At 66.2% G+C, this 99312-nt stretch carries 93 protein-coding genes (1 of these 93 cut by a window edge); 42 read left to right on the top strand and 51 right to left on the bottom strand.

Annotated features, from left to right (window positions below; all coding sequences use genetic code 11):
* Positions 1-95 precede the first annotated feature (95 nt).
* Positions 96-1280: an adenylyltransferase/sulfurtransferase MoeZ gene (moeZ, locus tag NA5_RS10030; RefSeq protein ID WP_062984293.1), complete on the bottom strand. Its 1185-nt coding sequence runs from the start codon at positions 1278-1280 to the stop codon at positions 96-98.
* 139 nt (positions 1281-1419) lie between these two features.
* On the bottom strand, positions 1420-2589 hold the full coding sequence (locus NA5_RS10025; protein WP_174555220.1) for a DUF3152 domain-containing protein: 1170 nt from the start codon (positions 2587-2589) through the stop codon (positions 1420-1422).
* Positions 2590-2753: 164 nt separating this feature from the next.
* On the opposite strand from NA5_RS10025, the gene fasR reads away from it, so the two are divergent.
* Positions 2754-3419: an HTH-type transcriptional activator FasR gene (gene fasR / locus NA5_RS10020; protein WP_062984291.1), complete on the top strand. Its 666-nt coding sequence runs from the start codon at positions 2754-2756 to the stop codon at positions 3417-3419.
* A 70-nt stretch (positions 3420-3489) separates the two neighbouring features.
* Here the strand turns inward: fasR and NA5_RS10015 are convergent, their stop codons facing one another.
* Positions 3490-3717 carry a DUF3107 domain-containing protein gene (locus NA5_RS10015; protein WP_062984284.1) on the bottom strand — a complete coding sequence of 76 codons (228 nt, stop codon included), beginning with the start codon at positions 3715-3717 and terminating at the stop codon, positions 3490-3492.
* A 267-nt stretch (positions 3718-3984) separates the two neighbouring features.
* Positions 3985-4530 (bottom strand): YceI family protein, encoded by a 546-nt coding sequence (locus NA5_RS10010; protein ID WP_062984342.1) that lies wholly within the window; start codon positions 4528-4530, stop codon positions 3985-3987.
* A gap of 102 nt (positions 4531-4632) precedes the next feature.
* Here NA5_RS10010 and NA5_RS10005 point away from each other — a divergent pair, with 102 nt between their 5' ends.
* Positions 4633-5463, top strand: a complete 831-nt coding sequence (locus NA5_RS10005; RefSeq protein ID WP_062984282.1) for a helix-turn-helix transcriptional regulator — start codon at positions 4633-4635, stop codon at positions 5461-5463.
* On the opposite strand, the gene NA5_RS10000 is transcribed toward NA5_RS10005, so the two are convergent.
* The 3 genes from NA5_RS10000 to NA5_RS09990 form a co-directional block, all read right to left on the bottom strand.
* Positions 5464-6156 carry a ferritin-like fold-containing protein gene (locus NA5_RS10000; RefSeq protein ID WP_062984280.1) on the bottom strand — a complete coding sequence of 231 codons (693 nt, stop codon included), beginning with the start codon at positions 6154-6156 and terminating at the stop codon, positions 5464-5466. It lies immediately after the preceding gene.
* Positions 6157-6181: 25 nt separating this feature from the next.
* Positions 6182-7303, bottom strand: a complete 1122-nt coding sequence (locus NA5_RS09995) for an alpha/beta fold hydrolase (protein ID WP_062984278.1) — start codon at positions 7301-7303, stop codon at positions 6182-6184.
* Between the two features lie 70 nt (positions 7304-7373).
* On the bottom strand, positions 7374-8231 hold the full coding sequence (locus NA5_RS09990; RefSeq protein WP_062984276.1) for an SCO6745 family protein: 858 nt from the start codon (positions 8229-8231) through the stop codon (positions 7374-7376).
* Between the two features lie 403 nt (positions 8232-8634).
* Between NA5_RS09990 and NA5_RS09985 the strand changes: the two genes are divergently transcribed.
* From NA5_RS09985 to NA5_RS09965, 5 genes are all read left to right on the top strand, one after another.
* Positions 8635-10371, top strand: coding sequence for a DEAD/DEAH box helicase (locus NA5_RS09985; RefSeq protein ID WP_062984340.1), 1737 nt, complete (start codon positions 8635-8637; stop codon positions 10369-10371).
* Between the two features lie 211 nt (positions 10372-10582).
* A complete protein-coding gene (locus tag NA5_RS09980; protein ID WP_062984338.1) occupies positions 10583-11818 on the top strand; it encodes an Rv3212 family protein in 1236 nt (411 codons plus the stop codon).
* 49 nt (positions 11819-11867) lie between these two features.
* Positions 11868-12485 carry an acid phosphatase gene (locus NA5_RS09975; RefSeq protein ID WP_245672175.1) on the top strand — a complete coding sequence of 206 codons (618 nt, stop codon included), beginning with the start codon at positions 11868-11870 and terminating at the stop codon, positions 12483-12485.
* The gene (locus NA5_RS09970; RefSeq protein ID WP_062984273.1) at positions 12482-12973 is read left to right on the top strand and encodes a GNAT family N-acetyltransferase; all 492 of its coding nucleotides are present in this window, start codon (positions 12482-12484) and stop codon (positions 12971-12973) included. Before NA5_RS09975 ends, NA5_RS09970 begins: the two co-directional genes overlap by 4 nt.
* A gap of 4 nt (positions 12974-12977) precedes the next feature.
* On the top strand, positions 12978-13658 hold the full coding sequence (locus NA5_RS09965; RefSeq protein ID WP_245672174.1) for an endonuclease V: 681 nt from the start codon (positions 12978-12980) through the stop codon (positions 13656-13658).
* Positions 13659-13664: 6 nt separating this feature from the next.
* On the opposite strand, the gene NA5_RS09960 is transcribed toward NA5_RS09965, so the two are convergent.
* Positions 13665-14096 carry a hypothetical protein gene (locus tag NA5_RS09960; protein ID WP_062984271.1) on the bottom strand — a complete coding sequence of 144 codons (432 nt, stop codon included), beginning with the start codon at positions 14094-14096 and terminating at the stop codon, positions 13665-13667.
* A 66-nt stretch (positions 14097-14162) separates the two neighbouring features.
* Here NA5_RS09960 and NA5_RS09955 point away from each other — a divergent pair, with 66 nt between their 5' ends.
* Together NA5_RS09955 and NA5_RS09950 are read left to right on the top strand one after the other, a co-directional pair.
* Positions 14163-15107, top strand: coding sequence for a diacylglycerol/lipid kinase family protein (locus NA5_RS09955; protein WP_062984269.1), 945 nt, complete (start codon positions 14163-14165; stop codon positions 15105-15107).
* A gap of 250 nt (positions 15108-15357) precedes the next feature.
* Positions 15358-15612, top strand: coding sequence for a WhiB family transcriptional regulator (locus NA5_RS09950; protein WP_011211115.1), 255 nt, complete (start codon positions 15358-15360; stop codon positions 15610-15612).
* A gap of 290 nt (positions 15613-15902) precedes the next feature.
* Here NA5_RS09950 and NA5_RS09945 read toward each other — a convergent pair whose 3' ends face one another.
* Together NA5_RS09945 and NA5_RS09940 are read right to left on the bottom strand one after the other, a co-directional pair.
* The gene (locus NA5_RS09945) at positions 15903-17417 is read right to left on the bottom strand and encodes a sensor histidine kinase (protein ID WP_062984267.1); all 1515 of its coding nucleotides are present in this window, start codon (positions 17415-17417) and stop codon (positions 15903-15905) included.
* A gap of 23 nt (positions 17418-17440) precedes the next feature.
* Positions 17441-17656, bottom strand: a complete 216-nt coding sequence (locus NA5_RS09940) for a biotin/lipoyl-binding carrier protein (protein ID WP_062984265.1) — start codon at positions 17654-17656, stop codon at positions 17441-17443.
* Between the two features lie 90 nt (positions 17657-17746).
* Here NA5_RS09940 and NA5_RS43155 point away from each other — a divergent pair, with 90 nt between their 5' ends.
* Positions 17747-17821, top strand: a complete 75-nt coding sequence (locus NA5_RS43155) for a 50S ribosomal protein bL37 (protein WP_095887907.1) — start codon at positions 17747-17749, stop codon at positions 17819-17821.
* A 72-nt stretch (positions 17822-17893) separates the two neighbouring features.
* On the opposite strand, the gene rsrA is transcribed toward NA5_RS43155, so the two are convergent.
* Both rsrA and NA5_RS09930 read right to left on the bottom strand, forming a co-directional pair.
* Positions 17894-18154: a mycothiol system anti-sigma-R factor gene (rsrA, locus tag NA5_RS09935; RefSeq protein WP_062984263.1), complete on the bottom strand. Its 261-nt coding sequence runs from the start codon at positions 18152-18154 to the stop codon at positions 17894-17896.
* Positions 18155-18174: 20 nt separating this feature from the next.
* Positions 18175-18816: a sigma-70 family RNA polymerase sigma factor gene (locus tag NA5_RS09930; RefSeq protein ID WP_062984334.1), complete on the bottom strand. Its 642-nt coding sequence runs from the start codon at positions 18814-18816 to the stop codon at positions 18175-18177.
* A gap of 244 nt (positions 18817-19060) precedes the next feature.
* Here NA5_RS09930 and ybaK point away from each other — a divergent pair, with 244 nt between their 5' ends.
* Both ybaK and NA5_RS09920 read left to right on the top strand, forming a co-directional pair.
* Positions 19061-19555 carry a Cys-tRNA(Pro) deacylase gene (ybaK, locus tag NA5_RS09925; RefSeq protein WP_062984332.1) on the top strand — a complete coding sequence of 165 codons (495 nt, stop codon included), beginning with the start codon at positions 19061-19063 and terminating at the stop codon, positions 19553-19555.
* Between the two features lie 104 nt (positions 19556-19659).
* Complete coding sequence (locus tag NA5_RS09920) at positions 19660-19989, top strand: hypothetical protein (protein ID WP_218020070.1); 330 nt, start codon at positions 19660-19662, stop codon at positions 19987-19989.
* A gap of 24 nt (positions 19990-20013) precedes the next feature.
* Here NA5_RS09920 and NA5_RS09915 read toward each other — a convergent pair whose 3' ends face one another.
* Positions 20014-20805 carry an SOS response-associated peptidase gene (locus tag NA5_RS09915; protein ID WP_062984259.1) on the bottom strand — a complete coding sequence of 264 codons (792 nt, stop codon included), beginning with the start codon at positions 20803-20805 and terminating at the stop codon, positions 20014-20016.
* A 143-nt stretch (positions 20806-20948) separates the two neighbouring features.
* On the opposite strand from NA5_RS09915, the gene NA5_RS09910 reads away from it, so the two are divergent.
* The 3 genes from NA5_RS09910 to rsgA all read left to right on the top strand — a co-directional run bounded on the left by NA5_RS09910 (position 20949) and on the right by rsgA (position 24961).
* Complete coding sequence (locus NA5_RS09910; protein WP_157110313.1) at positions 20949-22448, top strand: aldehyde dehydrogenase family protein; 1500 nt, start codon at positions 20949-20951, stop codon at positions 22446-22448.
* Positions 22449-22667: 219 nt separating this feature from the next.
* Positions 22668-23978 (top strand): 3-phosphoshikimate 1-carboxyvinyltransferase, encoded by a 1311-nt coding sequence (gene aroA / locus NA5_RS09905; protein ID WP_062984330.1) that lies wholly within the window; start codon positions 22668-22670, stop codon positions 23976-23978.
* Positions 23975-24961, top strand: coding sequence for a ribosome small subunit-dependent GTPase A (rsgA, locus tag NA5_RS09900; RefSeq protein WP_062984328.1), 987 nt, complete (start codon positions 23975-23977; stop codon positions 24959-24961). Before aroA ends, rsgA begins: the two co-directional genes overlap by 4 nt.
* On the opposite strand, the gene NA5_RS42110 is transcribed toward rsgA, so the two are convergent.
* Together NA5_RS42110 and secA are read right to left on the bottom strand one after the other, a co-directional pair.
* Positions 24962-25339 (bottom strand): hypothetical protein, encoded by a 378-nt coding sequence (locus tag NA5_RS42110; protein ID WP_084483996.1) that lies wholly within the window; start codon positions 25337-25339, stop codon positions 24962-24964.
* Positions 25340-25438: 99 nt separating this feature from the next.
* Positions 25439-28264, bottom strand: a complete 2826-nt coding sequence (secA, locus tag NA5_RS09890) for a preprotein translocase subunit SecA (protein ID WP_062984254.1) — start codon at positions 28262-28264, stop codon at positions 25439-25441.
* A gap of 588 nt (positions 28265-28852) precedes the next feature.
* On the opposite strand from secA, the gene NA5_RS09885 reads away from it, so the two are divergent.
* From NA5_RS09885 to bluB, 6 genes are all read left to right on the top strand, one after another.
* Positions 28853-30265, top strand: coding sequence for a WS/DGAT/MGAT family O-acyltransferase (locus NA5_RS09885; RefSeq protein ID WP_157110310.1), 1413 nt, complete (start codon positions 28853-28855; stop codon positions 30263-30265).
* A gap of 7 nt (positions 30266-30272) precedes the next feature.
* Positions 30273-30830, top strand: coding sequence for a DUF6912 family protein (locus NA5_RS09880; protein WP_062984252.1), 558 nt, complete (start codon positions 30273-30275; stop codon positions 30828-30830).
* Positions 30831-30998: 168 nt separating this feature from the next.
* Entirely contained in the window at positions 30999-32156 is a 1158-nt protein-coding gene (locus NA5_RS09875) for a ferredoxin reductase (RefSeq protein WP_062984250.1), read from the top strand.
* A gap of 80 nt (positions 32157-32236) precedes the next feature.
* Positions 32237-33652, top strand: coding sequence for a fatty acid desaturase family protein (locus NA5_RS09870; RefSeq protein ID WP_062984248.1), 1416 nt, complete (start codon positions 32237-32239; stop codon positions 33650-33652).
* Positions 33653-33750: 98 nt separating this feature from the next.
* Positions 33751-34998, top strand: coding sequence for a fatty acid desaturase family protein (locus NA5_RS09865; protein ID WP_062984246.1), 1248 nt, complete (start codon positions 33751-33753; stop codon positions 34996-34998).
* A 200-nt stretch (positions 34999-35198) separates the two neighbouring features.
* Complete coding sequence (gene bluB, locus NA5_RS09860) at positions 35199-35834, top strand: 5,6-dimethylbenzimidazole synthase (protein WP_157110309.1); 636 nt, start codon at positions 35199-35201, stop codon at positions 35832-35834.
* Between the two features lie 124 nt (positions 35835-35958).
* Here the strand turns inward: bluB and NA5_RS09855 are convergent, their stop codons facing one another.
* Positions 35959-37251: an acetyl-CoA C-acyltransferase gene (locus NA5_RS09855; protein ID WP_062984243.1), complete on the bottom strand. Its 1293-nt coding sequence runs from the start codon at positions 37249-37251 to the stop codon at positions 35959-35961.
* 416 nt (positions 37252-37667) lie between these two features.
* On the opposite strand from NA5_RS09855, the gene NA5_RS09850 reads away from it, so the two are divergent.
* Together NA5_RS09850 and NA5_RS09845 are read left to right on the top strand one after the other, a co-directional pair.
* Positions 37668-38372 (top strand): helix-turn-helix domain-containing protein, encoded by a 705-nt coding sequence (locus NA5_RS09850; protein ID WP_062984241.1) that lies wholly within the window; start codon positions 37668-37670, stop codon positions 38370-38372.
* 12 nt (positions 38373-38384) lie between these two features.
* Positions 38385-38807, top strand: a complete 423-nt coding sequence (locus NA5_RS09845; protein ID WP_062984239.1) for a hypothetical protein — start codon at positions 38385-38387, stop codon at positions 38805-38807.
* 205 nt (positions 38808-39012) lie between these two features.
* Here the strand turns inward: NA5_RS09845 and hpf are convergent, their stop codons facing one another.
* The 15 genes from hpf to cofD form a co-directional block, all read right to left on the bottom strand.
* Positions 39013-39714 carry a ribosome hibernation-promoting factor, HPF/YfiA family gene (hpf, locus tag NA5_RS09840; RefSeq protein WP_157110312.1) on the bottom strand — a complete coding sequence of 234 codons (702 nt, stop codon included), beginning with the start codon at positions 39712-39714 and terminating at the stop codon, positions 39013-39015.
* Between the two features lie 245 nt (positions 39715-39959).
* Positions 39960-40604, bottom strand: a complete 645-nt coding sequence (locus NA5_RS09835; RefSeq protein ID WP_062984235.1) for a ComF family protein — start codon at positions 40602-40604, stop codon at positions 39960-39962.
* Between the two features lie 73 nt (positions 40605-40677).
* On the bottom strand, positions 40678-42495 hold the full coding sequence (gene lpqB / locus NA5_RS09830) for an MtrAB system accessory lipoprotein LpqB (protein WP_157110307.1): 1818 nt from the start codon (positions 42493-42495) through the stop codon (positions 40678-40680).
* Between the two features lie 2 nt (positions 42496-42497).
* Positions 42498-44372, bottom strand: a complete 1875-nt coding sequence (mtrB, locus tag NA5_RS09825) for an MtrAB system histidine kinase MtrB (RefSeq protein ID WP_245672177.1) — start codon at positions 44370-44372, stop codon at positions 42498-42500.
* A 229-nt stretch (positions 44373-44601) separates the two neighbouring features.
* A complete protein-coding gene (gene mtrA, locus NA5_RS09820; RefSeq protein WP_062984230.1) occupies positions 44602-45279 on the bottom strand; it encodes an MtrAB system response regulator MtrA in 678 nt (225 codons plus the stop codon).
* Positions 45280-45357: 78 nt separating this feature from the next.
* Positions 45358-46005 carry a dTMP kinase gene (locus NA5_RS09815; RefSeq protein WP_062984228.1) on the bottom strand — a complete coding sequence of 216 codons (648 nt, stop codon included), beginning with the start codon at positions 46003-46005 and terminating at the stop codon, positions 45358-45360.
* A gap of 101 nt (positions 46006-46106) precedes the next feature.
* Positions 46107-47591 carry an adenosylhomocysteinase gene (gene ahcY, locus NA5_RS09810; protein WP_062984226.1) on the bottom strand — a complete coding sequence of 495 codons (1485 nt, stop codon included), beginning with the start codon at positions 47589-47591 and terminating at the stop codon, positions 46107-46109.
* Between the two features lie 69 nt (positions 47592-47660).
* Positions 47661-48818 (bottom strand): alkane 1-monooxygenase, encoded by a 1158-nt coding sequence (locus tag NA5_RS09805; protein ID WP_062984224.1) that lies wholly within the window; start codon positions 48816-48818, stop codon positions 47661-47663.
* Positions 48819-49010: 192 nt separating this feature from the next.
* Entirely contained in the window at positions 49011-49631 is a 621-nt protein-coding gene (locus NA5_RS09800) for a TetR/AcrR family transcriptional regulator (RefSeq protein ID WP_062984222.1), read from the bottom strand.
* A gap of 118 nt (positions 49632-49749) precedes the next feature.
* Complete coding sequence (locus NA5_RS09795) at positions 49750-49932, bottom strand: rubredoxin (RefSeq protein ID WP_062984220.1); 183 nt, start codon at positions 49930-49932, stop codon at positions 49750-49752.
* On the bottom strand, positions 49929-50102 hold the full coding sequence (locus NA5_RS09790; protein WP_062984218.1) for a rubredoxin: 174 nt from the start codon (positions 50100-50102) through the stop codon (positions 49929-49931). The genes NA5_RS09795 and NA5_RS09790 overlap by 4 nt, the downstream gene beginning before the upstream one ends.
* 70 nt (positions 50103-50172) lie before the next feature.
* The gene (locus NA5_RS09785) at positions 50173-51411 is read right to left on the bottom strand and encodes an alkane 1-monooxygenase (RefSeq protein ID WP_062984326.1); all 1239 of its coding nucleotides are present in this window, start codon (positions 51409-51411) and stop codon (positions 50173-50175) included.
* A gap of 212 nt (positions 51412-51623) precedes the next feature.
* Complete coding sequence (locus NA5_RS09780; RefSeq protein WP_062984216.1) at positions 51624-52139, bottom strand: NUDIX hydrolase; 516 nt, start codon at positions 52137-52139, stop codon at positions 51624-51626.
* Between the two features lie 64 nt (positions 52140-52203).
* Positions 52204-53568: a coenzyme F420-0:L-glutamate ligase gene (locus NA5_RS09775; protein WP_062984214.1), complete on the bottom strand. Its 1365-nt coding sequence runs from the start codon at positions 53566-53568 to the stop codon at positions 52204-52206.
* Positions 53565-54632, bottom strand: a complete 1068-nt coding sequence (cofD, locus tag NA5_RS09770) for a 2-phospho-L-lactate transferase (RefSeq protein WP_245672173.1) — start codon at positions 54630-54632, stop codon at positions 53565-53567. The genes NA5_RS09775 and cofD overlap by 4 nt, the downstream gene beginning before the upstream one ends.
* Before the next feature lie 528 nt (positions 54633-55160).
* Between cofD and NA5_RS09765 the strand changes: the two genes are divergently transcribed.
* From NA5_RS09765 to NA5_RS09735, 7 genes are all read left to right on the top strand, one after another.
* Positions 55161-55394: a WhiB family transcriptional regulator gene (locus NA5_RS09765; protein WP_029901515.1), complete on the top strand. Its 234-nt coding sequence runs from the start codon at positions 55161-55163 to the stop codon at positions 55392-55394.
* A gap of 197 nt (positions 55395-55591) precedes the next feature.
* Complete coding sequence (locus tag NA5_RS09760; RefSeq protein WP_169338101.1) at positions 55592-56071, top strand: metallopeptidase family protein; 480 nt, start codon at positions 55592-55594, stop codon at positions 56069-56071.
* 106 nt (positions 56072-56177) lie between these two features.
* Complete coding sequence (locus tag NA5_RS09755) at positions 56178-56558, top strand: DUF3499 domain-containing protein (protein WP_084483993.1); 381 nt, start codon at positions 56178-56180, stop codon at positions 56556-56558.
* A gap of 60 nt (positions 56559-56618) precedes the next feature.
* Positions 56619-57989: a phosphomannomutase/phosphoglucomutase gene (locus NA5_RS09750; RefSeq protein ID WP_174555218.1), complete on the top strand. Its 1371-nt coding sequence runs from the start codon at positions 56619-56621 to the stop codon at positions 57987-57989.
* A 352-nt stretch (positions 57990-58341) separates the two neighbouring features.
* Positions 58342-59565 (top strand): hypothetical protein, encoded by a 1224-nt coding sequence (locus NA5_RS09745; RefSeq protein ID WP_062984210.1) that lies wholly within the window; start codon positions 58342-58344, stop codon positions 59563-59565.
* Entirely contained in the window at positions 59565-60785 is a 1221-nt protein-coding gene (gene manA / locus NA5_RS09740; RefSeq protein ID WP_062984208.1) for a mannose-6-phosphate isomerase, class I, read from the top strand. Before NA5_RS09745 ends, manA begins: the two co-directional genes overlap by 1 nt.
* Positions 60786-60950: 165 nt before the next feature.
* Positions 60951-61871: a cation diffusion facilitator family transporter gene (locus NA5_RS09735; protein ID WP_062984206.1), complete on the top strand. Its 921-nt coding sequence runs from the start codon at positions 60951-60953 to the stop codon at positions 61869-61871.
* A gap of 71 nt (positions 61872-61942) precedes the next feature.
* Here NA5_RS09735 and NA5_RS09730 read toward each other — a convergent pair whose 3' ends face one another.
* The 3 genes from NA5_RS09730 to NA5_RS09720 all read right to left on the bottom strand — a co-directional run bounded on the left by NA5_RS09730 (position 61943) and on the right by NA5_RS09720 (position 65566).
* A complete protein-coding gene (locus tag NA5_RS09730) occupies positions 61943-63406 on the bottom strand; it encodes a phytoene desaturase family protein (RefSeq protein WP_062984204.1) in 1464 nt (487 codons plus the stop codon).
* Positions 63407-63451: 45 nt separating this feature from the next.
* Positions 63452-64036 (bottom strand): TetR/AcrR family transcriptional regulator, encoded by a 585-nt coding sequence (locus NA5_RS09725; protein ID WP_062984202.1) that lies wholly within the window; start codon positions 64034-64036, stop codon positions 63452-63454.
* 141 nt (positions 64037-64177) lie between these two features.
* Complete coding sequence (locus NA5_RS09720; RefSeq protein ID WP_062984201.1) at positions 64178-65566, bottom strand: cation:dicarboxylate symporter family transporter; 1389 nt, start codon at positions 65564-65566, stop codon at positions 64178-64180.
* Positions 65567-65778: 212 nt separating this feature from the next.
* Between NA5_RS09720 and NA5_RS09715 the strand changes: the two genes are divergently transcribed.
* Positions 65779-67419, top strand: a complete 1641-nt coding sequence (locus NA5_RS09715) for a sensor histidine kinase (protein WP_245672172.1) — start codon at positions 65779-65781, stop codon at positions 67417-67419.
* Positions 67416-68117, top strand: a complete 702-nt coding sequence (locus tag NA5_RS09710) for a response regulator (protein ID WP_062984199.1) — start codon at positions 67416-67418, stop codon at positions 68115-68117. Before NA5_RS09715 ends, NA5_RS09710 begins: the two co-directional genes overlap by 4 nt.
* Before the next feature lie 5 nt (positions 68118-68122).
* Here NA5_RS09710 and NA5_RS09705 read toward each other — a convergent pair whose 3' ends face one another.
* Positions 68123-68710, bottom strand: coding sequence for a helix-turn-helix domain-containing protein (locus NA5_RS09705; RefSeq protein WP_062984197.1), 588 nt, complete (start codon positions 68708-68710; stop codon positions 68123-68125).
* A gap of 137 nt (positions 68711-68847) precedes the next feature.
* On the opposite strand from NA5_RS09705, the gene NA5_RS09700 reads away from it, so the two are divergent.
* Entirely contained in the window at positions 68848-69861 is a 1014-nt protein-coding gene (locus NA5_RS09700) for an NAD(P)/FAD-dependent oxidoreductase (RefSeq protein WP_062984318.1), read from the top strand.
* A 4-nt stretch (positions 69862-69865) separates the two neighbouring features.
* Here the strand turns inward: NA5_RS09700 and NA5_RS09695 are convergent, their stop codons facing one another.
* From NA5_RS09695 to NA5_RS09685, 3 genes are all read right to left on the bottom strand, one after another.
* Complete coding sequence (locus NA5_RS09695) at positions 69866-71179, bottom strand: cytochrome P450 (protein WP_062984196.1); 1314 nt, start codon at positions 71177-71179, stop codon at positions 69866-69868.
* Positions 71180-71282: 103 nt separating this feature from the next.
* Positions 71283-72005: a TIGR03089 family protein gene (locus tag NA5_RS09690; RefSeq protein ID WP_062984195.1), complete on the bottom strand. Its 723-nt coding sequence runs from the start codon at positions 72003-72005 to the stop codon at positions 71283-71285.
* Positions 72006-72023: 18 nt separating this feature from the next.
* Positions 72024-73499 (bottom strand): LCP family protein, encoded by a 1476-nt coding sequence (locus NA5_RS09685; protein WP_062984316.1) that lies wholly within the window; start codon positions 73497-73499, stop codon positions 72024-72026.
* Positions 73500-73729: 230 nt separating this feature from the next.
* Here NA5_RS09685 and rfbD point away from each other — a divergent pair, with 230 nt between their 5' ends.
* The 3 genes from rfbD (at position 73730) to manB (ending at position 76815) form a co-directional block, all read left to right on the top strand.
* Positions 73730-74596, top strand: coding sequence for a dTDP-4-dehydrorhamnose reductase (gene rfbD, locus NA5_RS09680; RefSeq protein ID WP_062984194.1), 867 nt, complete (start codon positions 73730-73732; stop codon positions 74594-74596).
* A gap of 91 nt (positions 74597-74687) precedes the next feature.
* Complete coding sequence (locus NA5_RS09675) at positions 74688-75584, top strand: glycosyltransferase family 2 protein (RefSeq protein WP_062984192.1); 897 nt, start codon at positions 74688-74690, stop codon at positions 75582-75584.
* 151 nt (positions 75585-75735) lie between these two features.
* Positions 75736-76815, top strand: a complete 1080-nt coding sequence (gene manB, locus NA5_RS09670; protein WP_062984190.1) for a mannose-1-phosphate guanylyltransferase — start codon at positions 75736-75738, stop codon at positions 76813-76815.
* Between the two features lie 8 nt (positions 76816-76823).
* Here the strand turns inward: manB and NA5_RS09665 are convergent, their stop codons facing one another.
* A complete protein-coding gene (locus tag NA5_RS09665; protein ID WP_062984188.1) occupies positions 76824-78401 on the bottom strand; it encodes a carboxylesterase/lipase family protein in 1578 nt (525 codons plus the stop codon).
* 152 nt (positions 78402-78553) lie between these two features.
* Between NA5_RS09665 and NA5_RS09660 the strand changes: the two genes are divergently transcribed.
* Positions 78554-78772: an FmdB family zinc ribbon protein gene (locus tag NA5_RS09660; protein ID WP_062984186.1), complete on the top strand. Its 219-nt coding sequence runs from the start codon at positions 78554-78556 to the stop codon at positions 78770-78772.
* Positions 78773-78805: 33 nt separating this feature from the next.
* Here the strand turns inward: NA5_RS09660 and NA5_RS09655 are convergent, their stop codons facing one another.
* Both NA5_RS09655 and NA5_RS09650 read right to left on the bottom strand, forming a co-directional pair.
* Positions 78806-79081, bottom strand: a complete 276-nt coding sequence (locus NA5_RS09655) for an Rdx family protein (protein ID WP_062984184.1) — start codon at positions 79079-79081, stop codon at positions 78806-78808.
* A gap of 17 nt (positions 79082-79098) precedes the next feature.
* On the bottom strand, positions 79099-79485 hold the full coding sequence (locus tag NA5_RS09650) for a YchJ family protein (protein ID WP_062984314.1): 387 nt from the start codon (positions 79483-79485) through the stop codon (positions 79099-79101).
* A 270-nt stretch (positions 79486-79755) separates the two neighbouring features.
* Between NA5_RS09650 and NA5_RS42825 the strand changes: the two genes are divergently transcribed.
* Positions 79756-79887, top strand: a complete 132-nt coding sequence (locus NA5_RS42825) for a hypothetical protein (protein ID WP_281201700.1) — start codon at positions 79756-79758, stop codon at positions 79885-79887.
* A gap of 210 nt (positions 79888-80097) precedes the next feature.
* On the opposite strand, the gene NA5_RS09645 is transcribed toward NA5_RS42825, so the two are convergent.
* Both NA5_RS09645 and NA5_RS09640 read right to left on the bottom strand, forming a co-directional pair.
* Positions 80098-80523, bottom strand: a complete 426-nt coding sequence (locus NA5_RS09645) for a hypothetical protein (protein WP_062984182.1) — start codon at positions 80521-80523, stop codon at positions 80098-80100.
* A 589-nt stretch (positions 80524-81112) separates the two neighbouring features.
* Positions 81113-83539 (bottom strand): AAA family ATPase, encoded by a 2427-nt coding sequence (locus NA5_RS09640; RefSeq protein ID WP_062984180.1) that lies wholly within the window; start codon positions 83537-83539, stop codon positions 81113-81115.
* Positions 83540-83988: 449 nt separating this feature from the next.
* On the opposite strand from NA5_RS09640, the gene NA5_RS09635 reads away from it, so the two are divergent.
* The 4 genes from NA5_RS09635 (at position 83989) to NA5_RS09620 (ending at position 91621) form a co-directional block, all read left to right on the top strand.
* Positions 83989-86868 carry an SWIM zinc finger family protein gene (locus NA5_RS09635; protein ID WP_245672171.1) on the top strand — a complete coding sequence of 960 codons (2880 nt, stop codon included), beginning with the start codon at positions 83989-83991 and terminating at the stop codon, positions 86866-86868.
* A gap of 14 nt (positions 86869-86882) precedes the next feature.
* Positions 86883-87965 carry an ATP-binding protein gene (locus tag NA5_RS09630; RefSeq protein WP_062984310.1) on the top strand — a complete coding sequence of 361 codons (1083 nt, stop codon included), beginning with the start codon at positions 86883-86885 and terminating at the stop codon, positions 87963-87965.
* 46 nt (positions 87966-88011) lie between these two features.
* Positions 88012-90369 (top strand): DUF5682 family protein, encoded by a 2358-nt coding sequence (locus NA5_RS09625; protein WP_063813273.1) that lies wholly within the window; start codon positions 88012-88014, stop codon positions 90367-90369.
* A 91-nt stretch (positions 90370-90460) separates the two neighbouring features.
* On the top strand, positions 90461-91621 hold the full coding sequence (locus NA5_RS09620) for a VWA domain-containing protein (protein WP_062984178.1): 1161 nt from the start codon (positions 90461-90463) through the stop codon (positions 91619-91621).
* Position 91622: 1 nt separating this feature from the next.
* On the opposite strand, the gene NA5_RS09615 is transcribed toward NA5_RS09620, so the two are convergent.
* From NA5_RS09615 to NA5_RS09580, 8 genes are all read right to left on the bottom strand, one after another.
* Positions 91623-92441, bottom strand: a complete 819-nt coding sequence (locus NA5_RS09615; RefSeq protein WP_245672170.1) for a phosphatase PAP2 family protein — start codon at positions 92439-92441, stop codon at positions 91623-91625.
* Between the two features lie 379 nt (positions 92442-92820).
* Positions 92821-95352, bottom strand: a complete 2532-nt coding sequence (locus NA5_RS09610; RefSeq protein ID WP_174555216.1) for an ABC transporter permease — start codon at positions 95350-95352, stop codon at positions 92821-92823.
* The gene (locus NA5_RS09605; protein WP_062984171.1) at positions 95352-96128 is read right to left on the bottom strand and encodes an ABC transporter ATP-binding protein; all 777 of its coding nucleotides are present in this window, start codon (positions 96126-96128) and stop codon (positions 95352-95354) included. The genes NA5_RS09610 and NA5_RS09605 overlap by 1 nt, the downstream gene beginning before the upstream one ends.
* 81 nt (positions 96129-96209) lie before the next feature.
* Positions 96210-96635: an acyl-CoA thioesterase gene (locus NA5_RS09600; protein WP_062984170.1), complete on the bottom strand. Its 426-nt coding sequence runs from the start codon at positions 96633-96635 to the stop codon at positions 96210-96212.
* A gap of 151 nt (positions 96636-96786) precedes the next feature.
* Positions 96787-97185, bottom strand: a complete 399-nt coding sequence (locus tag NA5_RS09595) for a hypothetical protein (RefSeq protein WP_062984168.1) — start codon at positions 97183-97185, stop codon at positions 96787-96789.
* Positions 97182-97439, bottom strand: a complete 258-nt coding sequence (locus NA5_RS09590) for a type II toxin-antitoxin system HicA family toxin (RefSeq protein ID WP_063813272.1) — start codon at positions 97437-97439, stop codon at positions 97182-97184. Before NA5_RS09590 ends, NA5_RS09595 begins: the two co-directional genes overlap by 4 nt.
* 64 nt (positions 97440-97503) lie before the next feature.
* Positions 97504-98082: a TetR/AcrR family transcriptional regulator gene (locus NA5_RS09585; RefSeq protein WP_040694975.1), complete on the bottom strand. Its 579-nt coding sequence runs from the start codon at positions 98080-98082 to the stop codon at positions 97504-97506.
* A gap of 11 nt (positions 98083-98093) precedes the next feature.
* Positions 98094-99312 carry the 3' portion of an FAD-dependent oxidoreductase gene (locus NA5_RS09580; RefSeq protein ID WP_062984164.1) on the bottom strand. It continues 248 nt past the right edge of the window, so only the last 1219 of its 1467 coding nucleotides appear in the window; the start codon falls outside the window, past its right edge — the gene reads right to left on this strand; it ends in the stop codon at positions 98094-98096.

Here is a 99312-nt window from a genome sequence, read left to right as displayed (position 1 = left end):
GGACGCGAGACGGGCCGCCGAACGGGTCGCTCGTAAGACTCGCTCCGTGGTGGTTACGTCAGGAAGGAACCTCGCGGCGTGAGTACCCGGTCTAGTTAGTAGACGGGCAGTGACTTGTCGACCTGATTCGCCCAGGCGACGATGCCGCCCTGCACGTGCGAGGCGTCGGAGAAACCGGCGTTCTTCAGCACCGCGAGCACCTCCGCCGAGCGGATACCGGTCTTGCAGTGCAAGACGATCGGCCGGTTCTGCGGCAGATCCGACAGCGCCTCACCGGAGAGGAACCGGTCCTTCGGGATGAGCTTGGCGCCCTCGATGTGCACGATGTCCCATTCGACCGGCTCGCGCACGTCGATGAGCTCGATCTCCTTGCCCGCGTCGAGCAGTTCCTTGAGCTCGCGCGCGGTGATGGTCGAGCCAGCGGCCGCGGCCTGGCCCTCTTCGGACACCACACCGCAGAACGCCTCGTAGTCGATCAGTTCGGTGATCGGCTGACGTTCCGGATCGCGGCGCAGCTTGATGGTCCGGTAGTTCATGTCCAGTGCGTCGTAGACCATGAGACGCCCGAGCAGCGGCTCACCGATGCCGGTGATCAGCTTGATCGCCTCGGTCACCATGATCGAACCGATGGAGGCGCACAGCACGCCGAGCACACCGCCCTCGGCGCAGGAGGGCACCATGCCCGGCGGCGGCGCCTCGGGGTAGAGGTCGCGGTAGTTGATGCCGCGGCCGTCCGGTGCGTCGTCCCAGAAGACCGAGACCTGGCCCTCGAAGCGGTAGATCGAGCCCCAGACGTACGGCTTGCCCGCCAGCACCGCGGCGTCGTTGACCAGATAGCGGGTGGCGAAGTTATCGGTGCCGTCGACGATCAGATCGTATTCGGCGAACAACTCGACGGCGTTCTCCGGCTCCAGGCGGATCTTGTGCAGCCGCACGTCGATGCCGGAGTTGATCTCGAGGATGGAATCGCGCGCACTATCGGCCTTCGGACGGCCGATATCGGATTCACCGTGGATGATCTGGCGCTGCAGATTGGAGGCGTCGACCTCGTCGAATTCGACAATGCCGAGCGTGCCGACACCGGCGGCCGCCAGATAGAGCAGTGCGGGCGAGCCGAGTCCGCCTGCGCCGATCACCAGCACCTTGGCGTTCTTCAGCCGTTTCTGCCCGTCCACCCCGAGGTCCGGGATGATCAGATGACGGCTGTAGCGGGCGATCTCGTCCTTGGTCAGCTCCGCGGCCGGTTCGACCAGCGGCGGCAGGGACTTCGGTGATGACACGTCCAGGGCTCCTCGAATCAATTGGCCGATCGCACTGTGGTGGCTCAGCGCCTAACTACTCAACACCGACAATCGGGCCGTTCTTCCCGACCATTGTCCCCTGCCCCGACCCGCGGCGATAGACGGGGTCGCGCGCCCATCAACCGCGTGGGTAGGGCCAGGGGTTGAAGCGACAGCGCTTACCGTCCATCGGGACCACACCGTCCGGATCGAGGGCGGCGATGTCGTTGTTCTTGGTGCCGAAGGTCTGCTGCATCATCACCGGCGCGAGCCCGCCGTCGGTCTCGCACGGCTGATGCTGGTGATAGCCGATGGCATGGCCGACCTCGTGGTTGACCTGGTATTGCCGATAGGAACCGATATCGCCCTCGAAGGCCAGCGCGCCGCGCACCCAGCGCACCTCCGAAAGCACCACCCGGCGCAGATCGGCGTTGAAGCAGGAGGAGTCGATCGGAATATCGAAACCGCAGGCCTTGCGGGAGGATTCGCGGGAGGCGAGCGAAATGCGGAAGTCCGGCTGCCCCTGATCGATGCGCCGGAAGGCGAATTTGCTGTCGTGCGCCCAACTCTTGGGATTGGCGAGGGTGCTGTCGACCAGCTTGGCCACGGATTCGTCCCCGCCGAAACCGGAAGTGTCCACGCCGTCCTCGATTTCGACGGTGTACTTGAACTGGGATTCAGATCCGGTGCCGACCTGCCCGGTGGTCCCCGGCACCACATGCCATGTGCCCCTGCCGTTTTCGGTGAACGGTCCGCCGTCGGGCAGCGCGCCGGTCGGCAGATTCGTCGGGAAGTGGCCGTCGCCGGGCGGTGCGCCGATGATGCCCGCGGATGCCGCGTGTGGACTCAATCGTCCGAATCCCGGTGCCCCGCCTGCCATATTCGCCGGATCGGTGCCCCCGCGCACCGCGTCCACGATCACCAGCACGGTCACCACGAAAAGAACCGGAAGTGCGTAAGCACGCCAACCATAGGTGCGGATGAAACGACCGACTGCGCTCTGCTTTTTGGTATCGCGCTCGGGTCTCGGTGCGCGGGAACGACTCTCGTCGGGGGCGGTGGGATCCCAGCGGGCCCGCAGCGGTTGATAGGAACGATCGACCAGTGGTTCGTACAAGCCGAGCGGGTCATAGACCTCGACACCGTTCTCATCCGGCGGTGGCGAACCGGTGGGGGCTGGCCTTTCCACAGAGCCCGAGACTACGGAACCGGACGCGGCGGAGCCAGCCCGGCGGTGCGTGCTGCGCCCGCCGCCGGGGGGTCTTTCCGGTCGGTCGGTCACGTCAACCAGAGTCTCACAGGGCGCAATAGCCTCGCCTCCGGTGCCTGTCCGCACCCGATCAGCTGCGAGATATCTCACCGAGTGGACCGCATCGGTGGCCCCGATCGGCAGACGCGGTAGAACCGGGTATCGTTCATGGGATACCCGGTGTACACCCCAATTGCCGGGGCATCGACTGGGAGAGCCGAAAAATGACTGACCTCGTGGACCGGATGACGTCCCGCAGAATGTCGTCCGATGCCATGGCGCCGACCAAGCGCGGTACCCGGCTTCCGCGCGACGAGCGTCGTCAACAGCTACTAGCGGCCGCCAGTGAGGTGTTCGTCCAGCGCGGCTACCACGCCGCGGGCATGGACGAGATCTCGCAATGCGCCGGAGTGAGCAAGCCGGTGCTCTATCAGCACTTCGCCAGCAAGCTCGAACTGTATTTGGCGGTGCTGCAGAACTACGTCGACATGCTGGTCTCGAGTGTGCGCCAGGCGCTGCGCTCGACCACCGACAACCGGCAGCGCGTACGCGCCGCGGTGCAGGCCTACTTCGATTTCGTGGACAACGAAATGCAAGGCTTCCGACTGGTTTTCGAATCCGATCTGATCAGCGAGCCGCAGGTGCAGCGCCGGGTCGAGCAGGCCACCGAGGCCTGTGTGGACGCGGTCTTCGATCTGGTCGCCCACGATTCCGGTTTGGACCCCTACCGGGCCAGGATCCTCGCGGTCGGGCTGGTCGGCACCAGCCAGTTCACCGCACGGTACTGGCTCGAGGCGGATCGGCCGATTCCGAAGGAAGAGGCGGTCGACACCACCGTCGCGCTGGCGTGGGGCGGTCTGTCGCACGTGCCGCTGCATCCGATCAACTGACCCAGCAGACAACAGAGCCCCCGCACTCGCCCGAGCGCGGGGGCTCTCGTCTGTGGTGCCGCGGTTCGGCTCAGACCGCCGCGAAGCCGACCCGGCCGCCGGTGGCGGCGCCGATCTCGACGTAGGCGACCTTCGAGGCCTGGATCAGGAACTTGCGGCCCTTCTCGTCGGTGAGCGCGACGACGCCGCCCTCGCCGCTCAGCGCACCGGACACCAGCGCCTCGACCTCGTCCGGGGTCTGCCCGCTGTTGATCACGAGCTCGCGCGGGCTATCCGAAATACCGATCTTGACCTCCACGGCCAACCTCCGAACCTAGAGTCCTGTGTGCTGTCGAAATCAAGGCTAATGCTCCCCCGCCTCCCCGGATATTCAGGCGCCCACTAAGAGCCACAAAATCCACGTCGGCGACCGGCGGACGGACAACTTCCCAGTTCTGGGCGTACCCGACGAGTTACCCATGTACCTGGGAAATCAGTGATCGCGCCCGGAATCCGACAGCGCCGTCGACCGACGACGCGGCTGACGTTCGCCTGTCGCGAACGTCGTCGGCGATCGCGGATATACCTACTTGGGCTCGATGAGCTGGATTTCCAGTTCCACCTTGACGGCATCGCTGAGCATGCCGGGCAGTGGCCCGCCCACACCGAAATCGGTGCGCTTGATGGTGCCGGTCGCGGAGAAACCGGCATGCCGGTCGCCGGTCCCTGCGAACTCCTGGATACCGCCCCACTCGACATCGAGAGTCACCGGCTTGGTGATCCCGCCGAGCGTGGCCTCGCCCTCGACCTCGAACGAGTCCGCGATCAGCACCGGCTCGACGGCGCGGAAGCTCAGGGTGGGACGGTTGGCGACGTCGAGGAAGTCGGCGGTGCGGACGTGGTTGTCCCGATCGGCATTGCCGGTATCGAAGGAGTCGAGGTAGATGGTGGCACCGAGGGTGGCGAAGCCCTTGTCGTCGACCACGAATTCGGTCTCGAACTTTGTGAAGCGGCCGCGGACCTTGGAGATGCCCAGGTGGCGGATGGTGAATTCGACCTGGGAGTGCATCGGGTCCAGGGTCCAGGCCCCCGGGGTGAGCGCGGTGGTGGTGGATTCAGCGGAAGATGTCATGCCATAGACCATGACCGGACCGTGGTCCGCTAGCCAGACCGCCGTTATCCTGGACCCGTCAGGGCGCGGATAACCATCCAAGGACGGGGCACGATGAAACGTATGGCACCCAATCCGTTCGCGGAATACCTCATCGCGCGCCGCGCCCAGTTGCGCCCGGCGGATGTGGGACTTCCCGAGGGCGGTCGCCGTCGCACCCCGGGATTGCGCCGCGAAGAGGTCGCGGTGCGCGCCGGTGTGAGCGCCGACTATCTGGCCAGGCTGGAGCAGGGCCGCGATACCAATCCGTCGGGGGCGGTCATCGATGCGCTCGCGAAGGCATTGCTGATCGAGGGTAAGGATCGCCATCACTTCGGCTGGCTCGCGCTCACCTCGACCAACGAATCCCGCTGCCCGACCACCGAATCCGTGGCCGAGCAGCCGACGCCCGCGATCGAGACAATCCTGCGCGCACTGCATCCCACTCCGGCCTTCGTGATCGGGCGGCGGCTCAATGTGCTCGGCTGGAATCCGGCCTGGGAGAACATCGCGAAACCCCTTGGGCTGCTCGACAATCCGGAGGTCGTGAATCTGGCCTGGTTCACCTTCGCGGATTCACGCGCCAAGCAGGTGCTGCGGAACTGGGACGAGATGGCCGATATTTTCTCGGCCGCGCTGCGCCGTGCGACGATCCGCTGGCCCGGCGAGGATCGCCTACTCGAGCTGATCGACGCGCTGCTGGCCTATCCGGAGTTCGAAAGCCGTTGGCAGCCGCAGCATATCGACGACCTGGTCGCGGGCACGATGCGGTTCGACCACCCGGAGTACGGCCATATCGATATCCCGTTCGAGGCGCTCAACGCCGATAAGGATCAGTGCATCGTCGTCTGGCTCACCGACCAGGCGCAGGCGCAATCGCCGGGCCTGCGACTGGTCCGCGCGGTCAACGAGTAATCAGATTCCCAGGACGGCCATGCGCTCGGCGTGGCTGGCCTGCATGCGCTCGAACAGCGCCGCGATGCCGTTGAGGTCACCGGTCGCGGCGAGCACCAGTTCGGTGAGTTCGTCGCGCTGGGCCATGACGTACTGCGCCTGGGTGATCGCCTCACCGAGCAGTCGTCGACCCCACAGCGTCAGCCGGTCGCGCTCGGAGCGGCTGGTCGCGACCGCGCGGCGCACCTCCTCCACCACGAATTCGGAGTGGCTGGTCTCGGCGAGCACATCGCGGACCACGGCGGCGACCTCGGGAGACAGGGCACCGGCGATCTCGGTGTAGAAGTCGGCGGCGATACCGTCACCGACATAGAACTTCACCATCGACTCGAGCCAGGTCGAGGGATCGGTGGAGTCGTGGTAGGCGTCCAGGGCGCGCACGAACGGCGCCATCGCGTCGAAGATATCAACACCGCGTTCGGCCAGCGCGGACTCCAGGGTCTCGAAGTGCCGCATCTCGGCGGCGGCCATCTTCGCGACGGCCACCTTGCCACGCAGTGTCGGCGACAGCTTGGCCTCCTCGGCCAGCCGGTAGAACGCGGAGATCTCACCGTAGGCGAGCACCGCGAACAGGTCGATCACGCCCGTTTCGTCGACGGAAATGGACGAGCCGGACAACGAAACCCCTACCGCTGCAGGTGACTGTGCTCCCATGTCGACACAGCCTAGTCCGGGTCTGTTACGTGACACCGTCATCCCGGTACATATCGCCGTCATCCAGGCGAACACCGGGAGCGTCGTTGTTCGCCGACAGCTCGCACAGGAACTTGTCGAGATAGGTCCATGTGGTCTCACGCGCTGTTTCGCCGGTGAGGATGCCGAGATGACTGCCGGGTGCGGTTTCGTAGCGCACGGATTGCGCGCCGGTGAGGATGCGCTGTCCGGCCGCCACCGCGGCGGCGGGGGTGATGACATCGGCGGGTCCACCCACCAGCAGCACGGGCGCGGTCACCTCGGCCAATCGGATGCGACGCTCGCCGAGCTGCACCACACCGCGACCGATGTCGTTGTTCAGGATCAGGCGGCCCCACAACTGACCGTAGAAGCGTCCGGGATAGCCCGGCATCTCGGACATGAAGCGGTCGATGGACTCCATCTTGGCCAGGGTCTCGGTGCGCGCGATATTGCTCACGACGAACCAGGGCCGGGTGAGTTCGCGGTCCCATGCGGTGACCTTGTAGGCGATGCGGGTCAGCGTGGCCGGAATACCGCCCGCCGCGCGCACCGCCGTCGAGGTGGCGATGCCGCCGGTCAGCTTGGCGACCGCGCGAACCTGCGGAATGCCGGTCATCTTGTCGTAGTCCAGCGGCGAACCGACCGCCGTGATGGAGCGGATCGGCAGTTCGGGGTGCGCGGCCGCGGCCAGCAGTGCCAGGGTGCCGCCGATGGACCAGCCGACCAGATCGATCGGACGGCCGTCGCGATCGGCGCAGGTGCGCAGGATCGCCTCGGGCAGGATGTCATCGATCCAGGTCTCGAAGCCCATCCGTCGATCGGCGAAGGTGATCTCGCCGTAGTCGACGACGTAGGGCGCCCGGCCCGTCTCCAGCAGGAATCGAGCCAGGCTCTGATCAGGACGCAGATCGAAGCAGCTCGCGGGCGCGGCCAGCGGCGGCACCAGCAGCACCGCCGAATCCGTTGCGGCCGTGGCAGATCCGCTACCCTCGAAGCGGCGCAGCTGCAGATGCGGTTCGTCCCACAGCACTGTCGACGGTGCGGGATCCGGTGCCTCGACGCCATGGCCGAAGGTCAGCGCCCAGGCATTGCGTGCCGCGATGGTGACGGTGTCGGTGAAACTCACCGCTCAAATGTCTCATATCCCGTTACCGACGGTAACAGGCAACTCCCGATTTGTGAGCAACGTGCACCGCTCAGTCCCGAGTCATGCCGATCGGATTGAGCGGCGGCACCACGCTCTCCTGAACGCGCTTCGCCAACGGGTCGAGCACATAGGTCAACTCCGCGATGGCGTCCTGCGACAGCGCCGCCAACGCGCCGTTCCAGGCCGCCGCGTCGGTATCGTCCTCCGCGCGTTCTAGCAATTCGGCGCCGGAGCCGGTCAATTCCGGACTTATCGGCTCCCCCGCGATCAAACCCCTGGCCCGCAACTCGTCGGCGATATCGGCCCATTCCCCCTCCGACCAGCCACGCGCGGGTCGCATCACCGATTCGGGCGCTTTACCGGCCGCGACCTGCAGCACCAGCGCCTGCGATCCGGACAGGCCATGGGCGACAAGGGCCGCGACATGGCCGTCGCCGCGATGTTCCCGCAACGTGGTGGCGAGCTGCCACAGCGCGGCCACCGGATCGTCGGACAGCGGCAATTCCGCATTCGCCGCGTACAACGGACGCCCGGTCGGATCGGCGGTGCGCAACACCGGTTCGAGTAATTCGACGGCACGGGCGCAATCGGCGTCACCGGCTCCCGCCCCGCGCAGCAATCCGACCGAGAAGTCGAGCCGGGCCCGCAGACATGCCTGCGGCGTCGTTCGGGCCCAGGCATCCGGCACCGCCTTGGCCACCGTGTCCGGATGGAATCCAGCGAAGGTCGCCAGTACGGTGCCCGCGCCCACCGCCCCGAGCGGCGCGGCCCGGAACGCGAAGTAGGTCTGCCAGAAACCGCGCAGTCCGAGGGCGACTCCGGCCTGCTTGACATCGGCGCCGAAATACACGACATCGTGGATGGGTTCGAGAGTGTGCCAGATTCGACGCGCCGGATGAATTGCCATGTGGCGCAGCGTACGTCGACGGCCAACACATGGAAACCGCGCATTTCGTACGGAAATACCGTGGCCGACGGTTTCGAGCGACCCGCAAGCAGTTGCTACGCCAAATTCGAGCCATGCACATTATCACGCTACAATCTCTGCGGACAACGGAAATTTACGTCCGTCGAGTCGCCGGATCGTACGGTCGCCCGAGTGTCGCCGACGAGGTTTTCGAAGTCCGGGAATATGTGCGCGCACCAGATCCGCATCACCCTTGCGCCGCGCCGATATCTGCCGAGGTCAGCCGCCGAAAACGACGAGCTCCCGCAGGCATCAGGCCAGTGGCCGAGGTGAGTATCACAGGCGGATATGTGGTTGTCGCGGGCCAGCCGGTCCGCCCCACACCTCGTGCGCGCGTGACGCGATAACGAGGAAAGGCACGAACCTGAGCAAGATCACTGTCGAACAGGAACCCGGTCTGGCGGATACGCTACTGACCGCCGAACTGGACGAAACACACACCGCTCCGACATTCGCCGAATTGGGGGTTCGCGATGAAATCGTGCGAGCGCTCGGCGAGATCGGAATCGAACGCACTTTCGCAATTCAGGAACTGACCCTGCCGCTGGCGCTCGCCGGTGAAGATCTGATCGGTCAGGCCCGCACGGGCATGGGTAAGACCTTCGGGTTCGGTGTGCCACTGCTGCACCGGATCGCCACCGCCGACACCGGGACGACCCCGCTGGACGGCACCCCGCGGGCACTGATCATCGTGCCGACGCGTGAACTCTGCATCCAGGTCACAAAGGATCTGGAGAACGCGAGCAAGTACCTGAAGAACCACCAGGGCCAGCTGCGCGTGCTCTCGATCTACGGCGGCCGCCCGTACGAATCCCAGATCGCCGCGCTGCGCTCCGGCGTCGACGTCGTCGTCGGCACCCCCGGCCGACTCATGGATCTGGCCGATCAGGGCCATCTGATTCTCGGCAAGATCGGTGTACTCGTCCTGGACGAGGCCGACGAAATGCTGGATCTTGGCTTCCTACCCGATATCGAACGCATTCTCGGCATGGTTCCGACGCAGCGTCAGACCATGCTCTTCTCGGCCACCATGCCGGGCCCGATCATCACCCTGGCCCGCACCTTCCTGACCAGGCCGACGCATATCCGCGCCGAGGAGCCGCACGATTCGGCCGTGCACGATCGCACCGCGCAGTTCGTCTACCGTGCGCACGCACTGGACAAGAGCGAACTGGTCGCCAAGGTGCTGCAGGCCGAGAGCCGCGGCGCGACCATGATCTTCACCCGAACCAAGCGCACCGCGCAGAAGGTCGCCGACGATCTGGCCGACCGCGGCTTCGCCGTCGGCGCCGTGCACGGTGACCTCGGACAGATCGCCCGGGAGAAGGCGCTCGGCAAGTTCCGCAAGGGCGCCATCGATGTGCTGGTCGCGACCGATGTGGCGGCGCGCGGCATCGATATCGACGATGTCACCCACGTCATCAACTATCAGTGCCCGGAGGACGAGAAGACCTACGTGCACCGGATCGGGCGCACCGGCCGGGCCGGACGCACCGGTGTCGCGGTGACGCTGATCGACTGGGATGAACTGAACCGCTGGGCCGCCATCGACGCCGCTCTCGGCCTCGGCATCCCGGATCCGGTCGAAACGTATTCACGCTCCCCGCATCTGTTCTCCGATCTCGGCATTCCGGAGGGTGTCACCGGCACCATCCGCAAGCCGAAGCCGGTCCGCGATGAGGACGCCGAGGTGGTCGAGCGGCCCGCCCGCGCCCCGCGCAAGCGCAATCGTCGCCGCACCCGCGCGGGTCAGCCGATCGACGGTGAAACCAACGTCATCGAGACCGACGACGCCGAAACCGATGACGCCGCAACCTCACTCGACGACGCGACCGAGGACGAGACGGCGGATAAGCCCGCCCGTCGCCGCCGCCGTCGGCGCAGGTCCGGCGGTGCCGAAAACGGCACGGAGAACGGCGCCGAGTCGAATGACAACGCGAACGTCACCGCCGAGGCGGACAGCGATGCCGATGACGCCGAAACCACCGAACAGCCCGCGCGCCGTCGGCGCCGTCGGCGCAAGCCAGCTGGCGAAGCGGCCGCGGAAACCGCTCCCGAAACTGTGACCGCTTCGGCATAGTCGATACGCAGGCGTGTCTGTCAGGGACAGGCGCGCCTGTGTCGTCTTCCGGTGCCGGTGCATGTTCCACAGCCGGGCGTCAACGGGTCGTCGAACGCGGAAGTATCAGCAGGTAAGCACCATTGACCGCATCGTCTGCCGCCATCGGTCGATGGGCGTCCACGGTGAGACCGATCGCATCGGCCCGGCGGTACGTTGTAGTCTCGCAAACGTGCTCGCACCCGAGCGGCGAACGCGCGCCGACATCATCTCCGCAGTCGCGATCGCCGTGGCCGTGGTGATCGCGGCCGTGGTGGTGTGGGCACGCAGTGATGCCAGGGGCACCGAATCGGTGACGGCGGAACATCCGGTTTCCACCCCGGCGGCGGCCGATCAGGTTCCGACCAGTCTGCACGAGCTGTGGCATGCGCCCGATCCGGCGGCGAACCGGGCGCTGGTGGCCGCGGGCACGGTCGTCACGGGCGCGGACGGCACGGTCACCGGGCACGATCCGCGCACCGGTGCGCAAGTGTGGCACTACCGGCGCGACCTACCCCTGTGCGGCGTGGAGTCGCAGTTCGGCACGGTGATCGCGGTGTACAAGGATCAGCGCGGCTGCAGCCAGGCCACGCTGCTGGCCGGTGAGGACGGTTCGCGCCGAACCGCGCGCAGCAGCTATATGGATCCGGCCGTGCAGCTATCGGTCGACGGCACCTATGTGCTGGCCCAGGGCCCGCGGCGGCTGGAGATGTGGCGCTCGGATCTGGTGCGCACCCTCGAATACGGCTACGTCGACGCACCCGTGAACGTGAAAACCCAGCCGCGCAAGGGATGCAAGCTGATCTCGTCGAGTTCCAGCTCCACCCGGCTCGCCGTCCTCGAACGCTGCCCCGAAGATCCGACCAACCGGCTGACCGTGCTCAATCCCGCGCCGAAGGACAACACGGTGCCCGAGGAGTACGGCTCGCATGTGCTCAGCGGCTCCGGCGCGGACTCCCCCGACGGGCGGGTAATCGCGGTGTCCGACAACCGAATCGTGCTGTACCTGCCCGGTACGCCCGCCACCGCGACCGGCGAAGCGGTATCGCCGCGGCTGGAGGTCTTCGACGGCACCGGGAACGCCCTTATGGTGCACCAACTTTCCGCACCGCTGAGCGATAAGACGACGACCACTCGGATCAGTTCGCTGTTCCTGGTATTCACCGGCAACAGCCTGATCGCCTTGAACGCGGGTACTTTCGACCCGATCTGGGCCGCTCCCGGCGCACTCGGCAGCCCCGTCTTCATGGCTGGCCGACTACTCGTACCGGTCGACGGCGCCATCGCGGTCCTCGATCCCACCTCGGGCACCGAAGTGTCGCGCATTCCGGTGGCCCGCCCCGGCTATGACGGCTCCCCCATCTCGCTCGCCGTCCTCGGTACAACCGTGCTGGAAAAGCGCGGCGAAGAGATCTTCGCGCTCGGCTAGCGCCTGCCCGTCCCTGGCGATGTCGGACCCGTGCTCCATGATGGAACCCATGTCCGCACGTGACGATGCCCGACTGGTCCTGCTCCGACACGGCGAAACCACCTGGTCCAGCCAGCGGCGCCATACCGGCCGCACCGATCTGCCGCTCACCGAGCGCGGTGCGGAACAGGCCCGCGCCGCGGGCGGACTGCTCGGCGAGTTGAAGTTGCGTGACGCGCTGGTGCTCACCAGTCCGCGTCAACGCGCTGTCCGCACGGCGGCACTCGCGGGGCTCAGCGCCGCCACAGCCGTCATCGATGACGATCTGGCCGAATGGGATTACGGCGATTACGAGGGCAGGACCTCCGTCGAGATCCGCGAGCACGATCCCGGCTGGACCATCTGGACCGGAGTCGTACCGGGTGGCGAGACGGCCGCACAGGTCAGCGCCCGCGCCGATCGGGTGTTGGCATCGGTGGAGCCCGCACTGCCGGACCGGGATATCGTGCTGGTCGGCCACGGTCATTTCTCCCGGGCTCTGATCGCCCGCTGGGTCGAACTCGATATCCGGGAGGGGCGGCGCTTCGCGATGTCGACCGCCGCGATCACCGTGCTCGGTTACGAACATGACGACCGAACCATCCTGGCGCACAACCTAGTTCCCGCAAACCATGGAGCCGCACTATGACTCGACCTGGCCAGATCCGCCGCGCCACTTCCGCCGATGTACCCGCCATGGTCGGCCTGGTCCAGGATCTCGCCGAGTACGAGAAGTCCCGCGCCGAGTGCACGCTCACCACCGAGCAGCTCGACGCCGCACTGTTCGGGCCGTCGCCCGCGGTTTTCGCCCATGTCGTCGAGGAGGAGACCGGCGTGGTCGGCTGTGCGATCTGGTTCCTGAACTACTCCACCTGGACCGGCGTACACGGCATCTACCTGGAGGACCTGTACGTCAAACCGGAGACCCGCGGCAAGGGTTACGGCAAGGCGCTGCTCGCCGCCCTCGCCGAGGAGGCCGCCGCCAATGGCTACAGCCGGGTCGACTGGGCAGTGCTGACCTGGAACACGCCCGCCATCGAGTTCTACAAATCCCTCGACGCCAAGCCACAGGACCAATGGGTCGGCTACCGGCTCACCGGCGCGGCCATCGATAAGCTCGCCGCCGAAGCCTGGTGAACCAGTGAGGGTTACCGCACCCGACGATTGGCCAACCACCGCGGACGAGGCCATGGCCATCCAGGATGCGTTGCGGCCATTGGTGATCGCGGCCGATCCGCGCCCTCCGCACTTCCGCACCATCGCCGGACTCGACTCCGCCTACGATGACGAAACCGGGGTCGCCGCCGCGGCCGCCGTCGTATTGGACAGTGCCACACTGCATCCCGTCGATACCGCAGTCGCGCACGGCACGGTCACCTTCCCCTACGTGCCGGGCCTACTGTCCTTCCGCGAACTGCCGATCACCCTTGTCGCACTCGAAAAGCTCGATACCACACCGGATCTGCTGATCTGCGACGGACAGGGACTCGCGCATCCACGCCGCTTCGGCTTGGCCTGCCACGTCGGAATCCGCACGGGCACACCGACAATCGGCGTGGCCAAGGCGCCATGGGGTGACTACCGTGAGCCCGGCCCGGAACGCGGCGCAGTCAGCGATATCACGATGGACGGCGAAGTCGTCGGGCGCGCGTTGCGCACCCGTCGCGGCGTCAAACCGGTCTTCGTCTCGGTCGGTCATCTCATCGACCTGGACACCGCCTGCGGCCAGGTGCTCGCGCTCACCCCGCGCTACCGTCAGCCGGAAACCACCCGGCAGGCCGATCACCTGTGCCGTCAGGCACTACGGGCCGCCATCGCCTGATCCCGGCTACTTCGATTCCGGTTCGATCCCGTAGATCTCGGCCATCCAGCGATTCGACGCGGGCGCGAACAGCAGCACCAGTGCGCCGACTACGACAATGCCGAGCAGCGCGCCGAGCACCGGCTGATGCGAATCGGTCAGCAGCGACCAGGTCACCGGAAGCAGCAGCACCTGTGCGATCACGGCGATGGCCCGCCCCCACCGGTGCCCGAGAAAAAGTCCGATCCCGGCTGCCAGCACCGCGCCGCCGAGAATGCCGAACCACGCGGCCGTGCCGTATCCGCTGGCGGCACTCTGATCGTGTCCGAGCAGGCCGCGCACGATCAATACGATCGCCACGACCACGGCCACCGCACCCTCGAGCGCGACCAATCCGCCCGCACCGCGCACCGTCGCGGGCACACCCGCCGAAACCTCGTCTTCACCGCTGTCCGCCACGGGGCCAAGCCTAGAACGCACTCGGCGGCTTTTCGGACCGGGCCGTGCGCCGATTAGGCTGCGAAGGTGCGGACGTTGCTGATCGTGAACCCGAATGCCACCTCGACGACGCCAGCGACGCGAGACCTGCTGGCGCACGCGTTGGAGAGCCGGACTCAGCTGACCGTCGCGCATACCCAGCACCGCGGCCACGCGGCGGAATTGGCGCAGTGGGCAGCGACCAACGAGATGGACCTGATCGTGGTGCACGGCGGCGATGGGACGGTGAACGAAACCATCAACGGCTATCTGCCGCTGCCTCAGGTCGACGACGGACAGGCCTGGCTGCCACGCCTCGGAGTGATCCCGGGCGGATCGGCGAATGTATTCGCACGCGCCCTCGGCATCTCCCCGGATCCGGTGACCGCTACCAACCAGCTCATCGATCTGCTCACCCTCGACCACGACCGCAGAATCGGTCTCGGTCTCGCCGATGATCGCTGGTTCGGCTTCAGCGCGGGCGTCGGCCTGGACGCCGATGTGTGCGAGGCGATCGACAACAGCCGCGCCAACGGCCATGCCGCTACCCCCGGTCGCTACGTCCGCACGACTGTCCGACAGTTCTTCAAGTCGAAGCGCAAGGAGCCGAGCGTCCGGATCGAGATCCCGGGCTTCGAACCCGTCAGTGAGGTCCATTACGCCTTCGTAACGAACGCCAGCCCGTGGACCTATCTGAACGCCACCCCGGTGCACACCAACCCGGGAACGGCCTTCGAAACCGGTCTCGGTGTGTTTGCCGTGCGGTCGATGTCGGTGGTCTCCACCCTGCTGCTCGCCAGGCAGCTTCTCGCGGCCAATGGAAATCCCAAGTCCCGCAACCTGTTTCGCGAGGACGATGTGCCGTCCGTGCATATCGAGGCCAGCGAGCCCATCGGCCTGCAAATCGATGGCGACTTCATCGGAAAACGCAACATGGTGGATTTCACAGCCGTGCCGGACGTACTCGATGTCATCGCCCCCCGCCCGAAATGAGCACGAAACGCGCGAAAAAACTCGGTGTTGTGCTGCGAAAACCGGGTAGAGCGAGTACAAAGGACCGGGCAGGTTCCCCTAGGGGTTCCTTGAGAGCGTGAGCTTCCCCACGGTGCACCGGATACCTATTGACATCTACGGTGTTCGTGAAAGCATTCACAAGCAACCGTGCGGAAACATTCGAGTCGCACAAGTGAACGATCCACAAACCGTAGGCGCCCTTTGCGGCGCCCAGCAAAGGAGCAGAGGAATGGACTGGCGCCACAAGGCCATCTGTCGCGATGAGGACCCCGAGCTGTTCTTCCCGGTGGGTAACAGTGGTCCGGCGCTCGCGCAGATTGCCGATGCCAAGCTGGTCTGCGCTCGCTGCCCCGTTACCGCTGACTGCCTGTCCTGGGCCCTGAAGTCCGGGCAGGACGCCGGCGTGTGGGGTGGTATGAGCGAGGACGAGCGTCGGGCGCTCAAACGTCGCAACGCCCGCACGCGCACCCGCACCGTCGTCTAGTAGAACGACCGGCGTTACCGGACCTATCAGCCCGGCCCGGTAACGCAGCCAAGCCCGGCACTCAGGTGCCGGGCTATTTTGTGCCCGTATCTGATTGCGGCGCCTGCGGCGCCGCGTGTTCGCGGCCCCTGGATGTCTCGCGTCCGAGTGGCCGAGACTCGCGCCTGCGGCGCATGCGCTTCGACCACTCGGACGCGAGACGGGCCGCGAACGGGTCGCTCGTAAGACTCGCTCCGCTGTGGTCAGCTAGGCGTGGAAGCTGAGTCTTATTGCTTGCCAGGCGAATTCGACTAGCGCCCGGAGCGGCGGCCCAATGGGACGCGCAGCACCGCGTCGGTGCCGATATCGGCGCCGGGGTGCAGGCCGATGGAGCCGCCGAGTTCGGCGGTGACCAGGGTGCGCACGATCTGCAGGCCGAGCCGGTCGGAGGATTCCAGGCTGAAACCCGGCGGGAGGCCGCGGCCGTCGTCGCTGATGATCACGTCCAACCAGCGCGCGGAACGCTCGGAACGGATTGTCACCGTGCCGTTTTCGCCGGAATCGAAGGCATGCTCGATGGCGTTCTGCACCAGTTCGGTCAGCACCATCACCAGCGGAGTGGCGCGTTCGGCGGAGAACACGCCGAGCGAACCCGCCCGGCGCACTTTGATTCTCGCGGTGTGCACGGTCGCGACATCGGCCATGATCGGCAGCAGCCGGTCCACCACCTCGTCGAGATCGACCTCTTCGTCCACCGACATGGACAGCATTTCGTGCACCGAGGCGATGGAGGTGACCCGGCGCACCGATTCGGTCAGCGCGACCTGCGCCTCCTCGTTCTCGGTTCGGCGCGCCTGCAACCGCAGCAGCGCGGCGACAGTCTGCAGATTGTTCTTCACCCGGTGGTGGATCTCCCGGATGGTCGCATCCTTGCTGAGCAACGCGCGGTCGCGGCGCTTGACCTCGGTGACGTCGCGGACCAGCACCGCCGCCCCGGCCAGTTCACCGTGCGGGCGCAGCACCAGGGTGCGCAGCAGCACGGTGGCGCCGCGGGCCTCGACCTCCATGCGGCGCCCGGTTCGGCCGGCCAGGGCGGCCTGGATATCGCCGACGACCTCCTGGGCGTCGAACGGATCGGTGATCAGCGATCGGGTGGTGACGGCCAGATCCTGACCGGCCAGATCCGACTGCAACCCCATCCGGTGATACGCCGACAGCGCGTTCGGACTGGCGTAGACAACGATGCCCTCGGTATCGAGCCGGATGAAGCCGTCACCCGCGCGCGGACTGGAGTGCGTCGCGGCGCGGTCCTCGGTGGTCGGGAAGGTGCCGTCGGCGATCATCTGGCACAGATCGTCGGCGCAGGCGACATAGGCGATCTCCAGCGTGCTGCGCACCCGCGAGCGCTGCAGATCGGTATCGCGGCTGAGCACCGCGATGACATCGTCACCGCAGCGCACCGGAATGGCCTCGCGGATGGCGTGCACCGGATGCGGATGGTAGACGCCCTCGGCCTCGATATCGCTGTCCGCGCGCACGATCTTGCCGGTCATCAGCGCGTCGAAGACCTGCGGATGATCGGTCTGCGAGGCGGTTTTGCCGACCCGATCCTCCGGATGTACCGTGGGCGCGGTCGTCGGGCGACACTGCGCGACGCAGACGATATCCGCGCCGTCGACGATCGGTCCCGCACCGACCCACAGCAGCAGATCCGCGAAGGACAGATCGGCCAGCAGCTGCCAATCGCCGACCACCCGCTGCAGATGGTCCACGGCGACGCCGGGTAGGTCGGTGTGTTCGGCCAGCAGCTCACTCAGTGTCGCCATTTTCGATCTACCCGCTTCAGAAGTTAAGAGATGACGGCGATCAGGTGCCCGGCCTTGATCGCATCGCCCTCTTTGACGCCGATCGAGGTCACCGTGCCACCGCTCTCGGCGAGCACCGGGATCTCCATTTTCATCGACTCGAGGATCACCAGGGTGTCACCCTCGCGCACCTCGTCGCCCTCGGCAACGACAACCTGCTGCACGACCGACACCAGCTCCGAGAGCACTTCCTCCGCCATGACACCCCATCCACTCGTTCGCCCGTATCCGCTGAAGCTACAGCCAACCACACATGAAACAATGACCTTCGATCAGAAGGGAGACTACCTATGGGTAAGCGTGGTCGTAAGAAGCGCAGCCGCAAGGGAAGCGCGGCCAACCACGGCAAGCGTCCTAACGCCTGAGCCGTAAACAGACGAAAACACCGAGGGCCAAGATGTTTCGTACGGCACTCGGTGTTTTTTCTGTCTCCGGAACTACTCGGTGGTCTCGACTCGCGTCACCGTGACGGATCGGCGCAGCTCCAGGGTCAGCCGATCGCGCAGCGAATCCGGTGCCCGATCGCCCCCGCACTTGCGACTCAACAGGCTCTTGATCTTCTCCTCGATGCCATAGGCCTCGATGCACGGCGAGCAGTGGTCCATATGGTGCTGCAGCCGGGCCCGAGTGGCATCGTCACATTCACCGTCGAGCATGAGCCAGACGTCGGCGAGCACAGCCGTGCAGTCCAACTCCATATCGGGGTCACGCTCCGTACTCACTGCTTGACCTCCTGGCGTTCCGCGCCGTTGCGGTTGAATCCACGTTCGCGCGCCACATCGGCGAGCAATCCTTTGAGCTGCTTGCGGCCACGATGCAGCCGGGACATCACCGTACCGATGGGGGTGCCCATGATGTCGGCGATTTCCTTATATGGAAAACCCTCGACGTCCGCGTAGTACACCGCCATCCGGAATTCCTCCGGCAGCTCCTGAAGTGCGGCCTTGATGTCGTCGTCCGGCAGCGCGTCCAACGCCTCGACCTCGGCCGAACGCAGGCCGGTCGAGGTGTGCTCGGCGGTGGCGGCGAGCTGCCAGTCGGTGATCTCGTCGGTCGGATACTGCGCGGGCTGACGCTGCTTCTTGCGGTAGGAGTTGATGTAGGTGTTGGTCAGGATCCGGTAGAGCCAGGCACGCAGATTGGTGCCCTCCTTGAAGGATTTGAAGCCCTGGAACGCCTTGACGTAGGTTTCCTGCACCAAATCCTCGGCATCGGCCGGATTTCGGGTCATGCGCAGCGCCGCACCGTAGAGCTGGTCGAGCAACGGGAGCGCGTCGCGCTCGAACCGCTGCACCAGCTCGGCATCGTCGACCGCGGCGCCGACCGCACCGTCGGTCACCACGTCATCGTCGCTCGTCACACCAATCCCTTCGATCGCCGTACCTGCCAAATCTACAGGCGCGACCAGATCGAGTGGGAATCGCACATCAGACGGCGATGTCACCGGGCGTTCGTCGAGCAGAACGGGCACCGACCTCTCCTTCACGTCCTACAGCCGCCGTGCGGCTTTCGTATCGCATGCAACATGTCCGCGCCCGACTGTGTTCCCATTGCGAACTCCCCGCACCGAAAACCCCTTGCCGACCGGCATTAGGGTGACCGGCATGGCAGGAGCCTCGACCCCGGCGATCCGCACGCTGGCCAAGGCCGGTGTGTCCCATCGCGTGCACGTGTACAAGCACGATCCGCGCGCCGAGTCCTACGGCACCGAGGCGGTCGACGCGCTCGCCGCCGAGGTGGGGGTGAGCGCGGCGCAGATTTTCAAGACGCTGGTGATCGAGTTGTCGACCGGCGCGCTGGCGGTCGCGGTACTGCCGGTTCCGAATACCTTGTCGCTCAAGGCCGCCGCCGCGGCACTCGGCGCGCCCAAGGCGGCCATGGCGGATAAGGCGAGGGCCGAGCGAATCACCGGTTACGTACTCGGCGGCATCTCCCCACTCGGCCAGCGCAAGCTGCTGCCCACCGTGGTCGATGCCTCGGCATTGGCCTTGGACCGCATGCTTTGCAGTGCGGGGCGGCGGGGTCTCGAGATCGAACTCGCGCCCGCGGACCTGATCCGACTCACCGATGCGGTAACCGCACCAGTCACATCCGTATAAATCCGTACCAAGCCAGCAACATTTGTGCGTTACTGAACGGGCCCAGATCGTCCGACTCGAGGATGTGATGCGAAATGTCCACGCGCCAGCGATTGTGCAGCACCGTGATCGTCACACTGTTCGCAGTTCTCCCGCTCACCAACGGCCCGGTGGCGCTGCTAGCGCCTACGGCCACCGCCGCACCCAGCAGCCCCCTGGTGATCGACGTCAACGACTTCCCGTTCGATGAGCATGTCCACGATGACGGGCCGAAGAAGAACAACACCCCGACGAAAGATGAGAAGGCCGACAAGGCCGAGAAGTTGGGCGGCGGCGTCGCCGGCAAGGTCATCGACTTGGGCGGCGGCGTCGCTCGCAAGGTCATCGACCTGGGCGGCGGTATCGCCAAGTGCGCGCTGAATATCGTGACCGACAGCGTGAAGTGCCAACTCTGAGTTATCCCTCGACGGGCCGGGCGATCACAGCAAGCTGATCTGCCCGGCCTTTTCCGTACCGGCCCGAGTGTCCAACGGTTCCAACAGTTCCGGACCGTTATTGCGCACGCTGTTGACCAGTGTCGATACCGGACGCGCCACAATGCCCGCCACCGATTCGGCGCTCGGCGTCTCGAGCAGCGTGGCCGGTGCCGGATGATCCGGATCCAGCCATGCCGCCCAGTGCTGCTGCGGCATGGGCAGCGGCATCCGGTCGTGAATGCGGGTCAGCTCGCCGACGGCGTCGGTGGTCAGGATTGTGCACGACAGCAGGGGCTCGCTCTCCTGCTGCGAACGGTCCCGCCATACCGACCACAACCCGGCCATATACAGCCGCGAGCCATCGGCATTCGACATGAAGTACGGATGTTTGGCGACCTTGCCCTTGGCCCCGGCATCCGGTTCCACCAACCACTCGTACCAGCCGTCCATCGGGACCAGACAGCGGCGATACTTCACCGCATCGCGAAACGACGGCGTGGTCGCGGCCTTATCCGCGCGGGCATTGAACAGCGGTTTGCCCTTGACCGGTACGCCCGGTTCCGCGGCCTTGGTCCAGACCGGGATCAGCCCCCAGCGCATTCGCCGGATGCGTAGCTTGGGGTCGTCGTCCGGTTGGTCGTGTTCATGCCGCTCGACCACGGTCAGCACCTGGGTGGTCGGTGCGACGTTGTAGTTGGGGGAACCGCCGTTGTTATCGGGCGGCGTCTCGTCGATGGCGTCCAGTTCGGCGGCGAGCCGACCCGGATCGGTAGTTGTCGCATATCTGCCGCACATATCTCGATACTTGCACGCGGCGCCGACAGACTCGGGAAGAATTGACGGCAGGGGTGACCTGCTGAGAGTTGTGACATAGCATCATCTCAGAGAATGGCCGTTAACTTATCTCGGCAAGAGGAGAGAGACCCACCGTGACAACCATCGAGACCACCCCAACGGCACCGGAAACGGCGTTGAAATCGGTCGATCCGGCCACTGGAGAGGTCATTGCCACCCATACCATCGCCGATGCGGACGCGGTGCGCGCCGCGGTCGCCAAGGCCCGTACCGCCGCCGCCGCCTGGGGTGCCCTGACCTTCGACGAGCGGCGCAAATATCTGCTGCGCTGGTCGAGCCAGCTGGTCGCGGACTCCGAGGAGTTCACCGCGCTCATCCACAAGGAGAACGGCAAACCACTCGACGACGCATTCCTGGAGCTGATGCTCGCGCTCGAGCACATCGCCTGGGCGGCCAAGAATGCCAAGAAGGTGCTGTCGCCGAAGAAGGTCGCACCCGGCGCGTTCATGGCGAACTTCTCCGCGCGATTGGAGCAGCGTCCGCTCGGTGTCGTCGGCGTGATCGGCCCGTGGAACTACCCGGTCTACACCCCGAACGGCTCCATCGCCTACGCCCTGGCCGCGGGCAATACCGTGGTCTTCAAGCCGAGCGAATTCTCCACCGGCATCGGCAATTTCCTCTCCGACGCATTCAAGAAGGCCAATCCGGAGCTGCCCGAAGGCGTCTTCGAGACCGTCAATGGTTACGGCGCGACCGGCGCCGCGCTGGTCCAAGCCGGGGTGGACAAGATCGCGTTCACCGGCTCCACCGCGACCGGCAAGAAGATCATGGCCGCCGCCGCCGAATCGCTGACTCCGGTATTGCTGGAATGCGGTGGTAAGGATGCGGTGATCGTCGCGGGCGATGCCGATATCAAGGCTGCGGCCGATGCGGTCGCCTGGGGCGCCACCGCCAATAGCGGCCAGACCTGCGCCGGTGTGGAACGGGTCTATGTGGACCGCTCGGTGCGCGACGACTTCGTCGCCGAGGTCAAGCGCATCCTGAAAGATGTCAAGCCCGGCTCGGGCGCCGATGCGGCCTACGGTCCGATGACCATGCCAAGCCAGATCGATATCGTGCGTCGCCATATCGATGACGCGCTGAAGAACGGCGGCACCGCGGTGCTCGGCGGGCCGGAGTCGGTCAAGGGTCCGTTCATCGAGCCGATCGTGCTGGTCGATGTGGACGAGAACTCCGAGGCGGTGGCCGAGGAGACCTTCGGCCCGACCGTCACCATTCGGACGGTGAACGGCATCGACGAGGCGGTCGAACTGGCGAACAAGTCCAAGTACGGCCTGGCCTCGGCGGTCTACTCGAAGAAGAACGGCCTGGAGATCGCCCGTCGGCTGCGCGTCGGCGCGACCTCGGTGAACTCGGTGCTCGGCTTCGCCGCCATCGCCGGCCTGCCCTTCGGCGGTGTCGGTGATTCCGGAATCGGGCGCATCCACGGCGAGCCAGGTCTGCGCGAATTCTCCCGGCCGCATTCGATCGCGGTGCAGCGCTTCGCGATTCCCGGCATGGCGCTGCTCAGCTACTCGCGGACCCAGTCCACCATGAAGCTGCTGCGCCGCCTGGTCCCGATCCTGCACGGACGCCACAAGTAGCCACCGCCACCACGCGCCCGCTCGTCGCGTACGAGCGGGCTGGGTGCGCCCGATCGGCAGCCACCACACCTTGATCTGCGACGGCACGCTCGGTTGTCACCACAGATACGCATTGGTCGCGAATGCGCGTATGTAGTGCGATTATTCGAGGCCGGTGTGGCTGGTGACGCCTGCGATATCGGTGGCAGTTCGGTGACTGCCTGTGTGTCCGGTGACGCGATGGGTGAAGATGGACGGGTGAGTTTCTGGCCAGCGCCCCATGTCGATGTCCCCGTGCACGCGACCGTGACCCTGCCCGGATCGAAATCGATCACGAATCGGGCCTTGATCCTGGCCGCGCTCGCCGAGGGTCCCTCGACCATCTCCGGCGCGCTGCGCAGCCGCGATACCGAACTCATGATCGGCGCCCTGTGCGCATTGGGCGCACGGATCGAGGGTGACGCCGAAACGCTGACCGTGACACCCGCGCCACTGCACGGCAGCACCGTCGACTGCGGCTTGGCCGGTACTGTCATGCGGTTCCTGCCGCCGGTCGCGGCACTGGCCACCGGCGACGTCGCCTTCGATGGTGACGAGCAGGCCCGGGTCCGCCCACTCGGCACCATCCTGGATGCGCTGCGCCGGATCGGCGCGGATATCGAGGGCGACGCACTGCCGTTCACCGTGCACGGCAAGGGTGCGCTGCGCGGCGGCTCGGTCACCATTGATGCCTCCGGATCGTCCCAGTTCGTCTCCGGATTGCTGCTGTCGGCTGCCCGGTTCGACGAGGGCATCGTGGTGCATCACGACGGCAAGGCGCTGCCCTCGATGCCGCATATCGAGATGACGGTGGAGATGCTGCGGCGCGCCGAGGTCGCCGTTGAGGCCCCCGCCGATAGCCGCAAGGCCCAGACCTGGACGGTCGCCCCCGGCCCGATTCGCGCGGTGAACTGGGATGTGGAACCGGATCTGTCCAATGCCACGCCTTTCCTGGCGGCGGCCGCGATAACCGGCGGCGAGGTCCGCATCCCGCACTGGCCCCGCCTGACCACCCAGCCCGGCGATGTGATCCGGGAGATCCTGGTGCGCATGGGCGCGGAGGTCACCCGGTTCGATGGCGTGCTGACCGTGCGCGGTCCGGAGCGCCTGGCCGGTATCGATATCGATCTGCATGATGTCGGCGAGTTGACCCCGACCGTGGCCGCCCTTGCGGCACTTGCGGATTCGCCGTCCTGGCTGCGCGGTATCGCACATCTGCGCGGGCACGAGACCGATCGGCTCGCGGCCCTGTCCACCGAGATCAACCGGCTCGGCGGCAATGTCACCGAGACCGAGGACGGACTCGAGATCACCCCGGCACCGCTGCACGGCGGCAACTGGCATTCCTATGCCGACCACCGAATGGCGACGGCCGGTGCGATTCTCGGACTTCGGGTGCCCGGCGTGGCGATCGAGGATATCGGCACCACGGCCAAGACGCTGCCCGGATTCGTCGGCCTGTGGGAGCAGATGCTCGATCCCACACTCACCGATCAGGGAGCGGCCCGCTGAGACGACGCGACTACGACGAGTCGGATGTCCGGGTGCGCCCGGGCAAATCCTCTCGTCCACGCACGAAAACCCGTCCGCAGCACAATGATGCGGAATCGGCCATGGTCGTTTCGGTGGACCGCGGGCGCTGGGGTTGCGTGCTCGGCGGCGATCCGGACAAGCTGATCGTCGCCATGCGGGCCAGGGAACTGGGCCGAACGCCGATCGTGGTCGGCGATCGGGTCGACGTGGTCGGCGATCTGTCCGGCAAGGCCGATACCCTCGCCCGCATCGTTCGCGTCGGCGAACGCCGAACCGTCCTGCGCCGCACCGCCGATGACACCGATCCCTTCGAACGGATCGTCGTCGGTAATGCCGAACAACTGTTCATCGTGGTCGCCCTCGCCGATCCGCCGCCACGCACCGGTTTCGTCGAACGCGCCATGGTCGCCGCGTATGCCGGTGGGCTGCAACCGATTCTGTGTTTGACCAAACACGATCTGGCCGCCGAATCCGAATTCGCCGCCGCCTTCGACGATCTCGACCTCGCCATCATCTACGGCGGCATCGACGACCCGATCGAACCGGTCCTCGACCTGCTCACCGACCGACTCACCGCCTTCATCGGCCACTCCGGCGTCGGCAAATCCACGCTGGTGAATCGCCTTGTGCCCGAGGCGGCTCGGGCGGTCGGCGAGGTCTCGGGGGTGGGCAAGGGCAAACACACCTCCACCCAATCCGTCGCCATACCGCTGCCGCAGAGCGGCTGGGTCATCGACACACCCGGTGTCCGGTCCTTCGGGCTGGCCCACATCACGCCCGACGATGTCATCGCCGCCTTCACCGATCTGGCCGCCGCCATCGAGGATTGCCCCCGCGGCTGCACCCATCTCGGTCCCCCCGCGGATCCCGAATGTGCGCTGGATACCTTGCCCGGCAAGGAACGCCGCGTCGCCGCGATCCGCCTGCTGCTGACCGCGCTGAACTCCAACGAATCCTGGTAGCTAGTGCCCGTCGGCCTGTTCGGGCGCGAACGGCCATTCCTCGAATCGGTCGCAGCGACCTTCGGAGTCGAACCGCAAAACCCACAGATCCCGCCAGCGCGACAACGTATCCCACCGATACTCCACGCTCACCCGGACCACCGCGGTCGAATCCTGCACCGCGACAACCTCGGCTGCCATTGTGAACGGCTCGTCCGGCCCGCTGCGCTCGGCCTCCCAGAACACCCCGAGCGGTTCGAGACCGACAATGGGTTCCGCCCACGGCGACACCAGATATTCGACATCGCGGGCGAACAACTCCCCGAGCATCGCGGTACCCGGCGCCCGCCAGGCCCGTTCATAACCAGCGACCCATTTCTCGACAGCGTCCCGATCCACGCTTCGTAAGCTACTCCGCCGCATCACCCGTCGTGGCCGCTTCGCGGACGACGAAGGCGCCCATGGACCACGCGGTCGATGGGCGCCTTCGGGGCTCGATCAGTGCCTACGACGCGACTTCGGTGCGCGCTTCGGCTTGGCCTGCGCGCGGGCCGCCTCGCGGCGCTCACGGCGAGTGCCGCCGTCGCCGTACTCCTCGGCGTCACTGTGCACCGCCGCGTGACCGCCCTCGTCCGGACCCGAGTAGTGGAAGCCGTTGTTGGCCCGGGAATCACCGATACCCTTGGCGCGCAAGGCCGCGGGCGCACCATTGGCGACCGGGGCCTGCTGGGTCGGCAGTGGCTGCGGCGCGGCGCCGACCGGCGAGCGCAGGCCCGGATCGACCGCGACCCCCTCGGGCTGCGGCTGCTGCACCTCGACCTGCAGGTTGAACAGGAAGCCGACCGACTCCTCCTTCAGGCCATCGAGCATCGCGGCGAACATATCGAAGCCCTCGCGCTGGTATTCGACCAGCGGATCGCGCTGCGCCATGGCACGCAGGCCGATGCCCTCCTTGAGGTAATCCATCTCGTAGAGGTGCTCGCGCCACTTGCGGTCCAGTACCGAAAGCAGTACCTGGCGTTCGAGATTGCGCATCGAACCCGCACCGGCCAGACCATCGATCTGCTGTTCGCGCTTCTCGTAGGCGTCGTGCGCGTCATCGAGCAGCGCTTCGATCAGTTCTTCCTTGGTCAGGTCGCCCGCCTCGCCGATACCGGTCTCACCGGTCAGCTCCTTGTAGTCAAGGCTCACCGGGTACAGCGTCTTCAGCGCGGTCCACAGCTTGTCCAGATCCCAGTCCTCGACGTAACCCTCGGCGGTGGCGCCGTCCACATAGGCGGTGATCACGTCGGTGATCATCTCCTGGACCTGGCCCTCCATATCCTCACCGCGCAGGATCCGATTGCGCTCGCCGTAGATGATGGTGCGCTGCTGGTTCATCACCTCGTCGTACTTGAGCACGTTCTTACGGATCTCGAAGTTCTGCTGCTCGACCTGGGTCTGCGCGCTCTTGATGGCCTTGGAGACCATCTTCGCCTCGATCGGCACATCATCGGGCAGGTTGAGCCTGGTCATGATGGCCTCGAGCGCGGCGCCGTTGAAGCGCCGCATCAACTCGTCACCCAGCGACAGGTAGAACCGGGACTCGCCCGGGTCACCCTGACGACCGGAACGACCGCGCAGCTGGTTATCGATGCGCCGCGATTCGTGCCGCTCGGTACCGAGCACGTACAGACCACCCGCGTCGCGCACCGCATCGGCGTCCTCGGCGGTCTGCTCCTTGATCCGCTCCAGCGTCGGCAACCAGGCGGCCTGGTACTCCTCCGGCGTCTCCACCGGATCCAGCCCCTCCTTGCGCAGGATGATGTCGGTGATGATGTCCGGGTTACCGCCCAGCACGACGTCGGTACCACGACCGGCCATATTCGTCGCGACCGTGACCGCGCCCGGCCGACCGGCCTCGGCGATGATCTCGGCTTCCTTCTCGTGGAACTTCGCGTTCAGCACGTTGTGCGCGATGCCGCGCTTGGTGAACTGCTTGGACAGGTACTCCGAGCGCTCGACGCTGGTGGTACCGATCAGCACCGGTTGGCCCTTCTCGTGCCGCTCGGTGACATCGTCGACCACGGCCGCAAATTTGGCCTCTTCGGTCTTGTAGATCAGATCGGACTGGTCCGCGCGGATCATCGGCTTGTTCGTCGGGATCGGGACCACGCCCAGGCTGTAGATCTGGTGCAACTCGGCGGCCTCGGTCTCGGCGGTACCGGTCATACCGGAAAGCTTGTCGTAGAGGCGGAAGTAGTTCTGCAGCGTGATGGTGGCCAGAGTCTGGTTCTCCGGCTGGATCTCGACGCCTTCCTTGGCCTCGATCGCCTGGTGCATGCCCTCGTTGTAGCGGCGCCCGACCAGGATGCGGCCGGTGAATTCGTCGACGATGATGACCTCGCCGTCGCGGACGATGTAGTCCTTGTCCCGGTGGTAGAGCTCCTTGGCCTTGATGGCGTTGTTCAGATAGCTCACCAGCGGCGAATTGGCCGCCTCGTAGAGGTTGTCGATGCCGAGCTGATCCTCGACGAACTCCACGCCCGCCTCGTGCACACCGATGGTGCGCTTCTTGATGTCGACCTCGTAGTGCAGGTCCTTCTTCAACAGCGGTGCGATGCGGGCGAATTCGGCGTACCACTTCGAGGAGGCGTCGGCCGGACCCGAGATGATCAGCGGGGTGCGGGCCTCGTCGATGAGGATGGAGTCGACCTCGTCGACCACGGCGAAGTTGTGCCCGCGCTGGACCAGATCGTCCAGCGAATGGGTCATATTGTCGCGCAGGTAGTCGAAGCCGAATTCGTTGTTGGTGCCGTAGGTGATGTCGGAGTTGTAGGACTCGCGACGCTCGGCCGGGGTCATACCCGACAGGATCACGCCGACGCTCAGCCCGAGGAAGCGGTGCACACGGCCCATCCACTCGGCATCGCGCTTGGCCAGGTAGTCGTTGACCGTGACCACGTGCACGCCGTCGCCGGAGATGGCGTTGAGGTAGGCGGGCAGCACACAGGTCAGGGTCTTGCCCTCACCGGTCTTCATCTCGGCGATATTGCCGAGGTGCAGCGCCGCGCCACCCATGATCTGCACCTTGTAGTGCTTCTGGTTCAGCACCCGCCAGGACGCCTCACGGGCCACCGCGAACGCCTCCAATAGCAGATCGTCCAGCGTTTCGCCGTCCGCGTAGCGGTCCTTGAACTCGTCGGTCTTGGCGCGCAGCTCGTGGTCGGTGAGCTCCTCGAACTCGGGCCCGAGCGCGAGGACCTCATCCGCGAGGTGGGCGAGCCGCTTGACCGTGCGTCCCTCACCAATCCGTAGCAACCTCGTCAGTGTCAGCGCAGGCACGGGTCTCGTCAGTCCTCTGGTCGGTGTGTCAAATGTTCGGCCGTCACCCGGGGCGGGCAGTGTGCACATGGCCCCCGCCGAGCATGGCGGAATCCGCAGCACGCTTCATGGTAATGCGGCACCCATGGTAGGTGCCCATGACCAGCGACATAGCGCCGCATCCGCCGCTGCCGCCGAGGCGGCAGCCGTTTCTTTTCACCGTACCCGTGTGGCGCACGTCGGAGCGGGTGGGAATCCGATGGACCGGAACCTGTTTCAGCGTCGGTGTCATACGATGTAAGTCGTTCGTCGTGCCGGACGCCACGAGCCCTCTCTACCAGGGGCGACCCTTTATCCGACGGCACATGACGACACCAAGGGGCAGCGCGGCTCAAAAGGCATCCGTGATACGGCACCCCGATTAATGTGAGCGAATCGAGTTCCTCCGGTCTCGAACAATGCAGCCTTCCACGGAACCACGGCGTGGGTAAAGGGATGCGGGAATATCGCTGGATATGCCACAGGGGGCAGGACGAACCGTTGTGGGCGACCACAATGGGCGGTGAGACGGCTCGGGTGGGAGCCACATCGGAAGGAGCACCGGGCAGCGTGATCACGAGATTGACGCCGCAGGACGCGTCGTTCTATCGGCTCGAGTCGAGCAGCAATCCGATCCATATCGGCTCTCTCGCGATCGTCCGAGGTAGCGATTCCGCACAGGGGGAAACGGCACTCGACTACGACGGACTGGTCGATCTGGTGGAGAGCAGGCTTTCCCTTGTCCCCCGCTATCGCAGGAAGGTGCGCGAAATCCCATTCGCGCTCGGCCGCCCGGTCTGGGTGGAGGACAGCCATTTCGATATCACCTATCACATCCGCCGCTCCGCACTGCCCGCTCCGGGCACCGACTGCCAACTACACGATCTGGTGGCTCGGCTGGCGTCGCGACCGCTCGACCAGAGCCGCCCGCTGTGGGAGATGTATTTCATCGAGGGCCTGGCGGAGGGCCGGTCCGCGATCTTCACCAAAACCCATTCGGCGCTGGTCGACGGGGAGACCGCACTCGAGATCGGGCACGTCATCCTCGATGTCAGCGCGTCACCGCGCGGTATCGCCGACGACGCCTGGGTGGCTCCGCGCGAACCCAACGAAATGGAACTGATGATCGGCGCGCTGGCCCAGTTGGCCGCGCAGCCGCGCGAAGCGCTCGAGGTGGCCCGCGACGCGAGCGCGCACGCGTTCTCCGTGGTCGAGGCCGCGGGCAAGGCGGTGGATTCGATGGTTTCGGCCGTGCGCGCGGCCGCCGTCGGCGCACCTGACAGTCCGCTCAACGCCAAGACCTCGCGCAATCGCCGCTTCGATGTGGTGCGCACGGATCTGGACGACTACCGCAAGATCCGCAAGCGGTTCGGATGCTCGATCAACGATACGATCCTGGCCGTCGTCACCGGGGCGCTGCGCAATTGGCTGCTCTCGCGCGGTGAGGCGCTCACCGAATCGACCGTGCTGCGCGCGGTGGTGCCCATGTCGGTCTACGTCGAAGGCATCGACGACCAGCTGAAACCGACCAGCGAGGTCTCCTCGTTCCTGATCGATCTGCCGGTCGGCGAACCGAATCCGGTGATGCGCCTTTCCCACATCTCCCATGCCACCGAGGCCAATAGCAGGCATCGGCGCGGGGTGCGGGCGCGCACCCTGGTGCATCTGTCCGGCTTCGCTCCGGCCAGCCTGCATGCGATGAGTGTGCGGGCGGCGAGTACGTTCGCAGAGCACACGTTCAATCTGGTGATCACCAACGCACCGGGTCCGCAGACCCCGATGTATATCGGCGGCGCGCGGATGCTGGAGATGTATCCGGTGTCGCCGCTGCTGCGCAACCAGGCCTCGAGCATCGGGATCACGTCCTATGACGGACGCGTCTTCTACGGACTCAACGCCGATCGCGACGCGATGGCCGATATCGGCGTGCTGGCCGCGTCGGTGCACGAGTCCATGGAGGAGATGCTCGGTGCCTGCGTCTGAGAACACCATGCGGGTCTATATCCCCGCCACCGTGCCGATGCTGCGCGAGCTCGTCGCGAACCGGGAACTGCGCCCGGCAGGCGGCACCGCCTTCGCGGTCACGCCGACCCTGCGCGAGGCCTACGCCTCCGGTGACGACGACGAATTGGCCGAAGTGGCGATGGCCGAGGCCGCGCGGGCCGCGCTGCGCCTGCTGGCCGCCGAGCGCGAGGAGGCCACCGAGGCGGCCGACGACGAGGACGAGGACGCCGACGATCCGGCCACCACCTACCACAGCCCGGTCTATCGGCGTGCGGTCATCGCCGCCGATGTGACCGGCGCGAAGTTGCGCCCCGACCTCGACGACGCGGTGGTCCGATTGGCCGGACCGATCGGCTATGACCGAATCGCCTCGGTGCACGTCGACCTGGCCGAGGCCGAACCCGAGGTGGCCAAGGCGGTCGATGTCGTCGATGCCGCCGACCTCGGCGACGCCGATGCCGAATTCGTGCTCGGGGATGCCGAGGACCATCAGCTGGCCTGGTACGCCGCCCAGGAGCTGCCGTTCCTGCTCGAATTGCTGTGAGCCGAGCGCCAGCGAGTGAACCAAAACACAGCGCCCTCCGAGGCACGGCGGAACCGAGCGCCAGCGAGGTGTAGCACCAGCCTCAGCATCCCGTACGAACCTACGATGCCGTAACCTGGCTGCGAGGCGGCCTCACCGGTCGCGACGACAGGGAGACGAACGACGGCAATGGTCTTGAAAAAAGCGGCACTCTCGGTGCGCACGGTCCGGGAGTGGCTGGAGGCTCCGGCGGCGGAAGTCGCCGAACGCGGTGGACGGCTGAACGTGCTGCGCGGCGCCGTCGCCCGCGTCACCACGCCACTGCTGCCCGACGACTATCTGCACCTGGCGAATCCGCTGTGGTCGGCGCGTGAGCTGCGCGGCCGAATTGTCGAGGTGCGCAAGGAAACCGCCGATTCGGCCACCCTGGTCATCAAGCCCGGGTGGGGCTTCGACTGGAAATACGAGCCGGGTCAGTACATCGGCATCGGCATCCTGGTCGACGGCCGCTGGCACTGGCGCTCGTACTCGCTGACCTGCCCGCCGAACTGGACCGATCCGGAACACCGTGGCAAGCGCCTGATCTCCATCGCGGTCAAGGCGATGCCCGAGGGCTTCCTGTCCAGCCACCTTGTCAGCGGGGTCGCCGCGGGCACCATCGTCCGGCTGGCCGCACCGCAGGGCGGTTTCGTGCTGCCGTCGCCGCCGCCGGAAAAGGTGCTGTTCCTCACCGCGGGTAGCGGTATCACCCCGGTCATGGCCATGCTGCGCGCGCTGGATCGCCGCGATGTGGTCACCGATGTCGTGCATGTGCACTCGGCGCGCACCCGCGACGATGTGATGTTCGGCGCCGAACTGCGTGATCTGCACGATCGCCACCCCAGCTTCTCCTCGCATCTGCACCTCACCGATGAGCAGGGGCGGTTCTCCCTGACCACATTGGACGAACAGTTCCCGGATTGGCGTGCGCGCCAGACCTGGGCCTGCGGTCCGGCCGCCATGCTGGACGAGATCGAACAGCACTGGCGTGCGGCGGGCATCAGCGACCGGCTGCATGTCGAGCGCTTCGAGATCGAGCGCTCCGCCGTCGGCGAGGGTGGCACCGTGACATTCGGCAAGACCGGTCGCACTGTCGAGGTCGATGGCGCGACCAGTCTGCTGGAGGCGGGCGAATCCGCCGGTGTGCAGATGCCGTTCGGCTGCCGGATGGGCATCTGCCAAACCTGCGTCGTCACACTGGCTTCCGGACATACCCGCGATCTGCGCAATGGCGATGAGCGCCGCGAGGGCGACAAGGTGCAGACCTGCATCTCGGCCGCCGCGGGCGACTGCACCCTCGACGTCTGAGACAGCGACACTCGCAGACAACCCGTCGGGGGGATCCGACAGGTACCCTCGAGGTACATCCAGTCAGGGAAAGGACCCCGGTGGCCATCACCGATATCAAGGCGTTCGCTCATCTCACGGCGGCCGACATCGAAACACTGGGGCAGGAACTCGATTCCATCCGCCGCTCCGTCGAGCTGTCTCGCGGCGAGCGTGATGCCAAGTACATCCGGCGCACCATCGCGGTGCAGCGCGGCCTGGAAGTGCTCGCGCGCGGCGTGCTGTTCGGCAGCCGCAATCGGTGGGCCTGGCTGACCGGAACGGCACTGCTTTCGGTCGCCAAGATCATCGAGAACATGGAGCTCGGGCACAACATCAGCCACGGGCAGTGGGACTGGATGAACGATCCGGAAATCCACTCCAGCACTTGGGAGTGGGATATGACCGGCCCCTCGGCGCAGTGGCGGCGGGCGCACAACTATTCGCACCACACCTACACCAATGTGCTCGGCAAGGACGAGGACCTCGGCTTCGGCATCCTGCGGATGACCCGCGACGAGCAGTGGCGGCCGATCCATCTGATCCAGCCGCTGGCCAATATCCTGCTCGCGGCCACCTTCGAATGGGGTATCGCGCTGCACGACTGGAGCATCGAGAAGGAGCTCCTCGGCACGCCGCCCAAACAGCTGATGTCGGAGCCGAACAGGGAGTTCGGTCGCAAGATCGGCCGTCAGGTGGCCAAGGACTTCCTGATCTACCCCGCGCTCACCGGACCGGCGTTCACATCGACGCTGAAGGCGAACGCGACCGCCAATCTGGTGCGCAACCTCTGGGCCTACGCGGTGATCTTCTGCGGCCACTTCCCCGACGGCGCGGAGAAATTCACCATCGAACAGCTCGAGGGCGAGACCAGCGGCGAATGGTATCTGCGCCAGATGCTGGGCAGCGCCAATTTCAAGGCCGGACCCGCGATGGCCTTCATGAGCGGCAACCTCTGCTACCAGATCGAACATCACCTGTTCCCCGACCTGCCGAGCAACCGGTATCCGGAAATCGCCGAGCGGGTCCGCGAACTGTGCGACAAGTACGACCTGCCCTACACCACCGGCTCGCTCGGCAAGCAATACCTGCTGGCCTTCCGGACCATCCACAAGCTCGCACTGCCGGACCGCTTTCTCAAGCGCACCGCCGATGACGCACCGGAGACCTCCTCGGAGCGCAAGTTCGCGGGCGTCTCACTGCCCGCCATGCCGTCGATGCCGAATGCCGAGCGCTGGGCCGACAAGTGGAACGAGACGCACTGGCTGCCCGTCGACCCCGAGACCGGTAAGCGTCGCGGCCTGCGTTCGGCGCTCAACGAGGCCAAGGTGGTGCTGCGGGAAAAAGCTCGGCACGAGAAGGAAGTGCTGCGCGAGGCCAAGGTGACGCTGCAGGAAAAGGCACGTCAGGAGAAGGCGACACTGCAGCGAAAGGCCATGCGGGAGCGGGCGATCCGGCGTATCCGACGCCGCCGATGAGCTAGCATCCCCCGGTCACATTCGCAATGGGGGATTTGCCACAGCTCGGAGCCGCTGCTCGCAACCTACGGTCTCGTAACTTACGGTACTGTAGCCCCATGGCGATCTCGGATGTCAAGGAATACGCGCACCTCACCGAGGCCGATGTGGAGGCGCTCGGTGCGGAGTTCGACGCGATCCGGCGCGATATCGAGTCCACGCGCGGTGCTCGGGACGCGCGGTATATCCGCAATGTCATCCGCCTGCAGCGTGCGCTCGAGATCAGCGGCCGCGCGGTGCTGTTCGCCAGTTTCCTGCCGCCCGCCTGGCTCGCCGGTGTGGCCCTGCTCAGCACGGCCAAGATCATCGAGAATATGGAGATCGGGCACAACGTCATGCACGGGCAGTGGGACTGGATGAACGATCCGGAAGTCCACTCCAGCACCTGGGAATGGGATAACACCGGCCCGTCCAAGCACTGGAAGCAGACGCACAACTACCTGCACCACAAGTACACCAATGTGCTCGGCATGGACGACGACATCGGCTACGGTCTGCTGCGCGTCACCCGGGATCAGCGGTGGAAGCCGTTCAATATCGGCAATCCGGTCTACAACCTGGTGCTGCAGCTGTTCTTCGAATACGGCGTCGCGATCCAGCATCTGGAGCTGGGCAAGGTGCACCGGCTGAAGGAGGGCTCGCCGGAGCGGGCGGCATTCGAGGTCAAGCGCCGCGAGGTGCTGGTCAAGATCGGCAAGCAGGTCGGCAAGGATTACCTGCTGTTCCCGCTGCTCACCGGGCCCGCCTTCTTCTCGACGCTCACCGCGAACCTGACCGCCAATATCATCCGCAATGTCTGGACCAATGCGGTCATCTTCTGCGGCCACTTCCCCGACGGCGCGGAGAAATTCACCAAGGCCGATATCGATGGCGAATCCAAGGGCCAGTGGTATCTGCGCCAGATGCTGGGCAGCGCCAATATCTCCGGCGGTCCGGTCATGCACTTCATGACCGGCAATCTGAGCCATCAGATCGAACACCACCTGTTCCCGGATCTGCCGAGCAACCGCTACGCCGATATCGCGGTGCGGGTGCGCGCGCTGGCCGAGAAGTACGACCTGCCCTACACCACCGGCTCGCTTCCGGTCCAGTACTTCAAGGCCTGGCGCACCATCCTGAAGCTGGCACTGCCGAACAAGTACCTGCGCGCGACCCCCGACGACGCCCCCGAGACCGCCTCGGAGCGCAAATTCGACGGCGCCACTATGCCGAGCTTCGACCCGGTGAGCGGTAAGCGTCGCGGGCTGCGCACCGCGCTGCAGGATGGCCGCCGCCGGTTCGCCCGTCGGGCCGCGGCCGTCGGCTGACGCGAGTTCGGGTGGCTGTCCCGGGACGGGATTTCCTTCGTGGCGGCCACGATCGCCTCAGCTCGGATGTCGTCGAAGGCGCCCACGGAAGCCCGTGGGCGCCTTCGCCTTTCGATGGGCATATCGAATCCGGGCACAGCGCGCTGGCAGTACCCCTGGGCCTCGGCAGGAGCGCCGGTTGCGGCTGGTTGACTGATGGCGTGTGTGCTGAAGATCTGAGCGTTTACGAGGCCATCCGGATGCGGCGCGATGTACGGGCCGAGTTCACCGGTGACCTCGTCGATGATGCGACGCTCTGGCGGATTCTCGACGCCGCACATCGCGCGCCCAGTGTCGGCAACTCACAGCCGTGGGACTTCGTGGTGGTGCGCGAGGAGGCGACGCTGCGGAAGTTCGCGGACCACGTCGCGCAGAAGCGGATCGAGTTCCGGGACGCCCTGCCGCCGGAGCGGGCGGCGACCTTCGAGCCGATCAAGATCGAAGGCATTACCGAGAGCGGCACCGGCATCGTGGTCACCTACGACCACGACCGCGGCGGCCCGCAGGTCCTCGGCCGCGCCACCATCCCCGAAACCGGCATCTACTCGGCGGTCCTCGCCATCCAGAACCTCTGGCTGGCCGCCACCGCCGAGCACATCGGCGTCGGCTGGGTCTCCTTCTACGACCCCGAATTCCTGACCGACCTGGTCGGCCTACCCGACCACATCCGCCCCGTCGCCTGGCTCTGCATAGGCCCGGTACACGAATTCCAACACGTACCCGACCTCGAACGCTTCGGCTGGCGCACCCGCCGCCCCCTAACCGAAGCCGTCCACCAAGAAACCTTCCGCGCCTGACCCCCACTGCCGCAAAGGTTTTGACTACCTCGCACAACCTATAGCCTGTGCGAGGCCACCACTGCTTATGCGACAGCCAATATGTCCTGACGCAACCGGATCCGGAGCGGGGAGCGCCTGGCGGTCAGACTCGTTCCAGGACCGCCGATGCGCCGATGCCGCCTGCGGCGCAGATGCCGAGCAGGGCGGTGTTCTTTCCGGTGCGGGCCAACTCGTTGGCCATGGTGGTGACCATGCGTGCGCCGGTCGCGCCGAACGGATGTCCGAGGGAAAGCGAACCGCCGTGCACATTTAGCTTGTCCATATCGACCTCGCCGACCGCGGTATCGCGATCGAGACGGGTCTTGGCCCATTCGTCGCTGTTCAGCGCAGCCAGGACAGACAGTGTCTGGGCCGCGAAGGCCTCGTGGATATCGACGAAATCGACATCGCCGAGCGACATTCCGGCCTTGTCGAGGGCGCGCGGCATGGAGATGGCCGGACCGATCAGCACCTGATCGGTGGGATCGACGCTGACGTAGCTCCAGGAGCGGAAGGCGGCCAGCGGACGGTAGCCGAGGGCATGCGCCCGCTCCTCGCTCATCAGCAGCACCGCGGACGCGCCGTCGGTGAGTGGGCTGGCATTGCCCGCGGTCACGCTGCCGTCGCTGGCGAAGACCGGCTTCAGCTTCGCCAACTTCTCGACACTGGTATTCGCGCGCACAATTCCGTCGCGCGTGACATCCGCGCCGTCCGGAGTGCGCACCCGCAGCACCTCGTCGTCGAAGCGGCCGGAGTCGATCGCCGCGGCGGCCCGGTGGTGTGAGCGCGCCGCGAATTCGTCCTGATCCGCCCGACTTATCCCGTGGATGCGGGCCATCTTCTCGGCCGACTCCCCCATCACCTCACCCGTGGTGCGTTCGGCGATTTTCGGTCGGCTCGGCAGCAGATCGGTGAAGGGCGCGAGCCGGCGCGCCGCCGCGAGATAGTCCTTCGGCTTCGGCTTGCCCAGTGCCAGCGGCGCACCGGCATGCACCAGCTTCTGCGGCAACTTCACCTCGGCATTGCTGGTCGAATCGCTGCCACCGGCGATCATGATGTCGTATTCGCCGCGCTCGATCGCCGCCACCGCCGAGGTGATCGCCTGAAGTCCGGAGGCGCACGCGCGCGTCACCGTGTAGCCCTCACACCCGGGGTCGAGACCGAGATCCAGGGCGATCTCCCGCGCGATATTCGGCGCGGCACTCGGCAGAATCACCCCACCCCACACGATCGCCTGCACCTGCGCACCGGGCAGCCCGGTCCGCTCCAGCAACCCACGCACCGCGGCATCGGCCAGCGCGATCGAATCCATCCGCGTGTATTCGCTGAACGCCTTGACGAAGGGCGTCCGCGCACCGGAAACGATGACGGCACGGCGAGCAGCACTGGTAGCCACGGGATTTCCTCCTCGAGAGATCTGACCCACAAACTTACTCGGAAGTAAGTTCGAGGTCCAGACCCGGGAGGACCCGGCTCAGCGATCCCCTCCATCGCCGCTGAGCCGGGCATTCTCAACCGACCGCTGTGCCCTGATTTCACAAGCACATCGGTAACTCATCGGGCACGCCCGAAAGCGAGTCCGGCACTCAACCGCCGCCCACGACGACGCTGTCGGGGCACCCGTGGCAAAAGACCCGGGAGGCGGATGAGCAGCGCCCGTCCCGGCGAACGCCCCTGCTCGTCCCGGAACTCGCTAGGTCGACGTCGACACACGCTCGGCGCGAGGAAACAGTAGCAATCTTTCTATTAGTTTTTCAAATCTTTTCTATGAAGTTGGCTTTTGTCCCAAAAAGCCCTAGCATGAGGCTCACTATGCAAAGCCCTTCGGAGCTGTCGCGACATAAGCGCTTCGGCCGAATCATCAAGGAACGCCGGGACGAACTCGGCCTCACCCAGATGCAGATCGGCGATCTGGGAGGGCCCTCGGCGCCGACGATCCGCAAGATCGAAGACGGCGATGCGACCATCAGCACGCACACCCTGAACAAACTCGACGCGCCGCTGCGCTGGCTGCCCGGCAGTGCGGCGCGCACCTATGCGGGCGGCGATCCGACCGCGCGCGAGGTCGCGCCGCACACCCCGAGCACCGACGAGTCGATCGTCTCCGGACCCGATTCGATCCGCTTCGAACTCTCCGACCTGACCGGACTGCTCGCCGCAGCCGGTCGGCTCAATGATGCGGTCGAGCGCGGCCGGACCACCGAACCCCATGTGGTGTCGGCCATCTCGGAGCTCAACGGGGTCGTCTCGCGGCTGTCCGCGCGCTACGCCACCGCGATGCTGGAACGCAACGGCGGACCCGGCAAAACCCTGCACCCCTTGGTCGCGATGGCGTTCGCACATCTGCTCGATGTGCCCGCCGAGTCCAGCGATCCCGCCGACCTGGAGGAACGCCGCTATCGGCGCTGGCTAGCCGGACGCGCGGAGGATGTGGACGCCGGTACCGAGGGCCGCTTCCGCGCACGCTGGCTGGCGGCCAATCCCGGCGCGGCATCGATTCGAAACGGCAAGCAGTAGAGGGCAGTACAGATGACCGACGATGCGATGAACCGAGCGCGACTGACGCTCAGCCACAAGGTGAATCGACTATTCGCGACCGTGCACCCGCGCTCGGAGCCCGAGCGCACGACGGCCGCGGTGGCCGAACAGGTCGGCGCGCAACTGGGCCGCACCGTTGCGGCGGACCAGCTCGACCGGCTGCGGCGCGGCGAATTCGATTCCGCGCCGGTCGGATCCGACCTGCTCACCGCCATCGCACAGTGCTTCGGCGTGAGCGCCGACTATCTGACCACCACGGGCGCGGCGGCGGCCGCGATCGATCGGGAACTCGAATTGCTGGCCACCATGCGCGATGCCAATGTCGCCAGCATCGCGCTGCGCGGATCCGATGTCGATCTCGCCACGCTGACCGCGCTCATCCATCGCACGGATCAACCGGTCCGGCGACCGTAGACCGAGAACCTTCTTCTCCCCCACCTCCCCGAACCTCAGGCCGGGGAGCGTCGTCGCGGACCGGCGGTCGATAGCCTCGCCGAGGTTCGGGCGTGCCCGATGAGTCACCCGCTGACGAAATCAGTTGCCGCGCAGCCACATAACAATGTTCTCCGGGCATTCAGCTCATCTGCTGAATGCCCGGAGAACAAGGGTAAGGGCGGTACTACGCGAGCCGGATCAGGCCGTAGTCGAATGCGTGGCGACGGTAGACGACCGACGGTCGATCGGTCTCTTTGTCTTGGAAGAGGAAGAAGTCGTGGCCGACCAGCTCCATCTGGTAGAGGGCATCGTCGACCGACATCGGGGTCGCGGAATGGACCTTGGTTCGGACGATATGGCCGGGCCCGGCCGCGTAATCCGCGGGCTCGGTTTCGGGCCGACCGCGTTCGGCCTCGGGATGCTCGTGGGCGGTGGCGCCCTCAGCCTGTGCGAACAGTGAGTCATCGATCAGATCGGCGGTCGCCTCGGCCACCGACACCGGGGTCTTGTCCCCGTAATGGACGCGGCGGCGATCTTTGGTCCGACGCAGTCGGCTCTCCAGCTTCGCGGTCACCGATTCGAGGGCAGCGTAGAAGCTGTCCGCACATGCCTCCGCCCGGACGACCGGGCCCTTACCGCGTGCGGTGATCTCGACGCGTTGGCAGGCTTTGCGCTGACGACGATTGCGTTCGTGGAACAACTCCACATCGAAGATGAATATCGACGGATCGAAGCGTTCGACACGGGAGAGTTTCTCCGCGACGTAAATTCGGAAATGGTCGGGAACCTCCACATTGCGGCCCTTCACCACGACATCGCCGCGCGGCGCGCGAGGTCGGTCCGCTGTGGTTTGCTCTGTCGCATCCAGGGTGCTTTCATCCAGCACCGAGGCCTGTGTTTCTTTCACAGCGAGGGCGTCTTTCACTGAAGGTCGTGAAGAAGTCGTCACGCGTACCTCCCGGATATGGCCGCACAGACCAGCGTGCGTGCGGCGGGATGAGCCGTGCCGATAGACAATCTCTCGGCACATGATGTCCGAGGCGCCACCTCCAAACTCCCGGTTCGGGTGTGTGATCGCGACGCTAGTACGTCGACGGGCGGTCCGCCACTGTTCACGCAAATTTCCCGGAGTCAAGCCGAACACGTCACCAACACCGCACGTACCGGCACCGCTATCCGGTCGAGTGCACGCACCGATTCGCGGGCCGTAGCGCCGGTCGTGAGCACATCGTCGACCAGTACAACCTCGGCATTCGCCGCGATTTCGGACCCGGCTCCGGCACCGGGCCGAGCCATGATCCGACCGCGCAGATTGTGTTGGCGCTCACCGACTGTCAAGCCCACCGAATCGCGCACACCCCACCACACCCGCAACATCGGTATCACCCGGCTATCGGGCAGCCACCGCGCCGCCGCCCACGTCGTGCGCAGCACCGGATCCCCGCCACGGCGGCGCGCGGCCGCCCGCCGACTCGGTGCCGGGATCAATATCAGCGGCCGCCGGTCATCGCGCAGCCGCGCCAGACCGTCGGCAAGCGCCAGCCCCAATGGCTCGGCCAGATCACGACGCCCGTGCTCCTTCGCCGCGAGCACCGCCCGCCGCGCCGGACCCGCATACGCCGCGAGCGCCCAGCACGGCACGCCCGGATCGGTGCGCGGCCGCACCCGCATCGGCGGCCGCCGCAGGGTCGCGGCACAGTCCGCACACCAGCCCACCCCGACCGCACCGCATCCGGCACAGGCGTTGGCCAGGATCAGATCCACCAGGGTTCGCATCGCCCGAGTCTGCGCCCACCCACCGACAGATTCGCGAATGCCGGTGTCGCGGTACTCGTTTCGGTGCCGAAGATCAGCCGGGAAGCACCGGGACGGAGTTGTCGCCATTGAGGCCGGGCACCTCGCGCCAGAACCGGTCGGAGGTCTGCTCGCTGTATTGGAGTTGCAACACCGCGCGCGAATCTCCCACGTATTCGGCTTCCGAAGAGGCACTGACCACCCGAACGGGTGCGGTCAGATTCTGGCTGATCTGCGGCGTCGGCTGCGATCCGTCGATCGAGACAGTCGTCAGCGGATCGACATTGCCCTCCCGCGCGATGACGATGGTTTCCGCGGTGAGCCAGCTCAACGACACCGCCCGTGTGCTGAGTGTGAGCGCTAGTTGGACCGGTGAGGTGAGCGCGTATTTGCCGTCCGGGCGTCGTTCGACCACGGCCACATAGACCTTGCCGTCGGCGATGAGCGCCGCGCGCACGCCGGTGCGCGAGATCCGCAACTCGGTGATCGGCAGTCGCAGCGGCGATCCCTGTGCCGAGGCCATCAGCGCCGAGATATCCACGTCCTGTACCGAGACGTTTCCGGTGGCGCGATCGGTAACCGCGCGGATGACCCGCTCGCCATCTATCACCGCCCAGGCGGCGGTGCCGTCGGCATTCCAGGACGGTCGGCTGATGGTGGAGCCCTCCGCGACCGGGAAGGCGTTACCGCCGTAGCTGCCGACCATCAATGTGCGCGGCGGCTCCGGTGGCGGACGCCCGGCGTCGGCGACCGCGGCGACCAATTGACCGTCCGGGGAGAGCCCTACCGACTGCAGATTGTTCACCGCGCCGAAGTAGCCGGGCGGGGTGACCATCCCGCTGTCGGCGACCTGCACCAGCGAGCCGTTGCGCAGTGCGTGCAGCCCGATCTGGTTGCGCGCGTAGACAGCTGGGCTCAGCTGTTCGACATCGGCGACCGACCATCCATTGGCGGCGAAGCGGTCGTCGAACGGTTTGCCGTCGGCGAGCAGCATGTACGGGCCGAGGATTTCCGCGCCCGCGAGCGTGAGCACCACCTGTCCGGCCAACAGCTCCTTATCGCGCGGGGACAGCCCGGAAGCACCGGCGAAGTCGATGCGCACCCCGCCGAGCCCGACACCGACATCGTTGTTGTCGTTGTTCGGTTTGGTTATCGGGCCACGCAGGCTCACCGGTGGTGCGAGCTCATTGCGCACGACCGAGGCGAGCGCGGGCTGGGTCCCCTCGGCCAGCAGACCGAGCAGGCGCTGGGCCAGCTGATTCTTGGCCACCGAAATCCAGCGCAGATCCGGCACGACAGTGGTGCCGGTCGGGTCGACGAAGTACAGGACGTAGCGGCGGTAGGACTTGGCGAAGGCGGTCTGCTCCATCACCACGCCGTCGGGCAGCTCATCGATGCGCCATTCACCGTCGACCTTGGACATTTCGATCTTGTTTTCCAAGGGAGCGTCGATGGCCCGATAGGCGCCGTCGGCGGCCAGCTCGCCGACCTTGTGCGCCCGGATCACATAGGTCGCCTTATCGCCCGAACGCGATTCGCGCAGGGTATCGGCCCTATCCACGATCAGCGTGCCCGCCCTGTCGTCCCACTGGGACGCCGCCGACTGTGTCATGTACTGCCGTGCGGCCGCATGCCGGTTGGCCGGATCGGCGGTGGCCTGCAGAAAATCGCGCAGCAGCAGGTCCGGGTCGCGACCGCCGATGGGCGGCGGCGGACCGTCGGAGGTGGGCTGGCGATTGATGGTGCCGAGTGCCTGCGGAGCGGAGGATTCCGGCAGGCTCGCGCACCCGGTGAGCACCAACAGCGCGGCCACGGCAGCCGCGCCGAGCACGGACAGCCGCAGCGTTGTGCGCCTCGGATACCAGCTACGCATCCTCATGACTGTACGTCTCCGCCGTCACCCGGCACGCTGTGCCCGGTCTGCTTCGGTTCGGTGGATTCGGTTTCCTCGGCCTCCGGTCCGGTGCCGTTGATGGGTACGGATCCGATCGAACCGACGCCGTTCGAGTCGCTCGCATCCGCCGCGTCGACATCCGCCGCGACCGGATCGGTTTCGCTCGGGACCGATTCGCCACCGTTGGTCTCGACGCGGATCATCGACAAGTCCGTGACCGTCGCTTCGGTTTCCGTCCCATCGGTGTCGGGATCCCCGGCCGGTTCCGGACCGACCCGCGGCGCGGGCAATGCCTTGCGCAGCACCGGTTCCAGCGGCAGCGGGCTCGCACCCATCTTCTTGCCGCGCACCAGCGGCAGGGTGAGCCGGAAGCTCGCGCCGATACCGAGCTCGCCCCACGCCTCGAGTTTGCCCTCGTGCAGATTCGCGTCCTCGACGCTGATCGACAGACCGAGCCCGGTGCCGCCGGAGCGCCGCATCCGGGACGGATCCGAGCGCCAGAACCGGTTGAAGACCAACTTCTCCTCACCAGGACGCAGGCCCACACCCTGATCGCGCACGATGACCGCGACCGCATTGGCCTCGACATCACCGCGCATCCGGATCAGCACCGGCTTGCCCTCGCTGTGGTCGATCGCATTGGCCAGCAGATTGCGCAGCACCCGCTCCACCCGGCGCGGATCGACCTCGGCGACCAGCGGCTCATCCGGCATGTCGATGACCACCTCGACACCGGATTCCTTGGCCAGATGCCGCACGGTGGAGATCGCCGCCCGCGCGCACATCCGCACGTCCAGCGATTCGATCTGCAGTTCGGCCACACCGGCATCGTGGCGGCTGATCTCGAGCAGATCGTTGAGCAGACCCTCGAAGCGGTCGAGTTCGGTGACCAGCAGTTCGGAGCTGCGGGCCAGCGCTGGATCGAGATCGTCGCTGCTGCCGTGGATGAGATCCGCGGCCATCCGGACGGTGGTCAACGGGGTGCGCAGCTCGTGGCTGACATCGGAGGTGAAGCGGCGCTGCAGATTTCCGAACTCCGCCAACTCGTTGATCTGGTTGGACAGACTCTCGGCCATCTCGTTGAAGGCTTGGGCCAGCCGCGCCATATCGTCCTCGCCGCGCACCAGCATGCGTTCCTTGAGCCTGCCGTCGGCGAAGCGGCCCGCGATCCGCGCGGCCGAGCGGATCGGCAGCACCACCTGCCGGGTGACCAGTGCGGTGATCGCGGCCAACAGCACCAACAGCACGATGCCGCCGATCATCATGGTGCCGCGCATCAGCGACAGGCTGCGCTCCTCATTGGCCAGCGGAAAGATCAGGTAGATCTGCAGCGTCGGGATCTCCGCGCTCGGGCTGCCGATGATCAGCGCCCGGCCGTGGTAGCCGTCCGGATCCGCGACCGTGGCGAACTGGTAGCTGACCTGGTTGCGCGCGACGAACCGGCGCAGTTCCTCGGGCACCTCCTGGATCGGCCCGGTCGAGATCTGCTGCTGCGGCGTACCGCCGACAATGCTCAGCGCCGAATCGAAACTGCCTGCCACACCGGTGGATTGGCCGGTCCCACCGCGGTTGGACAGCGCATTGCGGGCATCGATCAGACGCTGCTGCTGGGTGCCGATATCGTGCACACCGGCCAGCTGGCTCTCCACCGTATTGCGGGCGCGATCCATCTCCTCGACCGCGCCGTTGATCTTCGCGTCGATCAATCGATCGGTGATCTGACTGGTCAGCACCACACCCAGGATCGTGATGACGATCAGCGACAGGGTGAGTGTGGACACGATGACGCGCAACTGCAGCGAACGCCGCCAAACATGGCCGAGGGCGCTGCCGACCTCCTTGAGCCAAGCGACCACCGGCGCGAGGGATCGTTCGAGACGCTGCACCAGACCGGGCGAGGCAGTCGAACGATCCGCATCGCCACCGATCACGGCTTCGCCTCGCTGGCGCTCGGCTGCGCCGTTCTCGCGAACGCTGTGTCTTTGGTTCGCTCGCTTCGCTCGCTCATGGCTGCGCCTCGCTGGCGCTCGGCTCCGCCACGAGCGAGTGCTCGGCTGTGCCTTCTCGTTCGCTCGCTGCGCTCGCTCACGGCGGTCCGGCCTTGTAGCCAACACCCCGGACGGTCAGCACGATCTCCGGATTCTCCGGATCCTTCTCGACCTTCGCGCGCAACCGCTGTACGTGCACGTTCACCAGGCGGGTATCGGCCGCGTGCCGGTAGCCCCAGACCTGTTCGAGCAGTACTTCACGGGTGAAGACCTGGCGCGGCTTGCGGGCCAGCGCGACGAGCAGATCGAACTCCAGCGGCGTCAGCGAGATCTGCGCACCGCCGCGGGTCACCTTGTGCGCGGGCACATCGATGACGATATCGGCGATGGAGAGCAGCTCGGCGGGCTCTTCCTCGGTGCGTCGTAGGCGGGCACGCACCCGGGCGACGAGTTCCTTCGGCTTGAAGGGCTTGACGATGTAATCGTCGGCTCCGGACTCCAGACCGAGCACGACGTCGACCGTATCGGTCTTCGCCGTGAGCATCACGATCGGAACTCCGGAGTCGGCCCGCAGCACCCGGCATACGTCGATACCGTTCATGCCCGGCAGCATCAGGTCGAGCAGCACCAGATCGGGACGAATCTCCCGAACCGCCGCCAGCGCCTGCGTGCCGTCGCCGACCACATGCGGGTCGAACCCTTCCCCGCGCAAGACGATCGTCAGCATCTCAGCGAGTGCCATATCGTCGTCGACGACCAGAATCTTCGGCTTCATAAGTACTATGTTGTCATCTCTCGCGCTCGGAACGGGCCGCCACGCCAACACTGGTGCAATCCCGCCGCACATCCAACCTTATCCGGCAACAATTTCGACCAAACGAGTAGTGAGCGTCGCCGGATCGTCACCGGATCGGTATCTCGACCACGGCCCGTACCAGTCCCGTTCGGCCAGCTCACGGTACACCTCGCCGGTGCGTCGCTGTAGTCCGCCGTCGCGCTCGTAGGCATCGAGGGCGCGACTGTCGTCGAGTTCGCCACGCAGCCTGGCACGCTCGGCCGCGACGTCGGTCGGCACGTCCAGCAACAGCTGCAGCGTCGGCACCGGCAGCTCGAACCGACCGAACTCCAATTCGCCCACCCAGCGCACGATTTCGCCGTCGGCCGACTGATGCAGGCGGGCAGCCGAATACGCGGCATTGGAGGCCACATAGCGGTCCAGGATCACGATGTCGTTGTCGGCCAACAACTTCGACAGGTCATCGCGAGCCGCCGCCCGATCGAGTGCGAACATCAGTGCCATGCCGTGCACCGAATCGGCGAGATCGCCATGAGCGCCACGCAATGCCTCGGCCGCGAGATCGGCGTGGATGGACTGGTCATAACGTGGAAACGCAAGTGTTTGCGCACGCAGACCCCGCGCGCGCAGGTTCGCGACAACGCTGTCGATCAGCGTCCGCTTCCCAGCGCCGTCGAGGCCCTCGACCGCAACCAACACTCCCATGGCGAGCAGGCTACCGCCAGGCCACGACACCGAATGACAGCACCCCGCCGACCGGGCTCGGTCGGCGGGGCGCAGGCCTTTTCGGTGCTACCGGCCGCGGCTCAGTAGCGGTAGTGGTCGGGCTTGTAGGGGCCCTCGACGTCGACGCCGATGTACTCGGCCTGATCCTTGGTGAGCTTGGTCAGCGTGCCGCCGAGCGCCTCGACGTGGATGCGCGCGACCTTCTCGTCCAGATGCTTGGGCAGGCGGTAGACCTCGTTGTCGTACTCCTCCGGCTTGGTCCACAGTTCGATCTGCGCGATCACCTGATTGGAGAAGCTGTTCGACATCACGAACGACGGATGTCCGGTGGCATTGCCGAGATTCAGCAGTCGGCCCTCGGACAGCACGATGATGGACTTGCCGGACTCTTTGAACGTCCACAGGTCGACCTGCGGCTTGATATTCAATTTCGTTGCGCCGGAACGCTCCAGCGCCGCCATATCGATCTCGTTGTCGAAGTGACCGATGTTGCCGAGGATGGCCTGGTCCTTCATCGCCTTCATGTGATCGAGGGTGATGATGTCCTTGTTGCCGGTCGAGGTGATGACGATATCGGCCTGGCCGATCGCCTGCTCGACGGTGACGACGTCGTAGCCGTCCATCAGCGCCTGCAGTGCGTTGATCGGATCGATTTCGGTGACCTGTACCCGGGCGCCCTGTCCCGCAAGCGATTCCGCGCAGCCCTTGCCGACGTCGCCGTAGCCGCAGATCAGTACCTTCTTGCCACCGATCAAAACGTCGGTGCCCCGGTTGATTCCGTCGATGAGCGAGTGGCGGGTGCCGTACTTGTTGTCGAACTTGGACTTGGTGACCGAGTCGTTGACATTGATCGCCGGGAACACCAGCTCACCCGCCGCCGCGAACTGGTAGAGCCGCAGCACGCCGGTGGTGGTCTCCTCGGTGACGCCCTGCACCGATGCGGCGATCTTGCCCCACTTGGTCTTATCGGTTTCGAAGCGCTCGCGCAGCAGGTTCAGGAAGACCTTGTACTCGGTCGAGTGGTCCTCGTCCTCCGGCGGCACCACGCCCGCCTTCTCGAACTGCGCGCCGCGCAGCACCAGCATGGTGGCGTCACCGCCGTCGTCGAGGATCATATTGGCAGGCTCACCCGGCCAGGTCAGCATCTGCTCGGCGGCCCACCAGTACTCCTCCAGGGTCTCGCCCTTCCAGGCGAAGACGGGGGTGCCCTTGGGCTCGTCCACGGTGCCGTGCGGTCCGACGACGACCGCCGCGGCGGCGTGGTCCTGGGTGGAGAAGATGTTGCAGGAGGCCCAGCGGACCTCGGCGCCCAGCGCGGTCAGCGTCTCGATCAGCACGGCGGTCTGGATGGTCATGTGCAGCGAACCGGAGATGCGGGCACCCTTCAGCGGCAGCACCTCCGCGTACTCGCGGCGCAGCGCCATCAGACCGGGCATCTCGTGCTCGGCGAGGCGGATCTCCTTGCGACCGAATTCGGCCAGCGACAGATCCGCCACCTTGTAATCGATGCCGTTTCGGACATCGGCGATCAGGGACGTGCGTGCGGGAAGTTCTGAGGTCGTCATCTGCCTCTATCAGCCTCTCCTGGTTCGTCAGTACCGGGTCAAGGCTAACCGCTCAGTACACCCGCCGGACTACGCGGTCACGCCATAGGACATCAGGATCCGACGGCGCTTGCGCGGCTGGATATTCGCGAGGGTGATGTCGCCGCCGTAATGTGCCAGTACGCGGTGATCCATGATGTGTCGCCACAGCGGCGGGATGGCCGCGAACACGATCATGGACAGGTATCCGGCGGGCAGTTGCGGCGCCTGCATCGAACTGCGCAGGGTCTGATACCGGCGGCCCGGATTGGCGTGGTGGTCGCTGTGCCGCTGCAGGTGGAACAGGAAGATGTTGGTGACCAGATGGTCGCTGTTCCAGCTGTCGCGCGGCGAGCAGCGCACATAGAGGCCATTGGGTCGGCGGGCCCGCAGCAGTCCGTAGTGCTCGATGTAGTTCACCGTCTCCAGCAGCACGACGCCGATCACCGCCTGCAGCGCCAGATACGGCAGCACGCGCCAGCCGAAGATCGACAGCAGCGTGCCGAACAGCACCACACTCATACCCCACGCCTGCAGGATGTGGTTGTCCAGGCTGAACCAGCGCTTGCCCTTACGGGTCAGGCGCTCGCGTTCGAGTCGGATGGCAGAGCGGTATCCGCCGGAAATGCTGCGCGGCAAGAACTCCCAGAGCGATTCACCCAACCTGGCGCTGGCCGGATCCTCCGGCGTGGCCACGCGTGCGTGATGGCCGCGGTTGTGCTCGACGAAGAAGTGTCCGTATCCGGATTGCGCCAGCGAAAGTTTGGCCAACCAGCGCTCCAGATGTTCGACCCGATGTCCCAGTTCATGCGCCGCGTTGATGCCGATACCGCTGACGAACCCGAGAGTCATTGCCAGCCCGAGCTTGTCGACCACGGCCAGCTCGTCGCCCGACCACATGACGGCGGCGATGACCAGGCCGACCAACTGAACCGGCAGGAACAGATAGGTGCACCACCGGTAGTACCGATCGTTGGACAGCAGCTCGTAATCCTCGTCGCGAGGATTGCTGCCGTCCACACCGACCACCCAGTCCAGCACCGGGATGACGATCAACACGATGATCGGCCCGATCCACCAGAAGACCGGGGTGCCGGTACGCAAAACCAGCTGCGACGGCAACAACGCGATCGCAGGAGCGATCAGCCCGAGAACCCACAGATGGCGTTTGGGGTCGGGCGACCCCGCCGGTTTGCCAACCGCTTGCACGTTTGCCCCGCTAAATAAGTTCCCTAACTCCGACGCATGACAATACATACAGACCTTACGTCCGTTACACAGCAGCTTGGCGGCGAAAGAATGGCAACCGTTACATGCCTGGCAGTTGGTTTTTCAGCACCTTCACATGGGGTCATGATCAGGGCATACTCGCCGCAAACGGTCAATTTCCCAGTGGTGGAATCAGTGCCGCTCACGCGCGGCCAGAATCGCCTCGACATACGGGCTGAAAACGGCACTCAATTCGGCGGGCGCATTGCGGCCCGCCGCGGGCGGTGTCGGGATGTAGCTCAGCGCGATACGCACCAGAGCCTGTGCCAGCACATCGGATTCGGCGATCGTCGCCTGTACCCAGCTGTGCTGGAACGCGATGGACAGCCGCGCGGTCGCATGTTCGACCAACGGCTCGGCATCAAGGGTGATGAGCCGCAACAGATCCAGCTTCACCTCACCGGCGACCAGCGACTGGACCAGCGGGTCGGCGGCGGCCGCCTGGAAGAAGTCGCGCAGCCCCTCCTCGAATGCGGCGCGCGCGTCGCCGATATTGCCGTTGATCGCGGAGCCGACATGATCGACCAGATCGTCGGCCAGGCGTAGCGCATAGGACTGCGCGAGCCCGGCGCGCGAACCGAATTCGTTGTACAGGGTCTGTCTGCTGACACCGGCGCGGGTGGCCACATCACCGAGGGTGATCTTGGACCAGTCCCGCTCGGTCAGCAGCTCGCGCATCGAATCCAGGACGGAGGTGCGCAGGAGTTCCCGCGCCGCCTCCTGATAGGAAAGCTTGGGTCTGATTTGCGTCACTCCCGGGTCCCTCCGTGGTTACGCTGCGCTCCCGCCTCCGGGACCGTCGCTCGTGCCGCGGGGGTCCGTTGCGCGGCATACCCGCGAGGTTGTCACGGGTAGTTGCCGCAGTCAAAATTCACGACCGTTCGATCTCGACCATGTAGAAGTCGGCCTTGGCGGCGCCGCAGTCCGGGCAGGTCCAGTCGTCCGGAATGTCGTCCCAACGGGTGCCCGGCTCGATCCCGTCCTCCGGCCAGCCCTTGGCCTCGTCGTATTCGAAGCCGCACTGGATGCATTGGAACAGCTTGTATTCACTCATTTGGGAACCTCCATCGGTTCGAAGTCGATCTTCTCGCGCACGCCGCAGTCGGGACAGCACCAGTCGTCGGGTATCTTTTCCCACCCGGTACCCGCCGGAAACCCTTCGTGCGGTGCGCCTTTCAACTCGTCGTAGACGTAATCGCAGACGGGACAACGAAAACTGCTCATGCCTGCGCCTCGCTGGCGCTCGGCTCCGGCATGCGCAACACGCGCTGGCACATGATTCGCTCGCTCATGATCACGCCTCCGATGCGGCCGTGCCGTAGCGCGCGATCACCTTGTCCCGCTTGGCCGGATGGATGTTCGCGCGGGTGATATCGCCGCCGTAATGCGCGAGCACCCGCTTGTCCATCACGCGCCGCCACAGCGGCGGGAAGTAGGCGAGCAGAATCATGCTGGCGTAGCCGCTCGGCAGATTCGGCGCACCGTCCCAACTACGCAGCGTCTGATAGCGGCGGGTCGGGTAGGCGTGATGGTCACTGTGCCGCTGCAGGTGGTACAGGAAGATGTTGGTGACGATGTGGTCGCTGTTCCAGCTGTGCACGGGAGCTGGCCGCTCATATCGCCCGGAGGCCGTGCGCTGCCGGACCAACCCGTAATGCTCGAGGTAGTTGACCGCCTCCAGCAGGCTGAATCCGATGATGGCCTGCAGGATCAGATACGGCAGCAGGCCGATTCCGAATACCGCGAGCAGCACCGCATACAGCGCCACCGACATCAGCCAGGCGCTGAGCACCTCGTTGCGCAGACTCCACGACTTCTTGCCCAGCCGATCCAGCCGAGTCTTCTCCAGCCGCCACGATGAGCTGAAGCTGCCCCATACCGTGCGCGGCCAGAAGGCCCAGAACGATTCGCCCACACGGGAACTCGCGGGATCCTCGGGTGTCGCGACGCGCACATGATGGCCGCGGTTGTGCTCGATATAGAAGTGACCGTAGAACGACTGGGCCAGGGCGATGCGCGAGAGCCAGCGCTCCAGATCGACCTTCTTGTGGCCGAGTTCGTGCGCGGTATTGATGCCGATGCCGCCGATCATGCCGATCGTGATGGCCAGGCCGATCTTGTCGACGATGTGCAGCCCGCCGTCGATGCCGAGCCAGCTCAGATCGTCCGCCGTGATCAGGTAGCACCCCATGACCAGCGTCGCGTACTGGAACGGCAGGTAGAGGTAGGTGAGATAGCGGTAGTACCGGTCGTTCTCCAGGTACTCCATCACCTCGTCGGGCGGATTGTCGCCGTCCGGGCCGAAGAAGATATCGGCCAGCGGGATCACCACGTAGACCAGCACCGGGCCCAGCCAGAACGGCACCTGGGCCAGCCGGTGCCAGCCGAATTCGTTGAATGCCCAGACCAGCGGAAGGCCGATGGTGAAAAGGCCGGTCGGTGCGAACAGCCCCCATAGCCACAGGTATCGCTTGCGGTCGCGCCAATCGGTGGCCGCGGCCGGGCGGCCTGGCGCATGGGTTTCCGTGGACATCGTTGTCTCCTCATCCAAGCGGCACATCACATGTGATGCGCAGTACCACTTACTTGGACATTAGAGATCAACTTGTCCTGTGTCTAGACAAATTTATGAATTTGTAAAGACTGGCGGAAACGGCAAATCGGACAGCTCGGCAGGCCAGATACGACGATCGCCGCGTCTTCCCGTCCAGTGCCGGGATGATGCGGCGATCGAGCTGGGCAGCTTCAGCGAAGTAGCACGTCGGCGTTGTCGGGCAGTGCGTCGATCGGCCACCAGCGCAGGTCGGTGGATTCATGACTGCGAATGGGAACCGCACCGGGCGGCGCGACGATGCGGAACAGCAGGTCGAGGTGGCGGGTCGGGACGCCGAGCGAGCAGGTGATCGGATGGGCCTGCACGCCATAGAGTTCGGGATCCATGCGCAGGCCTGTCATACCGGACTCCTCGGTCGCCTCGCGTAGCGCCGCGTCGGCCACCGTCTCGTCGCCCTCCTCGCAGTGCCCGCCGAGTTGGATCCAACGGCCGACCCGCGGATGCAGTGTCAGCAGCACCTGGCGCTCATCGTGCGAGAACACGACGGCCGAGGCGGTGATGTGACCGGGTGCGTGCTCGCGCAGACACCCGCGCGGTGCGGATCCGAGGAAGGCCAGCATCGCCTCGCGCAGCGAGGCATCGACGCCCGTGGGCTTCCACGCCTCGAGCAGCTGCGTTGCCGATGTGTGCAGCGAACTGGCACTCACAACCGCACCTCACTGGTGCTCGGCTCCGTCGTGCGCGGGTCCGCACTGTGCCTCGGCCCCTCGCTCACAGTTCGACCAAACCCGGGCCCGGACCGAAGACCGGACGTGGGGTGAGTTCTTCGAGGGGATGACCGATCGCGATGGCGCCCAAGGGGTTCCAGTCATCATTGAGGCCGAGGATGTCGCGGGTGATCTCCGGGGCGAAGATGGTGGAACCGATCCAGCAGCTGCCGATGCCCTCGGTCGCCAGTGCGACGAGCAGGCCCTGCACCGCCGCGCCAACCGCGACGGTGAACATGGTGCGTTCGTTGCCGCGCCGCCGCTCATCCGGATAGTCGTGCGCGCCGTCCGGCACGCAGAACGGGATGATCACCTCGGGTGCGTCGTGCAGGATGCCGCCCCGGGCGATTCGGCGTTCTACCCGCTCCGGATCGAGACCGTCCGCGGTGAGATCGGCCCGCCACTTATCGGCCATGGCCGCCAACAGTTGCGCGCGCAGGCCCGGCTTGCGAATCCAGACGAAACGCACCGGACGGGTGTGATGCGGCGCGGGCGCGGTGAGCGCCTTCGCGACCGCGGCCCGGATGCGTTCGGGATCGACCGGGGTATCGGCGAATTGACGAATCGAGCGGCGCAGCAGCAGCGCCTCGGAACGGCCCTGCTCGATCGCCTCGGCCGTGCCGAGCCAGAACAGGTCATCGGTGCCGCCGCGCAGCAGGTCCGCGGCGCAGGAGCCGTCATCGACGACCGGCAACCCGCGCACCACCGCGACCGGCACGCCGCCGAGCTTGCCCTTCACCAGATCCGCGGCGGCGGCCAATTCGTCGGCCACCGCCACCTGAGTGACATGCAGTTCATTGCCCTGCCCGTCGACCGCGCCCGCATAGTCGTGCAGCACCCGCAATCCGGCGGCGCCGATGGCGGTATCGGTCTGACCGTTGCGCCAAGCCCGGCCCATGGTGTCGGTGATGACCACCGCCACGTCGACCCCGAGCCGCTCCGACAGCGCGTCGCGCAACGCCTTGGCACTCCCGTCCGGATCCGATGGCAGCAGGACGAGTTCGCCCTGCTCGACATTGGATCCGTCCACCCCGGAGGCGGCCTGCACGATGCCGAGCTTGTTCTCGGTGATCAGCGTGCGGCCCTTGCGCGCGAGTACGCGCACCGCCTCCCGCTCCACCAGCTCGCGGCGCGCGGTATCGCGCTCCTCCGGATCCAGCGGCGCCTCGACGATGCGGCCCTCGACCTTGGCGACGATCTTGCTCGTGACGACGAGAATGTCGCCGTCGACCAACCAGGGCGCGGCGGCGGCGAGCTGTTCGGCCAGATCGTCGCCGGGCCGGAATTCCGGCAGACCGGTGATCGGCAGGATCCGCAACTCCCCCGCGGCGTGATCGGTCGGCCCCGTCAATGGCTCTTGCGTAGTCATGGCCTCACCTCGCTGACGCTCGGTGCCGCCACGACCGGCGGCGCTGTGTCTTTGGTTCGCTCGCTGCGCTCCCTCACGCCGCCCAGGTCGAGCGCCTCCCGCACCATTTCGGCGGTGGTCGGCGGATCGGTCATCAATAGCGGCACGCTGCGCACTTCGACGCCGGGCACATCCGCCGTATCGGTGCTGTGGATCAGCCACCCGTCCAGGATGCCGGTGGCCGAGCGCGCGCCATAGTGGCGTCCGATCGCCTCGGCGGTGGTTTCCACGCCGATCACCGAGAGGCATTCATCGGCCATGCCGCGCAACGGTTTTCCGTCGATCACGCCGGAGATGCCGATCACCTTGGCCTCGGTGGTGCGCAGTGCGCCGCGGATGCCGGGCACCGCGAGGATGGCGCCGATGCTCACCACGGGGTTGGAGGGGGCCAGTAGCACGACATCGGCCTCGGCTATGATCTGCGTCACATTTGGCGCCGGTTTGGCTTCATCGGCCCCAATTGTGGCGAATCCGTGCGTCTGGATGTCCGCACGGTAGCGAACCCACCACTCTTGAAAATGGATCGCGCGGCGTTCGCCAGGGTTGTCGGGGTCGCTGACAACGACATGTGTTTCGCAGCGATCGTCGGTAGCCGGGATGAGTTTTACGCCCGGCTGCCACCGATTGCACAACGCCTCGGTGACCGCGGAGAGCGGGTATCCGGCGCGCAACATTTCGGTTCTGACCAAGTGCGTGGCGATATCGCGATCCCCCAAACCGAACCAATCGGGTTGGGCATGGTATTTGGCCAGTTCTTCCTTGGCGTGCCAGGTTTCGGCGACCCGGCCCCAACCGCGTTCGGTATCAATTCCGCCGCCGAGGGTGTACATGCAGGTATCGAGGTCGGGGCAGATCCGGAGGCCGTGCATCCAGACGTCGTCACCGACATTGACGATGGCGGAAACGTCCGCATCGGGCAGTAGTTCCCGGACGCCCTGAAGGAAGCGCGCGCCGCCGACCCCGCCCACCAGGACGGCGATCTTGGGCCCACTTGCGGGTGCGGTGTCCGCTTGTTGTGGAGTCACATCGACACAGCCTATGCGCTGTCGGAGCGGCCGCGGTTCAGCTCGTATTTGCTGCTCATTTGCTATTCCGCGTTCAAGATCAGCTCCGGAAAGCGGTAGCGGATAGTAACGGAATTGCGACGGCGGCTTGACCATCGACACGTTCGGCGTGTCTAATCACAGTCATGTCATTTCGGGTTCGCGCGAGAGTTCAAGGCGCGGACGGTTTTTCGAACACACGTTCGCACCGGGGTGACAAGCTCGGGGATGTCCGCGGGACAACGTCGCGGGGTACGGCCGTCGGTGTGCGTGTTGGTCCGACGGAAAGAATCAATCTGCGCTAACACACAGTGAGGAGGCGGAGCGATGGCCAATGAGCTGGCCCCTTCGGGCATGCCGGGCGGCGTATCGCAAACCGATTCCACAGCAGGCGCAGCACGTGGCGTCTGCGCAGAGATCGGTCGGATCGAACCGGACCGGATCGGGCCTGAGATGACCGACGGAGTGACAGCACCCCGGCTCAGCTTGGTCGTGACGGGCTTCGACGAGATGTTCGAATCGATCGAGGAGCAGTGGCAGGAACGTGCCCTATGCGCACAGACCGATCCGGAGGCGTTCTTCCCCGAGAAGGGCGGCTCGACCCGTGAGGCCAAACGGATCTGCATGGGCTGCGAGGTACGCGACGAGTGCCTGGAGTACGCACTCGCCCACGATGAACGCTTCGGAATCTGGGGCGGCCTCTCCGAACGAGAGCGGCGCCGCCTGAAGCGCGGCATCGGTTAGCAGACTCTGGCGGCCCCCAGGGTTACCCGTCGCTCAGGCGACACCTGAATCGTGAGCACATGGGTAATTCCTGGGGCACGCCCGGCAGTCGAGGCACGATCGACCGCCGGTCCGCGGCGTGGCTTTCTCGTCGACAGGAGGCGGATGAGTCCGCCTCGAGTGCGCATCGCGGAAGCGGGCTGACTAAGTTTCTAGTCATGGCCCGTTCACGTAATCGTCGTCCACCGACCGCACGATCGGTGATCCGTCGTGGGCGCGGGGTGCGCGGGCCGATGCTCCCACCGACGGTTCCGGCATGGCGCACCAGGGGCCAGCAGTTCGACCGGCTGGTCCTGGAGGCCTTCGCCCCCTTGGACACCCGGTGGCACGATCGCCTAACCAAGCTCGATATCGCGGTCGACGATGTGCCGAAAATCCGTCCGCTGCATCCGGATTCGGTCACCTGGCCGGATGAGGTGGTGGCCGACGGACCGGTCCCGCTTTCCCGGCTCATTCCGGCGGGCGTGGACCGGCACGGGGTGGCCACTCGCGCCCGAGTTGTGTTGTTCCGCAAGCCACTCGAACTGCGCGCGGGCGATCCCGACGATCTGGTCGATCTGCTGCGCGAGGTCCTCGTGCAGCAGATCGCCACCTATCTCGGCGTCGATCCGGACATCATCGATCCCGAAGGCGCGTGACGAACACACCGCCGAGCGCGGGTGAACTCGCCCGAAATCGCCGAATCCTTAGCGTGTCTGAGCACATCGCCACGTCGAGCGCGTTACTCTCATCGGCGTGATCCCCATGCGTCGTTGCTGCCGACCAGGTTGCAAGAATCCCGCTGTTGCGACGCTCACCTACGTGTACTCCGACTCGACCGCGGTGGTCGGGCCACTGGCGACGGTGGCCGAACCACATTCCTGGGATCTGTGTGAAACACATGCTTCCCGCATCACCGCACCGAAGGGCTGGGAAATGGTTCGCCACGAAGGCGGATTCTCTTCCAGCACACCGGATGACGATGATCTGACGGCATTGGCCGAAGCGGTCCGCGAGGCCGGTCTGCGCCGCCGTCCCTCGGAGCACGACCAGCGTGGCTATTCCGATTACGCCCCGCCCGCACCGCGCGCCACGCGCACCGGGCGGCGCGGACACCTCCGAGTACTCCCGGACCCGCCCAGCTAGCCCTCGGACGGGACCGTGTCAGGGGTGTCGGCGCGAGCCACTAGGGTGGTCACCATGACAGTGGCCCGCTCTGCCGAATTCGTGAACGCGGTGATCAAGGCTTATGACGTTCGCGGGGTCGTCGGTGAACAGATCGACGGAGAATTCGTCAAGGATGTGGGGGCCGCGTTCGCGCGGTTGATGCGCGCCGAGGGCGCGACCCGCGTGGTCATCGGACACGATATGCGCGAGTCCTCCCCGGAATTGGCCAGCGCCTTCGCCGACGGCGTGCTCGGCCAGGGTCTCGACGTGGTGCATATCGGCCTCGCCTCGACCGATCAGCTCTACTTCGCCTCCGGTCGCCTCGACTGCCCCGGCGCGATGTTCACCGCCAGCCACAATCCGGCCCGCTACAACGGCATCAAGCTGTGCCGTGCAAAGGCGCTTCCGGTGGGCCAGGACACCGGCCTGGCGGCGATCAGGGACGAGGTGATCAACGGGGTACCCGGCTACGACGGAACGCGGGGCAGCGCCACCTCGACCGATCTGCTCGCCGATTACGCGAAGTTCCTGCGCGGGCTGGTCGATCTCGACGGTGTCCGCCCGCTCACCATCGCGGTGGACGCGGGCAACGGCATGGGTGGACACACGGTGCCCGAGGTACTGGGCACCGTGGCGCAGCTGACCCTGGTGCCGCTCTACTTCGAGCTGGACGGGTCGTTCCCCAATCACGAGGCCAATCCGCTCGATCCGAAGAATCTGGTCGATCTGCAGGATCTGGTCCGTAAGTCCGGCGCCGATATCGGCCTGGCCTTCGACGGCGACGCCGACCGCTGCTTCGTGGTCGACGAGAACGGCGATCCGATTTCGCCGTCGGCCATCACCGCGCTGGTCGCCGAGCGCGAGCTGGCCAAGGAACCCGGCGCGGTCATCATCCACAATCTGATCACCTCGCATGCGGTGCCCGAACTCGTGCACGAACTCGGCGGCACTCCGGTGCGCACCCGGGTCGGGCACTCGTTCATCAAGCAGGAGATGGCGGCCACCGGTGCGGTATTCGGCGGCGAGCATTCCGCGCACTACTACTTCCGCGATTTCTGGGGCGCCGATTCCGGCATGCTCGCGGCCCTGCACGTGCTCGCGGCGCTCGGCGAGAAGGACCGGCCGATCTCGGAGCTGATGTCGTCGTACGAGACATATGCGGCCTCCGGAGAGATCAACTCGACAGTGGCGGACGCGAAGGAGCGGACGATGGCCGTAGTGGACGCATTCCGGGATCGGGCCAAGTCGGTGGATCGGTTGGACGGGGTCACCGTTGCGCTCGCCGACGACGCCTGGTTCAATCTGCGCGCGTCGAATACCGAACCGTTGCTGCGGCTCAACGTCGAGGCCCGCTCGACGGAAGAGGTAAGCGCACTCGTGACCGAGATTCTGAGCATCGTCCGGTCCTGACTGGGATAGTGGAATCACAGCCCGGAATGAACGTGCAGGCTCAGGAGCCGACCACCGAGGAAGTAAGCGGCCCAGTCCGATACCGAGATTCTGAGCATCGTCCGGTCCTGACTGGGATAGTGGAATCACAGCCCGGAATGGACGTGCAGGCTCAGGATTCGACGCCCGAGGAAGTAGACGACTCGGCCCGATACCAAGATTCTGAGCATCGTTTGCTCCTGACTGGAATAGTGGAATTACAGACGTTGGATTCGCCCGACCTGGGCGCCGCTGTCGATCCCTCCGAATCGGCAGCCCGGGTGGGAGCAGGGCGGGACCGCACACAGCGCGATGAGGGGAGGTGGGATGCCCGATGATCGCTGGAACACCGGTGCTCGACCTCGATGATGCCGCTTCGCTCGAGGCTGCCGATGTCGGCGGCGCCCTGCGCTCCGCGGCATCCGGCGGCGCGCAGGTACGCGCGACCGCGGCCGCGGTCGGTGAGGACGCGCTCGCGCGCCTCGCTGATCTGCGACCACGCAGCGTGGTGTTGGTCTCCGGCGCCGGCCGGGCCGCGCGCGCCGCGAGTCTGATCGTCGCCGCACTCGGCGACCGCGCGGGCCTACCCGTGGTCCCGGTCGCCGCCCTGCCGCCCTGGGTCGGTCCGCTGGACGTGGTGCTCGTCGCGGGTGACGACGCGGGCGATCCCCGGCTGATCGATGCGGTCGACCGGGCCCAGCGCCGCGGCGCGGAGGTCGTGGTCGCGGCACCGCACGAAGGCCCACTACGGGCCGCCGCGGCCGGGCGTACGTCGTTGCTGCAGCCGCGAATTCCGGTCCTGGACCATAATCGGCTGCTGCGCTTCCTCGCGGCCTGTATCGCGGTGCTGCGCATCGTCGATCCGACCCGCTCGGGTGCGCTGGTACCCGATCTGACCGAGCTGGCCGATGTGCTCGATGCCGAGGCATTGCGCGATGGCCCACACAATGAGGTCTTCCACAATCCGGCCAAGACGCTGGCCGCCCGCATGCAGCAGCGCGCGATCGTGCTGGCCGGGGACTCCCCGGCCGCCAGCGAGCTGGCCGAGCACGGCGCCGAGGTGCTGTTGCAGTCGGCGGGCAAGGTGGCCACCGCGGTGCATCTGGCCGAGGCCGTTGCCGCAAATCCCCGAATGGTCGAGGCCGCAGGCGAATCCGCGCCGAACTTCGATCCGCTGTTCCACGACGAGGAGCTCGACGGACCGGCGCCGGTGGAACGCGTCCAGGTGTTCGTGTTCAGTACGGATCTGGATCAGACCGCGGCGCGTCGTCGGCTCGCCGTCTTCGGCGGCAACGGATCGGGTCTCGTCGACGCCGATCTGGTGAGCGCGGATGTCGAACTGCTGCACACCTCGCTCACCGATCCCACCGCGCCCATGCCCGCCAGAGTGGATGACTCGGGCGCACCCATGCCCGGCACCCTCGCCCACGCCAGCGAACTCGAACAACTCGCGGTGCTCGCGCTGCGCTTGGAAATGGCCGCCGCCTATCTGCGCTTGATCGGCTCGCGTGGTGGTGCGGCACCGTCCACGGAACAGCTCGACGGGGGACACTACTAGTGCACGAACTCGTTGGTGCGCTGCGTTCCTATGCCTGGGGTTCACGCACCGCACTCGCTCAGTTGTGCGGCCGACCGGTCCCTTCCGCGCATCCGGAGGCGGAGCTGTGGTTCGGCGCGCATCCCGCCGATCCGGCGCATGTCCGCTTGGCGAACAGCACCCGCTCGCTGCTGGAATTGGTCGCCGACGATCCGGAGCGCGAACTCGGTCCCGCCGCACCGGAATTCGGCGGGCGGCTGCCGTTCCTGTTGAAGATCCTCGCCGCCGAGGAACCGCTATCGCTGCAGGCGCATCCGAGTTCGGCGCAGGCGCGGGCCGGATTCGAACGGGAGAATCTCGCGCGGGTGCCGCTGGATTCGCCGATGCGCAACTACCGCGACGAGAACCACAAGCCGGAACTGGTTGTGGCGCTGGACCGGTTCGAGGCGCTGGCCGGATTCCGGGATCCACGGCGCACGGTCGAGCTGCTGCGCGCACTGGATGTGCCCGGACTGCGCTCATATGCGGAACTGCTTGCCGCCCAACCAGATTCGGCTGGACTGCGAACACTGTTCACGACCTGGATCACGCTGCCGCAGAATATTCTCGGCACACTGCTGCCCCAGGTGCTCGACGGGTGCGTGCGCTATCTCTCGGAGAAGGGCCCCCGGGAGTTCACCGCCGAGGCGCGGACCACGCTCGAACTCGCCGAGGCATATCCGGGCGATGCCGGTGTGCTGGCCGCATTGCTGCTCAATCGGTTGACGCTGGAACCGGGACAGGGACTGTTCCTGGCTGCGGGCAACCTGCACGCGTATCTGCGCGGGCTCGGTGTGGAGATCATGGCCAACTCCGACAATGTGTTGCGCGGTGGTCTGACACCCAAGCATGTCGATGTGCCGGAATTGCTGCGGGTACTGGATTTCGAGCCGATCGATCTGCCGGTGGTGCTACCGGAACCGGCGGGCGATGGATCGCTGCTTTATCGGACACCCGCGCCGGAGTTCGCGCTGCGGCGCTTCGACCTGACCGCCGAATCCGGTCGGGTGCCACTGACATCCGCGGGCCCGGGCATCGTGCTGTGCACGGCGGGGAAGGTGCGGTTGTGGCAAGGGGTGAGTGAGCTGGTGCTGGAACGCGGTGCGGCGGCGTGGATATCGGCGGCCGACACCGAGATTCGCGCCCAAGCCCTCGACGGTGACGCCCAGTTGTTCTGCGCATGCGTCGGTGGCGCGCACTGACCTGTCGCCCGGCCTGCTCGTCTGCTGCCATAGGCTGTTCGTTCGACGCCCCCAACCGGACCACGACGGAGCGAGTTTTACGAGCGCCCGTTCGCGCGAGAGGCAAGGGGCGCGAACACGCAGCGCCGCAGGCGCTGCGAATCGGACACAGGAGGAACTACCGAGATGTCGGCTGGTGGTGGCAAGAAGGCGATTCTCGCCGCATTGTCGGCGAATGCGGGGATCGCGGCGGCGAAGTTCGTCGGCGCGTTCATCACCGGTTCGGGATCAATGCTGGCCGAGGCGGTGCACTCGGTCGCGGACACCGCCAACCAGGGGCTGTTGCTGCTCGGTCAGCGCAGGGCCGCGCAGGATGCCGATGAATTGCACCCGTTCGGATACGGGCGCAATCGCTACTTCTACTCGTTCATCGTGGCGCTGGTGCTGTTCACGCTGGGCTCGATCTATGCCATCTACGAGGGCATCCACAAGATCCAGCATCCGGAGGAGCTGACCAATCCGATCGTCGCGATCGTCATCCTGTTCATCGCGATCTGCCTCGAGGGCTACAGCTTCATGACGGCGATGCGGGAATCCATCCCGCTCAAAGGCAATTCGAGTTGGTGGCGGTTCATCCGCAATTCGCGCAGTCCGGAACTCCCGGTGGTGCTGTTGGAGGACACCGGCGCCCTGATCGGCCTGGTCTTCGCCTTCGCGGCGGTCGGGCTGACCATGCTCACCGATGATCCGGTCTGGGACGGCATCGGCACCCTGGCGATCGGCGCGTTGCTCGGTGTTATCGCGCTGATCCTGATCGTGGAGATGCAGAGCCTGCTGATCGGTGAGGGCGCGACGCCGGAGGAGGACAAGGCGATTCGCGCCAACCTGGTCGACGGCAAGCGCATCGATCGGGTGATCCACCTCAAGACGCAGTATCTCGGTCCTGAGGAGATTCTGGTCGCGGCCAAGATCTCGATCGTGCCGGATCTGGATATCGAGGATATCGCCGCGGCCATCGATGACGCCGAGGCCAGGGTGCGGGCGGCCGTGCCCGCCGCGCGGGTGATGTATCTGGAACCCGACCTGTACCGGACGTCGCTGGCCTGAGTCGGATCGCTCGCTCGTCCTGTCCGGCGATCCGGCCGTGGTGCGCCTGGTCTCGGGACGCTTGACCACGCTCAAGCGGGATTCGATGTGCGCAGCAGATCCAATGGGTTTGTGTGGATGCCGAACTCCGTACGCAGCACATGCCGCGCGGCATGCGTACCGGACATGCCATGCACACCGGGGCCCGGCGGGGTCGATGCGGAGCAGAGGTAGACGCCGGGCAGTGGTGTGGCGTAGGGATTCCAGCGTGCGGCCGGGCGGAAGACGAACTGGCGCAGGGTCATCGCGCCCGCGGAGATATCGCCACCGATGTAGTTGGCATTGTGCGTCGGCATTTCGGCACCGGTGACGACATTCTTGGCCAGGATCAGGTCGGTGAAGCCCGGGGCGAAGCGTTCCACCTGGGCGATGACGGCGGCGCTGATATCGCGGGTGGAACCGTTCGGCACGTGCGCGTAGGTGTAGAGCGTATGGCCGCCCGCCGGTGCCCGCGTCGGATCGACCACGCCCGGCTGGATGGCGAGCACATATGGACGATCCGCGTGTTGTCCTGCGGCGATGGTCTTTTCGACGGCCATTGCCTCGGCGCGAGTGCCGACCAGATGCAGTGTCCCGGCGAGTTCGCAGCCGGGCGCCTGCCACGGCACCGGACCGGACAGCGCGAAGTCGACCTTGCAGGCCGCGCCGCCATAACGGAAGTGGCGCAACCCGTTCGCGTAATGATTCGGCAGCCGGTCCCCCGCCACGCGCAGCAGTTCGGCGGGCGCGGTATCCAGCACAATCGCACGCGCGCCGCCGAATTCGTCGAGCGAGTCGACGCGGTGCCCGGTGACGAGCTTGCCGCCGACCCGTTCGAGTTCGGCTATCAGCGCATCCGGAATGGCCTGGCTCCCGCCGCGTGGCAGCACCCAGCCCCCGGCGTGGGCGAGTGTCGCGAGCAGCATGCCCGCCCCGGCCGCGGGGATCGCGCGCGGCGGCGTGATCGCATGCGTGGCAACGCCGGTCAGCAGTGCCGGTGCCGCCTGCTCGCGAAATCGCAGGTTCCACATGGGCGATCCCTGCTCGAGTACGCGCAGTCCGAAGCGCAGTCCGGTCAGCGGGTCGGCTGGCGGACGGCGCAGATCCGACAGCGCGAAATCCACGACCTGCTGCGAATGTCGGACCATCGGTTCGAAGAGCGCATGCCATGCGGCGCCGTCACGGCCGAGACCAGCGGCGGTGCGGTCCAGATCGCGCCAAGCCACACCGGCCGTGCCGCCGTCGAGCGGATGCGCGTAGGAAACTTCCGGCGCGAGCAATTCGACACCGTGCGCGGCCAGATCGAAGGCACGGAAGAACGGCGACGCCAAGGCCATCGGATGCGCACCGGCACAGACATCGTGTCGATATCCGGGCAGCGTCAGTTCGGCGGTGCGGCTACCGCCGCCCGCGGTGGCCTGTGCCTCATAAACCTCGACGGTGAGACCGGCACGGGCCAGGATTACCGCCGCGGCGAGGCCGTTGGGACCGGAACCGACAACGACGACATCGGGCATACCTCGATTCTGCCGGGCCGTGCCGTCACCCGCGTGCGGTATCGATCACCCATTCGCGCCCTGATGCGTCCATTGGCTCAGCAGTACCCGGATGCGCTCTTCGCGCAGGTCGTCGACCAGCCGACCGCTGCGATCCAGGGTGGCGATGCCGTGCATCGTGCTCCAGACCACCTCGGTGCCCGCCTGTAGATCGAAGTCGCCAGCGAACGGCGCGTATGCGCTCTGGATCTCACCGAACGCGTCGCGCAGCGCCTGTGGTGCGTCGTTGCCGAAGTTGAGTTCGGTATCGAGGACGAACATCGCGTCATAGCGGGCCGGGTTCTTGGTGGCGAAGTCCAGGTAACCGCGCACAACGGCCTCGAGCGTCGCGACCGGACCCTGCGCGGCCGCCCGCCTTTCCCGCATCTGGGCGGTGAGTTCGACGATTCCCTGCTCCGCGACGGCCGACACGATCGCCGCCTTACCCGCGAAATGGCTGTAGAGCACCGGCTGGCTGTATTCGATTCGTTCGGCCAGGCGGCGTATGGTCACCGCCTCCCAGCCCGAGGTTTCGGCGAGTTCGCGTGCGGTGTCGATGATGCGCTGATGGCGTTCGGCACGTTCGCGTTCTTTGCGGCTCTGGGTGGTCATGGCCGAAATTCTAGCAGCGCTAGACAAGCTATCGCGGCTCGATTATCGATGCTCGACCATCTGGCGACGCTGGATTTCAGACCGCACCGACACCACGAAGGGGCCCGCAGATCGTGCGGGCCCCTTCGTATACGGGTACAGCTAGGCCGGAACCAGGGTTTTGGTGTCGTCCTGCTGCGGCTGCGAGCCGTGGTCATCGTCGACCATGGTCCGCTCGTCGAAGGGCAGTTTGCGATCGAGAACCGTGTGCACCCGGTCCACATCGATCGTCTTGGTCCAGGTGCCGATCAGCACCGTGGCGATGGCGTTGCCCGAGAAGTTGGTCAGCGCACGGGCTTCCGACATGAAACGGTCGATGCCGACGATGAGACCGACGCCGTCGAGCAGTTCCGGACGATGGCTCTGCAATCCGCCGGCCAGTGTGGCCAGGCCTGCGCCGGTGACACCGGCCGCGCCCTTGGAGGCGACGATCATGAACAACAGCAGGCCGACCTGTTCCCCGATGCTGAGCGGTTTACCCATCGCGTCGGCGATGAACAGCGAGGCCATGGTGAGGTAGATGGCAGTGCCGTCCAGGTTGAACGAATATCCCGTCGGCACGACGACACCGACGGTGGTCCGTTCGACGCCGAGATGCTGCATTTTGGCGATCAGCCGCGGCAGCGCGGACTCCGACGACGAGGTACCGAGGATCAGCAGGTACTCCCGCGCGAGATAGCGGACCAGCTTGAAGACCGAAACCCGCGATACACCCCACAGCAGCACGCCGAGCACGCCGAAGATGAAGACCAGACAGGTCAGGTAGAACGCGATCATCAGCAGTGCCAGTTGCTTGACCGCGTCGAGTCCGGTCTTGCCGACCACATTCGCGATCGCACCGAACGCACCGATCGGGGCCAGCCACAGGATCATCGACAGAATCCGGAACACCAGCTTCTGCACCGATGCGACACCGCGCAGGATCGGCTCACCCGCCTTCCCCATCGCCTGCAGCGCGAACCCGACCAGGAGCGCGATGAACAGCGCCTGCAGTACGCTTCCGGTGGTCAGCGAGGACAGCAGCGTGGTCGGGATGATGCTCTGGATGAACTCCCAGGTGCCACCGGCGGCATGCGCCTGATCGGCCAGCTTCGCGCCCTGTTTGGCGGTCTTGGCGATATTCATGCCCGAGCCAGGCTCCAGCAAGTTACCGACGACTATGCCGATGCCGAGCGCGACCGTCGACATGACCAAGAAGTACCCGAGCGCGAGTCCGCCGACCTTGCCGACATTGGCGGCCGAGCGCACCGAACCGATGCCGAGCACGATGGTGCAGAAGATGACCGGCGCGATCATCATCTTGATCAGATTGACGAACATGGTGCCGAGCTGGCCGACGTCCTGACCGAATTCGGGGGCCTGCCAGCCGACCAGAATTCCCGCGATGACGGCGACGATGACGGCCAGATAAAGCCAGTGGGTGCGGTCGCGTGGCACCGGCCGCTGCGCTGTTTCGGCGGTGACCGTTGTTCGGTCGCTGTTATCGCTCATGCCTGCGCCTCGCTAGCGCTCGGCTCCGGCACGAGCGATTGCTCGGCTGTGTTCAATATTCGCTCGCTTCGCTCGCTCATGGTGGGTGAAGTCCCCTTCAAGTGGTACCGGCGTGAGGTGGCTCACGCCCTCACGTGCACAATGTTGGCTGCTAGAGGTGATGGCGGTCACGCTTTGGTGCATTACGTTCAAATTGGCACGAGGGAAAGTAAGTGTTGCGCGGTGAGAAACACGGGGGACGCGGTCGGCTATCGCTGGCCGGACAGGCCTTCGTGCTCCAACTCGTTGTGCTCGGACTGGTCATCGGAATCGGCGCGGTGCTGGCCGTACTCGACGCCAGGCACGACAGCGATGTCACTACCTCGCGCGAGGTCACCGATGTCGCTTTGACCGTGGCGAACGCACGATCCACCATCGAGGCCCTGCGCACTCCCGACCCCACCGCCCTGCTGCAACCGGTCACCGAACGGACCCGCAAGGCGACCGGTATGGACTTCATCGTGGTGATGGCGCCGGACCGGACCCGCTACACCCACACCACACCAGCACTCATCGGGCAACCGTTCAGCGGCAATATCGATCGGGCGCTGGCCGGGGAGACGTTCACCGAGACCTACACCGGAACGCTCGGCCCCTCCATTCGAGCGGTCACGCCGGTCTATGACGACGGGCGCATCGTCGCCTTGGTCTCGGCGGGTGTCACCCGGGCACGGATCGGCGCTCAAGTCGGAACGCAATTGCCGTTGATTCTCGGCGTGGCCGCGGCGGGTCTGGTGGTCGCGGCGGCCGGTTCGTTCCTGTTGAGCCGCCGGATTCGTCGACAGACGCACGGTCTCGCGCCGGATGAGCTGCGCACGATGTACGAGCAGCACGATGCTGTGCTGCATTCCATCCACGAGGGGCTGGTGGTGTTCGGTCCGAGCGCCGACCGCGCCGAGGTCGTCAACGATGAGGCGCGCAGACTGCTGGATCTGCCCGACGGGCCGGTCGCGCGTGCCGATCTGCCGATTTCGATGCAGCGGATGAGTTGGGGAGTGGTTCGCGACGAAATGCATGTGACCACGGACCGGATTCTGCTGGTCAATCAGGATGTCGTCACCTGGGAGCGGCGACCGATCGGCACCGTGATCACCATTCGCGACCACACCGAATTGCGCACCGTGATGGGCGAACTCGATTCGGTGCGCGGCTTCGCGGAATCACTGCGCGCCCAGGCGCACGAATCGGCCAACCGCCTGCACACCGTGATCACCATGGTGGAGTTGGGGCGCTATCGGGAGGCGGTGGAGTTCGCGACCGCGGAACTCCAACTGTCCCAAGCACTTATCGATCGACTGCTCGCCTCGGTCGGCGATCCGGCGCTCGCGGCGCTGCTGCTCGGCAAGGTGAACCAGGCCGCCGAGCGCGGCATCGAGTTGACGATCACCGAGGATACGGCGCTCGACTCGACCGCGCCGCTGTCCGCGCAAGAGACGGTGACGCTGGTAGGCAATCTGGTCGACAACGCCATCGATGCGGCTGCCGACGGTGCGGTCGGGTGGGTGGAAGTTACTGTACGTCAACAGGATTCGGCGGATCCGCTGGTGGCACCGGAGTCGGCGGCTTTGGATTCGGTGAGAGGGGCGAACGGGGACTCGGCACTGTATGTGCGCGTCGCGGACAGCGGACCCGGCATGTCGGCCGAAAGCTTCGCCCGCGCCGCCGAACGCGGCTACTCCACCAAGGCCGACCATCAGGGCCTCGGACTGGCACTGGTCCATCGGCTCGTCGACCGGCACGGCGGCGTGATCGGCACCGAACGCGATCCGGAAAGTGCCGTGACCGTGACGATCCCACGAAAGGATGCGCGATGATCCGAGTGCTGATCGTCGAGGACGAGCCATTGATCGCCGAGGCGCACCGCGCCTATGTCGAACGGATTCCGGGCTTCAGCGCGGTCGCGGTCGCGCACACCGGTCGCGAGGCCATGCGGGCCGCGGCCGATGCCGCAGCCGAGAATGCGCCGATCGACCTGGTGCTCATGGATATCGGACTTCCCGACGCCAGCGGCCTGGATGTGGCCGCCGCCCTGACCGGCCTCGCACCCCGCCCCGATGTCATCGCCATCACCTCGGCCCGCGACCTGGCCATGGTGCGCACCGCCGTCTCCTACGGCGTGGTCCTCTACCTCCTGAAACCGTTCACCTTCGCCGCCTTCCGCGACAAACTCGAACGCTACCGCGAATTCCGCACCGCCCTACCCGCGGGCGAAACCGCCATCTCCCAACAGGACATCGACCGCGCCCTCAGTGCCCTGCGCACCTCCGACCAACGCGCCACCGCCCCCAAAGGCGTTGCCCCGCAAACCTTGGACGAAATCTCCCGCACCGTCCGCGACGCCCCCGGCGGCCTCACCGCCGCCGACACAGCCAGCACCGTCGGCGTCTCACGCATTACCGCATGGCGCTACTTGGAAAAACTGGCCGAAGACGGCTTGGTCGACCGCAAATCCGACTACGGCCGAGCAGGCCGCCCCAAAACCCGCTACATCTGGAAGCCCCGCCCCGAATAAATGTGTTAGTTCGGGCGAGGTTTGGGGGTGGTGCGGAGGTGGGCGCGTTCGCCTTGTTTGCCGAAAAGGCTCAGGAATTCGACGGGTTGGGTGTCGGCGGTGCCGAACCAGTGTGGGACGCGGGTGTCGAATTCGGCGGCTTCGCCGGGGGTGAGGATTACGTCGTGTTCGCCGAGGATCAGGCGCAGGCGGCCGTTGAGGACGTAGAGCCATTCGTAGCCCTCGTGGGTTCGGGGGTCGGGCTCGCGGCGAATGTTCGGCGGGATGACCAGTTTGTAGGCCTGGATGCCGCCCGCTCGGCGAGTCAGCGGCAAGTAGGTCATGCCGTGGCGGGTGGTCGGGCGCAGGTGGATGCGCGGATCGCCGGTCGGTGGGGCGTCGACGAGTTCGTCGAGGGTGACACCGTGTGCTTTGGCCAGCGGCAATAACAGTTCGAGGGTCGGACGCCGGTCACCGGATTCCAGGCGCGACAGGGTGCTCACCGAGATGCCGGTTTCCGTCGAGAGGTCGGCCAGTGTGGTTTCGCGCTGGCGGCGCAGTGCGCGTAACCGAGGTCCGACCGCGTCGAGGGCTCGGCCGAGGTCGTTGTCCATGCCGCCAGTTTGCCATATCGGCAAGATTGTTTGCCATTATCCGCGCCCGGCCTGCATGGTCGTCTGGAGGAGGTGGTCATGTGACCGAGCGAAGCGAGAGAACCGATCAGCACAGCACCAACGGCGGAGGCGGAGCTGTGACCGATCAGCTGGAAGATGACTATGACGTGGTCGTGATCGGCGGCGGCGCGGCCGGATTGAGCGGCGCGCTGATGCTGGCCAGGATGCGCCGGTCGGTGGTCGTCATCGATGCGGGCCAGCCGCGCAATGCCCCGGCCGAGGGCGTGCACGGACTGCTCGCCAGGGACGGGACGCCGCCGGGCGAATTGCTGGAACGCGGTCGGGCCGAGGTCCGCGGCTATGGCGGACATGTGGTGAACGGCGAGGTCGTCACGGTCGCGCGGGTTGCCGACGGGTTCGCGGTGTGCCTCGGTGACAGGTCCGTGCGGGCACGTCGACTATTGGTGACCACCGGCCTGGTCGATGAGCTGCCCGAGATCGAGGGACTGCGGGAGCGTTGGGGCCGCGATGTCATCCACTGCCCGTACTGCCACGGCTGGGAGGTCCGCGACCAAGCCATCGGTGTGCTCGGGACCGGCCCGATGGGGGTGCACCAAGCACTGCTGTTCCGTCAGCTGAGCGCCGATGTCACGTACTTCTCGCACACCACGGCACCGACGGCCGAACAGTCGGAGGAGTTGAACGCCCGCGGCATTCGCATGGTGCGCGGTGACGTGACCGCGCTGGAAATCGCCGACGACCGCCTAGCGGGAGTGCGATTGAGCGACGGCACCATAGTTCCCCGCGAGATCGTGGTGGTCGGCTCGCGGATGGCCGCCCGAGCGAACTTCCTCCAAGCACTCGGGCTGCGACCGACCGAACACCCGGCTGGCGTCGGCGAATACCTCCCCACCGACGCCACCGGGCGAACCGATGTGCCCGGCGTATGGGCCGCGGGCAATGTCACCGATATGACCGCACAGGTGGGGGCGGCCGCCGCGGCAGGCGCAGCGGCCGCGGCCCAGATCAACGCCGATTTGGTCGCCGAGGAGACCCGCCGAGCCGTCGCTGCCTACCGCGAGCCGTTCTCCGCCGAAACCGAAGCGCAATTGTGCGAGGCCGTTACGGGTGACCGTCGGCACGGCATATAGCCGCTCAGACCGTCGTCGGCTCGGGAGCCGGGGTGCTGGCCCGGCGACCGAGCCGAACCGGCATTCGCTCATATCCGTGCAGCGTGAACAGCTTTCGACGCTGCGGTGTTCCATCGAGTTGCAGGTCAGGGAACCGCTCGAACAGGGATCGCAGTGCGTAGGTCGCCTCCATGCGGGCCAGGCTCGCACCGAGGCAGGCGTGGATGCCACTGCTGAATGTCAAGTGCTCCTTGGCATTCGGGCGTCCGACATCGAAGACTTCGGGATCGGCGAAGACCGCGGGGTCGCGGTTCGCGCCTGCCAGCGACAGCACCACGGTATTACCCTTGTGCAGCCGCACACCGTCGAGTTCCAAGTCGGTCGATGCGATTCGCGCCGTCGTCTGCACGGGTGCGTCGATACGCAGCACCTCTTCGACCGCATTCGGCCAGAGATCGGGTTCGGCGCGCAATCGATCCAATTGCTCGGGATGGGTGACCAATTGGACGACACCGTTGCCGATCAGGTTGACCGTGGTCTCGAAGCCCGCGCCCATCAACAGGCTCGCGCTCGCCTTCAAGGCGAAATCGTCGAGTTCACCCGCGGTGACCAGACTGCTGAGAATGTCATCACCCGGCTCGCGGCGCAGTCGCGCGATATGGCCGTCGAGGTAATCGTTCATCACCTCCATCGAACCGAGCGCACGCCGGAATGCCCGCCAGGAAATCCCGATATCGAGCAGCGGTGTCATCCGATCGCCCCAGTCCAGGAATAACTTTCGGTCCTTTTCCGGGAAGCCGAGCATTTCCGAGATGATGGCGATCGGCACCTGCGCGGCATACGACTGGATCAGATCGGCCGAACCGCCCGAGGGCAGCGCACCGAGCAGCTCCTCGGTGACCGTCTCGACCCGTTCGCGCAATCGGCCGATCGCGCGCGGGGTGAAGGCCGCCGCGACCGGCTTGCGCATCCGCGTATGCTCCGGCGGGTCGATGACCAGCATGGACGGTGGCTCAACCGGATTGGGCGGCAAGGGAAGTCGCTGGGCGAGCAACTGCAGCGGCTTCGGAATATTGAAGGAGTCCGTGGTGCGCACACCGAATCGGTTGTCCCGCAAAACCGCCCGGCACAGCTCGTAGTCGAAGCTCGCCCAGGCGATCGAGGTGCGCTGCATCCGCCCCTGCCCGCGCAGCCGCTCGATCAGTGGATAGGGATCGGCCAGACCGTCGGGTCCGCCCATCAGCTGGGCGAACGGATCACCGCGTCGCGCCTGGGTGCGCAGGGCCAACCGGGGCGCCCCCTGTACCGATAACCATCGGAACCAATACTGCGGCTTCATCACTTCACCAACCCCATCGTTGCGCGACAATTCCACCGTACGTACTCCCCGGCCAGGGTGGAACGTCCCATGGTCGGACGCCGACCTATACCAGGGTAGGAGCTCAGCCGCGTTGCGCGGTGACCCGCTCGGATTCGATGCGCCGCTCGCGCAGCGCCGGATCCGGATTGACGACCTGCACCAGCGAGGCCCCCGCGACCAGCACCGAGACGAAACCGTCGATCAGTTCAGCCGGAGTATCCCAGGACGTGCTCGACAGCACCCGGTCTCCTTCGGAAAAGCCTTGTAGCACAGCTGATTTCCTGGCCTCGGCGAGTACCTCGGAAACCGGCATCCCGTCCAGCGCCACCCCGGCGCCGCGCGGCATGAACTGGTCTCCGTGCACCCGCACCGAGGTGGCGAAATCGGTGATGCCGATCGGCAGATCGCGCACCGGCATACCGAAGGCGTCCAACGAGAGCGCGGCGACCTCCGCGATACCGTCGGTCTCGTCCAACCGTTCGGCGGTCGCAAGCGCCAGATCGGCATCCGGATCGGGTCCGAGCACCACCTCGGTCCCGGCCCACCAGCAGCCGAGCAGCACCGCGGCGGTCTGCCAGTGCGCGGGCAGCAGTACCGCGACGCGCGCACCGGGGCTCAAGCCGAATTCGTCACGGATCAGGTTGCCGGTCTTGGCCGCCCAGTTCGCCAGGGTCAGCCCGGACAGTTCGATCCGGGCGCCGGTGGCATCGTCGTAGTAGGTGACGCGCGGACCTGCCGGATCGCGCTCCAGGATCGGATCCAGCACCGCCTCGGTGAGTGTCAGCACGTGGTCGTGGTCACGCATCGGTCAATTCACGCATGGTCAATTCACGCATTTCGGTCCGTTCTGGCCTGCGTCGATCGGTGGAGCCGGTGGTACGGGCGTCGCGGTGCTCGACGTTCCGGAGAAGTCGAACATGCTGCCCGCGGTCGAGCCCGGACCAGAATAGTCGCTTGCCAGCACGACGCTGACCGAATCCGGGGACAACGTGCTGTCCGCGACGACCGTCAGCCCACCGAGCGCCTGCGCGACCGCCTTGGCCTTGGGATTCGAGGTATCCAGCGCGAGGACTCGACTGCTGGTGACACTGGGCCCGGTGTAGTTGCCGACCAATCCCTCCTGGAATCCCTTGGCCGTCAAGGCCTGAGCCACCTGCCCCGCCAGCCCGCCGATCCCGCTCGCATTGAACACACTGACGCTCACCGATGTCGGATCGATCGTCGGCTCGGCATGATCGGCGGACTTACCATCGACCAGCGATGCCACATACGACTTGACCGCCTTCGGATCCACCCGCACCACCGACTCCCCGTCACTGGTCGTGTCGTTGAGATCGGCGACCGGAATCGTCTCGAAACTGACCTGGCCGCCGGAAAGATCCTTCAGCTGTTGCAGAAACGAGAGCACGTCCCAGTCGTCGTCCAGCACCACGGTTCGCCCGACCGCATCGCTGAGATTCTGCAACTTGCCCGGATTGCTCAGCGTCTTGGCGCTGAGTGCCTGGCCGACCAGTTGCGCCATGAAGACCTGCTGACGCACGATCCGGTCCAGATCGCCGCGCGGCAGATCGTGGCGTTGGCGCACGAAGCTCAAAGCCTTTGGGCCGTCGAGCTTCTGGCGACCGGCCCGGAAGTCCGCGCCGGACATCCATTCGTCGACCGGATTGTTCAGGCATACGTCGACCCCGCCGACCGCATCGGTCAGCAGCACGAAGCCGAGCAGACTGACCTCGGCGTAGTGGTCGACGGTAATGCCGGTGAGATTGGCCACGGTCTTGATCAGCGCCTGTCGCCCCGCCTGGGTGGACTGCTTTTCCGCCTCGGCCTCCGAAACGCCCTGGTTGATCAGCTTCAGGCGCTGGGTCTCCTTGGTCGAGCCGTAGGCCGAGTTGATCTTGCCCTTGCCGACGCCAGGAATGTCGACATAGGAGTCGCGCGGAATGGAGATGGCGGTGGCGGAGCGGCCGTCGTTCGGGATGCGGACCAGCACGATGGTGTCGGTATTGGTGCCGACCTCATCGCCCGCGTGCAGCATGGCGCGCTCATTGCCGCTGAGCGGATTGCCGTGTGCGTCGGTGCGACTGTCCACACCGACCAGCAGGATGTCGACGGCACCGTCGCGGCCATCGCCGAGGCCGAGACCGCCGATGCGTTCGATATTCGAGATCAGCGAGTCCACACTGTGCCAGGCGAATCCGGTGATGAGCAGAACCAGCACCGCCCCGACCGCGACGACCGCGCGCAGCGGACCCAAACCGCTTGCGGCTTCGGATTGTCGCGACGACGCTGTCGCCCTCATCTTCTGCGGCACCACTGCATCCTCTCGCCAAAACCGAGCATCCTGCTGCGCTTGCCCACGCGCTCCCAGCTGATGTGCCGACCGCACAGCGCCGGTTTCGTCGAAGCCGACGCATCGCTGACTCGACCGCCCCGCCCGCGGTAGCCCCCGTCATGCTTGCCCCGAGGCTAACCGACGGCTACCGCGGCGGCCCTCAACCGCAGGTGTCACGGCGTGCCAGACTCGTGCCCGTGACCGCGATATCGCCCTCTTCGACCGTAGCCGCGCGTCTCGTCGTGACCGGAGCGGGTGGGCAGTTGGGACGCGAACTGTTGCGCCGCGCACCCGATGCCCGCGCCTTCGGTCGCGACGAATTGGACATCACCGACGCGACCGCCGTGCGCGCCGCACTCGAACCCGGTGATGTCGTGCTGAACTGCGCCGCCTACACCGCCGTCGACCAGGCCGAATCCGATCCCGCGGCCGCCTTCGCGGTCAATGCGACCGGACCGGCCGTACTCGCCGCCGCCTGTGCGCGGGTGGATGCCCGATTGATCCATGTTTCGACCGACTACGTGTTCGCGGGAACCCACGACAAGCCGTATGACACCGACGATCCGACCGAGCCCGCCACCGTCTACGGCCGATCGAAATTGGCAGGCGAACAAGCCGTGCTCGACACCGCGCCGCACGCGCACGTGGTGCGCACGGCGTGGGTATACACCGGGCGCGGAAGCGATTTCGTCGCGACCATGCTGCGGCTGGAACGCGAACGCGACACCATCGATGTGGTCGAGGACCAGCTGGGCTCCCCGACCTACGCCGCCGATCTGGCCGCCGGACTCCTGGAATTGGCCCGTCGCCCGGATGCACCGCGAATGCTGCACGCCACCAACTCCGGCCAGGTCAGCTGGTTCGAATTCGCGCGGGCGATATTCGCCGGGGTCGGCGCGGATCCGACTCGGGTGCGACCATGTGACTCGACCGCATTTCCGAGACCCGCACGGCGCCCGGCATATTCGGTATTGTCCAACCGCTCCTGGACCGACGCCGGACTGACGCCATTGCGGCCGTGGGAGGTCGCACTCGGGGACGCGCTGTCGGGGTTGTCACAGTAGGCTGCATGGCCGTGAGGGAGCGACAGCGAGTGAACCATCAACACAGCGCGCAATCGCGCACGACGGAGCCGAGCGTCAGCGAGGCACAGTCGTGAGTGATTCCGGATCGGCTCGAGGCGGCCTTGTCGTCGTCACGGTGACTTATTCACCCGGCGAGCACCTCGAGCACTTCATCACCACCCTGGCCGCGGCCACCAGCGAAAAACCGCAGGTTATCCTGGCCGACAACGGTTCGGTGGACGGTGCGCCGGAGCTGGCGGCGGAGGCCAACGCACACGTGCGGCTGCTACGGACCGGCGGAAATATCGGTTACGGCGGCGCGATCAACCGGGCGGTCGCGGAGATCGATCCAGATGTCGAATTCATCGTCATCGCCAATCCGGATATTCGCTGGGGCACCGATTCCATCGACAAACTGCTCGCCGCCGCCAAGCGCTGGCCGCGGGCGGGCGCGCTCGGACCGATGGTGCGCGAGCCCGACGGCAGCGTCTACCCGTCCGCACGCTCGGTGCCCGGACTGCTCGACGGCGCCGGACATGCCGTCCTCGGCACCGTATGGCCGTCGAATCCGTGGACCCTGCGCTACCGCCAGGACAACGAGCAGATCTCCGAGCGGGCCGTCGGCTGGCTGTCCGGTTCGTGTCTGCTGGTGCGGCGCACGGCCTTCGATTCGATCGACGGCTTCGACTCGCGCTACTTCATGTACATGGAGGACGTGGACTTCGGCGACCGGATGGGCAAGGCAGGCTGGCACAACGTCTTCGTGCCCGATGCCGAGGTCACCCATGCCAAGGGGCACGCCGCCGGCCGCCATCCCGAGGTGATGCTCCCCGCGCACCACGCCAGCGCGTACCGATTCCAGGCCGATCGGCATCCGCACTGGTGGCAGGCGCCGTTGCGGTTGGCGCTGCGGGCCGGACTTGCGATCCGTTCCCGGATTGCGGTTCGATCTGCGCTGCGTCAACAGGCGCGGGAAGCCCAGAGCTAACGTCACAAGTTCGGCACGCAACGGTGCCGAGACCGTGTCGCTGGGTACTGAGACTGGTGTCGTCCGTAGACGCGGAACTTCGGCGGTGTCCGGAATCAGTACCCGACCGGGCGCACCACCGAGCACGACCCACTGTGAACAGGGGAGCAAGATGGCAGCAAATGCAGGCACCGACGCCGTGATTCTGGTCGGCGGCCAGGGCACGCGGTTACGTCCGCTCACCCTGTCGGCGCCCAAGCCGATGCTGCCGACGGCCGGACTGCCGTTCCTGACCCACCTGCTCGCCCGCATCGCGGACGCCGGAATCAGCCACGTGGTGCTCGGCACCTCGTTCAAGGCGGAGGTCTTCGAGGAACACTTCGGTGACGGCAGCGACCTCGGCCTGGAACTCGAATACGTCACCGAGACCGAACCGCTCGGCACCGGCGGCGGCATCCGCAATGTGCTGCCCAAGCTGCGCGCCGACAACATCATGGTGTTCAACGGCGATGTGCTCGGCGGCACCGATCTCGGCGCGATCCTGGACACCCACGAATCCACGAATGCGGATGTGACATTGCATCTGGTTCGAGTGAGCGACCCGCGCGCATTCGGCTGTGTGCCGACCGATGAGCAGGGGCGGGTCACCGCGTTCCTGGAGAAGACCCAGGATCCGCCGACCGATCAGATCAATGCCGGTTGTTATGTCTTCCGGCGCGAATACATCGAGAAGATCCCGGTCGGGCGGCCGGTCTCGGTGGAGCGTGAGGTGTTCCCCGCGCTGCTCGCCGAAGGCGCCCGGGTGCAGGGCCACGTCGATACCTCCTACTGGCGCGATATGGGCACTCCCGAGGATTTCGTGCGCGGCTCGGCCGACCTGGTCCGCGGCATCGCCCCCTCTCCCGCGCTGCCCGGTCAGCGTGGTGAATCGCTGGTCCACGAGGGCGCGGGCGTCGCTCCCGGCGCCCTGCTCATCGGCGGTACCGTCGTCGGTCGCGGCGCCGAGGTGGGCGCAGGCGCTCGCCTCGACGGCGCGGTGCTCTTCGACGGCGCCCGCATCGAAGCGGGCGCAACCGTGGAACGCTCCATCATCGGCTTCGGCGCCCGCATCGGTCCGCGCGCCCTCGTCCGCGACGCCGTCATCGGCGACGGCGCGAACGTCGGCGCCCGCTGCGAACTACTACGCGGGGCCCGCGTCTGGCCCGGCGTCGACATCCCGGACGGTGGCATCCGCTTCTCGACCGACGTGTAATCGATGCCTCAGCTGAAACCGACCGCTTGTTCGCCCCATGCGGTGTGCAGGTCGCGGTCCGGGTCGTCGATTACGCGGTCGATATTGTCGATGAGCAGGGTGGTTCGGGTGCCGGGGCGGTAGGGGGGCCAGTGTTTGGAGCCGTCGATGGCGGCCGGGACCCCGTGGGTGGCGAAGGCGAGCCAGCGCCGTTGCATGCGACCGGATACTTCCATGGCTACCTTGCGCCCGCCGAGCCAGAAGGTGGGGTCGTGGTTCAGGGTGCCGAAATTGCCGAAGACATAAGGCAATTCGGTGGCGTGACCGGCACCGACCCGGGCCGCCTTCAGCATCGGGGTGGCATGGTCGAAACGGTACATCCAGGTCGGTGAGTGCTGGGCGTGGCCGTCGGCGACCCAGTGGGCGGGCATGCGGAAGGCCGCGTCGGTGGACATCGCAAGTGCGCCACGGGTCTTCGCCAGATCCGGATAGGCCGAGGTGATTTCGGCGATCCGCTCGGGCGACATATCCGGATGGTTGGCGGCCACATCGCGCAACATGGCATTCACCGCATCCGGGGTCACCGGCATGATCGGTGAGCGGAAGACGCGGAACAGCGAGGCCTCGTCCTTATTGGAGCCGATGATCAGCGGCACGCGATGCGAGCGGCCCTGTTGGAAGCGGTCGATGGGGTAATTCGGGACCAGATCGCCGTCGACGACGGGCGCGGCGGCGAGTCGGCCCGGCTCCTTCAACGGAATCTCATCCAGCAGGATGCCCGCGGCGGTCACGATTCGTTCGATCGGGCATTCCAGCAATTCGCTTGCGCGGGAATACGGCAGCTCGATCAGTTCCAGAAAGCGTTGGGCCACAGCGGCGGCCCGTGCCTGGCCGAAAACCGTTGTCGCGGGCGGGCTTTGCGCGATCGCCTGGTGGAACAGGCCAGCGGCGCGCGGCGCGGTGAGTAGGGCGGTCACGCATCCGGCGCCGGACGATTCACCGAATAGGGTCACATTGCCGGGATCGCCGCCGAATGCGGCGATATTGTCGCGGACCCACTCGAGTGCGGCGATCTGGTCGTGTAGACCGAGATTCGGCGTGAAATCGTCGGAGAGCGAGGACAAGTCGAGGAAGCCGAGCGCGCCGAGGCGATAATTGACCGTCACCACGACCACGTCACCGGCTTCGGCCAGCTTGCGACCGTCGTAGATGGCCTGGGCCGCGGTGCCGAGGCAGTAGGCGCCGCCGTGCAACCACACCAGGACCGGCCGCGGCGCACCGGTATCGGCCGAGCTGCGCGGCGACCACACATTCAGCCACAGGCAGTCCTCCCCCATCCGCAGGTCGGAGTCGACCGGAACCATATTGCCCATGGTCTGCGGGGCGATCTCGCCGAAGGTGGTGCACTCGCGGATTCCGTCCCACGGCTGCGGCGGCAGCGGCGGCCGGAACCGGTTCGGGCCGGACGGCGCGGATGCGTACGGAATGCTGCGCCATACGGCGACCGGTCCGTCCCAGCGTCCATTCACGCGGCCCCAGGTCGTTTGCGCGACCGGCTCGGTGTCGCCGACCTCGGAGCCAGGTTCGATATCGAACTGCGTGGTCATGTTCCGCACCTCCTGCCTACGACCCGGGCAGTGCGCTGCGAGTTTGCTCCGGCCGGGTCCAAGCACCTAGCGATCTCTTATTCGAGAGTACGTCCAGTTGGACAGTGGGATAGGTGGGACGCACCTCTCACCCATGGCGCTACGCTGGGCCGATGCCGAGCTATAGCTTCCGGTGTCGCAGCTGCGGCGACACTTTCGAGGTGAACCGTCCGATGGCGGAGGCGTCGAATCCGGCGGCCTGCCCGAACGGTCACGATGACACGGTCAAGCTGCTGACCACATTCGCCACGGTCAGCAGGGGTGCCGCGGCACCTGCGCCCGCGCCGCGACCCGCCGGTGGTGGGTGCTGCGGTGGCGGCTGCTGTTCCTGAATCCGGCGTGGCCGACGTCACGCTGGTACGGGGTCAGTCGCGCTTGTCGACGTGGCCGAGATCACGCTCCGGTGCGACGCGATCGCGCACACGCTGCTTGAGTACCGCGATATCCGGGAATCCGCCGTCCGCCTTGCGCTCCCAGATCTGATCGCCGTCGATGGTGATGCGAAAGACGCCACCCGAGCCTGGAATCAGCGCCACCTCACCGAGTTCGGTGGCGAAGGTGCTCAGCAATTCCTGTGCCATCCAGCTCGCGCGCAGCAACCAGCGACATTGCGTGCAGTATTCGATCGCGACACGTGGCATGGGTGGCACGCTACCCGTCACGGCTCGATGACGCCGTCGAGGTAGACCCAGGCGCCGTCCACCCGGGTGAATGTGCTGACCTCGTGCAGAGATCCGCGCCGATCGGCCTTGTAGTGGGCAAGGAATTCCACGATGCCGGTGTCGTCGAACGGTCCGCCGCGCTCGGTGCGCAGGATCTCCAGGAACAGCCAGCGCTGGGCCGGATCCAGCTCCAGCGTCTTCGGTCGGGTGCGCGGATGCCAGGACCGCAGCAGGTATTCGGTATCGCCGACCACGAATGCGGTATAGCGCGAACGCATCAGCGCCTCGGCCGTCCCCGCTGACCGCTCCCCCGCGAGCACCGGTCCACAGCAGGCCCCGAACGCCTCCCCGCGCTTACACGGGCACGGCTGCGACTCATCCATGACCCGAATCTTGCTCGTCGCACGTATCACCGCGCGCACCGGGCCGCTGGGTCGGCCTCGATCAAGATCAGGTGGCACTGGTGGCGTGGGCTACTACTCGGGCGATGCCTGCACAGATTCCACCTGATCTTGATATGCGCGCCTGGGGATGAACGGTTCGGGGGTGGGAGTGGTCGGGATGGCGTGTCGCTCGGAGTGTCGGGGAATGGTGGGCTGGTAGGGGCGATCCGGCAAGTCCGGGGTGACGAATCACGGTGTGGATATGCGGAAGTGTCGACACCGATCGAGGAGCCCGCCGTGGGACTGCTGAATGTGTTGAACATCTTGGGTACCGGCTCCGCCATTGCCTCGGACAGCATTTCGCTATTGACCAGCATCATCGGGCTGTTTGGCATGTTCTGATCCCGATTGACATTGCGCGCCGCTGATATGCTGCGGCACAACAGGTTCGATGGATTCACCGCGCATTGGCTGCCGATGCGTCGGCGTACCGATGCGCCACCGATATGCGGCCATATCATTCGGCCGCCGAACCCATAGCTGTCGAACGACCCTGTCACCGAACCGATTCGGTCCAATCGCGAGGCTGACGCACTCAGCGCCTGCGGGGTGTCAGCGGGTGGCGGCTGTGGCGAGGGAGGTGGCGATTGCGGCGGTCTGCTCGCGCCAGCGGCGAAGTTCGGTGACGCTCGGGGCGAGTTCATAATCGTGGTGGTGGGCGGCGCGGGACAGGGCTGCCCATACCGTTGCGACCTGCGCGGCGGTGGCGTCGCCCGCGAATACCCGCAGGGCGAGCAGTTGTGCGCGCATCGGGCAGCGCGCCAATTCCGGGGCCACCTGCAACCACAACTCGTCGACGGCCTGCTCCAGCGCGAGCCGCAGGATCCACACCGTCGCCCGCGACCACAGCCCGTCCGCATCGGTCACCGACCCGTCGAGCAGCCGATCCACCGCATCGAACCGCTCGGCAACCGTGGGCCGCGGCGGATGCGGTCTCCCCTCCGCCCCCTGCTTATGCGCGCCACCCCGCTGTCCCACCCCACCCTTGCGCTGCCGAGCCCCCTCACCCCGCCGAGCCGTGCGGCGCTGCCGAGACGTACCGCTCCGCCCACCAGATTCGTCCGCCCCGCCGACCCCCACTTCCCTTCCCGCCCAATGTTTTCCGCCCTGCCCAACTGAATTCCCCCGCGAGCCGCCATCCCGTTTTCGCTCCGCACCACCTTGCCGCCCCTCGGCACCTCGTAGATCCTCGCTGTCCCGCCGATCGTCGACGCCTCGCAGACCCCGACCAGCCTTACGCTCCTCGGCACCTCGCGCGTCCTCACCGACCCGCCGCCCATCAGCGCCCGGCAAAGCCTCGCCGCCTTGCCGCCTCTCGGCGCCGCGCGGACCCTCGCCGTCCTCTTGATCCCCCACACCTCGCGGATCCTGGTTGTCCCGCTGGCCTCCAACACATCGGAGATCAGATCCGCCCCTGGGATTCCCAGGGCGGCTGGGATCATCGGCGGCTCGCAGTTCTGCACCGCTCGGTTGATCACCATCTCGCGCTCGACCGTCGCCCGACGTGCCCGCATCACCAGGTGCCGTGCTCACCGCCGACCCCGGGTTCTCGATGCGCAGTACTCGTTCATCGTCGTAGCCAGCCGACGAACTTCTCGGTGTCCGCGATGAGGTCGCGCATGCTGCGGCCGATGGGGACGTGGGCTCCCGCGGTGGCGTCACGTAAGGCGTCGACGACCCATTTGCCTTCGCGGGCGAGGTGTTTGTTGAGGTCGTCTACTCGGCCGTCGATTCCCATTACCGCGAGCGCGACCATCGCGCGGGTGGTTTGCGCGCCCTCGATATGGCGTTCGACGTCGCGGTGGTCCATGCCGTCGGCGAGCAGGTTGCGTCGGGCTCTGGCCAGGCTGGCCGCTTCCACGGCGGAGCGGCAGCAGGTGGCCACCAGTTCGTCGGCGATCGCCGGGGGAAGTTGGGGGGTGCGGACGAGCGAGCGGGCGTCGTCGAGGTAGCGGCGGATGGGGTCGCTGGATACGCGCACTTCCACCACCGAGCGCTCGCGGCGCTGCACCTCCAACACGCTGGCGTCCAATTGCATGCGCCGCACCGCCTCGGCCAGTCGCTCGTCATGGGTGAAGACGATCACCTGGCGCGTCCACGCCATGACCTCGAGCACCCTGGCCAGTCCGTCCACTTTCGCCGGATCCATGGCCTGCACCGGGTCATCGATCATGACGAAGCGAAAAGGACTGTCCTCCACCGTCGCTCGCGGCAGGAACAGTGAAAGTCCGAGGGCGTGCAGCTCACCCTGACTCATCACGCCGAGCGCGGCACCGTCCACCTCGTCGACGGTGACATCGAGCAGTACCCGACGCGCGGTTCCGGCGTTGCCCTGCAATCGAATCGCACCGAGTTCGACATTGCTCTGCTGACGCAGTGTGCGCCACACCCAGCGCGCCGTGGTCTCCAGCGGCGCCATCCGCTCCCCGCGCAATCCGGCTGTCGCGGATTTGAGCCAATCCTCGGCGCGCTTGAGGGTGCGCAGTTCGCTGCCGTTCGCGACGACCGCGTGCGCCCCCTCCAGCCAGCCGCTGATGCGTGGTACCAGCGGCGACCACACCTCGTCCAGGCGGTTCAGTTCCTTGCGGGTGCCCTGCTGTAGCAGCTCCAGTTCGTCGACCAGGCGTGTGTGTGCGCCGCGCAACCGATCAGGCAGATCAGGCGTGTAATCGGCACCGGTCAGCGCGGCCCAGTCCGTCCAGGCGCGACGTACCGCGGTGGTGTCGACGGTGGGCGGATTGCGCGGATCGAAATCGAGTTCAGGGGGGATGTGTTCCGGCAGCGCGCGGGCGTCGCGGACGGCCTCTCGCAGCTTCGCCCGCGCGGTCGCGAGCGCGTCGACTCGGGAGGTCAGCTCGGCAATCGAGGCGTCCGCACCGCGCAACCATGCCGCGTCCAATTCCCCGCGCCCACAGACCGGGCATGGGCATGCCCCGCTGGCACCGACGTGATCGCGGGCCCGCCGCAGCAAGTCCAATACGCGCAGATCGGCCTCGGCATCCGCGGTCGAATCGCGAGCGAGCACCGCGCGGCACTCTTCGAGGCGCGCGGCGATGGCTTCCACCTCGGCACCCGATGGCAAGACCAGTCGCACGATGGCCCGAAGCCCATCCGGGCCGACCGGATTCTCTGCCGTGCCGAGTATTTCGCGACCGATGGCGGTGAGATCCGGGCGGTCCGGGCGCAGTAGCGCCGCCATCCGCACCGCGCGGTCGTCGGCCACCGCGCCGAGTGCGGACACCAGCTCGATGCGTTCCTGACGCGAATCTCGCGCGGCGCGTTCGAGTTCCAGTCGGCGAGTGCGAATCCGCTCCTGCGCCACGGTCAATTCATCGAGGCCGAGCAGCCGGTGCAGCGCGTCGAACAGATCGCTAGGTTTGCCGTCGACGAGCGCGCCGAGTTCGCTGTAGGACAGGAAGGGGCGATACAACTCCAGCAAACCGGCCCACCGGTTCCCGTCGAAATCTGTTGGGGCGGCGTCGGATCGCTGTTCCGTCCAGTGTGCCTGGCCGAGATCGGCCTGCGAAGACCATTCCTTGGCGATGGTCATCTCGGGATCAGCTCCGGCGGTGAGCAATTCGAGTTCGATGCGTGCCGAGCCGCCATCGTGCAGATTCCGCCAACCCTCGCGCCATGCCGCCGACCGACCGTCCCAGCGACGATTACTACCGGTCAGCACCAGTTCGGCGGCTTCGGCGAAGCTCGACTTACCACTTCCGTTGCGGCCCACCACTAATGTGAGACCGGGACCGGGCGGCAGCTGCAGTGTCGCCTCGGGTCCGATACCGCGGAAGCCGCGCACCCGGATCGCACGCAGGAATATGCCCGAGCCGTCGAATTCGGTTGTCGGATCATCGGACTCGCCGCCACCGAGAGCACGGAGCACGGTATGCGCGACATCGGGAGTAACCGCGGGATCCGCCGCGAGCCGCCGGGATACCACTTCGGTCAGGCGCGGCACCGTCGCAGTATCGGTTCCGGGATCTGTACGCATGCGTAACCCCCTAGACCACGAACCGCGGCACGTCCTCCAACCCCGCACGGGTATCACTGTTGAAAGTTGAGCGAAACGCTACCCGATGCCGTCGAATTCGCCCACAGCGGCGCCGTTTCGCCTGGTCGGAAGGGAAAATGCGAATCTGCCCGCGGGGATGGTATGGCCATCGAACAGGCTGGGCCCCGCTCGATGTCCACCCCTCGCCAACCCCGGCGGGCAGCTCGATGGTGTGTCACCCGATTTGGGTGGCTCGGTCGGAGCCGAACAGAACAGAATGCCAGAATCAGACAGCCAGCACAAGGTGCCGATGGTATCGAAACTGCCGTCCGCGCAGCGTATTCCAGGAAAAATACCCGCTCACCACCTGACTTGTCGGTGGGGTGCGGTAGAAATTCGGCAACCGAGTTGGGGGAAGATATGACTTACAGCCGATCCGGAGCCGCCGGATGAACCAGGCGGGAGCCACCATGACCGCGCCGTGGACCGAGGAACAGGTCAGCGCGCTCGCACCCGATGCGAGCTCGCTATCGGCCGCGCGCAAGCTCGCCGGGCGCTGGCACGGCACCGGGCAGTCGGACACCGCGCTGTGGGGCCTGTGTCAGGGCAGCGGCGCCAAGCCGTATCAGACGATCGTCGATCTGGCGGGCCCGGCATATAAGTGCTCGTGTCCGAGCCGCAAGTTCCCGTGCAAGCATGCGTTGTCGCTCTTGCTCACCTGGTCGGGCGGCGCGGTCGCCGAAGCCCCGATCGCGGACTTCGCGGCGGAATGGATCAACGCACGTGCGCTCCGCGCGGCCGAGCCCGCTACCGACCCACGCGCCCGCACGGCCAATCCGGCGACCGCCGAACAGCGGCGGGTGCGGGTGACGGCGGGTCTGGAGGAACTCGATATCTGGCTCGGTGATCAGGTGCGGACCGGACTGGCCCAGACAGATCGGTCGTTTCGCGCGTTCGAGGCGATCGCGGCCCGGATGGTCGATGCACAGGCACCCGGTGTCGCCGCCGCATTGCGTCAGTTGCCGACCACCGTGGTGACCAGGGCGGACTGGCCCGATGTGGTACTCGCCGAATACGCGAGACTGCATCTGCTGATCGCCGCGCACCGCCGACTGGACGAATTGTCGCCGCAGTTGCGGGCCAGCGTCCGCACCCATATCGGCTATCCGACATCCGCCGAATCCGTGCGCGCCGAACCGGCGGTCCGGGATCAGTGGCAGGTACTCGGCCTCCGAACCAGCGAGGAGGAGCGGCTCTACACGCGCCGAACCTGGTTGTACGGCAGGCGAACTCGACGCTGGGCACTACTGCTCGAGCATTCCTTCGGTGCGCCGAGCTTCTCGGCGGAGGTGCCGCTGCCCGGCATGATGGCCGAAGCGGATCTGCACTACTACCCGGGTGGCGCGCCGCTACGAGCGCTCTGGGGCGAACGGCACGGTGCGGCCGAACCGTTCACCACACTGCCGGTCGCCGATGGGACGATCGCCGCCGCATTGACCGAGCACGCCGAGGCGCTCGCGGGCGATCCCTGGCTGCGATCGCGGCCGCTGCTGCTCACCGATGTGGTGCCGGTATGGACCGAAAATGGCTGGTATATCACCGAATCCGGCGGCACCGCGCTACCTGTCGCGGCCACCGAGCAGCCGTGGCGACTGCTCGGGGTCTCCGGTGGGCATCCGGTGACGCTGGCCGCCGAATGGAGTGTGTCCGGATTGATGCCGATCTCGGTATTCACCTCCGGTGAGGTGGTCGATGTCGGTAGTGCGGAGTTCGGCACGCGCGCGGCGTCGAATGCGCCTGCCGCGCCGGTATCGGCGGAGTTGACCTCGGTGGCGCTGCTCGGCACGGCCCGCAGGGCGGCGGATCCCGCGCGGCTGGAGCCTCCGGTAGCGGCCGCCGCGAGCCGGTTGCGCACCGATCCGGCTCTACTGCTGCTCGAATCCGCCTCGCTGCGTGGCGCTTTCGCCCGCGGCGGCATATCCGTCAGCACGGCGACCAAACCCGAACCCGCCGCGGATGACTCGCGGCGACTCCTGCCCCGCGCCGCGGCATCCCGGCTCGCCCGCCTGTTGCGGGACCGGTCGCCCTTCCTGCCCGAATGGTTCGCGGCCGCAGCGCCATTCGACTATCGCGCCCCGAATGCCTTGTGCGCGCTACTGCTGGAGCAGGCGAAAGCGAATGCCGAACTGCGCGAGCCGCTATTGCGCCTGGCCGGAACCCGCGGACGCTGGCTGGCCGACCAACATCCGGACTGGCGCGATCTGGTCCGACGAGGTCCTTCCGATGCGCCGACGGAGCAGAGCTGGCTGTTCGGCCAACCACCCGAGCGTCGCGAATGGCTCACCGAATTGCGCCACCGAGATGCCAAGGCCGCGCGGGAAGCACTGACCGCGTCTTGGCCGAAGGAATCCGGTCCACTGAAGGCCGAGCTACTGGCCGTCCTCACCGATGGGATCTCGGCCGATGACGAACCCCTGCTCGAGACGGCGCTGGACGATCGGCGATCGGATGTCCGGCGAGTCGCGGCCGGACTGCTGCCACTGCTGCCGAATTCGGCATTCACACAGCGCATGACTCGGCGCGCGAGCGCATGGGTCACAGTCGAACATCTGCCGCTGCATCCGAATCTGGTTGTCCGCATTCCGGAGCAGCTCGACGATGCCGACCGCAGAGATGGCATCAGCGACCGCACCGTGGAGTTCACCTATCGCTGGGACGGCGCACCGGATCTGTGTGCGGGTCGGCTGCGGCAACTCGTCGCGGCGACACCGCTGCCGCACTGGGAGTCCGAACTCGGCGCACCCGATAAGGCCGCCCGGGCCAAGATCAGTGACCGGTTCCGGCAGCCGCTGTTCGACGGCTGGGTGGATGCGGCACTGGCACAACATGATCCCGCTTGGGCGCGGGCACTGTTCGATGCCGGTGTGCCGACCGATCTGGCGATGCTGCGGCGCCGCGAATTGTTCGCACTGCTGCCGCTGCCCGATCGCACCCGGCATCTGCTGCAATTGGACGGCGCCTGGCTCTCCGAGCTCGAGGCGCTGCTGCCCGCGATGGGCCATCCGTGGCCGGAACCCCTTGCCCAACATCTGATTCTGTTGTTGTTCGAACGCGCACGTGCCGCGGCCAAACGCCCGGAAGCGCATGGCACCGGCCCGAGCGCACATCGGTCGCTGCTGTCCGCGGCGGCCGTGCATCTGCCCGTCAGCGCAGCGCGAACGGCCACCGCGGTGGCGCGCCGATGCACCGATCCGAATTGGGAGCGAGCCTTCGATCAGCTCGCCCATGACCTCAACCACCGCTCGATGATGCTCGAGGAGTTGCAGTGACCACCACCGATTCGATGCCGGAGCTGTTGCGTCCACATGCCGAACAGGCCTACGCCGAGGAGTTGCGGGCACTGGCCGCGATCGACGATCGGCCAAGGCCGCCGTCGTGGCAGTTGTCGCCGTGGGCGGTGGTCACCTATCTACTCGGTGGCACCCTCGACGACGGCACGGTGATCAGCCCCAAGTACGTCGGGCCGCGACGGCTCATGGAGGTGGCGGTCGCTACGCTGGCGACCGATCGGGCGCTGCTGTTGCTCGGCGTGCCTGGTACCGCGAAAACCTGGGTGTCGGAACATCTCTCGGCGGCGATCAGCGGCGCGTCGACGCTGCTCGTCCAGGGCACATCGGGTACCGCCGAAGAGGCGATCCGCTATGGCTGGAACTATGCGAGGTTGCTCGCGGAGGGGCCGAGCGAGGGTGCGCTGGTGCCGTCGCCGGTCATGACCGCGATGCGTCGCGGGGCGATCGCCCGGATCGAAGAACTCACCCGCATACCATCCGATGTGCAGGATGCGCTGATCACCGTGCTTTCGGAGAAGACGCTGCCGGTGCCGGAACTCGGGATGGAGGTGCAGGCCGCCAAGGGCTTCAATGTCATTGCCACTGCCAATGATCGTGACCGTGGCGTCAACGATCTGTCCTCCGCGCTGCGTCGCCGATTCAACACCGTTGTGCTGCCGCTGCCCGCCAGTGAAGACGAAGAGGTCGCCATTGTGACCCGGCGCGTCGAACAACTCGGCTCGGCGCTCGAACTTCCGACGGTTCCGGCAGCGGCCGAAGAGGTGCGCCGGGTTGTGCGTGTCTTCCGCGAATTGCGCTCCGGTATGACTGCCGACGGCCGCACCAAACTCAAGACCCCGTCCGGCACGCTCTCCACCGCCGAGGCGATCTCGGTGATCACGAACGGGATCGCACTGTCGGCGCACTTCGGCGATGGCACCTTGCGCGCGTCGGATATCGCGGGCGCGGTCCTCGGCTCGGTCGTCAAAGATCCGGTGGCCGACGCTGTCATATGGACCGAATATTTGGAAGCCGTTGTCCGCGAACGCCCCGAATGGTCGGATTTCTACCGCGCCTGCCGTGAGGTCGCCGGATGAGGGCGCGGCACGGCCTGATCCGACCACACCGCATGTTGGTGACACGGTGAACAAGACGAACGCGGCCGACGACCAGCAGAGCACCGCATCGAGTGCCCCCGTGACCCGCGTGTTCGGCATCCGTCATCACGGTCCCGGTTCGGCCCGATCGCTGCGCACCGCGCTGGAACAATTTCGTCCCGACGCGATCCTGATCGAGGGCCCGGCCGATGCCGACCCGCTGGTCGGATACGTGGCGGCCGAGGGAATGTCGCCGCCGGTCGCCCTGCTGGCCTATGTGCCGGACCAGCCAGCCAAGGCCGCATTCTGGCCGTTCGCGGTGTTCTCCCCGGAATGGCAGGCGCTGCGATATGCGGCCGAACACGCGGTGCCGGTGCGGTTCTGCGATCTGCCCGCGACCACCGTCCTGGCCACCGAAGACGAACCGGGCGACCGCATCGACCCGCTCGCCGAATTGGCCGCCGCCGCAGGCTATGACGATGCCGAACGCTGGTGGGACGCGGTAGTCGAATCCGTCGCCGACGCCGAAGCTTTCGAAGCGATCACCGAGGCGATGGGCGCACTGCGAGAAGCCGCTGAGCGTGGCTTGTTCGCAATCGGACCTGCCACGGAAGACCCTTCGGGTCGGCGGTCGGCCAGCAACACCTTTCCGACCAGCGACACTGTCGGTGAAGCGACGGGGCTCGAAGATGTTCAGCGGGAACGCATCGGAATCGACGCGCACACCTTGCGGCGTGAGGCTTATATGCGGCAGACGATGCGGAAGGTGTTGAAGGAGGGCGCGCGGCGGGTTGCGGTGGTGTGTGGGGCGTGGCATGCACCGGCACTGGTGGGGAAGTTGGGGCCAGCGACGGCCGATACCAAGCTGCTCAGGGGTCTGCCGAAGGTGAAGGCGACGGTGACCTGGGTGCCGTGGACGCATTCGCGGCTGGCGACGACCTCCGGATATGGCGCCGGAATCACCTCGCCGGGCTGGTACCACCACCTGTTCACCGAGACCGAGCAGCCGATCGCGCGCTGGCTGACCAAGGTGGCGGGGGTTTTGCGCGCGCACGATCTGCCGGTGTCCAGTGCGCACATCATCGAATCCGTCCGGCTCGCCGACACACTCGCGGCGCTGCGGGCTCGGCCGCTGGCCGGACTGTCGGAGGTCACCGAGGCGGTGCGGTCGGTGATGTGCGCGGGCGACGAGACGATGCTGCGGCTCGTCGCGGCCGAATTGGTGGTCGGCGAAGCGCTCGGCGCCGTGCCCGAAGGCACGCCGACCGTCCCGCTGGATGCCGATCTGCGTGCCCGGATTCGTACCCTGCGGCTCAAGCAGGAAGCCCTGTCCCGCAATCTCGATCTCGACCTGCGCAAGGAGCGCGAAGTCGAGCGTTCCCGACTGCTGCACCGACTGCGCGTGCTCGGAATCGACTGGGGCACACCGACAACCGGCGAAGTGCGCAGCACCGGCACCTTCCGCGAATCCTGGACCCTGCGGTGGCGACCCGAATTCGCCGTCTCGATCATCGAGGCCTCCCGCTGGGGCACCACCATCCGCACCGCGGCGGAAGCCAAGATCCTGGACACCGCGGGCCGCGAGGGCAGCACCGTCGGCGATCTCACCGACGCACTCGAGGTCGCACTGCTCGCTGACCTCGGCGACGCCACCAACGGCCTGATCACCCGCCTGGAATCGGCGGCGGCACTCGACCACGACGTAACCCACCTGCTCGCCGCCCTCCCCGGCCTGACCCGCACGCTGCGCTACGGCGACGTCCGCGGCACCGACACCAAGGCACTGGCCCACGTCGCGGACGGCTTACTTGTGCGGATCTGCGCGGGCCTGCCCGGCGCGGTGACCGGTCTCGATACCGATGCCGCCGAACAACTGCGCAGCCAAATCGACGCCGCGCACACCGCCATCCACACCCGCGACAACGACTGGGCCACCGGCGAATGGCTGGCCGCTCTGCACCGCCTCGCCGACCGTGACGATGTGCACGGCGCCCTCGTCGGCCGCGCCGTCCGATTGCTCGCCGATGCCGGACGCATCGACGAATCCGATTCCGCGCGCAGGCTTTCGGCCGCACTCTCGATCGGCAATACCGCCGCCGCCAAGGCCGCCTGGATCGACGGCTTCCTCGGTGGTCGCGGGCTACTGCTGGTGCACGACCGAGAGTTGTTGCGGCTCATGGACGATTGGCTGCGCAGTCTCGGCGACGATATGTTCGTCGAAATCCTACCGCTGCTGCGCCGCACCTTCGGTGCCTTCGAATCCGGGGAGCGCCGCGCCATCGGCCAGGCGGTGCGCGACAGTGGCTCCGGCGCATCGCCTACCGGCGAGGACACCACCTTCGATGTCGAACGCGGGCTCATCGCCATGCGCACGGTCGCGGACATTCTGGGCGTGCCGGTATGAGCTCCTTCAGCACCGCGCTCGGGCCCATCGATCAAACCCGAACCACGATCTGGCTGCATAGTGCCGCCACCGAACTCCCCGGAGCGACCGGATGAACGCGATCGATGAAACCCAGTCCAGGCGTTGGCGTCTGGTGCTCGGCACCGCCGCCGAACAATCCCTCGGCGGCTTGGGTTCCGCCGACGACGAGGCGATGGATCGAGCCTTGGGCGCGGTCTACAACACCGACGACCAGACATCAGGCAAGCGCTCCGCTGGACTCGGCGGCTCCGCACCGAAGGTGGCCCGCTGGCTCGGCGATATCCGCAGCTACTTCCCGTCCTCCGTCGTCGAGGTCATGCAGCGCGATGCCGTCGATCGCCTCAATCTGACCCAGCTCCTGCTGGAACCCGAACTTCTCGAAGCGGTGGAACCCGATGTGCATCTGGTCGGCACCCTGCTGAGCCTCAACCGGGTCATGCCCGAAACCACCAAGGCGACAGCGCGAATGGTGGTCGAGAAGGTGGTCCGCGAAATCGAACAGCGCATCGCCGCGCACACCGTCGCCGCGGTCTCCGGTGCTCTGAATCGCGCCGCCCGCGTCACCCGACCTCGGCTGCGCGATATCGACTGGGACCGCACCATCCGCAAGAACCTGGCCAACTACCTCCCCGAACATCGGACGGTGGTGCCCGAACGCCTGGTCGGCTACGGCCGCAAGGCGCAGGCGGTGCACCGCGATGTCGTGCTCGCCATCGATCAATCCGGCTCGATGGCCGCCAGCGTGGTCTACGCCTCGGTCTTCGGCGCGGTGCTTGCCTCGATGCGCTCGCTGAAAACGTCTCTGGTCGTGTTCGATACCGAGGTCGTCGACCTGACCGAACAACTCAGCGACCCGGTCGAGGTGCTTTTCGGCACCCAACTCGGCGGCGGCACGGACATCAACCGCGCCATCGCCTACTCCCAATCGCTCATCACCCGCCCGACGGATACCCTGTTCGTCCTCATCTCCGACCTGTATGAGGGCGGTATCCGTGACGAGATGCTGCGCCGGGTCCATGCCATGCGCGAATCCGGCGTCCAGGTGGTCGTGCTGCTCGCCCTCTCCGACGACGGTGCTCCCGCCTTCGATCACGACAATGCCGCAGCTCTGGCCGCCCTCGGCGTACCGGCCTTCGCCTGCACCCCCGACAAGTTCCCGGACCTGCTCGCCCTGGCACTCGACCGCGGCGATGTCCAAGCTTGGGCCAACCGAAATGCCGGAACCAGCTGAGTCAGCGGGTCGGCACCGGCTGGGGTCCCATAGCGCCCCACGCGGTAGCCGAGGCAGGCACCACCAGCGGATGCAACATCGCCGCCACCCCGAGCAGCACCACCGCGACGATCGCGTCGAGCCAGTAGTGATTGCCGGTCCCGACCACGACGACCGTGGTCAGCACCGGATGCGCCAGCGCCAGCCATCGCCAGGAACTCCGGGTCGCCGCGACCACGGCGAAGGCCAGCAGCAGCGCCCACCCCACATGCAGCGAGGGCATAGCCGCGAACTGGTTCGAGAGCCCGCCGGATTCCGGTGAGCCATAGACGGATTGGCCGTGGACAGCGGCGAGGTCGACGAATCCGTACTCGGGCAGCATGCGCGGCGGCGCGAGGGGTGTCAGCACATGCACCACCAGTGCGGCCCCGGTCAATGCCACCATCAGATTGCGCGTCCAGCGGTAGTGCTCCGGCCGGAAGACCCACAGCCACAGCAGGACCCCGACCGCCACCGTGAAATGCGCTGTGGCGTAATAGAAATTGGCCGGTACCGCGAGAAAATCCCGATGCAGGAAGACCGCTTGCACCGTGGTCTCCTCCGGCAGCCCGAGCTTGTCCTCTAGGCCGAGCATGGCCCTGGCATTGTCGAGCGCGTGCACGGTGTCGTCGGCGGTGAACATCCGCCCGACCCGATAGGCCAGATAGAGCACGGTGATCAAGGCGAGCTGCCGAACCGCCTCGCCGCCGCGGCCGTGCACCGCCGCCCTCATCTTCTCGGCGATGCCGCCGAACGCGGGCGAAAAATCCACGTTCGGACCACCGAGACCCACTGCCACCATTGCCAGCGGCCTCCTTACCCATCCAACCCCACACGGTAAACGGAGTATCAACCTCCGTTTAACGTAGCATCACTCGTTAGCCAGACTCAGCACACTGTGACCGGAGAGACACATCACCGGGATCGGCGATCTCGACTCGCTGGAGAATCCCGCAAGCTGTTGCCGTACGGCAACGAGGACGAACGGCTGAGTTCCGGCGACCGCGCTCCGCCGGGCCCAGCCTCCCCGCCACCCGCTACCGCCGCGGCGCCACCCCGCGTAGGTGGCGCCCCTCGCTCCACGCCGGACCGGTCATCGAGCGCTTTGGCCACGGACGAATTCGGCCCCGCCGCGCGCCGCCGACGACGGACGGGGCCGTGCCGCTATTCCCCAGGTAGACTTACAGATCCGCGATGGCCGCCAGTGGTGGCGTGCGGGCGGCCCGGATACCAGGCCACAGCGCGGCCAGCACACCGACAACGGCCGAGCTGATCAGCACCAGCACCAGTTGGTTCCACGGGATGGCGATCTCATCGATGCCCAGGTCACGCAGGGTCCGTAGGAAGCCGACACCGAGACCGAGACCGAGCAGCATCCCGACGATCGCACCGAATACCGCTATCAGCATGGATTCCAGATAGATGGTCCGGCGTACCTGCGCTCGTTGCATGCCGACTGCGCGCAACATGCCGATCTCGCGACGACGCTCCACCACCGACAGCGCCAGAGTATTGACGATGCCGAGAATGGCGATCACCACCGCCAGCGCGAGCAGTCCGTACAGGATGGCGAGCAACGTATTGATCTGCTTGCCCTGCGCGCCCTTGAACTCCTCCCGGTCCTGCACTTGGACCACGACGAATTGCTCGGTCGCATTCTCCAGATCGGTGCGCATCTGGTTCAGATCGGCACCGGGCTTCGCCTTGACGAACATGAACAGGTTGGTCCGGAAGTTGACCGGCATCACCTCGTCGTACATGACCGGCGACACCACCAGTGGGCCGAGCAGCGGTGTCTTCTTGTAGATGCCGACCACCTCGACCGGAATCTTCTTGAACCCCAGGCTCGTCACGCTGACCTGATCGCCGACCTTCCAGCCGCGCTTATCGGCCTCGTCCTCCGACACCATGACATCGTGATCACCCAGCGTGCTGGTGCCCTTGATCATGTCGTAGTTGATGACACTGCCGGGCGAGCCGTCGAATTCGGTGCCGCCCACCTGCTCATCGCCGATCTTGAACGCGACACCGCGCAAGCCGACCACATCCGCCACCCCGGGCACCGATTTGCGCACCGCATCGCTCGCGCCGAGCGGCACACCGATCATCTGTGGTCCGGCCAGCACATAGTCGGCCTTCACCCCCTTGTCGACGAGCACGCTCACGCTGGCCTTCGCCGATGCGCCGAGCATGCCGATCGCGGTCACCAACATCAAACCGAGGGTGAGCGCGAAAGCCGTTGCGGCAGTGCGCCGTGGGTTGCGCGCGGCATTATTGCGCGACATCCGGCCGATCGACCCGAACGGCCGCAGCAGCACCCCGAGCCCGCCCACCACCGGCCGGGACAATGCGGGTGCGGCGAGCAGTACCGCGAAAATCAGGCCGAGCGCGCCGATCCCGACCGTCAATGCGGCATGGCCGCCGGTCTTCTGCGCGCCGAGCACCACCAGAACCACGCCCGCGACGGCCAGCGCAATCCCGATTCCGGTCCGCAGTCGCAGCGAGTCCACGGTCGAGGCGAATTCCTCGCGCATGGCCTCCACCGGTGGAATCTTGGCGGCGCGGCGGGCGGGCGCATAGGCGCTGACGACCGTTACCAGCAGGCCGACGAGCAGGCCGACGATCACCGTGCGCGGCAGCACCGTCAGCGATCCGGTCGGCAGGCCGAGATCGAATGCGTTGAGCAGCGCCGAAAGCCCGTAGGCCAGACCGATGCCGCCCGCCAAACCGATTGCGCTGCCGATCAATCCGATTACCAGGGCCTCCGCCACCACGGATCGGCCCACCTGTTGTCGACTCGCGCCGACCGCGCGCAATAGCGCCAACTCACGCAGCCGCTGGGCCACGATCATCGAGAAGGTGTTGTAGATGATGAAGGTGCCGACGATCAGTGCGATCGCACCGAAGGCGAGTAGGAAGTAATTGATGAAGTTGAGCGCGTTGGAGACTTCCTTCTTCAGATCGGCGCGCACCTGATCGCCGTTCTGCACCTTGTAATCCACCAGCACGTTCGCGATCCTGTCGCGCAGGTCGTCGCCGGGCGTACCGGCGGCGGCCGCGATATCGACATAGGCGACATGCGAGCCGTCGGTGAACAGCTGGCGCGCCTGCGCGTCGTCGAACAGCACGCCGATGAATCCGCCGGTGTCCGAGGGGACTTGATAGATTCCGGTGAGGGTGACGTCGATCGGGTTGCCGTGTGAGGGAATCAGCACCTTGGTCTTGTCACCGACATGCAGACCCGCGCGTTCGGCGCCACCGGTATTGAGCGCGATTTCACCTGGGTGTGCGGGCGGGGCGCCCTGCACGAACTTATCTGGTTCGGCGACCGCCTTGTCCGGCGGAATATAGGACTGACCGAAAGTCGGTGCGCCACCGGTCTGTACGGCCTTCTTGCCATCCGGATACAGCAGCACCAGCGGTCCGTTGACGCTCGGTGCGACCGCCCGCACGCCGTCCATCTTCGAGATCTGATCGACCACGCTGAGCGGAATGCCCTGTGCCTGTTGCTTTTGCGGACTCACCCGCACATCGACGCCCTTGGCCTGATTGGCGAAGATGCCGTCGAAGGTGCGCTGCAGCGTATCGGTGAAGACGAACGAGCCTGCGATGAAGGCGGTTCCGAGTACCACCGATAGTAGGGTCAGTGCCAATCGCACCTTGTGCGCGGCGAGATTGCGCAAGACCACCTTGCGCATCGGTCTGCCACTCATTACACCTGCTCCAGCGACTTCATCTTGTCGAGTACCGATTCGGCGGTCGGATCACGCAACTCGTCGACAATGCGACCGTCGGCGAGGAACACCACCCGGTCGGCATATCCGGCCGCATGCGGCTCGTGGGTGACGATGACGACCGTCTGCCCGAATTCGTCCACCGCCGCGCGCAGGATGGAGAGGACCTCCTCCGAGGCGCGCGAGTCGAGATTGCCGGTCGGCTCGTCACCGAAGATGATCTCCGGCTTACCGGCCAGCGCACGCGCACATGCCACGCGCTGCTGCTGTCCACCGGACAGTTCGCTCGGCCGGTGCGTGAGTCGATCGGTGAGTCCGAGCCGCTTGATGACCGTATCCAGCCAGTCCTGGTCGGGTTTGCGGCCCGCGATATCCAGCGGCAGGGTGATGTTCTCCTGCGCGGTCAGTGTCGGCACCAGGTTGAACGCCTGGAAGACGAACCCGATGCGATCGCGCCGCAGCCGGGTCATCTGCTTATCGGAGAGCCCGGCGAGATCGGTATCGCCGATCCGCACGGTTCCGGTGCTGGCACTGTCCAGCCCGGCCAGACAGTGCATCAGGGTCGATTTGCCCGATCCGGAGGGCCCCATGATCGCGGTGAACTCCCCCTTCACGAACTCTGCCGATATCCCATCCAGTGCCCTGACCTGTGTGTCTCCGTGTCCATAGACCTTCACCAGGTCGATGGCGCGGGCCGCCACGGTTGTGGCGGCGGCCGATTTCTCGAGGTCGGCACCTAGGGCGTGCGAAGTCATGCAATCCAGTCTGTCCGGTATCGCCTGCCCGCGCCATCAGGGACCTCCCCCAACTCCCGAGGTCTCAATGAACCCTTAGAACTACGCCGACCGGCCCAGACCGAAGACCGTCGGATCCTCCGCGAGGTCGCGGAAGTAGCGCGCCCCGTCCGGCACCAAGCGCCGTTCGGTGAGATCGAGCAGACCACCCACGCCGACGATCTCCGCGGAGACCGTGCCATCGGCCTTGCGGATCTCCTGGATGGTCTGGTGAGTCTTGCCGTCCCAGGCGAAATCGCAAGTGACAGTGACCTCGTCGCCCACGAACAGTTCCTGTTTGAATTCGATGGTCACCCGCAGCGAGATCGGCCCGACCCCGGCCTCCAGCAGCTTCTCCTGGGATAAGCCACCCTCCCGCAGGCAGGCCCACCGCGCCCGTTCCGCATATTGCAGATAGACGGCCTGGTTCATATGCCCATTGCCATCGATATCCTCGGGCGACACGGTGATCGAGAGCGCGAATCCCATGGGCGCACGGTAGCGCCGGGGTACGACAAATATCCGCTGCTACCGCACCGGCCTCATGCCTTGATGACATCGTGGAAGGCCTGGTGGGTCTTGCCATCCCAGGCGAAATCGCAAGTGATGGTGACCTGCCGCCCGTGAGCTCCGGCCTTGATCATTTGGCCAGTTGCCCTACTCGCTGGCGTGCCACACCGAGCAGCGTCGCAACGTCGACGTCGGGAACGTCTTCGCGCCGAAGCTCCTTCACAAGAGCACGCTGTTCATCGTTGAGTTGGTTCGACAAGCGGTCGAGCTCGGCGCGAAGCTCGGCTATGCGTTCGGTTCGCATTTGCAAGTCGTGTGCGTCGCCGAAGTCGTCGACAATCAAACGTGTTTCGACCCGAGAAAGCGGAACATCGAGCTTCGCAGCGATAATCGTGCGCGCCTCATAGCCGACGTCGGTCAAGTGTCGCGCTTGTCCACACGGATCGTGCCCGTACACATCAGGGATAGTGATTTCCCACCACCGCCCGACCCGGCTCGCGTGAATGTCGTAGGTGACGGCCTTACTCACTGTTCCTCCTTCGGGCAGTCGCAGGAGTCAACGGCTTTGTTGATGGTGCGGACCACCCCCGGCGAGATGGTGCGGTGGCCATCCGGAACGCTGACATCGTGCTTGCTGGTTGGACACCCATAAATGGTGTGACTACCGGCACCATCGCGCAGCCGGGACCAACCGGTCTCTTTGAGTGCCTTGAGGACTTTCCTGGTCGGCTGCTCTGCGATCACAATTGATGCTAGCACGCTAGCCAAAATTTTGGCAAACATGCTAGCCGAGAATCTGCGGTCGCCACGATGACTGAGCCCGAATTCAGCCGTGACCGACGAGCCACTACTTCAGGATCAGCAACGCCGATTTCTCGATGCGGTCGGCGATTTCGGAGTAGGAGGCATAGCCCATACCCGCGCGAACCAGCGCGCCCGCGTAGACGAGTTCCAGGGATTCGACGACGTCCTGGTCGGCGTCGGGACCGAGGGCGCGCACCAGTCGTTTGCGGATCTCCATCCCGATCCGCGCGCGCAGGTGCGCCACATCGGGATCGCGACCGAGCAACGCGCTGGTCACCGCGCCGGAGAGTTCCTGTTCGTCGGCGACCAGCATGGCGATATTGCGCAGTTCGGCGACGACCCGGACCGTGGGGTCCGGATCATCGCTGACCGGGGCCGAACTGGCGAACAGGCGACGCCAGAAGATCTCGGCGACGAGATGTTCCTTGGAGGAGAAGTAGGTATAGGCCGTGGCGGTGCCGACACCGGCCGCCGCGGCGACCATGCGGATGGTCATCCCCGCGAAGCCTTCGCGCGCAAGCACTTCCACCGCGGCTTTGGTCAGCTTGTCGACGGTGTCGGCCTGCTTCTCGGTGAGGCGACGCCGGGTCGCCTCCAGGATGATGGACTCGCCTTCGGACATGTGTCTAGATCCTACTTTGCGGCGGCGCGACCGGCGCGTCGGCCATAGAAGCTGCCGTCACCGAGTGACGCACCGCTGACATAGCCACCGGCACAGAGCCCGGAGGTGCAGCGGCCCGCGGCGAACAGGCCGGGAATCGGTTCACCGGAAACGTGCAGCACCCGCGAATCCAAATCCGTGCGCAACCCACCAAGGGTGAAACCCGCGGTGAATCCCCGCATATCGAAGGCCGCGAGCGGAGTACCGATCGGCTTGACCCACTCCGGCTTCTTCCCGAGCAATGGATCCTTGCCATCGGCGGCGTGCCTGTTGTAGCAGTCGACGGTGCCTTGCAGCGCGAGTTCCGGCAGCCCCATATCGGACTCCAGCTCCGCCACCGTCTCGGCGGCCCAGGTCGGCGGCTGCCGGAAGAACGGCGTGGAGGTCACCGTGGCCAGTGCCGCCTCGAGCGACTCCTCATCGATGACCAGAAATGCCTGATTGTCCTGCTGGATCAGCGTCGCCTGCCCGATCCGCCCCGGATAGGTGTCCTCCGGGATATAGCGCTGGCCACGCCCGTTGACCAGGATGCCGCGCGCCAACAGCTGCGGATCGCCGAAGAACGCCACCTCGGTGGCATCCATATGCGCCAGCTCCGCCCCCAGCGCCTGCGCGACCAGGATGCCGATGCCGTCGTGCTCCTCGATGGCGGCGGCGGGCCGCCCGATCAGCCGCGGCGCATAGCCCTCGACCATCTGCTGGTGATAGGCGAAACTGCCGGTGGCGAGCACGACTCCGCGGTCGGCGCGGATCGCGACCTCCTTGCCGAAGCGCGTCGCGATGACACCGACCACCCGATCGGCCTCGTCGATCACCAGTCGCCGGATCCTGATGTCGTATTCGACACCGACGCCGAGACTTTCGGCGGTATCGGCGAGCGGCTTCATCAGCATGTAGCCGCCGCTCTTGGCGCCGATCTTCTTCTCCGCCATCTGCGGAACATGGCCGCGCGGAGCGGGTTTCGCGATCGCGTTGAACGGCGCGGCATTCTCGCCGCCGGAGTACATCAGCCCTTCGTCGTGCGGCGGCTCCCAGCCGGGCTCACCCCAGAACTGCCCCTTGAACGGCACACCGCAGGAAACCAGCCAGTTGTAGTGCTCGACGCTGTTCTGGCAGTAGTCCGCGATCTTGGCCCTGTCCTGTCCCGGCCCCAGCGCGGCCTGCAAGAAGGTCTCCATATTCTCCGGCGTG

It is taken from the genome of Nocardia anaemiae NBRC 100462 (assembly GCF_001612725.1).
Taxonomy (GTDB): Bacteria; Actinomycetota; Actinomycetes; order Mycobacteriales; family Mycobacteriaceae; genus Nocardia; species Nocardia anaemiae.
This window is presented reverse-complemented; position numbering and strand designations above follow the sequence as displayed.

Coding starts and splice junctions, on each gene's coding strand:
- fasR (WP_062984291.1), top strand. CDS start 2,754: ATGACTGACCTCGTGGACCGGATGACGTCCCGCAGAATGTCGTCCGAT.
- NA5_RS10010 (WP_062984342.1), bottom strand. CDS start 4,530: ATGACATCTTCCGCTGAATCCACCACCACCGCGCTCACCCCGGGGGCC.
- NA5_RS10005 (WP_062984282.1), top strand. CDS start 4,633: ATGGCACCCAATCCGTTCGCGGAATACCTCATCGCGCGCCGCGCCCAG.
- NA5_RS10000 (WP_062984280.1), bottom strand. CDS start 6,156: ATGGGAGCACAGTCACCTGCAGCGGTAGGGGTTTCGTTGTCCGGCTCG.
- NA5_RS09990 (WP_062984276.1), bottom strand. CDS start 8,231: ATGGCAATTCATCCGGCGCGTCGAATCTGGCACACTCTCGAACCCATC.
- NA5_RS09975 (WP_245672175.1), top strand. CDS start 11,868: ATGTCCGCACGTGACGATGCCCGACTGGTCCTGCTCCGACACGGCGAA.
- NA5_RS09970 (WP_062984273.1), top strand. CDS start 12,482: ATGACTCGACCTGGCCAGATCCGCCGCGCCACTTCCGCCGATGTACCC.
- NA5_RS09950 (WP_011211115.1), top strand. CDS start 15,358: ATGGACTGGCGCCACAAGGCCATCTGTCGCGATGAGGACCCCGAGCTG.
- NA5_RS09945 (WP_062984267.1), bottom strand. CDS start 17,417: ATGGCGACACTGAGTGAGCTGCTGGCCGAACACACCGACCTACCCGGC.
- NA5_RS09940 (WP_062984265.1), bottom strand. CDS start 17,656: ATGGCGGAGGAAGTGCTCTCGGAGCTGGTGTCGGTCGTGCAGCAGGTT.
- rsrA (WP_062984263.1), bottom strand. CDS start 18,154: ATGGAGTTGGACTGCACGGCTGTGCTCGCCGACGTCTGGCTCATGCTC.
- ybaK (WP_062984332.1), top strand. CDS start 19,061: ATGGCAGGAGCCTCGACCCCGGCGATCCGCACGCTGGCCAAGGCCGGT.
- NA5_RS09915 (WP_062984259.1), bottom strand. CDS start 20,805: ATGTGCGGCAGATATGCGACAACTACCGATCCGGGTCGGCTCGCCGCC.
- aroA (WP_062984330.1), top strand. CDS start 22,668: ATGGGTGAAGATGGACGGGTGAGTTTCTGGCCAGCGCCCCATGTCGAT.
- NA5_RS09880 (WP_062984252.1), top strand. CDS start 30,273: ATGCGGGTCTATATCCCCGCCACCGTGCCGATGCTGCGCGAGCTCGTC.
- NA5_RS09875 (WP_062984250.1), top strand. CDS start 30,999: ATGGTCTTGAAAAAAGCGGCACTCTCGGTGCGCACGGTCCGGGAGTGG.
- NA5_RS09865 (WP_062984246.1), top strand. CDS start 33,751: ATGGCGATCTCGGATGTCAAGGAATACGCGCACCTCACCGAGGCCGAT.
- NA5_RS09850 (WP_062984241.1), top strand. CDS start 37,668: ATGCAAAGCCCTTCGGAGCTGTCGCGACATAAGCGCTTCGGCCGAATC.
- NA5_RS09845 (WP_062984239.1), top strand. CDS start 38,385: ATGACCGACGATGCGATGAACCGAGCGCGACTGACGCTCAGCCACAAG.
- NA5_RS09835 (WP_062984235.1), bottom strand. CDS start 40,604: ATGCGAACCCTGGTGGATCTGATCCTGGCCAACGCCTGTGCCGGATGC.
- lpqB (WP_157110307.1), bottom strand. CDS start 42,495: ATGCGTAGCTGGTATCCGAGGCGCACAACGCTGCGGCTGTCCGTGCTC.
- mtrA (WP_062984230.1), bottom strand. CDS start 45,279: ATGAAGCCGAAGATTCTGGTCGTCGACGACGATATGGCACTCGCTGAG.
- NA5_RS09815 (WP_062984228.1), bottom strand. CDS start 46,005: ATGGGAGTGTTGGTTGCGGTCGAGGGCCTCGACGGCGCTGGGAAGCGG.
- ahcY (WP_062984226.1), bottom strand. CDS start 47,591: ATGACGACCTCAGAACTTCCCGCACGCACGTCCCTGATCGCCGATGTC.
- NA5_RS09795 (WP_062984220.1), bottom strand. CDS start 49,932: ATGAGTGAATACAAGCTGTTCCAATGCATCCAGTGCGGCTTCGAATAC.
- NA5_RS09790 (WP_062984218.1), bottom strand. CDS start 50,102: ATGAGCAGTTTTCGTTGTCCCGTCTGCGATTACGTCTACGACGAGTTG.
- NA5_RS09785 (WP_062984326.1), bottom strand. CDS start 51,411: ATGTCCACGGAAACCCATGCGCCAGGCCGCCCGGCCGCGGCCACCGAT.
- NA5_RS09775 (WP_062984214.1), bottom strand. CDS start 53,568: ATGACTACGCAAGAGCCATTGACGGGGCCGACCGATCACGCCGCGGGG.
- NA5_RS09765 (WP_029901515.1), top strand. CDS start 55,161: ATGTTCGAATCGATCGAGGAGCAGTGGCAGGAACGTGCCCTATGCGCA.
- NA5_RS09760 (WP_169338101.1), top strand. CDS start 55,592: ATGGCCCGTTCACGTAATCGTCGTCCACCGACCGCACGATCGGTGATC.
- NA5_RS09755 (WP_084483993.1), top strand. CDS start 56,178: ATGCGTCGTTGCTGCCGACCAGGTTGCAAGAATCCCGCTGTTGCGACG.
- NA5_RS09745 (WP_062984210.1), top strand. CDS start 58,342: ATGATCGCTGGAACACCGGTGCTCGACCTCGATGATGCCGCTTCGCTC.
- NA5_RS09735 (WP_062984206.1), top strand. CDS start 60,951: ATGTCGGCTGGTGGTGGCAAGAAGGCGATTCTCGCCGCATTGTCGGCG.
- NA5_RS09730 (WP_062984204.1), bottom strand. CDS start 63,406: ATGCCCGATGTCGTCGTTGTCGGTTCCGGTCCCAACGGCCTCGCCGCG.
- NA5_RS09725 (WP_062984202.1), bottom strand. CDS start 64,036: ATGACCACCCAGAGCCGCAAAGAACGCGAACGTGCCGAACGCCATCAG.
- NA5_RS09720 (WP_062984201.1), bottom strand. CDS start 65,566: ATGAGCGATAACAGCGACCGAACAACGGTCACCGCCGAAACAGCGCAG.
- NA5_RS09710 (WP_062984199.1), top strand. CDS start 67,416: ATGATCCGAGTGCTGATCGTCGAGGACGAGCCATTGATCGCCGAGGCG.
- NA5_RS09705 (WP_062984197.1), bottom strand. CDS start 68,710: ATGGACAACGACCTCGGCCGAGCCCTCGACGCGGTCGGACCTCGGTTA.
- NA5_RS09695 (WP_062984196.1), bottom strand. CDS start 71,179: ATGAAGCCGCAGTATTGGTTCCGATGGTTATCGGTACAGGGGGCGCCC.
- NA5_RS09690 (WP_062984195.1), bottom strand. CDS start 72,005: ATGCGTGACCACGACCACGTGCTGACACTCACCGAGGCGGTGCTGGAT.
- NA5_RS09685 (WP_062984316.1), bottom strand. CDS start 73,499: ATGAGGGCGACAGCGTCGTCGCGACAATCCGAAGCCGCAAGCGGTTTG.
- manB (WP_062984190.1), top strand. CDS start 75,736: ATGGCAGCAAATGCAGGCACCGACGCCGTGATTCTGGTCGGCGGCCAG.
- NA5_RS09665 (WP_062984188.1), bottom strand. CDS start 78,401: ATGACCACGCAGTTCGATATCGAACCTGGCTCCGAGGTCGGCGACACC.
- NA5_RS09660 (WP_062984186.1), top strand. CDS start 78,554: ATGCCGAGCTATAGCTTCCGGTGTCGCAGCTGCGGCGACACTTTCGAG.
- NA5_RS09655 (WP_062984184.1), bottom strand. CDS start 79,081: ATGCCACGTGTCGCGATCGAATACTGCACGCAATGTCGCTGGTTGCTG.
- NA5_RS09650 (WP_062984314.1), bottom strand. CDS start 79,485: ATGGATGAGTCGCAGCCGTGCCCGTGTAAGCGCGGGGAGGCGTTCGGG.
- NA5_RS09640 (WP_062984180.1), bottom strand. CDS start 83,539: ATGCGTACAGATCCCGGAACCGATACTGCGACGGTGCCGCGCCTGACC.
- NA5_RS09635 (WP_245672171.1), top strand. CDS start 83,989: ATGAACCAGGCGGGAGCCACCATGACCGCGCCGTGGACCGAGGAACAG.
- NA5_RS09630 (WP_062984310.1), top strand. CDS start 86,883: ATGCCGGAGCTGTTGCGTCCACATGCCGAACAGGCCTACGCCGAGGAG.
- NA5_RS09620 (WP_062984178.1), top strand. CDS start 90,461: ATGAACGCGATCGATGAAACCCAGTCCAGGCGTTGGCGTCTGGTGCTC.
- NA5_RS09615 (WP_245672170.1), bottom strand. CDS start 92,441: ATGGTGGCAGTGGGTCTCGGTGGTCCGAACGTGGATTTTTCGCCCGCG.
- NA5_RS09610 (WP_174555216.1), bottom strand. CDS start 95,352: ATGAGTGGCAGACCGATGCGCAAGGTGGTCTTGCGCAATCTCGCCGCG.
- NA5_RS09605 (WP_062984171.1), bottom strand. CDS start 96,128: ATGACTTCGCACGCCCTAGGTGCCGACCTCGAGAAATCGGCCGCCGCC.
- NA5_RS09600 (WP_062984170.1), bottom strand. CDS start 96,635: ATGGGATTCGCGCTCTCGATCACCGTGTCGCCCGAGGATATCGATGGC.
- NA5_RS09590 (WP_063813272.1), bottom strand. CDS start 97,439: ATGTTTGCCAAAATTTTGGCTAGCGTGCTAGCATCAATTGTGATCGCA.
- NA5_RS09585 (WP_040694975.1), bottom strand. CDS start 98,082: ATGTCCGAAGGCGAGTCCATCATCCTGGAGGCGACCCGGCGTCGCCTC.